The 112,597-nt window shown below is 63.0% G+C and carries 108 protein-coding genes; 53 read left to right on the forward strand and 55 right to left on the reverse strand.

All coding sequences use genetic code 11. The features are described from left to right. Window positions 1-396 precede the first annotated feature (396 nt). Genes AB4037_RS10405 through ppaT form a run of 6 tightly spaced genes read right to left on the reverse strand, consistent with a single transcriptional unit; the run spans window position 397 to window position 6,703 of the window. On the reverse strand, window positions 397-1,170 hold the full coding sequence (locus AB4037_RS10405; protein ID WP_441771467.1) for an ABC transporter ATP-binding protein: 774 nt from the start codon (window positions 1,168-1,170) through the stop codon (window positions 397-399). Continuing rightward, the gene (locus AB4037_RS10410; protein ID WP_441771468.1) at window positions 1,163-2,068 is read right to left on the reverse strand and encodes an ABC transporter ATP-binding protein; all 906 of its coding nucleotides are present in this window, start codon (window positions 2,066-2,068) and stop codon (window positions 1,163-1,165) included. The genes AB4037_RS10405 and AB4037_RS10410 overlap by 8 nt, the downstream gene beginning before the upstream one ends. Next, window positions 2,065-2,895 carry an ABC transporter permease gene (locus AB4037_RS10415; RefSeq protein WP_441771469.1) on the reverse strand — a complete coding sequence of 277 codons (831 nt, stop codon included), beginning with the start codon at window positions 2,893-2,895 and terminating at the stop codon, window positions 2,065-2,067. Before AB4037_RS10415 ends, AB4037_RS10410 begins: the two co-directional genes overlap by 4 nt. Continuing rightward, window positions 2,892-3,872, reverse strand: a complete 981-nt coding sequence (locus tag AB4037_RS10420; RefSeq protein WP_434959770.1) for an ABC transporter permease — start codon at window positions 3,870-3,872, stop codon at window positions 2,892-2,894. The genes AB4037_RS10415 and AB4037_RS10420 overlap by 4 nt, the downstream gene beginning before the upstream one ends. 10 nt (window positions 3,873-3,882) lie before the next feature. Continuing rightward, window positions 3,883-5,496, reverse strand: coding sequence for an ABC transporter substrate-binding protein (locus AB4037_RS10425; protein ID WP_441771470.1), 1,614 nt, complete (start codon window positions 5,494-5,496; stop codon window positions 3,883-3,885). Next, the gene (ppaT, locus tag AB4037_RS10430; RefSeq protein ID WP_441771471.1) at window positions 5,480-6,703 is read right to left on the reverse strand and encodes a pyridoxamine--pyruvate transaminase; all 1,224 of its coding nucleotides are present in this window, start codon (window positions 6,701-6,703) and stop codon (window positions 5,480-5,482) included. The genes AB4037_RS10425 and ppaT overlap by 17 nt, the downstream gene beginning before the upstream one ends. A gap of 297 nt (window positions 6,704-7,000) precedes the next feature. Here ppaT and AB4037_RS10435 point away from each other — a divergent pair, with 297 nt between their 5' ends. Further along, window positions 7,001-8,056 carry a lysylphosphatidylglycerol synthase domain-containing protein gene (locus AB4037_RS10435; RefSeq protein WP_441771472.1) on the forward strand — a complete coding sequence of 352 codons (1,056 nt, stop codon included), beginning with the start codon at window positions 7,001-7,003 and terminating at the stop codon, window positions 8,054-8,056. A 44-nt stretch (window positions 8,057-8,100) separates the two neighbouring features. Here AB4037_RS10435 and AB4037_RS10440 read toward each other — a convergent pair whose 3' ends face one another. Next, window positions 8,101-9,111, reverse strand: a complete 1,011-nt coding sequence (locus tag AB4037_RS10440) for a bestrophin family protein (protein ID WP_441771473.1) — start codon at window positions 9,109-9,111, stop codon at window positions 8,101-8,103. A gap of 109 nt (window positions 9,112-9,220) precedes the next feature. Between AB4037_RS10440 and AB4037_RS10445 the strand changes: the two genes are divergently transcribed. The 3 genes from AB4037_RS10445 to AB4037_RS10455 all read left to right on the forward strand — a co-directional run bounded on the left by AB4037_RS10445 (window position 9,221) and on the right by AB4037_RS10455 (window position 11,524). Next, window positions 9,221-9,619, forward strand: coding sequence for a VOC family protein (locus tag AB4037_RS10445; RefSeq protein ID WP_441771474.1), 399 nt, complete (start codon window positions 9,221-9,223; stop codon window positions 9,617-9,619). Between the two features lie 186 nt (window positions 9,620-9,805). Further along, on the forward strand, window positions 9,806-10,321 hold the full coding sequence (locus tag AB4037_RS10450) for a hypothetical protein (RefSeq protein ID WP_441771475.1): 516 nt from the start codon (window positions 9,806-9,808) through the stop codon (window positions 10,319-10,321). Window positions 10,322-10,378: 57 nt separating this feature from the next. Further along, the gene (locus tag AB4037_RS10455; protein WP_441771476.1) at window positions 10,379-11,524 is read left to right on the forward strand and encodes a PQQ-dependent sugar dehydrogenase; all 1,146 of its coding nucleotides are present in this window, start codon (window positions 10,379-10,381) and stop codon (window positions 11,522-11,524) included. Between the two features lie 7 nt (window positions 11,525-11,531). On the opposite strand, the gene AB4037_RS10460 is transcribed toward AB4037_RS10455, so the two are convergent. After that, window positions 11,532-12,155, reverse strand: a complete 624-nt coding sequence (locus AB4037_RS10460) for a GNAT family N-acetyltransferase (RefSeq protein ID WP_434959778.1) — start codon at window positions 12,153-12,155, stop codon at window positions 11,532-11,534. Between the two features lie 132 nt (window positions 12,156-12,287). Continuing rightward, window positions 12,288-14,006: a caspase family protein gene (locus AB4037_RS10465; protein WP_441771477.1), complete on the reverse strand. Its 1,719-nt coding sequence runs from the start codon at window positions 14,004-14,006 to the stop codon at window positions 12,288-12,290. Window positions 14,007-14,377: 371 nt separating this feature from the next. Here AB4037_RS10465 and AB4037_RS10470 point away from each other — a divergent pair, with 371 nt between their 5' ends. Next, on the forward strand, window positions 14,378-15,265 hold the full coding sequence (locus tag AB4037_RS10470; protein WP_441771478.1) for a cupin-like domain-containing protein: 888 nt from the start codon (window positions 14,378-14,380) through the stop codon (window positions 15,263-15,265). 62 nt (window positions 15,266-15,327) lie between these two features. Here the strand turns inward: AB4037_RS10470 and AB4037_RS10475 are convergent, their stop codons facing one another. Further along, on the reverse strand, window positions 15,328-15,912 hold the full coding sequence (locus AB4037_RS10475; protein ID WP_434959781.1) for a class I SAM-dependent methyltransferase: 585 nt from the start codon (window positions 15,910-15,912) through the stop codon (window positions 15,328-15,330). A 273-nt stretch (window positions 15,913-16,185) separates the two neighbouring features. Next, window positions 16,186-18,231, reverse strand: a complete 2,046-nt coding sequence (locus tag AB4037_RS10480) for a DUF4139 domain-containing protein (RefSeq protein ID WP_441771479.1) — start codon at window positions 18,229-18,231, stop codon at window positions 16,186-16,188. A gap of 423 nt (window positions 18,232-18,654) precedes the next feature. Here AB4037_RS10480 and AB4037_RS10485 point away from each other — a divergent pair, with 423 nt between their 5' ends. From AB4037_RS10485 to AB4037_RS10495, 3 genes are read left to right on the forward strand one after another with little or no spacing between them, the layout of a single operon-like run. Next, window positions 18,655-19,533: a metal ABC transporter solute-binding protein, Zn/Mn family gene (locus AB4037_RS10485; RefSeq protein WP_441771480.1), complete on the forward strand. Its 879-nt coding sequence runs from the start codon at window positions 18,655-18,657 to the stop codon at window positions 19,531-19,533. Continuing rightward, window positions 19,530-20,318 carry a metal ABC transporter ATP-binding protein gene (locus AB4037_RS10490; protein WP_441771481.1) on the forward strand — a complete coding sequence of 263 codons (789 nt, stop codon included), beginning with the start codon at window positions 19,530-19,532 and terminating at the stop codon, window positions 20,316-20,318. The genes AB4037_RS10485 and AB4037_RS10490 overlap by 4 nt, the downstream gene beginning before the upstream one ends. A 9-nt stretch (window positions 20,319-20,327) precedes the next feature. Then, on the forward strand, window positions 20,328-21,119 hold the full coding sequence (locus tag AB4037_RS10495; RefSeq protein WP_434959785.1) for a metal ABC transporter permease: 792 nt from the start codon (window positions 20,328-20,330) through the stop codon (window positions 21,117-21,119). 7 nt (window positions 21,120-21,126) lie between these two features. Here AB4037_RS10495 and AB4037_RS10500 read toward each other — a convergent pair whose 3' ends face one another. Then, window positions 21,127-22,533, reverse strand: a complete 1,407-nt coding sequence (locus tag AB4037_RS10500) for an aminotransferase-like domain-containing protein (RefSeq protein ID WP_441771482.1) — start codon at window positions 22,531-22,533, stop codon at window positions 21,127-21,129. A gap of 173 nt (window positions 22,534-22,706) precedes the next feature. Here AB4037_RS10500 and AB4037_RS10505 point away from each other — a divergent pair, with 173 nt between their 5' ends. Next, on the forward strand, window positions 22,707-23,567 hold the full coding sequence (locus AB4037_RS10505; RefSeq protein ID WP_441771483.1) for a DMT family transporter: 861 nt from the start codon (window positions 22,707-22,709) through the stop codon (window positions 23,565-23,567). A 225-nt stretch (window positions 23,568-23,792) separates the two neighbouring features. Here AB4037_RS10505 and AB4037_RS10510 read toward each other — a convergent pair whose 3' ends face one another. Both AB4037_RS10510 and AB4037_RS10515 read right to left on the reverse strand, forming a co-directional pair. Then, the gene (locus tag AB4037_RS10510) at window positions 23,793-25,418 is read right to left on the reverse strand and encodes a serine hydrolase domain-containing protein (protein WP_441771484.1); all 1,626 of its coding nucleotides are present in this window, start codon (window positions 25,416-25,418) and stop codon (window positions 23,793-23,795) included. Between the two features lie 266 nt (window positions 25,419-25,684). Beyond that, on the reverse strand, window positions 25,685-26,545 hold the full coding sequence (locus AB4037_RS10515) for an alpha/beta fold hydrolase (protein ID WP_441771485.1): 861 nt from the start codon (window positions 26,543-26,545) through the stop codon (window positions 25,685-25,687). A 186-nt stretch (window positions 26,546-26,731) separates the two neighbouring features. Here AB4037_RS10515 and AB4037_RS10520 point away from each other — a divergent pair, with 186 nt between their 5' ends. The 5 genes from AB4037_RS10520 to AB4037_RS10540 all read left to right on the forward strand — a co-directional run bounded on the left by AB4037_RS10520 (window position 26,732) and on the right by AB4037_RS10540 (window position 32,630). Then, entirely contained in the window at window positions 26,732-27,511 is a 780-nt protein-coding gene (locus tag AB4037_RS10520) for a class I SAM-dependent methyltransferase (protein WP_441771486.1), read from the forward strand. A gap of 102 nt (window positions 27,512-27,613) precedes the next feature. Further along, on the forward strand, window positions 27,614-28,900 hold the full coding sequence (locus AB4037_RS10525) for a chloride channel protein (RefSeq protein WP_441771487.1): 1,287 nt from the start codon (window positions 27,614-27,616) through the stop codon (window positions 28,898-28,900). A 129-nt stretch (window positions 28,901-29,029) separates the two neighbouring features. After that, window positions 29,030-29,305: a CtrA inhibitor SciP gene (gene sciP, locus AB4037_RS10530; protein ID WP_068297942.1), complete on the forward strand. Its 276-nt coding sequence runs from the start codon at window positions 29,030-29,032 to the stop codon at window positions 29,303-29,305. A gap of 566 nt (window positions 29,306-29,871) precedes the next feature. Further along, window positions 29,872-31,395 (forward strand): gamma-glutamyltransferase family protein, encoded by a 1,524-nt coding sequence (locus AB4037_RS10535; protein ID WP_441771488.1) that lies wholly within the window; start codon window positions 29,872-29,874, stop codon window positions 31,393-31,395. A gap of 2 nt (window positions 31,396-31,397) precedes the next feature. Continuing rightward, entirely contained in the window at window positions 31,398-32,630 is a 1,233-nt protein-coding gene (locus tag AB4037_RS10540) for an amidohydrolase family protein (RefSeq protein WP_441771489.1), read from the forward strand. A 150-nt stretch (window positions 32,631-32,780) separates the two neighbouring features. Here the strand turns inward: AB4037_RS10540 and AB4037_RS10545 are convergent, their stop codons facing one another. The 7 genes from AB4037_RS10545 to AB4037_RS10575 all read right to left on the reverse strand — a co-directional run bounded on the left by AB4037_RS10545 (window position 32,781) and on the right by AB4037_RS10575 (window position 42,391). Continuing rightward, the gene (locus AB4037_RS10545) at window positions 32,781-34,427 is read right to left on the reverse strand and encodes an AMP-binding protein (RefSeq protein WP_441771490.1); all 1,647 of its coding nucleotides are present in this window, start codon (window positions 34,425-34,427) and stop codon (window positions 32,781-32,783) included. A gap of 134 nt (window positions 34,428-34,561) precedes the next feature. After that, window positions 34,562-36,298, reverse strand: coding sequence for a tetratricopeptide repeat protein (locus AB4037_RS10550; protein ID WP_441771491.1), 1,737 nt, complete (start codon window positions 36,296-36,298; stop codon window positions 34,562-34,564). 191 nt (window positions 36,299-36,489) lie between these two features. Continuing rightward, window positions 36,490-37,920, reverse strand: a complete 1,431-nt coding sequence (locus AB4037_RS10555) for a gamma-aminobutyraldehyde dehydrogenase (RefSeq protein ID WP_441771492.1) — start codon at window positions 37,918-37,920, stop codon at window positions 36,490-36,492. Window positions 37,921-38,059: 139 nt separating this feature from the next. Continuing rightward, window positions 38,060-38,866 carry an ABC transporter permease gene (locus AB4037_RS10560; protein ID WP_434959797.1) on the reverse strand — a complete coding sequence of 269 codons (807 nt, stop codon included), beginning with the start codon at window positions 38,864-38,866 and terminating at the stop codon, window positions 38,060-38,062. Between the two features lie 29 nt (window positions 38,867-38,895). Beyond that, complete coding sequence (locus AB4037_RS10565) at window positions 38,896-39,840, reverse strand: ABC transporter permease (protein WP_434959798.1); 945 nt, start codon at window positions 39,838-39,840, stop codon at window positions 38,896-38,898. Beyond that, window positions 39,837-40,871: an ABC transporter ATP-binding protein gene (locus AB4037_RS10570; RefSeq protein WP_441771493.1), complete on the reverse strand. Its 1,035-nt coding sequence runs from the start codon at window positions 40,869-40,871 to the stop codon at window positions 39,837-39,839. Before AB4037_RS10570 ends, AB4037_RS10565 begins: the two co-directional genes overlap by 4 nt. A 347-nt stretch (window positions 40,872-41,218) precedes the next feature. Next, window positions 41,219-42,391 (reverse strand): ABC transporter substrate-binding protein, encoded by a 1,173-nt coding sequence (locus tag AB4037_RS10575; RefSeq protein ID WP_434959800.1) that lies wholly within the window; start codon window positions 42,389-42,391, stop codon window positions 41,219-41,221. Between AB4037_RS10575 and AB4037_RS10580 the strand changes: the two genes are divergently transcribed. After that, complete coding sequence (locus AB4037_RS10580) at window positions 42,390-42,584, forward strand: hypothetical protein (protein WP_441771494.1); 195 nt, start codon at window positions 42,390-42,392, stop codon at window positions 42,582-42,584. The two genes, AB4037_RS10575 and AB4037_RS10580, sit on opposite strands and share 2 nt — an antisense overlap. A 66-nt stretch (window positions 42,585-42,650) precedes the next feature. On the opposite strand, the gene AB4037_RS10585 is transcribed toward AB4037_RS10580, so the two are convergent. Then, a complete protein-coding gene (locus tag AB4037_RS10585) occupies window positions 42,651-43,559 on the reverse strand; it encodes a LysR substrate-binding domain-containing protein (RefSeq protein WP_434959801.1) in 909 nt (302 codons plus the stop codon). 41 nt (window positions 43,560-43,600) lie between these two features. Between AB4037_RS10585 and AB4037_RS10590 the strand changes: the two genes are divergently transcribed. After that, entirely contained in the window at window positions 43,601-44,872 is a 1,272-nt protein-coding gene (locus AB4037_RS10590) for an NAD(P)/FAD-dependent oxidoreductase (protein ID WP_441771495.1), read from the forward strand. Here AB4037_RS10590 and AB4037_RS10595 read toward each other — a convergent pair. From AB4037_RS10595 to AB4037_RS10605, 3 genes are all read right to left on the reverse strand, one after another. Continuing rightward, window positions 44,848-45,810, reverse strand: a complete 963-nt coding sequence (locus tag AB4037_RS10595; protein ID WP_434959803.1) for a nucleoside hydrolase — start codon at window positions 45,808-45,810, stop codon at window positions 44,848-44,850. The two genes, AB4037_RS10590 and AB4037_RS10595, sit on opposite strands and share 25 nt — an antisense overlap. 102 nt (window positions 45,811-45,912) lie before the next feature. After that, window positions 45,913-46,518, reverse strand: coding sequence for a methyltransferase (locus tag AB4037_RS10600; RefSeq protein ID WP_441771496.1), 606 nt, complete (start codon window positions 46,516-46,518; stop codon window positions 45,913-45,915). 68 nt (window positions 46,519-46,586) lie between these two features. Further along, a complete protein-coding gene (locus tag AB4037_RS10605) occupies window positions 46,587-46,757 on the reverse strand; it encodes a hypothetical protein (protein ID WP_434959805.1) in 171 nt (56 codons plus the stop codon). 104 nt (window positions 46,758-46,861) lie between these two features. Between AB4037_RS10605 and AB4037_RS10610 the strand changes: the two genes are divergently transcribed. Next, complete coding sequence (locus AB4037_RS10610) at window positions 46,862-47,800, forward strand: LysR family transcriptional regulator (protein ID WP_441771497.1); 939 nt, start codon at window positions 46,862-46,864, stop codon at window positions 47,798-47,800. A 171-nt stretch (window positions 47,801-47,971) separates the two neighbouring features. Beyond that, on the forward strand, window positions 47,972-48,481 hold the full coding sequence (locus tag AB4037_RS10615) for a hypothetical protein (RefSeq protein WP_434959807.1): 510 nt from the start codon (window positions 47,972-47,974) through the stop codon (window positions 48,479-48,481). Between the two features lie 58 nt (window positions 48,482-48,539). Here the strand turns inward: AB4037_RS10615 and AB4037_RS10620 are convergent, their stop codons facing one another. Further along, on the reverse strand, window positions 48,540-49,622 hold the full coding sequence (locus AB4037_RS10620) for a helix-turn-helix transcriptional regulator (RefSeq protein WP_441771498.1): 1,083 nt from the start codon (window positions 49,620-49,622) through the stop codon (window positions 48,540-48,542). A 209-nt stretch (window positions 49,623-49,831) separates the two neighbouring features. On the opposite strand from AB4037_RS10620, the gene AB4037_RS10625 reads away from it, so the two are divergent. From AB4037_RS10625 to AB4037_RS10635, 3 genes are read left to right on the forward strand one after another with little or no spacing between them, the layout of a single operon-like run. Continuing rightward, window positions 49,832-52,051, forward strand: a complete 2,220-nt coding sequence (locus tag AB4037_RS10625) for a TonB-dependent receptor (protein ID WP_441771499.1) — start codon at window positions 49,832-49,834, stop codon at window positions 52,049-52,051. A 2-nt stretch (window positions 52,052-52,053) separates the two neighbouring features. Further along, window positions 52,054-52,422, forward strand: coding sequence for a hypothetical protein (locus tag AB4037_RS10630; protein WP_441771500.1), 369 nt, complete (start codon window positions 52,054-52,056; stop codon window positions 52,420-52,422). Beyond that, entirely contained in the window at window positions 52,419-53,657 is a 1,239-nt protein-coding gene (locus tag AB4037_RS10635) for an MFS transporter (protein WP_441771501.1), read from the forward strand. Before AB4037_RS10630 ends, AB4037_RS10635 begins: the two co-directional genes overlap by 4 nt. Here the strand turns inward: AB4037_RS10635 and AB4037_RS10640 are convergent. Next, entirely contained in the window at window positions 53,639-54,865 is a 1,227-nt protein-coding gene (locus AB4037_RS10640) for an MFS transporter (protein ID WP_441771502.1), read from the reverse strand. The genes AB4037_RS10635 and AB4037_RS10640 overlap by 19 nt on opposite strands. 153 nt (window positions 54,866-55,018) lie before the next feature. Between AB4037_RS10640 and AB4037_RS10645 the strand changes: the two genes are divergently transcribed. From AB4037_RS10645 to AB4037_RS10660, 4 genes are read left to right on the forward strand one after another with little or no spacing between them, the layout of a single operon-like run. Beyond that, complete coding sequence (locus AB4037_RS10645) at window positions 55,019-56,809, forward strand: IucA/IucC family protein (RefSeq protein ID WP_441771503.1); 1,791 nt, start codon at window positions 55,019-55,021, stop codon at window positions 56,807-56,809. Beyond that, a complete protein-coding gene (locus tag AB4037_RS10650) occupies window positions 56,806-57,897 on the forward strand; it encodes a GNAT family N-acetyltransferase (RefSeq protein ID WP_441771504.1) in 1,092 nt (363 codons plus the stop codon). Before AB4037_RS10645 ends, AB4037_RS10650 begins: the two co-directional genes overlap by 4 nt. Beyond that, window positions 57,894-59,753, forward strand: a complete 1,860-nt coding sequence (locus AB4037_RS10655) for an IucA/IucC family protein (RefSeq protein WP_441771505.1) — start codon at window positions 57,894-57,896, stop codon at window positions 59,751-59,753. The genes AB4037_RS10650 and AB4037_RS10655 overlap by 4 nt, the downstream gene beginning before the upstream one ends. Continuing rightward, window positions 59,750-61,093 carry a lysine N(6)-hydroxylase/L-ornithine N(5)-oxygenase family protein gene (locus tag AB4037_RS10660; RefSeq protein ID WP_441771506.1) on the forward strand — a complete coding sequence of 448 codons (1,344 nt, stop codon included), beginning with the start codon at window positions 59,750-59,752 and terminating at the stop codon, window positions 61,091-61,093. Before AB4037_RS10655 ends, AB4037_RS10660 begins: the two co-directional genes overlap by 4 nt. A gap of 50 nt (window positions 61,094-61,143) precedes the next feature. Here AB4037_RS10660 and AB4037_RS10665 read toward each other — a convergent pair whose 3' ends face one another. The 5 genes from AB4037_RS10665 to AB4037_RS10685 all read right to left on the reverse strand — a co-directional run bounded on the left by AB4037_RS10665 (window position 61,144) and on the right by AB4037_RS10685 (window position 67,430). After that, window positions 61,144-62,763 (reverse strand): ABC transporter ATP-binding protein, encoded by a 1,620-nt coding sequence (locus AB4037_RS10665; RefSeq protein WP_441771507.1) that lies wholly within the window; start codon window positions 62,761-62,763, stop codon window positions 61,144-61,146. Then, window positions 62,760-63,599, reverse strand: a complete 840-nt coding sequence (locus AB4037_RS10670) for an ABC transporter permease (RefSeq protein ID WP_434959818.1) — start codon at window positions 63,597-63,599, stop codon at window positions 62,760-62,762. The genes AB4037_RS10665 and AB4037_RS10670 overlap by 4 nt, the downstream gene beginning before the upstream one ends. Then, entirely contained in the window at window positions 63,596-64,549 is a 954-nt protein-coding gene (locus AB4037_RS10675; protein ID WP_441771508.1) for an ABC transporter permease, read from the reverse strand. Before AB4037_RS10675 ends, AB4037_RS10670 begins: the two co-directional genes overlap by 4 nt. Before the next feature lie 40 nt (window positions 64,550-64,589). Next, window positions 64,590-66,167 carry an ABC transporter substrate-binding protein gene (locus tag AB4037_RS10680; RefSeq protein WP_441771509.1) on the reverse strand — a complete coding sequence of 526 codons (1,578 nt, stop codon included), beginning with the start codon at window positions 66,165-66,167 and terminating at the stop codon, window positions 64,590-64,592. Between the two features lie 69 nt (window positions 66,168-66,236). Continuing rightward, window positions 66,237-67,430, reverse strand: a complete 1,194-nt coding sequence (locus tag AB4037_RS10685) for a C45 family autoproteolytic acyltransferase/hydolase (protein ID WP_441771510.1) — start codon at window positions 67,428-67,430, stop codon at window positions 66,237-66,239. Between the two features lie 120 nt (window positions 67,431-67,550). Here AB4037_RS10685 and AB4037_RS10690 point away from each other — a divergent pair, with 120 nt between their 5' ends. Then, window positions 67,551-68,450 (forward strand): GntR family transcriptional regulator, encoded by a 900-nt coding sequence (locus AB4037_RS10690; protein ID WP_441771511.1) that lies wholly within the window; start codon window positions 67,551-67,553, stop codon window positions 68,448-68,450. 115 nt (window positions 68,451-68,565) lie between these two features. Then, a complete protein-coding gene (locus AB4037_RS10695) occupies window positions 68,566-70,560 on the forward strand; it encodes a CocE/NonD family hydrolase (RefSeq protein ID WP_441771512.1) in 1,995 nt (664 codons plus the stop codon). Window positions 70,561-70,666: 106 nt separating this feature from the next. Here AB4037_RS10695 and AB4037_RS10700 read toward each other — a convergent pair whose 3' ends face one another. Continuing rightward, on the reverse strand, window positions 70,667-71,362 hold the full coding sequence (locus AB4037_RS10700; protein ID WP_441771513.1) for a glutathione S-transferase family protein: 696 nt from the start codon (window positions 71,360-71,362) through the stop codon (window positions 70,667-70,669). Next, window positions 71,359-71,985 (reverse strand): glutathione transferase GstA, encoded by a 627-nt coding sequence (gstA, locus tag AB4037_RS10705; RefSeq protein WP_434959823.1) that lies wholly within the window; start codon window positions 71,983-71,985, stop codon window positions 71,359-71,361. Before gstA ends, AB4037_RS10700 begins: the two co-directional genes overlap by 4 nt. A gap of 153 nt (window positions 71,986-72,138) precedes the next feature. Here gstA and AB4037_RS10710 point away from each other — a divergent pair, with 153 nt between their 5' ends. The 3 genes from AB4037_RS10710 (at window position 72,139) to AB4037_RS10720 (ending at window position 73,785) form a co-directional block, all read left to right on the forward strand. After that, the gene (locus AB4037_RS10710; protein WP_441771514.1) at window positions 72,139-73,101 is read left to right on the forward strand and encodes a LysR family transcriptional regulator; all 963 of its coding nucleotides are present in this window, start codon (window positions 72,139-72,141) and stop codon (window positions 73,099-73,101) included. Window positions 73,102-73,243: 142 nt separating this feature from the next. Further along, on the forward strand, window positions 73,244-73,495 hold the full coding sequence (locus AB4037_RS10715) for a type II toxin-antitoxin system ParD family antitoxin (RefSeq protein ID WP_441771697.1): 252 nt from the start codon (window positions 73,244-73,246) through the stop codon (window positions 73,493-73,495). 113 nt (window positions 73,496-73,608) lie between these two features. Further along, on the forward strand, window positions 73,609-73,785 hold the full coding sequence (locus tag AB4037_RS10720; RefSeq protein WP_441771515.1) for a type II toxin-antitoxin system RelE/ParE family toxin: 177 nt from the start codon (window positions 73,609-73,611) through the stop codon (window positions 73,783-73,785). Window positions 73,786-73,824: 39 nt separating this feature from the next. Here AB4037_RS10720 and AB4037_RS10725 read toward each other — a convergent pair whose 3' ends face one another. The 4 genes from AB4037_RS10725 to bla all read right to left on the reverse strand — a co-directional run bounded on the left by AB4037_RS10725 (window position 73,825) and on the right by bla (window position 78,851). After that, entirely contained in the window at window positions 73,825-75,474 is a 1,650-nt protein-coding gene (locus AB4037_RS10725; RefSeq protein ID WP_441771516.1) for a sensor histidine kinase, read from the reverse strand. Then, entirely contained in the window at window positions 75,471-76,175 is a 705-nt protein-coding gene (locus tag AB4037_RS10730; protein WP_434959827.1) for a response regulator transcription factor, read from the reverse strand. The genes AB4037_RS10725 and AB4037_RS10730 overlap by 4 nt, the downstream gene beginning before the upstream one ends. A gap of 17 nt (window positions 76,176-76,192) precedes the next feature. After that, entirely contained in the window at window positions 76,193-77,752 is a 1,560-nt protein-coding gene (locus AB4037_RS10735; protein ID WP_434959828.1) for a DUF4153 domain-containing protein, read from the reverse strand. Window positions 77,753-77,966: 214 nt separating this feature from the next. Continuing rightward, window positions 77,967-78,851, reverse strand: coding sequence for a class A beta-lactamase (bla, locus tag AB4037_RS10740; protein ID WP_434959829.1), 885 nt, complete (start codon window positions 78,849-78,851; stop codon window positions 77,967-77,969). A 98-nt stretch (window positions 78,852-78,949) separates the two neighbouring features. On the opposite strand from bla, the gene AB4037_RS10745 reads away from it, so the two are divergent. Then, entirely contained in the window at window positions 78,950-79,837 is an 888-nt protein-coding gene (locus AB4037_RS10745) for a LysR family transcriptional regulator (RefSeq protein WP_434959830.1), read from the forward strand. A 75-nt stretch (window positions 79,838-79,912) separates the two neighbouring features. On the opposite strand, the gene AB4037_RS10750 is transcribed toward AB4037_RS10745, so the two are convergent. The 5 genes from AB4037_RS10750 to trxA form a co-directional block, all read right to left on the reverse strand. Beyond that, window positions 79,913-80,401, reverse strand: a complete 489-nt coding sequence (locus AB4037_RS10750; RefSeq protein WP_441771517.1) for a GNAT family N-acetyltransferase — start codon at window positions 80,399-80,401, stop codon at window positions 79,913-79,915. A gap of 5 nt (window positions 80,402-80,406) precedes the next feature. Continuing rightward, window positions 80,407-81,612: a serine hydrolase domain-containing protein gene (locus AB4037_RS10755; protein WP_434959832.1), complete on the reverse strand. Its 1,206-nt coding sequence runs from the start codon at window positions 81,610-81,612 to the stop codon at window positions 80,407-80,409. 174 nt (window positions 81,613-81,786) lie between these two features. Further along, complete coding sequence (locus tag AB4037_RS10760; RefSeq protein WP_434959833.1) at window positions 81,787-81,987, reverse strand: Trm112 family protein; 201 nt, start codon at window positions 81,985-81,987, stop codon at window positions 81,787-81,789. 12 nt (window positions 81,988-81,999) lie between these two features. Next, window positions 82,000-82,659, reverse strand: coding sequence for an LON peptidase substrate-binding domain-containing protein (locus AB4037_RS10765; protein ID WP_434959834.1), 660 nt, complete (start codon window positions 82,657-82,659; stop codon window positions 82,000-82,002). 188 nt (window positions 82,660-82,847) lie between these two features. Next, window positions 82,848-83,744 carry a thioredoxin gene (gene trxA / locus AB4037_RS10770; protein WP_434959835.1) on the reverse strand — a complete coding sequence of 299 codons (897 nt, stop codon included), beginning with the start codon at window positions 83,742-83,744 and terminating at the stop codon, window positions 82,848-82,850. Window positions 83,745-84,494: 750 nt separating this feature from the next. Here trxA and AB4037_RS10775 point away from each other — a divergent pair. From AB4037_RS10775 to AB4037_RS10800, 6 genes are all read left to right on the forward strand, one after another. After that, window positions 84,495-85,319, forward strand: coding sequence for a helix-turn-helix transcriptional regulator (locus tag AB4037_RS10775; protein ID WP_441771518.1), 825 nt, complete (start codon window positions 84,495-84,497; stop codon window positions 85,317-85,319). 341 nt (window positions 85,320-85,660) lie between these two features. Beyond that, on the forward strand, window positions 85,661-86,116 hold the full coding sequence (locus AB4037_RS10780; RefSeq protein WP_434959837.1) for a hypothetical protein: 456 nt from the start codon (window positions 85,661-85,663) through the stop codon (window positions 86,114-86,116). Between the two features lie 361 nt (window positions 86,117-86,477). Next, complete coding sequence (locus AB4037_RS10785) at window positions 86,478-87,068, forward strand: hypothetical protein (RefSeq protein WP_441771519.1); 591 nt, start codon at window positions 86,478-86,480, stop codon at window positions 87,066-87,068. 224 nt (window positions 87,069-87,292) lie between these two features. Then, complete coding sequence (locus AB4037_RS10790; protein WP_434959839.1) at window positions 87,293-87,832, forward strand: hypothetical protein; 540 nt, start codon at window positions 87,293-87,295, stop codon at window positions 87,830-87,832. Window positions 87,833-87,933: 101 nt separating this feature from the next. Continuing rightward, window positions 87,934-88,305 carry a hypothetical protein gene (locus AB4037_RS10795; protein ID WP_441771520.1) on the forward strand — a complete coding sequence of 124 codons (372 nt, stop codon included), beginning with the start codon at window positions 87,934-87,936 and terminating at the stop codon, window positions 88,303-88,305. Window positions 88,306-88,414: 109 nt separating this feature from the next. After that, window positions 88,415-89,008, forward strand: coding sequence for a hypothetical protein (locus AB4037_RS10800; protein ID WP_441771521.1), 594 nt, complete (start codon window positions 88,415-88,417; stop codon window positions 89,006-89,008). A gap of 243 nt (window positions 89,009-89,251) precedes the next feature. On the opposite strand, the gene AB4037_RS10805 is transcribed toward AB4037_RS10800, so the two are convergent. Both AB4037_RS10805 and AB4037_RS10810 read right to left on the reverse strand, forming a co-directional pair. Then, entirely contained in the window at window positions 89,252-89,767 is a 516-nt protein-coding gene (locus tag AB4037_RS10805) for a prolyl-tRNA synthetase associated domain-containing protein (protein WP_441771522.1), read from the reverse strand. A 126-nt stretch (window positions 89,768-89,893) separates the two neighbouring features. Next, entirely contained in the window at window positions 89,894-90,661 is a 768-nt protein-coding gene (locus tag AB4037_RS10810) for an outer membrane protein (protein ID WP_441771523.1), read from the reverse strand. A 305-nt stretch (window positions 90,662-90,966) separates the two neighbouring features. On the opposite strand from AB4037_RS10810, the gene mnmA reads away from it, so the two are divergent. The 5 genes from mnmA to glmM all read left to right on the forward strand — a co-directional run bounded on the left by mnmA (window position 90,967) and on the right by glmM (window position 96,201). Further along, the gene (gene mnmA / locus AB4037_RS10815; RefSeq protein WP_434959845.1) at window positions 90,967-92,136 is read left to right on the forward strand and encodes a tRNA 2-thiouridine(34) synthase MnmA; all 1,170 of its coding nucleotides are present in this window, start codon (window positions 90,967-90,969) and stop codon (window positions 92,134-92,136) included. 119 nt (window positions 92,137-92,255) lie between these two features. Then, window positions 92,256-93,245 carry a flagellar motor protein MotA gene (locus tag AB4037_RS10820; protein WP_105863874.1) on the forward strand — a complete coding sequence of 330 codons (990 nt, stop codon included), beginning with the start codon at window positions 92,256-92,258 and terminating at the stop codon, window positions 93,243-93,245. 16 nt (window positions 93,246-93,261) lie between these two features. Beyond that, on the forward strand, window positions 93,262-94,299 hold the full coding sequence (locus tag AB4037_RS10825) for a peptidoglycan -binding protein (RefSeq protein WP_441771524.1): 1,038 nt from the start codon (window positions 93,262-93,264) through the stop codon (window positions 94,297-94,299). After that, window positions 94,296-94,766, forward strand: coding sequence for a GNAT family N-acetyltransferase (locus AB4037_RS10830; protein WP_434959847.1), 471 nt, complete (start codon window positions 94,296-94,298; stop codon window positions 94,764-94,766). The genes AB4037_RS10825 and AB4037_RS10830 overlap by 4 nt, the downstream gene beginning before the upstream one ends. 94 nt (window positions 94,767-94,860) lie before the next feature. After that, window positions 94,861-96,201, forward strand: coding sequence for a phosphoglucosamine mutase (glmM, locus tag AB4037_RS10835; RefSeq protein ID WP_434959848.1), 1,341 nt, complete (start codon window positions 94,861-94,863; stop codon window positions 96,199-96,201). Between the two features lie 40 nt (window positions 96,202-96,241). Here glmM and AB4037_RS10840 read toward each other — a convergent pair whose 3' ends face one another. After that, window positions 96,242-97,549 carry an MFS transporter gene (locus tag AB4037_RS10840; RefSeq protein WP_441771525.1) on the reverse strand — a complete coding sequence of 436 codons (1,308 nt, stop codon included), beginning with the start codon at window positions 97,547-97,549 and terminating at the stop codon, window positions 96,242-96,244. A 25-nt stretch (window positions 97,550-97,574) separates the two neighbouring features. After that, window positions 97,575-98,633, reverse strand: a complete 1,059-nt coding sequence (locus AB4037_RS10845; RefSeq protein WP_441771526.1) for a histone deacetylase family protein — start codon at window positions 98,631-98,633, stop codon at window positions 97,575-97,577. A gap of 483 nt (window positions 98,634-99,116) precedes the next feature. On the opposite strand from AB4037_RS10845, the gene AB4037_RS10850 reads away from it, so the two are divergent. Next, on the forward strand, window positions 99,117-99,698 hold the full coding sequence (locus tag AB4037_RS10850) for a dienelactone hydrolase family protein (protein WP_441771527.1): 582 nt from the start codon (window positions 99,117-99,119) through the stop codon (window positions 99,696-99,698). A 162-nt stretch (window positions 99,699-99,860) separates the two neighbouring features. Here AB4037_RS10850 and AB4037_RS10855 read toward each other — a convergent pair whose 3' ends face one another. Beyond that, window positions 99,861-100,340: an SRPBCC family protein gene (locus AB4037_RS10855; protein WP_434959851.1), complete on the reverse strand. Its 480-nt coding sequence runs from the start codon at window positions 100,338-100,340 to the stop codon at window positions 99,861-99,863. A gap of 695 nt (window positions 100,341-101,035) precedes the next feature. On the opposite strand from AB4037_RS10855, the gene rpsU (AB4037_RS10860) reads away from it, so the two are divergent. From rpsU (AB4037_RS10860) to AB4037_RS10890, 7 genes are all read left to right on the forward strand, one after another. Then, a complete protein-coding gene (rpsU, locus tag AB4037_RS10860; protein WP_434959852.1) occupies window positions 101,036-101,320 on the forward strand; it encodes a 30S ribosomal protein S21 in 285 nt (94 codons plus the stop codon). A 704-nt stretch (window positions 101,321-102,024) separates the two neighbouring features. Continuing rightward, window positions 102,025-102,261, forward strand: coding sequence for a hypothetical protein (locus tag AB4037_RS10865; RefSeq protein ID WP_441771528.1), 237 nt, complete (start codon window positions 102,025-102,027; stop codon window positions 102,259-102,261). A gap of 36 nt (window positions 102,262-102,297) precedes the next feature. Beyond that, entirely contained in the window at window positions 102,298-103,368 is a 1,071-nt protein-coding gene (locus AB4037_RS10870) for a lysophospholipid acyltransferase family protein (protein ID WP_441771529.1), read from the forward strand. A gap of 147 nt (window positions 103,369-103,515) precedes the next feature. After that, on the forward strand, window positions 103,516-104,001 hold the full coding sequence (locus AB4037_RS10875; RefSeq protein ID WP_441771530.1) for a hypothetical protein: 486 nt from the start codon (window positions 103,516-103,518) through the stop codon (window positions 103,999-104,001). 119 nt (window positions 104,002-104,120) lie between these two features. Further along, window positions 104,121-104,411, forward strand: coding sequence for a 30S ribosomal protein S21 (rpsU, locus tag AB4037_RS10880; protein ID WP_434959856.1), 291 nt, complete (start codon window positions 104,121-104,123; stop codon window positions 104,409-104,411). Between the two features lie 91 nt (window positions 104,412-104,502). After that, window positions 104,503-104,856, forward strand: coding sequence for a hypothetical protein (locus AB4037_RS10885; RefSeq protein ID WP_441771531.1), 354 nt, complete (start codon window positions 104,503-104,505; stop codon window positions 104,854-104,856). Continuing rightward, window positions 104,837-105,094 (forward strand): hypothetical protein, encoded by a 258-nt coding sequence (locus tag AB4037_RS10890; RefSeq protein ID WP_441771532.1) that lies wholly within the window; start codon window positions 104,837-104,839, stop codon window positions 105,092-105,094. The genes AB4037_RS10885 and AB4037_RS10890 overlap by 20 nt, the downstream gene beginning before the upstream one ends. Before the next feature lie 236 nt (window positions 105,095-105,330). On the opposite strand, the gene AB4037_RS10895 is transcribed toward AB4037_RS10890, so the two are convergent. From AB4037_RS10895 to AB4037_RS10905, 3 genes are all read right to left on the reverse strand, one after another. Beyond that, window positions 105,331-105,540, reverse strand: a complete 210-nt coding sequence (locus AB4037_RS10895) for a cold-shock protein (protein ID WP_434959859.1) — start codon at window positions 105,538-105,540, stop codon at window positions 105,331-105,333. A 406-nt stretch (window positions 105,541-105,946) separates the two neighbouring features. Then, complete coding sequence (locus AB4037_RS10900) at window positions 105,947-106,147, reverse strand: hypothetical protein (protein ID WP_434959860.1); 201 nt, start codon at window positions 106,145-106,147, stop codon at window positions 105,947-105,949. Window positions 106,148-106,235: 88 nt separating this feature from the next. Then, window positions 106,236-106,442 (reverse strand): hypothetical protein, encoded by a 207-nt coding sequence (locus AB4037_RS10905; RefSeq protein WP_434959861.1) that lies wholly within the window; start codon window positions 106,440-106,442, stop codon window positions 106,236-106,238. A gap of 563 nt (window positions 106,443-107,005) precedes the next feature. On the opposite strand from AB4037_RS10905, the gene AB4037_RS10910 reads away from it, so the two are divergent. Beyond that, on the forward strand, window positions 107,006-107,254 hold the full coding sequence (locus AB4037_RS10910) for a hypothetical protein (RefSeq protein ID WP_434959862.1): 249 nt from the start codon (window positions 107,006-107,008) through the stop codon (window positions 107,252-107,254). Between the two features lie 1,152 nt (window positions 107,255-108,406). After that, on the forward strand, window positions 108,407-108,808 hold the full coding sequence (locus AB4037_RS10915) for a hypothetical protein (protein WP_441771533.1): 402 nt from the start codon (window positions 108,407-108,409) through the stop codon (window positions 108,806-108,808). Between the two features lie 309 nt (window positions 108,809-109,117). Here AB4037_RS10915 and AB4037_RS10920 read toward each other — a convergent pair whose 3' ends face one another. Then, on the reverse strand, window positions 109,118-109,327 hold the full coding sequence (locus AB4037_RS10920) for a cold-shock protein (protein ID WP_149250444.1): 210 nt from the start codon (window positions 109,325-109,327) through the stop codon (window positions 109,118-109,120). Between the two features lie 286 nt (window positions 109,328-109,613). After that, entirely contained in the window at window positions 109,614-110,426 is an 813-nt protein-coding gene (locus AB4037_RS10925) for an aminoglycoside adenylyltransferase domain-containing protein (RefSeq protein WP_441771534.1), read from the reverse strand. 444 nt (window positions 110,427-110,870) lie between these two features. On the opposite strand from AB4037_RS10925, the gene AB4037_RS10930 reads away from it, so the two are divergent. Next, window positions 110,871-111,332 (forward strand): cupin domain-containing protein, encoded by a 462-nt coding sequence (locus AB4037_RS10930; RefSeq protein WP_434959865.1) that lies wholly within the window; start codon window positions 110,871-110,873, stop codon window positions 111,330-111,332. 125 nt (window positions 111,333-111,457) lie between these two features. Here AB4037_RS10930 and AB4037_RS10935 read toward each other — a convergent pair whose 3' ends face one another. Further along, window positions 111,458-111,937 (reverse strand): GFA family protein, encoded by a 480-nt coding sequence (locus AB4037_RS10935; protein WP_441771535.1) that lies wholly within the window; start codon window positions 111,935-111,937, stop codon window positions 111,458-111,460. Window positions 111,938-112,078: 141 nt separating this feature from the next. Further along, window positions 112,079-112,507 (reverse strand): GNAT family N-acetyltransferase, encoded by a 429-nt coding sequence (locus AB4037_RS10940; protein ID WP_441771536.1) that lies wholly within the window; start codon window positions 112,505-112,507, stop codon window positions 112,079-112,081. Between the last annotated feature and the right edge of the window lie 90 nt (window positions 112,508-112,597).

Genomic DNA, 112,597 nt, shown 5'->3' on the forward strand with positions numbered 1-112,597 from the left:
TTCAGCGAACACTCCGCTACCCCCGCCAATCGGCCGGTTAAGCCAGAGCTCCTTGTCCGTGAAGCGACACGTCAGCGCCGCCGCTCAATCCGCGGCAACGCCGTCCGTCGATGGCCGCTGTATAGAGGCCACAAGACGCCTATGTCAACGCCCCCTTTTGCGGATTTTTGCAAAATCGTCATGTGACCAAATCGGGACAGGACAGGAGCTGACCCGCATCCCTATCGAAACCTCATTGAAACACCTGATTTTCTGCATCTGGAGGCCCAATCAGGAATAATTTACCATATTGCGGCGCATCAAAGATTTCCTGCGCTCTGTGGATAAATTCCAGTCGAAGCCAGCCCGGCGCGCCAAATTCAGATCAGAATCGGCTCAGCTTCGGCAGAAAAATTTTCAGAATCTCATTTTGGGCGCCGCAGCGACCAGCAAACGGGTCATTTCGCTTTGCGGCGCCGCAACAAGCCGGCCGGGCGGGCCGGCCTCGACGATCCGCCCGGCATCCATCACGCAGAGCCGGTCGCACAAGGCCGCCATCACCGCCAGATCATGAGCGATGAACAAAAGCGCCGTGCCGGCACCCTCCCGTATGTCGAGCAACAAATTGAGGATCTGCGCCCTTACAGCCACGTCGAGCGCCGAGACCGGTTCATCCAGAATGATCAGGGCCGGATCCGTCGCCAGGGCCCGGGCGATGGCAACACGTTGGCGCTGGCCGCCGGACAGCTCATGAGGGAAACGGCCAAGCAGCCGTTCCGACAAACCGACCCGGTCCATCAACGCCAGGATACGTCGCCTCTCCTGTTCGCGTGACAGCGCGCGCCAGATCCGCAGGGGATCGCCGATGACGCGCCCGACCCGGGCGCGCGGATTGAAGGCGGCCAGCGGATCCTGGAACACCATCTGCAGCCGCGGCCTGATACGGCGCAGCGCCGTGCCGGCAAGATGCGTGATCTCGTGTCCTTCGAAACGGATGGAACCGGAATCGACCGGATTCAGCCTCAGAATCGCCCGGGCCAGGCTGGTCTTGCCAGCCCCGGAGCCTCCCGCCAGGCCGACGATCTCGCCCGGCGCGATGGCCAGGTCCACGCCATTCAAGATGACGTGCCGGCCGCCCGGTCCGCGGACGCTGCTATGCAGCGCCTCGACTTCAAGCAGGGTATCAGCCATGGCCGGCATCTCCGGTCGCCTGCGGGATCCTCACGGCAAAATTCGAGGGATCGATTTCGGCAAAACGGCGCGAGCGGGAAACTCCGGCTTCCCGATGCCCAAGTTCCTGATACCCAAGTTCCTGATACCCAAGTTCCTGGTACCCAAGTTCCCGGCGGGTCTGCAACAAGGCCTTGAGATAAGGGTGGGCTGGCGCCCGGAACAGCCGTTCCGCCGGACCGGCCTCGACCAGGCGGCCCTGATAGAGCACAGCGACATCATCGGCCAATTGGGAGGCCAAAGCGATGTCATGGGTGACGAAGACCAGGGTGAGCCCGCTTGCCGCCATCAGTGTGCGAAGCAGCTCGACGATGGCGTGCTGGGTGATCGAATCGAGTGCGCTGGTCGGTTCGTCCGCGATCAGCACGATGGGCTCGCTGACCAGCGCTGCGGCGAGGGCGATGCGCTGCTTCTGACCACCGGAAAACTGGTGGGGGTATTTACGGGATGCGGTGTCAGGCTCGGGCAAAGCCACCCGCTCGAGCCAGTCCCTCGCCAACGCCAGCGCGTCCGCGCGGCTTCCTCCCCGGCAGGCTCGGCGCGCCTCGGCAATCTGGTTGCCCACCCGGATCAGCGGATCGAGGCTCCCACCGGGATCCTGGAAGACCATGCCGATATCGCGTCCGGGACGCGGTTCAGACGCAAAGCCCGGCCGGGTCAACCTGCCGGTGCTCACCGCATTGGCCGGCAGAAGTCCCGCGAGGGCGGATGCCAAGGTCGACTTGCCAGATCCGCTTTCCCCCAGCAGGGCCAGATGCCGTCCGGCCTCGATGTCGAGGTCGATGCCCTGCAAGGCCGGCTGCATGCCGGCGCGATCGCGATAGGAGACGCCGAAGCCGCGGAGGGAGAAAAGCTTCATGCCGCCGGCTCCCTCACGCGCAGCGCCTTGGCATAACCCCGCCCCGTAAGATGGATCGCCAGCACCATCACAACGAGAGCGAGGCCCGGCACCAGCGACAGCGATGGTGCGCTGCGCAGCAGGGAACGCCCCTCGGCCACCATGCTGCCCCAGCTCGGCCTGTTGGGGTCGCCGAAACCGAGGAACGCCAGGGCAGCCTCGATCAGCACCGCCGCTGCCGCGATGATCGCCGCGAGCGAGATCACCGGCGGCAGGGCATTGGGCAGGATCTCCCGAAAGCCGATGGCGAGCGGATGCATGCCGGCAACCCGGGCCGAAGCAACGAAATCGCGTTCCCGCAGGGAACGAATTTCCGCCCTTGCGATGCGGGCTGGCTGAGGCCAGGCACCGGCGGCGATGGCCAGCACGATGGCCGGCAGGCTCGGCCCAGTCACGCTGATCAGCGCCATGGCCAGCAGGAAGGCCGGTACCGTCTGGAAGGCATCGCTCAGGCGCATCAATATGTCGTCGGTCCAGCCGCCGAGAAAACCGGCCAGCGTGCCGACGAGACAGCCGAGCAGAAGGGAGGCCAGCGCCGAAGCAAGTGCCACGAGAAGCGTGGTGCGGCTGCCCCAGGCAAGCTCGGCGGCAATATCGCGCCCCAGGCGATCGGCTCCCAGGGGATGGGCTGCATCGGCGAAGGGCGGGAGCAGCGGCGGCGCGGTGATGGCAAGCGGATCGCCCGGAAAGATCACCGGCGCCGTCAGGGCAAGCACACCAAACACGGCGAGTAACAACAGGCCGACACGCCCCTCCCCGCTGCGCAGCATGGCCATCAGCATGGTCATGCGACCTGCTCGCTGGCGCCGATGCGCGGATCGAGCCAGGCCTGCACGAGATCGGCCAGCAGATTCATGACGATGACGACGACGGCGCTGAACAGCACCACGCCGAGCAGCAGCGGGGTATCGCGGCGGGAGACCGCCTCGGCCGCCAGGCGGCCGAAACCGGGGATGGCGAAGACGCTTTCCACCACCACGCTGCCGCCCAGCAGGGAGGCGGACTGCAGGCCGAGCATGGTAACCACCGGCGCCAGAGCATTGCGGGCGACATGGTTCAGCGCCAGCCGCCAGCCGGAAACGCCGCGAGCCCTTGCGGCCCGGATGAAATCGGCATGCCAGACCTCCTCCATGCCATCCCGCAACAGGCGCAGGAACAGGGTCATGTAGAGCAGGCCGAGCGCACTGACGGGTAGCACCAGATGCCAGGCGATGTCCCTGGCCCGTTCCAGGCCCGCCTTGCCGGAAGCCATCGTCTCGAAGCCGCTGGCCGGGAGCCAGCGCAGCATCACGGAAAATACCAGGATCAGCACCAGGCTGAGCCAGAAGCCGGGCATGGCGTAGAGGGCGAGCGAGCTCAGCGACAGAATGCGATCCAGCCAGCCATTCGGGCGTTTACCCGCCAGGAAGCCGAGCACGATGCCGAGCAGGAAAGCCAGCGCCAGCGCCGAGCCCATGGTGATCAGGGTCACCGGCAAGCGTTCGAGCAAAATGCCGAGCACAGGCCTTTGAAAGGCGGTCGACCAGCCGAAATCGCCCTGCGCCAGGGCCGACAGATAGGCCTTGAGCCGAAAGGCCGGCCCCTGGTCCAGCCCCCACTCGCTCCGCAGTTCGGCGATCCTCGCCGCATCGGCACCGCCGATACCGGCGACATAGGCATCGACGGCGTCGCCCGACGCCGATTCGAGCATGAAGAAAGCGCCGATGACAACCAAGAGCAGAACCACGACGGCCCCACCCAGGCGTCGAAGTAAGCGCGAGATCACGGGCGGCTATTCACGGCGCCATCTCCGGCAAGGCGGTATCCGCCCAGGACGACACCGCCCAGCGCGGATTGTTGGAGACGTTCTGCAAATTCTCGCTGGCCACGGTGATGAAGGAGAATTCGGCGACGTTGATGAGCGCGAGATCATCCACCACCAATTTCTGGAACTGCTTATAGAGCTCCGCTCGCTTTTCGGGATCGATCTCGATCGCTGCCGCGGCGATCAGCGCATCGGTCTTGGGATTGGCGTAGCCATACTGGTTCGAGAAGGGCACTCCAGCCGGGATGCCGCTCTGGAACAGGATGGTGGTCGAGATCGCCGGGTCCTGGCGGTAGACCGGCGTTCCGACAGCCAGATCGAAGGCGTGGTCGGTATAGACGGCCTTCAAATGGGCCGGCGAATCGTTGGAGACAATCTCGGCATCGATACCGATCTTAGCCAAGGCCTGTCGCAGATAGGCACCGAACTGCACGGTCTCGTTGAAGAAGGGCGCCGGCAGCAGCTTGAGATGGAAACGGACACCGTCCGCGCCCTTCTTGTAGCCGGCTTCGTCGAGCAGGGTGTCGGCCTTGGCCGGGTCGAATTCATAGCGCTCGACATCGGGGTTGTAGAAGGTCTTGTCGGTCTGCGGCGCGGGACCCGTGGCTGCGGTGGCATAGCCGCGGAAGATCGCCTGCACCACGAAGCCCTTGTCGATCGCATGAGCGATGGCCTGGCGTACGCGCAGATCCGCCAGTTCCTTGCGGGTATGGTTGATCTCGACGATCATCTGATAGGTCAGGGCCTCGTAGCCATTGGCATAGACCTTGAGGCCCGGCACCTTGGAGATGCGGTCGAGATCGGCCAGCGGCACGGCCGAGAAAGCAGCAAGCTGGATCTCGCCGGCTTCGAGCGCCGCGCCGGCCGACTGCCGATCAGACAGCACCTTGAACAGGATCTCGTTGAAGTGCGGCTCGCCCTGGGCCCAGTAGGCCTCGTTGCGCTTGAGCAGATAATATTCGCCCGGCTTGTGCTCGGCGAATTTGAACGGCCCGGTGCCGATGAGCTTCTCATTGGCCGGGTTCTTCATGATGTCGCTACCGGCAAAGACATGCTTGGGCAGTACCGAGGTCAGGGCCGGCAGGCAGTTGCGAATAAGCTGGAAGGGCGTCGGCGCCGAAAAACGCAGGATCGCCGTCAGGGGATCGGGCGTATCGACGCTGTCGAGATCCTTGAACACAACGCGGCCGAGATTCTGCAGCTTCTTCCATACCTCCAGGGCGGAGAAGGCGACATCGGCGGAAGTGAAGGGCTTGCCGTCATGCCATTTGACATCGGGACGCAGCTTGAAGGTGACGGCCTTGCCGTCCGCCGCCCCCTCCCAAGACAAGGCGAGCTTCGGCGCCAGACCGTCCGGACCGTTGAAATCGGCCTCGGCCAAGGGCTCGATCACCTTGCTGGCGACGAAAAATACGCCGTTCGAAGCAACGATGGCAGGATTGAGATTGGTCGGCTCGGAATCGGCGGCAACGGTCAGGCGACCGGCCGGCACCTCGCCGGCTCTCAGGCGATGCGGCAATCCGAGCGCCAGGGCCATCCCGGCACTGGCAAGCAGGAAGGAGCGGCGATTAAGCAGGACCGGCATGTGCAACCTCCCGGGAGGAGCCCTTCGAATCAGCGTGATTGGATGACGCCCGCTCGAGAATGGCAAGCGCGGCATTGACCCCGGTGCCCGCATCGGCCGGCCAGCAGAGATGATTAAGGGCACCACCGAGCGCGGCTATGGCTGTCACGGCCAGCATCGGCTCGGCTGCCGGCCCCATGTGACCAATGCGCAGCACCTTGCCCGCCGTCTCGCCACGGCCGAGCGACAGCATTACGCCGAAGCGCTCCAGCAGCGTATCGCGCAAGCGGATGTCTGCCATGCCCTCCGGCACGTGGAAGACCGTGGCAGAGGGCGCAGCGATCGCTTCGCGCGCCGGCCATAGCTTCAGGCCCAGGGCCTCCAGTCCAGCCCGCGCTGCTGCCGCCGTGCGGGCATGGCGGGCCCAGACCCGTTCGGGTCTTTCCTGGAGATAGAGATCGAGCGCCGCGTCGAGGCCATGAATCTCGGCCAGCGACGGCGTGACCGGGAACGCCCTCCCCACTTCGGCCGCCAGTTCCCAATCGAGCAAGGACAGGAAAGAAGCGCGCGGGGCATCCGGATTGGCCTTGATTTTCTCCCAGGCTCGGTCACTGACGGCGAGCAGACTCAGGCCCGGTGTGGCCCCCAGGCATTTGGCGGCGGAGGTAACGAAAATGTCGATCGCCGCCTCTGCCGGGTGCACGTCCAGGCTGCCGAAAGAGGAAACGGCATCGGCGATGACATAGGCACCGTGCTCGCGGCCAAGGCGCCCGATTTCCGCCAGGGGATTGAGCGTGCCCGAGGGCGTGTCGTGATGGCAGACGGTGATGATCGAAATATCGGGGCGCGCCGCCAGCGCCTCACGCACCCGATCCGGGTCGATCGCCTCGTCGAACGGCACCGCGAGCTCGATCACCTCGCCGGCATAACGACGGGCCCACCCTGCATAGCCCTTGCCATAGACGCCCGAAACGAGGTTGAGCACGACGTCCTTGCGGCCGATCAGCGAGGCGGCGGCAGCCTCGAGCCCCAGCAGTGCGTCCCCCTGCAGGATCAAAGGCAGATTCGAAAGGCGCAAGGCAGCCTGCAGCTTGCCGACCACCGAGCGGTAGAATTGCTGGAAAGCGTGGTGCCCGTCATAGACGGCGGGCCGCGCCATGGCGCTGAGCACAGCCGGATAGGCCGTAACCGGCCCGGTCGTCAGCATGAAAGGCGGTGGTGCAAGCATGGAACAGTCCGAGTGAAAAACGATTTGATCGAATGCTAGCTTCGTGGCGCTTTGCCGACAACGCATGAATTACAGCGAGTTAACGCGCCTCAAAAGGAAATACATGTTAGTTGCGTTAAAAGTAGGACTGTCTCCGGCGTGACTGTTCTGCGTCAGTTATCATCCGGTTGTCTTGTCTTCGACACGATCCCGTTGTTTATGGCACCAGCAGAGTTATGCGAAGAGGCCCAACCCAGGGCCGCTTCGCGCAACGACACGCTTCGGCAACCGGTTCGAAACCTTACCCAGACGGATGTGATGAAGAACAAGCTCGAATATGTTTGGCCGGTCATCGGGCTCGCCGCCGTCATTTTCTCGGTCTACCTCCTGTCCAAGGAACTCAAGGGCGTCGAAGTCGGCCAGGTCTGGCAGGCCGTGGTCGATCGTGGGCCGTGGATGATCCTGCTGGCTTTCGTCTCGACCACTTTGGCCTACGCCGCCCTGGCTTGGTACGACCGCATCGCCCTGATGCATGTCGGCAAGAAACTGTCCTGGCCGGTGGTCTCGATCGTCTCCTTCGTCGCCTATGCACTGGGGCACAATATCGGTGTGTCCGTTCTCTCTTCCGGCCTGGTGCGCTACCGAGCCTATTCCAAGATGGGGTTGAACGCGGCCGAGGTCGCCGTCGTCACGGCGTTCTGCGCCTTCACCTTCGCGTATGGCGCCGTGTTCCTCGGCGGCATCGTGCTGGTGGGCGAGCCCGAGCTGCTCTCGCGCCTGTTCCACTTCCCCACCAGCGCCGCCTTCATGCTGGGTCTGGCCATGCTCGGCTTCGTGCTGCTCTATCAGGCCGGCTCGATCCTGCATCTCAAGCCCCTGCGCATCCGCTCGCTGCAGATCGCCTATCCCAAGCCCACCATCGCCTTCCGGCAGCTCTTCGCCGCGCCGATCGAAATCATCGGCGCCGCCGGCATCATCTATTTCGCCCTGCCCGACTCGCTCAATCCCGGCTTCTTCATGGTGCTGGGCATGTTCCTGGCCTCGTTCTGCGCCGGGCTGATCTCGAACGCCCCGGGCGGTGTCGGCGTGTTCGAGGCCGTCTTCCTGCTGATCATGCTGCCGGCTGGCGCCAATCCGAGCGATCCGGCAGTGATCCAGTCCAAGGCCGAGATCATTGCGGCTCTGCTGATGTTCCGCCTGCTCTATCTGCTCATCCCGCTGGCAATCTCCTGCGTCATCGTGCTTTACACCGAGCGCCAGTCCCTTGGGGGTCTTCTCGGCTCGGTCGTCGGCGGCAAGGCGGTAGAGAGCAAGGAAGCTCCGCCGGCAATCAAGCTCGAAACCGTACACCAGGATCCGCCCCAGCATTCGTGAGCCTTGCGCGGCAAGCTGCGGATCGCAGCTTGCCGGACAGCCTTTCAGCTCAACACGAAATCGACGGGCTTGGGTGCCTCGGGCAGATCGGTCTCGCCGAGATCTTCCAGAATGTTGATTTCGATGGTCCGGCAGATCGCCATCACCGGCAGGCTGTTCGGCGTGGAGCCGAAAGGTGCCACTAGTTCGTCACCGAGCACGTCGAGACCGAAGAAGGTGTAGGACACGATGGCCGCGATCACCGGCGTCCACAACCCCATGCTGTCAGCCAGCCCGAAGGGCAGCAGGAAACAGAACAGATAGGCAGTGCGGTGCAGCAGCAGGGAATAGGCAAAGGGCAGCGGCGTCTGCTTGATGCGCTCGGCTGCGGTGAGATCGGCCGAGAGCGCCGAGATTCGTTCCTCGAGGATTTGCCCCATCTGCGCCGAGATCCGTGCCTTGTCGAGGACTTCACCAACCAGGCGGCTCATCTGTAGCAATAGGCGATTCGGCCCATGCCGGCTCGCGGTGATGGCTGCGCGATCGGCCGGAGCGAGATGGCGCAGCGCCGCCTCGTCCGGCGCCTCGTCCCGCAAATGGCAGCGCACCAGATCGCAAAAGGCGATGGCGAGAAGCGCCAGCCGCCGCGCCGCCGCCGGCTCGGCGGCAAGATAGGCAAGGGCCTGGCGCGAAAGGCCCCTGGCATCGATCACCAGCGCCCCCAGGATCTTGCGCGCCTCCCACCAGCGGTCGTAGCTCGCAGTGTTGCGAAATGCCGAGAAGATCGAGAGCGCCACGCCGATCAGGGAGAAGGGCAAGGCGGCGATCGGCGGCACATGGATGAAGCCGCGGGTTTCCAGCAGCGTCACCGCGACCGAAATCAGCACCACCACCAGCATTTGCGGCCAAATCTGCGGCACAATGGAGCCGCGCATGATGAAAAAGAGTTCCCATGCCTGCGGGTTTTTGCGAACGATCATAAAGGGGCGATCCGATGAGGGCCTGCGGCCGCATGTGGCACGCAGGACGGGTTGTGCCACAGCGCGAGAGCGACGTGAATTTTCTCGCCGCCGCATCGGGATGCCGTATTGTCGCGCCCGTCCGGCCCAGCAAGATTCCAAACATGTGCAGAATTGCAGTACCGGCTGCCTGATCTTGGCCGGCGTTTCAAAACAGGGAGAGACGATGCCGCAGCATCTGGGTGCAATCACACTGGTCGTCCGCGACTATGACGAGGCCAGGGATTGGTATGTCGGCAAGCTTGGCTTCGACGTGGTCGAGGACAGCGATCTCGGCGACGGCAAGCGCTGGCTGCTTGTTGCCCCGCCGGGCGCCGGCCAAACCCGCCTGCTGCTCGCCAAGGCCGCCTCTCCCATGCAGACGGAGGCTATCGGCAATCAGACGGGCGGCCGCGTCTTCCTGTTTCTCAACACCGACGATTTCTGGCGCGATCATCGCCTCTATCTTGCGCGTGGCGTGCGATTTCACGAGGAGCCACGGGTGGAGGCCTATGGCACCGTTGCTGTTTTCGAGGACCTGTACGGCAATCTCTGGGACCTGCTGCAACTGGCGGCCCCGGCGTGAGATGCCGCGGCTGACATCCGCGACGGCGATCTTTTCATCCTTTAGGCGTCTTGGTGTCTGATCGCACACCGCCCTCTCTCCGCCTCGCGCGGAGAGCAAATGCGGTTGACGATGACCGCGAGATCATTTAAGTTAGCGTTCGTTCACTAACTTAAATGATCTCGAGCAAGCCAGCGGGACAGGACCATGACCTCTCCTACGCCGTCACAGACCAAGGCTTTCTCCACCGGATTGCTGGCCTATGGGCTCGCGAGCATCGTGCTCGCCTTGTTCTACTGGGGCGTCTATCTCTACATCGACAGCCTGCCCTGCCGCGAACTCCTGTGCAATTTCGAATGGATTCTGCTCTTCTTCGGCCCGATCGTGGCGGTGTTTCTGGTGGCACCGCTCACCAATTTCGGGCTCCTCCTGTGGGAGCGTCGGCGCTCGTCGAGCGTCTGGCCGTTGCTGCGCCTCGCCTTCAGCGCGATCGGCGCCGGCTTCTCGGCCCTGGTCGCGGCGACCTTCACCATTCAATTGGCGCGGCGCGGCATGGCCATGATCGATCTGTCGCCCCAGAGCCTGATCTTTGCCGTGATCTTCCTGACCGCGACCTGGCTCAACCTGCGCTGCGCCGAGGCCATCCTGCGCAAGGGTGGCATCTGTCCGTGGCGCCGTCGAGGGACGACCTCGTCCGGTCATTGGAACGACGCAATCGGCTGAGATTGATGAATCCGGGTTCGCGCCGGCAGGATGCGTGAGCCTGAGGGGGAATCATCGATGCGCAATGCCGTCCGAATCACTCTGGCCGCCACAATCATCGGAAGCGCAGCCGCCCTTCCGAGCCTGGCCCGCGCCGAAGTGAACGCAGCGACCAGCCCCGCCTCGGCAAGCCGCCCTTTCAAGGCCACGACCATCGCACGTTTCGATACGCCCTGGGCTATCGCTTTCCTGCCCGACGGGCGCATGCTGGTCACGGAAAAGGGCGGGCGGCTATTCCTGGTGACGCCGGCGGGCGCCAAGACCGAGGTCGCCGGCGTTCCACGTGCGCAGGTCGGAGGCCAGAACGGCCTGCTCGACATTGCCGCTTCGCCCGGCTTTGCGCGAGATGGCCTGGTCTATCTCAGTTATGTCGAGCCGAGCTCGGGCGGCGGCACTCTCGCTTTGGCGCGGGCCAAGCTGACCGAAGCAGACGGAAAGGCGCGCCTGAGCGATCTTGACGTGATCTGGCGTGCTTCGCCGAAGGGCGGCGGCGGCCAGCCCGGCGGCATCATCGCCTTCGACCCCGACGGGCGCCACCTCTTCCTCAGTTCCGGCGACCGCATGGAGCCGGAAACGGCTCAGAACGCCGACAGCAATCTCGGCAAGATCCTCCGGCTCAATCTCGACGGTTCCGCGCCCGCCGACAATCCGATGGCGGCCCAGGGCGGCGTCAGGGCGCAGATCTGGAGCCTCGGCCATCGCAATCCCTATGGCCTGGCCTTCGCCCCCGATGGCAGCCTGTGGGAAAACGAGATGGGGCCGCGCGGCGGCGACGAGCTCAATCTGATCCGCCGGGGGTTGAATTATGGCTGGCCCGTCGTCTCCAACGGCGACAATTACAGCGGCGTTCCCATCCCCCGCCACCGGACCAGGCCGGAATTCGAAGCCCCTGTCGTCTACTGGACCCCGATCATCGCCCCCGCGGGCCTGGCCTTCTATTCGGGCAAGCTGTTTCCGCAATGGCGGGGTTCGGCCTTCATCGGCGCGCTCGGGGGCGAAGCGCTGGTGCGCATCGCCTTCGATGGCAAGAACGGCGCGCGCCAAGCCGATCGCTGGGACATGGGCGCCCGCATCCGCGACGTCGCCGTCGATCGCGATGGCGCGCTCTGGCTGATCGAGGACGATTCGGACGGACGTCTGCTGCGCCTGACGCCGGCAAAATAACGAATGATCAGCCGGTGAAGTCTGCCAGCGGCACATGCGCCGCCGCCTCGCGCGGCAGGCATCCGCTCAGGCGCGGATCGGCGCAGACCTCCACCTCGAAGGCGAAGGGCACGAAGCCCGAACGGCGGTAGAAGCCAAGCGCTCCAGGATGATCGAAAGTGCAGGTATGGACCCACAGCCGCTCGATCGGCCTCGCCCAGGCCTTGGCCAGGGCCTGGTCCATCAGGAAACGGCCGGCCCCCTGCCCGATGGCTTGCTGCACTAGGCCGAAAAAGGCCAGTTCGCACTGTCCCTGTTGACGGAAATCCAATTCGAGCAAGCCAAGTTGCTGCTTGCGCCCGCCGAGCACGTAGACTTCGACATCGGGGTGCTCCAGAATCGCCCTGAGTTCGGCGTCCGGCATGGCCAGGCGCGAAAACCACAGCCAATCCTCGCCGACGGCCCGATAGAGGGCACGGTAGTCGGCCAGTTCAGGCTTCTCGATCCGCTCCAGGGTCAGCGGCCGTTCGAGCGGCTTGGCCGGCTTCGGCCTGGGCCTTTGCCGCATCTCGAGACAGGTGACCACATTGGCAAGCATGCCGGGCGGCACGCTGGAATAGCCGGCGGGAAGAACGGGAGTGGAGGAGGTCATGGAACCGAACAATGCTGACGTGTTTTGTGATCTCAATGAATCACTTCAAATCACAAAGATACGTCGAAGCAAAGAGCTGGAATAAGGAGGCCATTCCACCAAGTTGCGTTTTGCTCTCCGAATCTTCCGGCTTCAATCCTTCTCCACCGTGTTGACCTCGGACTGCGAGCCGTCACGCCAGGTGACCTGCACGCTGATCGACTTGGTATTGCCGGGCACCTTCAGATAGGTCTTGGCATTGTTGGGGATCGAATAGGGATCCTTCATATTGCAAACTGGCAGGTCGAAGCGGGTCAGGGGCGGCGCGCCATTGAGGCCATAGCGCACCTCGGTGACGGCGCAGCGATAGCTTACCATCGTGGTGAAATAGACCAGCACGCCGTTGAAGTCGCGAAACTCCACCCAGCTGCCCTGGATCGAGGTGAGATTGCGGCGCTGGTCTTCGTAGAGCGCGATATCCGGGTCGAATCGAATCGAGAAGGGACCGACATCGGCTCCGTCGATGCTGCGATAGCGCACCTGGACGATACCAGCCTGGGCGCGTGGCGACATCGAGAAGGATGGATTGGGCATGCGGCCACCCGTGCGCTGGTCGAGAACGTCGAGCAGGCCGGTCTCCTTGAATTCGCCGGCCTCGCCGATGCGGTACGACAGGGCTGTCGCCGGCTCGGGCAGGGACAATGTCACAGTCCAGCCGGCATTGGAGCGCGAGAAGCTGGCGATGGGTGCGCGGCCGATGGGCTGCATCAGTTGGCTTGGCTTGATATCCGGACTGACCAAGGCCAGTTGCTGGCCTGTCGCTGCGCCGCCTTGCTGGACGTTCAGGGCCTTGGCCGGATCGGTCGTGGGCGGATTGGCCGGGTGCTGCAGGGCGATCTTGGCGTCCTTGCCGCCGATGGTGACGCCCGGGCCGAGCTTCACACCGGGCCCGATGGAGACTCCCTTGCCGGCCTCGGTCCGTCCGACCGTGTTGATCTCGGTGGGAATATTCGGGCCCGCCCGTCCTGCCTGGCTGGCCATCGCGACCTGCTGGCCGGGCTCTGTTGCGGTACCGGCCGCATCCGATAGCACGACGTCGCCGATGACCTGGTCGTAATAGGCAGGCGTCTGGTCATGGCCGACACTGGCCGCCAGAGCGCGCACATCGACCTGTGTTTTCTTGGCAATCTCGACCAGGGTCTGGCCGGGCTTCGACAATTCGCCGAGGAAACTGCGAGTGAACACGGAATTGGGGTTGCCATCCTGGTCCGACAGCCGATCGAGCGCCTCCTGCTTGGCTCCCGCCGACATCAAGACAAAGACGCCCTCCGGCGCGTCGACACGGGCAAGGCCACGGGTCGCCGATGCCGAACGCGAGCGGTCATTGGCGAAGGGATTGTTGCGGCAGGCATCCAGCACCAGCACGGCAACGCCGGCTCCCCTGTCCCGGATCCCGTCGACCACGCGCTCCACCGAAAAGGAAGCGTCGCGGATGAGGTCCTGCTGGTTGGCCTGGACGGAAGGCACGTCGGTGGGCAGCAGATAATTGGTACCGCCGATCTCGAAGCCATGGCCGGCATAGTAGAACAGCGCCCGGTCGCCGGGCTGGATATCGGCGTTGAAGGCGACGAGAGCCCGGCTCATGCCGCGCTGATCGGCATTTTCGACCCGCCTCACCACATAGCCGAGCTTTTCGAGCTGGTCCGCGATGGCGCGGGCGTCCGAGACCGCCTTCTGGAGAGACGTGACATTGGCGTAGGAATTATTGCCGATGACCAGCGCGAGATTACGCGCCATGGCAGCCTCGGCTGCGCACAAGCCGAGCGCGAGCGATAGAACCAGACCAGTGAAGAAGCGTGCCGAGCGCCGCATGATACCCTCGAAACCGGCAGGATCAGTCAGGCGTCGCCGGCCGCGCCTTTATAATTCGCTTGGCGGTAGAAGGCACGATGTTTGCAAGCCGAACCGTGCCTTTGCGCACTTCAACCGCCGTCCGCACTGCGACTGCAGGGGATGCAGGCGCTCGTCCTAGGCGCTCATCTTGCCATTCGCACCGCGTCGACTTCCCTTAAGTCATACGGCTTCTGATCGAGCGAGAGAACAACTCCCCCTACTAAAGATTGATTTGAACGCCTCCGAAAGACTCCTTCGCCCTCCTCGCCCGCAAAGTAAAATTCTGCGATAAATCAATAAATCATAACCCAACTACTGAAACACTCCGCCCAATTCAGAGGAAGCAAGGCATGCTGACGAAGCCATCTATTGTTCAGCATTCAGGTCAGTGGTCGACCGTGGAGCCGTTCGAGGAATGCCGGCGCCTGCTTCACAAAGCCGCCTTCTCGATGCAGCATCCTCTGGCCAGCCATCCACTGTTTTCGATCGACGCCTTGGCGAGTGTGGCGGAGGAAGCCGCCGAGCGCCCGGGCGACCTCTACTGGGATGCGGGCGACCTTTCGATCACCGACAAATGGGGCTCGGTCCCCAAGCCGGACATGACGGTGCACCAGGTCATCGACCGGATCGAGACGGCCGGCGCCTGGATGGTGCTGAAGCATATCGAAATCGATCCCCGCTATAAGAAGCTGCTGGACGAGTTCGACGACTTCATCCGCCAGATTGCCGGCCCCGAAGGTTCCAAGCTGCTCAGCAACACCGAAATGCTGATATTCATCACCTCACCGCGGCGCAAGACCCCTTATCACTTCGATGCCGAGGTCAACGTCCTCACCCAGATTCATGGCACCAAGGACATCTGGGTCTGCGATCCGATGGATCGGAGCATCACCACCGAGGATGAACTCGAGCGTTATTACGCGGTGACGACCACGGCGGGCACCTTCAAGTCGGAAGCCGAGCGGAAGGCCCGCAAGATCACCCTTCAGCCCGGCGACGCTGTGCATATTCCCACGCATGGCGCGCATTGGCTGCAGAACCATGACAATATTTCGGTCAGCCTGTCGCTCAATCTCGAATTTCCGAATTGGAAGTACAAGGACGTCTACCGGGCCAATTATTATTTGCGCCGCATGGGCCTGAAGCCCCGTTCGCCCGGCCACTCGGCGATCGTCGACCGCTCGAAGGCCGCCACTATCGGCTGCGTCCGCCAGGTCAAGAAGCTGGTTGGTCGCTGAGGCAAGGCTCTCGTCCCACCTTGTCCCGCAGGGCCTCGCCCTGACGACGCCCGGCCGCGAGATCAGCGGAGCAAAGAGGCCCCCCGCCGGCCGATCCGATATACCGTTGCCGGCGGTATGTTGGCGAAGGCCCGGCCGATCCGAATCGCGCGCAAGCCGAGGCTTTCGAGCATCGGCCCCGACACGGGGCACCGGGCGCCATAGGTGAATTGATAGAACACTCCACCGGGACGCAGCGTCTCGAAGGCGCCAGCCAGTATGGCCTGAACCTTGTCCTTGGGCAGATTGAGGAGTGGCAGCCCGCTAACCACTGCGCCGACCATCGGCCCGCTGAAGAGGCCGAGCGTACCGAGGCTGGCGGCATCCTCTCGCAGCACGCGCGCCAGGGGAAAGCGCGAACGCAGCAGTTCGACGAAATCGGTGCCAAGCTCCAGCAGCGTGAGATCGTCCTCCTTGACGCCCCGGGCCAGCAGCGCCCGGGTGAAGACGCCTGTCCCCGGTCCCAGTTCGACGACGGGTCCCGAGGAGGGCGTGATCTCGCGGGTGATCAGTTCGGCAAGGGCGGGCCCCGAAGGCGCGACGGCACCCACACTGAGGGGATCTGAACTCAAGGCCCGCAAGAAGGGCAACACGTCGCGTAGGGTCATGCCATCGTCCGCACATGATCGAGACCACATGGAAGACCGCGGCTGAAGCACGCTCCACGCATCCACCGGAACGGATACAGCCTCGATCGCGCATGCACCGCCGGGCCTGTCGCAAAGTCGGGACGCGAAACGCGACTCAACCTTCGCCGGCAGGCACGACCATTTTGCCCGGCTGCATTGAGCCAGCATTGCAACCGTTCGACGGCTGCCAAAAAAAGGGAGTTTATCCGCAGATCGAGGCCGAGCCTGTCGGGCCGGCCTTGGCCCCCGCCGCTACAGGGCCCTCACGCGATCGCCCAGGACCTTGCGGGCCACTTCATATTTGGCCCGCGCCTCCTTGATCGCCACATCGAGCTTGTCGAGGGCCTTTTCCTGTTCCAGCATCTTCTGCGAATAGAGCCGGGCGAGGTCGGACCCCTGCGGCGCCGATTTCAGGTTTTCGCGGATGCGTTCCTGATCCTGGGTAATGCCGTCGCGCTGTTCTTCGAGGCGGGCGGTGGCGGCCTGCGCCTCGTCGCTCACCTTGGCAGCCTCGGCAACCGTGGCAAGCCGGGCCTTGGTCTCGGCGTCGAGATCGGGCGCGGCCATCAGGGCCTGGACGCGCTCGCCCGTGACATCGGCAATCGCCATCGCCTCGACCACCGGCCGCTCAAGCGTGACCTTGTATTGCTTGGACTTGCCCGCCTCGACATCGAAGCGGATACGATAGGCCTGCCCGGCGATGGTCGCCTCCTCGGCCTTGGGCTCCACCAGAGTCCAATCGGCGACCCGCGGCTGCTCCACCACCATATGGCGCAGTTCACCGGCGCCATTCTTGACGCGATAGGTCGTGGTCTGGCGCAGGCGGCTCTCGACACTGAGCGTGCCGTCGACCACCTTGATCTTGGTGACCGCCTTGGCCGAACTCGACTCCGAGTCAACAAGCACCTTCTGGTCGGCGCCAAAGCCGATCAGACGGAAATCGCCGGTGGGCAGCAGCGGGAATTGCGCCTCGCCCGAAAACAGCGGCCCCGCATCGGCAGCTTCGTAAATGGTGGCGGACCCCGCCGGCAGCGAGGTGGTGGCGTCATTCTTCAAGGTCAGCGCCTGCCAGGGATTGCGGCTGCCGCCCTGATACCAGGCCACGGCCTGCGAAGGCATTTTGAGATCGACGAAGGGAATGGTGAGGCTTTCGCCCGAGCCAACGCTGACCAGCTTCGACAGGGTGAAGCTGGCACCGGCTGTGTTCTCCTCGGCGGCGCTCCCGGCTTCCTGCGGCTCGGCCATCCTGAATTCCTGCGCGCCGCCTCCCTGGCCGAGAAAAGCCTGGTTCTTGCGGAGCCGCGCGGACGGTGCGATCGGGGCGGGTGCAGCAGCAGGGGCCGGTGCCAAATCATACATGGGCTGGTCGATGCCTGCGCTGCCCGATGCCTTTAGTTCCAGGGCCTGCTGCCCGGCATCGGTGCGCGGCAATGCCGTCCGGCTGACCGGCGGCGCGATGGTCTGGCGCGTGACGTAATAGGGATCGTAGAGCGCCTGGCGGAAGGTAACCGGCGAGGCCGAGGACAAGGTCACCTCGACATCCTTCCAGGGATTGCCCGTCATGTTCTCCAGCACGACCCAGCCTTGCAGGCGCGCCTTGTCCTCGCTGGCCTTGGGCAGCGTCAGGCGATAGGCCGCCTTCCATACCGGGGCTTCCGCGACATAGCCGATGCGCACGGTGCGCTTGCCGCCCTCGGCGAGCTGGATGGAAATGTCGCGGCCGGAACGGTCCTGCGCCGTGCGCAGGGCCTTCAACGCCGTCTCGACCTGTTCGCCCAACCGCGCATCCTTGAACTCCAGCCCTTCGGCCTCTTCCAGGATGAACTGCTCGATCGCCACGCCCGAGAACACGGAGACGCGGGTGCGCGTCATGGTAGCGCCGTCCTTGCCGGTCACCGTCTCCGTCTGCACGCTGGCGATGCGCCCTTCGAGCTTGCGTGGGCCGGAAAGCTTGATCTCGGCTCCCTTCAGCGCCCCGATCAAGGCCGGCATGCTGTCGAGGTCGGATTTGGCGAAAGGCAGGGAGGCGAAGGTCTCGTCTGCACCGGCCTTGCCAGGCAGAGTGGCCGAGCCGGTGCCGGCCGGATCGAGAATCAGCACGCTCTTGAGAATGTCGTCGACCTGGTCGAGCCGGGCGCGCAGGGTCAGCGTCTCTTTGCCGGTGACTTCGGCGGCATATTCGAAATAGCCCATGCCCCCCGTGCCGAGCACGGCACGCTTGAGGACGAGTTCGGCGGCTTCGGCAGTACCGGTGAGCATGGTGGTGGCCATCAGGACAAGAAGAAGGGGGGAACGCATGAAAAGCCCTCTAAAGCGTTTTGCAATAGGACTGAACCATCAGGTATCGCAAAGACGCGCTAGCCAATCCATTGATTGGCTTGGAAACAAGGAGTTGAGAGCAAACAAGCGTCCAGCCCTGAACGCGCTTTGCTCTAAGAGATCGGCGACGGGTCTCGGTGCTGTTGTAGCAGCTTTACGGCTTATCCGAGGTGTATCGGGGGTTACAGACGAGTGCAACCGGGGTGGGTCGATCTCCAGATCGACCATCTTGGAAACGCAGCGTGTGAAAGAGGATGAAGGTGGTCGATCTGGAGATCGACCCACCAAGTCCGTTCGCCGTGGTTGACATCTTCCACCTCGCTTCATATGAACTGTTATATTATAACATTTCACGACCAGGACGGACGGACAGTCCGCCTCTTTGCCCCTACGGAGATCACGATGCGTTCGATGATGTTTGCCGCCGTCCTGCTGGCTGCAGCAGCGATCATGCCCCACCCGGCCGCAGCCGCCGAGAAGATCAAGGTCGTCGCTGCGGAGAATTTTTACGGCGACCTCGCCAGCCAGATCGGGGGCGACCATATCGAGATCACCTCCATTCTTTCCAATCCCGAGGACGACCCGCATCTGTTCGAATCGAGTCCTTCCACCGCACGCGCCCTCTCGACCGCTGCGATCGTCGTCTATAATGGCGCCGACTACGATCCGTGGATGGACAAGCTGCTTTCCGCCTCTGCCAAACCTGATCGCAAGGCGATCGTCGCCGCAGAGCTGACCGGGCATAAGGCAGGTGATAATCCCCATCTCTGGTACGACCTGAAGACGTTCCCTGCCGTGGCCACGGCACTCGCGGCCGAGCTCGAAAAGCGCGACGCCACCCATGCCGCCGACTACAAGGCCAATCTCGCCAAGTTCGAAGCCTCCTTCTCCGAGTTGACGAAACAGGTCGATGCGATCAAGACCAAGTATAAGGACACGCAAGTGACCGCCACCGAGCCGGTTTTCGGCTATATGGCGGATGCCCTTGGCCTCAAGATGCTCAACCAGGATTTCCAGACCGCGATCATGAATGACAGCGAGCCGAGCCCCAGCCAGGTCGCCGCCTTCGAGAACAGTCTCAAGGATGGTTCGGCCAAGATCCTGTTCTATAACAATCAGGTCACCGACGAGACCACGAAGCGGCTCCTGCAGATCGCCCGGGATCACAAGGTTGCGGTGGTCGGCGTCACCGAAACCATGCCGGCAGGAACGGCGATCCAGGCCTGGTTCGACGGACAGCTCGGCCAGGTGGATCTGGCCCTTTCCGGTTTGACGCAGTGAGTGCTGTCGGATTCGAAAAAGTCAGCCTGACCCTCGGGAGGCGCCGGATCCTGTCCAGCGTCTCCTTTTCCATTGCCGAAGGCCGGTTCGTCGGCCTGCTCGGTCCCAATGGCGCCGGCAAGACCACGCTGATGCGCGCCGTGCTCGGCCTGGTCAGCCCGCAGGCCGGACGGATCAGTGTGCTCGGCGAAGCACCGCGGCGCGGCAATCCCAAAATCGGCTATATGCCGCAGATGCGCCGCAGCGCAGCCCAGCTCGGCCTTAGCGGCTACGAACTCGTGCTCGGCGCCATCGAAGGCACCCGTTGGGGGTGGCCGTTTGCCTCCGCGGCCGACAAGGAAGCGGCCTGGGCCGCAATCGAGCGTGTCGGCGCCGCCGATCTCGCCCGCCGGCCGATCTCCCAGCTTTCCGGCGGCGAGCGCCAGCGCCTGCTGATCGCCCAGGCCCTGATCGGCGAGCCCAGGCTCCTGCTGATGGACGAGCCGCTGGCCAGCCTCGACCCCGCCCACCAGCGCGGCATCGTCGAACTGATCAAGGAGGTCGCTTCAGAGCGCGGCATCGCGGTGCTGTTCTGCGCCCATGAGATCAACCCGCTGCTCAACGCCGTCGACCAGGTGCTCTATCTGGGCCATGGCCGCGCCGCGATCGGCACCGTCGACGAGGTCGTCAACCGCCATGTCCTGTCCGATCTCTACCGTACCCCCATCCATGTCGCCCGCGTGAATGGCCGCATCTTCGTGATGGCCGAGGAAGGCGAGCTGGAAAGCCATGTGCATGATGAGTGAAGCCCGGTAATGTTCGAGTATGAGTTCATGCGCAACGCCTTCATGGCCTGCACGATCGTAGGGATCGTCGCCGGGGCCGTGGGCTATTTCCTGGTGCTGCGCGGCGAAACCTTCGCCGGCCATGCCCTGGCGCATGTCGGCTTTCCCGGTGCCACCGGGGCGGCTCTGATCGGCCTGTCGCCCTTTGTGGGCTTCACCGTCTTTACCGTTCTGGCGGGCATCGGCATCGGCCTTCTGGGCGAGCGCGCCCATCGCGACGTCGCCATCGGCATCGTGCTAACCCTCTCGCTCGGCATCGGCCTGCTCTTCTTGTATTTCTACAAGGCCTATGCTGGCGCCGTGACCAATCTCCTTTTCGGCAATGTGCTTGGGGTCAGCCTGGGCACGGTCTGGGTGCTGGCCGGGCTCGGCCTCGCCTGCCTGATCGGCCTTGCCGTCATCGGACGGCCCCTCCTGTTCGCCAGCCTGCAGCCCGAGCTCGCCGAGGCAAAGGGCGTATCGACCGCGCGCATCTCGGCGCTATTCATGGTGATCGTCGCCCTGGCCACGGCAGAAGCGATGCAGATCGTCGGCGTTCTCCTGGTCTTTGCGTTGATGGTCGCTCCTGCCGCTGCCGCCATGCAGATCAGCAACCGTGTCCATCAGGGGTTGATCATCTCGATCGCTCTGGCGGTCGCCATCGCCTGGATGGGCCTGATCCTGGCCTTCTATACCGATTGGCCCACCAGCTTCTGGATCACGGCATTGGGGGCGCTCGCCTATCTTGCCGCTGGGCTGCTGACCCGCAAGCGCTGGCGCTGACCAGACGTCATCGTCCCCCGGAGGGTATCGCTGCCTTCTCCATGACGTCGGCGAGGACCTCGAAAATACGCTTGTCGGCCGATTGCGCCACGTTGAAGCGCATGAAGCTGGTAGCGTTGTGCGAGACGCTGAAGACGTTGCCTGGCGCCATCACCACGTCCCGTTCCAGGGCCTTGCGGGCGATCATCGCCGAATCCAGGCCCTCGGGCAGTTCGGCCCACAGGAACATGCCGGCCTGTGGCTCGAGCCACAGGCGCAGGCCGCAGGCCTGCAGCCTTTCCGCGGTCACGGCCATCGCCTTGGCGAGGCGCGGTCGCAGCCCTTCGAGATGGCGACGATAACTGCCATCGGTGAGCAGGCGCAGCGTGGTCTGGGCCGCGACATCGCTGCAGCCGATACCGGTGGCAAGCGCCAGATCCGTCAGCCCTTCGATCCAATCGGCACGTGCCACGATATAACCGCAGCGCAAGGCGGCCGTCAGCGTCTTGGAAAAGCTGCCGAGATGAATCACCCGCTCGAAACCATCGAGCGCCGCCAGCCCCGGCGAAGGCCGGGCTTCGAAATCGGCGAAGATATTGTCCTCGACCAGAATGAAATCGTGCTGCTCGGCCAGTTTCAGCAGGCGATGCGCCGTACCCACGCTCACCGTTGCGCCGGTGGGATTATGCAGCACCGCATTGGTCAGATAGAGCTTTGGGCGATGCTCGGCGCACAGGCTGGCGAAGCGCTCGAGGTCCGGCCCCTGGCGCGTATAGGGCACGCCGATGATGCGCGCCCGCTGAGCCTGGAGCAGGGACTGGAAGTTGAAATAGCAGGGATCGTCGACCAGTACGGCATCGCCCGGCTCGATCAGGAAACGGCAGACGAGATCGATGGCGCGGGACCCTGAATCGGTCAAGAGGATCGCAGCAGGTTCCACTTCCAAGCCCCGCTCCGTGAAGCGGCGGGCCAGATGCTCGCGTAGCGGCCATAGGCCCTGGGGCACGCTATAGGTCGAGATATTGGCGGTCTCGTCGCGTGCCACCGCGCGAAGCCCGCGTCGGACCATATCCTCGGGCAACCAGGAATCGGGCAACCAGCCGCAGCCGGGATGCAGCGCGCTTATCTGCTGGGTCAGGGACTGACGGTAGATCCAAAGGGGATCGATGGCGCGATCGAGGCTCGGCCCGCTCTCCGCCAGGGCGAAGGGACGAATACGGCCTGCCGCAAAGAATCCCGAGCCGGGCCGCGCTTCAACGGCGCCTTGCGCCACAAGCCGGTCATAGGCCTCGACGACGGTCGATTTCGACACGCTCTGCCGTTCGGCCAGCCGACGGATGGACGGCAGGCGCGCGCCGGGCGCCGTGGCAATCAGACGGCGGATCTCCGCCATCGTCGCATCGATCAGGGTTGAACCGCCGACTTGGTTCAGCATCCGTACCCCTCCATGACCCAGTACAGTTTAGATCAATTGTACTGGCCCGTCCCTGTCTTCGCCAGCCCCTTTCTGAGACAAGAAGCAGGACACTCGAGGACTTCCTCCCGAAGGAGGCAATCGACCCAGGGCCGTTCGCCGGCAGAACGAACAAAATACGGAAAGATGCGGAAATGGACGACAAGTCGGCAGGCTGGCTCAACGGGTTCCTGGGCGTGGCGATCTTTTCGGGATCGCTGCCAGCGACACGCATCGCGGTGCACGATCTCACCCCCCTCTTCCTGACCACCGCCCGTGCCGCCATCGCCGGCCTGCTCGGCATCGTCCTGCTGCTCGTCCTCAGGCAGAAATGGCCACGCACTTCACAGATCGGCTCGTTGAGCCTGGTCTCCATAGGTTGCGTGGTCGGCTTTCCCCTGCTGACGGCACTTGCCCTGCAGAGCATCACTTCCTCGCGTGCCACCGTCTTCATCGGGTTGCTGCCGCTTGCGACCGCCGTCTTCGGCGTATTGCGCGGGGGCGAGCGCCCTCGGCTCGGCTTCTGGCTCTTCTCGATTGCCGGTGCCGCCATGGTTGCGGCCTACGCCCTCAGTCAAAGCACGGCCGGCAATGCGCTCGGCGATGGCTTGATGGTGGCCTCCGTCCTGGTCTGCGGCCTCGGCTATGCCGAAGGCGCCCGGCTGTCGCGCGATCTCGGCGGCTGGCAGGTGATTTCCTATGCTCTCGTCCTGTCCCTGCCGGTGATGTTGCCGCTCGCCCTGTGGTGGCAACCAGCCGATCCCAGGACCATCGGCTGGCCGGCGCTTTCGGCTCTCGTCTATGTCTCGCTGTTCTCGATGCTGATCGGCTTCGTGTTCTGGTATCGCGGCCTCGCCCAGGGGGGCATCGCCGCCGTCGGCCAGTTGCAGCTGCTGCAGCCCTTCATGTCGCTGGCCCTGGCCGCGTTGCTGTTGCACGAGCAGGTCGGGCTGGCGGTGTGGGCCGTCGCAGGAGGCGTGGTGGTCTGCGTCGCCGGCGCCAAGCGCTATGCCTGATCTGACCCTGACGCCAACGCCCGCCTCCATGCGTGACGTCGATCCAGAAGAATCCCGCCGCTTCCCCTGCGGCGGAGCGCCCCCGGGAAGCGTGATTTCCGGAACTAGGCCCGCTCTTTCAAGCGGGCTTTTTTTGCCCTCATCGACAAGAGCGTGAGGCACGTGCTGCAACGACCAGTCTCCACGGCAGCGGAGAGCAATACGGCACGGCCATGAATAGCCGGTCTATCGGCTCAAGGTTCCCAGGCCGTCGGCGTTCAAATAGTCGACCGTCATCACCTTCGGATTGGCCTCCTGCCCCGAGAATTTGACGGAAGACAAGGAGCCTTCCGGGGCGTTCTCGCCGCCAGGGCTCATCGCAAACATGTCTCCGTCCCAATGGCGGAGCGGGAATCTCATCAGGCGCGGCCCGAGCACCAACACCAGATGATCGCCCTCCACCTCGACCGCGGCGGCTTCGAGATATAAATTGGTGTATTGGCCGGCATAGTTCGCGAGATTTCGTGCGGGCTTGGGACGCGCCGGCGGCGCGGCACCCGCAAGATCCCCGATCGGTTTGAAGAAGCCCATCATGCGCTGATGCGCAAGGCCATACCAGTCCCGCGTTTCCTCGCCATATTGCACGATGTCCATGAAGCGCGCCGCAATGGCCTCGGCGGCGCCGACCGGTGCACCATTGGTCAGGACCACGATGCCCACATCGGCCGAGGGCAGAATCTGGAAGGTGGTGCCCGCCCCCAGGAGGAAGGCGCCCGAATGGCTCATGGAGGTTCGGCCGTTGGCATTGACGTTCACGTTGAAGCCGTAGCCGTAGAAGCCGGTGCGTGCGTCGAGCGCATCGCCACGCCCATTCACCGCCTGGGGCGTGAGTGCTGGCAGGATGGCCTCGGGGGTCATCAGCGTTTCGCCGCCGTGCTTGCCGCCGGCAAGCAGCAATTGCAACCACTTTGCCAGTTCCGTGACATTGGAGGAAACCCCGCCCGCCGGGGCCTGCTCGTCGGGATTGCGGTCATAAAGGGGCTTGAACTCGCCGCCCACGAAAGCATGCAGGACGGCGCGGTTCGGCTGCGCCAGGAAGGCCTTATGGAGGTAGCTGCTCGACCGCATGCCCAGGGGCTGGAAGAGCAGGCGATCGGCCAGGACTTCCCAACGCTCGCCCATGGCGGCGGCAACCGCTTCGGCCCCGATCGTCGTGCCGAAATTGGCGTAGTGATAGGAGGTTCGGAAGGCATCGAGCGGCATCAGCCTGAGCCGAGGGATGATGTCCCGGCGTTCGAAGCCGAGATCCTCCAGATCATCCCCGGCCGCTTCCGGCAGGCCCGAGCGATGGGCGAAGAAATCCCCGATGGTGACCTGGTTCGAGACATAGTCGTTCCCCAGCCTGAAATCGGGCAGATAGGCGCGGACGCGATCGTCCCAGTTGATGGGCTTGCCAGCTTGCGTGCTCTTGGTCATCGCGATCGCGGCCACGGTGGCGGAAATGGATTTGGAAACCGAGGCGACCTGGAACACCGTAAATTCATCGACCGGCCGGGTGGCATCGCCCTTGACACGTTCGCCATACCCTCTTGCGAACACCGTCTTCCCGCCATGCACGACGGCCACGGCAATGCCGGGGACATGCGATTTTGCCCTGATATCGCGAACGATGTCCGGCAGCCGGCCAACCGCCTTGTCGATGCCGCTCTTGTAGAGCGGCATGGCATCCTGCGGCGGCGAAGGGCCGAGATCGGGCTTGAGCGATTGCGCGACCGCCATAGCCGACAGCGTCATCGAGCTGGCGACGATGGTTGCCGCCAGCGAGCGCCGAAATCGAGAGGCCGCTTTACTACCCTGGTGACACATCAGCATAGCCGAATTCTTTCGATTGCCTTGGAAAGACTCCGACTACCCTGCCCCTTCCAGTTTATTTTTGCCAGCGCGAAATAGCCTGCCAGCCTGTATTCAATCAGCATCGCGCGCTGTACGAAAAATACTACGAATTCAGCATGAAAGATGCGCCTGATTGCCGGCACGACGACTTTCAAAAACCATGAGGCTGCTGCCTCAATCAGAGCCTTGTACGGAGCCGGTCAAACGATGGCCGGGATCCGCATGCCTAGCTTTCCGGGCATGCATTACACCGCATGATGGGCGATGGCCTGGACCATCTCGTCAATGTCATGATCGTGGATTTCATGCCCTCCCCCTTCAATCCGGTGCAATCGCGCATGTGGCACGACCTTTGTGAAGGCCTCCCCGTGCGCGATGGGAAACAGCGGATCGGCCGTGCCGTGGATCGCAAGAACCGGCATATCGAGATCGGAAGCCTGCAGCCCTGCAGGCCCCTCTTCACGCACCAGCGCGAAATGGTTGGTGGCGCTGGCAAAGGACGGCGCCCGGGCCATGTCGCGGGCGATCAGCGCGCTTGCGGCCCCGGCATCATGCGGATGCCGGGTGCCAGCAAGCATGGCCGCATCGCGGCTCAAGAAATCGGCGATGGCCTCGAGGTCGGACCAGTCAACCCCCTCGGCTGCTGCGGAATGCTCCTGATAGGCTGTGGTCGAGGACGGCAATCCCTCGACCGCGAACGGCGATGTGCTGATCAGGGTGAGCGTCCGCACACGCCGGCGATGGCGCAATGCGGCCTCCTGCGCGACGAAGCCGCCCATCGACATGCCGACCAGATGCGCCGTTTCCAAGCCGTAACTGTCGAAAATGGCTATCGTATCGTCTGCCAGATCGCTGGGCGAGTAGCCGGGCTCGCCCTGTGGATAGTGAGTGGAAAGCCCGGTGTCACGCTGGTCGTAGCGGATCACATAGCGCTCACGACCCGCAAGTTCTTCACACAACCGGTCTGGCCACCACAGCATCGAAGACATCATCCCCATGATCAGCACGATGGGTGGGCTGGAGGCGACACCGAAAGCCTGGGTCTGGAGATCAGCCCCTTTGACTTCGACGACCTTCTCGGTAACCAGGCATGTGGCCCGTTCCATGAACGCGATCCTTCTGATTGCAAATTGCAACTGGATTTCAGATTGCACATCTGATCCTATTGTGCAATCAGTTTGTAACGGAGGCTTTGGGTACGCGCCCAGGCATGGGGTGCTGCCCCCGCCAGCGACCGAGGAACTCAGCAGAGAGACGAACTTTCGTAGCCAAGACAAAAGCGGGTGGGTCTGATGGCGTTGCAATGTGCTGATTTTTATGACGCGGAATTATCGCGGCACAACCGGCACTTGCGGGCTGCCGCCAGGGTCGGCAAACGCGACCGAGTGCTCGATATCGGTTGTGGTGCAGGCCAGACCACGCGCGAGGCCGCCAGCATCGCGGTGGAGGCGAACGTGGTCGGCGTCGATACGTCTGCCGAGATGCTGGAAATCGCGCGGCGGCGTTGCCTGGAAGCTGGGCTGGGAAACGTCGTGTTTGAACGGGGCGACGCGCAGCACCACGCCTTCCCGGCCTCCGGCTTCGATTTGTGCATCAGCCGATTCGGCGTGATGTTCTTTGCCGATCCAGCGGTGGCCTTTGCCAATATTGCCCGCGCGCTACGTCCGGGCGCGCGCCTTGTGTGGATGGTGTGGCAGAGCCAGGAGGCCAACAGATGGTCTGGTGCCATCAGGCAGGCACTGGCCCCGGGAGGCGTGCTGTCCATCGACGCCGGCAAGCCGTTTTCGCTCGGGGATCCCGCCGTGGCGACAGCGCTTCTGAGCACTGCGGGCTTCATCTCGATCGACTTTACCGAGGTGAACGAGCCGGTCTTCTACGGGCCGAATGTCGACGCCGCGTTCGATGCCCTCACCGGCCTCTATCTGGTGAAGGACACGCTTGCGCGCACGGATGAAACACCGGATCAGCCGCTGCAGCGGCTGCGTGACTTGCTGGACGCCCATATGACGACCGACGGTGTGCTTTTCGATTCGCGTGCATGGATCATCAGCGCCGAGCGGGCGAGTGATTAGGCGGGGCTGACTGGGTGCTCGCAGATCGCGATCAGGCATTCCTCCTTGCCGTCGCAAGGCTTTGGCGGTTTAGAAGGGGAAGCAAAGGACTTTATCCCCCCGATGACCCCTCGCGAATTGCCGATATTACTGCGCCGCCGCACCGCAACGACCATCGGTGCCGTCATTCTCGGCCTAGTCGCCCTCGCCTTCACTTGGACGGCGGACCAGGCCGCGAAACTATTCGAATTGATGGTGGACAAGGCCCCATACGCACCGCTGCTGGTGACGCCCTTGGGGCTCGCTCTCCTGGCCTGGCTTACACGGCGTTTTGCGCCCGCGGCCCGCGGCTCCGGCATCCCCCAGGTGAGCGCCGGCGCCCGCGATCCCCAGCATGCCGTCGTGGCGGGCCTGATTTCCATGAAGGTCGCCGCCTTCAAATTCGTGGCGACGATCGGCGCCATCCTGGTCGGCGCCTCGGTCGGCCGCGAGGGACCGACGGTGCAGATCAGTGCCGCCCTCATGGCTTTCATGCATCGCCTCCTGAAGATCGATCTTTCGCCCGCCGTGATCATCGCCGGTGGGGCGGCGGGGGTCTCAGCCGCCTTCAACACGCCGCTCGCCGGTATCGCCTTCGCCATCGAGGAACTCGCCGCTTCCTATCACCAGCGCCTCGCCTTGCTGGCCATGGCGGCCGTGATGATCTCGGGCCTCGTCAGTCTCGGCATCGCCGGTGACTACATCTATTTCGGCTCCGTGCACGAGGCGCTGCCGCTCGGCGCCGCCCTGCTCATCGCGCCGCTGGCCGGCGTGATCGGCGGTATCACCGGTGGCCTGTTCTCGCGGCTGATTCTGGCCTTCGGCGCCACCGCCCTCTCCCCCATTGCGGCCCTGCGCCGCCGGCCCATCTGGCTTGCCCTGATTTGTGGCCTCCTTGTCGCGATCCTTGGTGTTCTCAGCCAGGGCGCAACCTGGGGCACCGGCTATGAGGTCGCCCGCCGCTTGGTGGAATCCCATGCCGAACCCTTGTGGTTCGGACCGGCCAAATTCTTCTCGAGCCTGATCACCGTGCTGTCGGGCGTGCCGGGCGGCATTTTCGCGCCCTCGCTCGCCACCGGTGCCGGCGTCGGCAATCTGATCGCCCTTGCCTTTCCCGGCCAGCCGCTCGGTGCCATCGTGCTGCTCGGCATGATCGGCTATTTCGTCGGCGTGGTGCGGGCACCGCTCACAGCCGTCATCATCATTTCGGAAATGTCGGACAGCCGCGCCATGGTACTACCGCTGCTGGCCACCGCCATCATCGCCGACGGCATCTCGGCTCTCATCTGCCGGGAAAAGCTCTACCACGCTCTGGCCAAACCCTTTCTGCCGCCAGGCAAACGAATAGATGGCGACGAAGTTAAGGCCTGATTCAGCTTGTTGCCGAATTGTAATGATCGAAGCGAGATCAATGGCTTTTCTCAATTTCCTTCAACAATTTTTAAGCGAGCCCCCCTAGCCTGCAGCTTACATGGTCATTCGAATTGTGTGAGCGTACCCATGACCGAAACTCTTCGCCCTCGGGTGAAATATGTCATTGGCCCCGACGGCAGCCCCCTGACCGTCGCGGACCTGCCGCCGCCTGGTACCCAGCGATGGGTGATCCGGCGCAAGGCAGAAGTGGTTGCCGCCGTACGTGGCGGACTTCTCAGCCTCGAGGAGGCCTGCAACCGCTATGTGCTGACTACCGAGGAATTCCTGTCCTGGCAGGCCTCGATCGACCGCCATGGCCTGGCGGGCCTGCGCACCACGCGCATTCAGCATTACCGGCAATAGATCTGGGATCAGGCCGTCCGGCCTGCTCTTTCCGCTTGCAGCGGATACGACAGTCCAAGAGCAGATTGCGATGACCAAAAGTCGCAACCTGCTCTTTTTTTATCGGACGGCGAGCCACGCATCCACCGCCTATAATAGCCAGTTGGTCTGCGAGATCGGGTTCATGCACCCCGCACAAGGGGTCTTGGCGTCATACCACGTCTCGAAGATGCTGACCGGTCGAAGCATGACCTTCCTGGAAACGCAGGCGTCCTCGCCCGCTCTTTAAAGCGCTCCGACTGGCGAATCGGAGGAGCAGACGAGGACGCCAGCGACGCCACGAATAGACAACGTCCGGACGCCTTGGGGTTGGCCTGTCCAGCACTGTGAACGCTTCGCTGTCGTCTGCCCATCGCAGGGATTTCCGCTGGGTGCACCGACGTCGGGACCCGGAAGAATTCGAACGCGCTTACGCCGGAAATGGCCCGGAACTTGCTTGACTGGGGGCCTGTTCACCCAATCGCAGCGATTGCATGAAGACCGTCCCACGGCAAAGGCCCAGCGAGAACGCGACGTCGTGCGGAGGCATGGTCGTCGCGCCGCACTGGCTCGCCACAGAGGCCGGAGCAAAGGTCCTCAAGCGGGGGGGCAATGCCATCGAGGCGCTGGTTGCCGCAAGCGCGTCACTCTCGGTCCTCTATCCACATTTTTGTGGTCTCGGCGGAGACGCGGTTTGGCTGGTTGCCGATCGCACGGGCACTGCCACCGTCTTCCTGGGCATTGGCCAGGCGGCGAGGTTCATCCCCGATCTGTCTGTCATCCCGCTTCGCGGGCCGCTTTCGGCCATAACGACGGCATGCCTGGTCGACAGTTGGGGACAAGTCCTCGATTACTCCCACAGCCACTGGCAGGGCCGATTGTGCATCGCCAGCCTGCTCGACGACGCCGTCGCGCTGGCACAAAACGGCTTCGACGTCAGTCCTTCTCAAGAATTCTGGCATCGTTTCCGCGGAAGCGAGGTCACGCAATGGCATGGCTTCCAAGGGGTCTTCTTCCGGAACGGCATACAGCGCCAGCCGACTTTGGCGAGTTCGCTGCGCGCCATAGCCGATCACGGCGTGCGCGAGTTCTACGAAGGCGAGCTCGGTGCGCGCATCGCGTCGGGCCTCCGAACCGCCGGTTCACCCCTGACTGCTGCGGATCTCGCCAGCACCCGCACACTCCGTGAGCAGCCACTGGCGCAAAGCTATCGCGACGTGACCCTTCTTGCGCCGCCGCCGCCGACGCAAGGCGCGACGACGCTCGCCATCATGGCTGTCTTGTCTTCCTTCGATTTGGGCCGGCTCGACCCTGCCTCGGCCGAATTCTACCACCTCCTCGTGGAAGCCGTGAAACAGGCCTTCCTCGATCGCCCGTCGATCGTCGACCCCGCCTTCACAGACGTGAATGTCGCGCAGTTGCTCGATGGGCGCCGACTGGCTGCGAAGGCACGCTCTATCGATCTGGACAGGGCGTTGCCTTGGCCGCACCCCTTCCAGACCGCCGACACGGCCTTCCTGGCGGCGACGGACAGCGCGGGCAGGAGCGTTGCCATGCTGCAGAGCCTCTATTTCGACTGGGGCAGCGGCGTCGTCGCCGGCGACACGGGCATCCTATGGCAGAACCGCGGCGCGGCCTTCAGCCTCGATCCAGCGAGCCCGAACTGCATCAGGGCCGGCAAGCGTCCCTTCTACACGTTGAACCCCGGCATCGGCTTGAAGGACGGGCGCCCCTGCCTGCTTTACGGCACTCAAGGCGCCGACGGACAGCCGCAGACCCTCGCTCTGCTGCTGTCGCTGCTGATCGACCACGGGCTCGATCCGCTTGCGGCCCTATCCCGGCCGCGTTTCCTTCTGGGGCGCACCTTCTCGGACAGTCGCGACAGCCTGAAGATAGAGGCCCATGCCGGAGGTTCGCTCATTGCCGAGCTTGCAGACAAGGGACATCAGGTGGGCCGGATCGAACCCTTCAGCCAACTCGGCGGACATGCCGGCATCATTCGCCTGCGACCTGACGGGACGATCATAGCCGCGCATGATCCGCGCAGCGATGGCGGGGCGATTGGTCTTTGACGATGGACATTCCCCCAGCTGACCTGTTTATCCGCAATGCCCGCCTGCCGACCAGTGAGGAGCCGGTAGACTTGGCGATACGCGACAAGTCGATCGCCGCGATCGGTCGAGAGCTTCGTTGTGAAGCGATTGAAATCGTAGACGCCGAAGGTGCGCTGGCTTGCAGCGGCTTCGTCGACAGCCACATCCATCTGGACAAAGCTTGTATCCTCGATCGCTGCCGCATCTGCGAGGGTACCTTGGCGGAGGCGGTGCGCGAGACGGCAAGAGCCAAGGCGTCCTTCACCGAGGCGGATGTCTATGCACGGGCCGCTCGCGTCGTCGAGCAGGCCATCATACAAGGCACCATGGCGATGCGCAGCTTCGTCGAAGTCGATCCGCGGGCCGGGTTGCGCTCCTTTGAAGCCGTCAAACGCGTTCGCCGGGATTACGCGTTCGCCATCGATATCGAGATCTGCGCTTTCGTGCAGGAAGGGCTCACCAACGAGCCGGAAACGCTAGGTTTGTTGAATGAGGCCCTGGCGGACGGAGCGGATCTGGTGGGTGGTGCTCCCTACACCGATCCCGATCCGGCTGGACAAATCAGCTTGATCTTCGACCTCGCGCAAGCGCACGGCGTCGCTGTCGACTTCCATCTCGATTTCGATCTCGCACCCGAAAAGAGCAATCTGCCCGTCGTCCTGAAGGAAACGATACGACGCGGTTGGCAGGGGCGCGTCTCGCTCGGACACATGACGAGCCTTTCGGCGCGGCCGTCGCATGAAGTTGAAGCGATCGCGACAGGGCTCCGGGAGGCCGGTATTGCAGTGGTGGCCCTGCCAGCCACCGACTTGTTCCTAAATGGCCGCGAGTATGAGCGACTGGTGCCGCGTGGGGTCGCTCCGACCCATATTCTGGCTTTGAGGGGTGTGAATGCCTCGATCGCCACCAACAATATTCTCAACCCCTTCACGCCATTTGGTGATGCCTCACTCCTTCGCATGGCGAACCTCTATGCCAATGTCGTTCAACTTTCGCGCACCGAGCATCTACGGCTCATCTTCGACATGATCGGTCCCCTTGCAGCGCGCGGAATGCGGCGCGCATCCGGCCTATCGGTCGGAGCGGCAGCCGACATCGTACTGATCGACTGCGTGACGCCCGAACAGGCGATACGCGAGAACAGCCGCGTGATACGTGGCTGGAAGCGCGGTCGCCCGACATTCCGTACGACGAAGCCGGAGATCATTCGTTGAGGATAATGATGTCGCCGGGCTGCTAAGCAGGAAGCAGTCGAGTTTCCCCAGCTAGAGCAAAGCGCGTTTGGACGGAAACGATTGTTTGCTCTAACTCTCTGGTTCGACACGTCTTTGCGATTCCTGGCGATTCCGCCAAATCGCAACGCTCTAGCTCCGCAGATCCTTGCGCAAGATCTTGCCGACATTGGACTTCGGCAAATCATCCCTGAATTCCACGAATTTCGGCACCTTGTAGCCGGTGAGATGCTGCTTGGCATAAGCACGTACGGCCTCGACCGTCAAAGTGGGGTCGCTCCTGACCACGAAGGCCTTGGGCGCCTCGCCGGCCGCGCCATCGGGGACACCGATCACCGCCGCTTCCTTGATTCCCGGCATCTTGGCCAGCACGTCCTCGACCTCGTTGGGGAAGACGTTAAAGCCCGAAACCAGGATCATGTCCTTGCGCCGGTCGACGATACGGAAATAGCCGGAAGCATCCATCACGGCGATGTCGCCGGTGAGGATCCACTCACCGCGCATCACCTTGGCCGTCTCGTCCGGCCGGCGCCAATAGCCGGCCATCACCTGCGGCCCGCGCACGGCCAGTTCGCCTGGCATGCCCAGCGCCACCTCGTTGAAATCATCGTCGACGCATTTGACATCGGTGTCCGGCAAGGGAACGCCGACCGCGCCGTTGTGCCCCGAGCCGAAAGGGTTGAAGCAGACGACCGGTGACGTCTCGGTCAGGCCGTAGCCCTCCCCTACCGGCACGCCGACGCTCTTGTGCCAGCGCTCGGCCACCGCAGCCTGCAGCGCCGTGCCGCCGGCAATGCAGACCCTGAGATGGGGCTTGGGCATGGACGTGAACCAGGCCTCGTTGAGCAGGCCGTTATAGAGTGTGTTGACGCCGGTGATGTAGCTGACCGGATAGTTTTCGAAAGCCTTGCGCAGATTGCTCAGGGGACGCGGATTGGGCACCAGCAGCACATGAGCGCCCCGCGCCGTGAAGGTGAGGAAATTCACCGTGAAGGCGAAGATGTGATAGAGCGGCAGCGCCGTCATGATCACGTCGTCCCGCGTGAAGGCACCGCCCCCGAAGGCCAGCACCTGCATGACGTTCATGACCAGGTTGCGATGGGTGAGCATGGCGCCCTTGCTCACGCCGGTGGTGCCGCCCGTATATTGCAGGCAGGCAGTCGCCGAAGAGTCCATGCCGGCGGTGATGTCGGCAACCTTCAGGCCGCGTGCGAGCTTGGCCTGGCCAAGCGCCAGGGCCTGCTTGAGGAGGACATGCGGGAAGGTCGCGGCCGGGATCTCCTTGCGCACGTGTTTTTGCACCAGGCCGATCACGGTGCGCGGCAAGACCGGGAAAAATTCGGCTGCGCTGATCATGACCACATGCGGCACCTTCACCGTCGCGAGGGTCTTGGCCGTGCGGTCGGCGAACATGTCGATCACCACCAGCACGGAAATGCCACCATCGGCGAAGACCGCACCGGCCTCCTCGGCCAGGTAGAGCGGGTTTACATTGACCAGCACGCAGCCTGCCTTGAACACGCCGAAAGCGACCACAGGATAGGCGAGCCCGTTGGGGGCCTGGATGGCCACGCGCGAGCCGGGCGGCAGTTTCAGCTCGCCATGCAGATAGGCGGCGAACTGATCCGACAATCGATCGGCCTCGCTATAGCTGAGCGAACCGTGCATACCGTTGGGCATGACGCAGGTGTAGGCCGTCTTGCGCGGGGTCTCGCGTGCGCTCTGGACGATCATGTCCCCCAGCAATCTGTAGGGCACTTCCCCGACATGCGGTTTCATGTCTCCGTCATAAGCTGCCAACCATGGCCTTTGCGCAGACGAAACCGCCGTCATGATTCCTCCCAACCCGTTTATGGTTGGCGATATCATGACGGAATTGTCGCGGTGGGCAAGTTGTACGACGGCAACGCACATTAATTTGGCGGGACGAAGTAGAATTCCGTTGTCAGGCCCGACAGACGTTCGGGACGCTGCTTGTCTCCCGTCGCTGCCTTCACATCGGCCGTCACTCTTTTCATCAGCGTCTCGACCTCGACGCCCGGCGCACCGACATTGGCAAGGAAGGCCTGCGTAAAGGGACTGTTTCGCCCAGTGCCGTCGGCGGCCACGTCATTGGGCTGGGTGGCGAACACCACGAGCGTATCGGGCGAATCGACGGTGAGGCGGGCCAGGCCGCGCGTCTCGGCATAGGCACGATTCTGCGCCTTTAGCTGGGCCTTGAGTGCGTCGGCGAACGGATTGTTGCGGCAGCCATCCAGGAAGACCAGCGTGGTCTTCGCCTGCGAATCCACGGTGTGCAGCAGACGCTGCAACGACACGTTGAACTGCTGGACGTCGAACAGGCTGCGCACCCTGGTATCGACGGGCAGCAGCCAATTCTCGCCATCCACCTGCATGGCATGGCCAGAATAATAGAAGACGGCGACATCGGCGCCCTGCGCCTTGGCGACGAACCGGTTCACCGTGTCGGAAAAGCCCGACAGAGTGAGATCATAGCCCGTCACCACGTCGAAGCCGAGCTGCTGCAAGCGGGCACCGACATCGGCGGCATCATTGTGGGGATTGGCAAGAGCCGCCTGCGGATAGGCGCCGTTGCCGATCACCAAAGCGACGCGGCGCTGTGCCTTGATGGCGGCGAGCGCGCCGGCCGCAGGTGCCGCATTGGTGCCCGGTGAGGGAACGGACGCCGCAGCACCGGCCTTTTCGACGTCGGCCAACAGGTCGCGCGTATTCAGGAAATCAGATTTCTGGGCAAGAATGTTGCGGAAATCCGCCGCGGCCAGATCGAGCTTGCCCAACTCCTTATAGGCCTGCCCCCTGCCATAGCGCGCGTTCAGATAGGACGGATCGAGCTCCAGCGCCTTGGTGAAATCGGCGACCGAGCGCTCATAATCCTTCTTCAAGCCATAGGCGCCGGCCCGCCCGCTCAAGGCAAGGATGGTCTCCGGCTTGAGGGCCAGGGCCCTGTCGTAGTCGGCAATCGCTTCGTCGAAACGCTTGCCGATCATATAGTTGTTGCCGCGATTGACGAGCGCATTGACATAGCTCGGATTGAGCTTGAGCGCCTGGGAGAGATCCGAGATCGCCCTATCGGTCTGCTTGAGTTCGGCATAGACGTTCGCGCGGCCGCTATAGGCGTTGAAGAATTTCGGATTGATGCGGATCGCCTCGCTGTAGCTCTTGATCGCCTCCTCGTAGCGGCCCTGGTTGAAATAGACATTGCCGCGGCCGTGTTGGGGATTGGCATCGCGCGGATCGAGCTTGATGGCCAGCGCGAAATCCTTGAGGGCGAGATCGTTTTCGCCGCGCCAGAAATGGACGTTGCCGCGACCGACATAGGCGGTCTCGTTCCCGGCATCGAGGCGCAGCGCCTCGTTCAGATCGGCCAGCGCCTCATCATAACGCTGCAGGCTGACATAGGCGTTGCCACGATTGGAAAAGGCATAGGTGCGAAACTGCTTGAGCTTTCCCTCGGGCAAATCGAGGAATTGGGTGCAGGCCTTGACGCTAGCGGCTGGATCCTTCCCGATAGCCCGGCAGACCTGCCAGATCGGCTCGACAGCGGCCGCGTTGGCCTTGGTCATTGCCGGCGCCGCCAGCAGAGCGCAGACCAACAGCGCGGCCGAGGCAAGCTTCTTCGCAAGCTTCATGGCAATCACCTCGTTCATGAAATGACATGATGAAATCAATGGCTTGTGCGGGCTGTTCCACGCACAACACCAGACCATGCCCGAACTCGGCATTGCTGTCCAAAACGAAAGGATGGGCCTTGGCGGAATGCAAGACCCATCCTTGCTTTGCTTGCGAAACGGTCTCGCGCCCGACGGTCTCGCGTCCGGAATCAGCCCATCTTGACCATGACGTGGCGTGCCACAGTGTAGTCCTCCAGGGCATACATCGACAGGTCCTTGCCATAGCCGGAGGACTTGACGCCGCCATGCGGCATCTCGCTCACCAGCATGAAGTGGCAGTTCACCCAGGTGCAGCCATATTGCAGGCGCGAGGCCATCTGCATGCCCCTGGAAAGGTCGCGCGTCCAGACCGAAGACGCCAGGCCGTAGTCGGAATCATTGGCCCAGCCCAGGGCTTCCTCGACATCGTCGAAGCGTGTCACCGAGACCACCGGCCCGAACACCTCGCGACGCACGATCTCGTCGCTCTGCAGGGCCCCGGCGACCACGGTGGGTTCGTAGAAGAAGCCCTTGCCGGCCGCTTGATGGCCGCCGGTGGCGATCTCGATATGCTTGTGCTCGGTAGCCCGCTCGACGAAGGAGGCGACGCGCGAACGCTGGCGCGCGGAAATCAGCGGGCCGATGTCGTTCTCATCGTCATTGGCCTGGTTGTATTTGAGGCTCTTCACCGCGCCGGCAAGATCAGCGACCAGATTGTCGTAGATCTTGCTGCCGGCATAGATGCGGCAGGCGGCGGTGCAGTCCTGGCCGGCGTTGTAGTAGCCGAACAGCTTGACGCCCTCGACCACGGCCTCGAGATCGGCATCGTCGAACACGATCACCGGCGCCTTGCCGCCGAGTTCGAGATGGGTACGCTTGACCGTCTTGGCGGCGGCCTGCAGCACCTTCTTGCCTGTGGCGATGTCGCCGGTCAGCGAAACCATCGAGACCTTGGGATGATGGATCAGGGTATTGCCGACACTCTCGCCGCGTCCCACCACCACATTCACCACGCCTTCCGGGAAGATCTCGGCAATGCTGGCCGCGAGCTTGAGCAGCGTCAACGGCGTCTGCTCGGAGGGCTTGATCACGATGGTATTACCGCCCGCCAGCGCCGGCGCCAGCTTCCAGGCCGCCATCATCAGGGGATAGTTCCAGGGCGCGATCGAGCCGACCACGCCGACGGCATCGCGCCGGATCATCGAGGTGTGTCCAGCCAGATATTCGCCGGCCACCAGCCCATGCATGTTGCGCACGGCGCCGGCGAAGAAGCGGAAGCAATCGACGACGCCGGGTATCTCGTCCTGCAGCACGCGGATGCGCGGCTTGCCGCAATTGAGCGCCTCGAGCGTGGCATAGGCCTCCGCATCCTTCTCGATCGCATCGGCAAGCTTGAGCAGGAGAGCCGACCGCTCGGCCGGCGTGGTGCGCGACCAGCCGGCGAAAGCCGTGGCCGCCGCCTCCACCGCCTCGTCGACCTGCTCGACGGAGGCCTCGGGAAGATCGATCAGCGTCTCCTCCGTCTTGGGATTGAGTACTTTCTCCGGTGCCTCGGTGCCGGGCACGAATTTCGACCCGATCAGCATTTTGGTGTCGAGCATGGCAATCTCCTTGGGTCAGGGCGGATGTGAAGGCAGGGCTGAGGGCGGCATGCACCATGCCTCGCCCTCCTACGGGAAGTGATCCTGATGGGGCGCATGGCTGCCGCGGCGCCCCATCGCTTGCAATCGGGGCCTGTACCTATTTCCCCGAACCGGCGACGTTCTCGCCCTCGCGGGTCAGGTAATAGGCCGCGAGAATGGGTATGGCGGTGACCAGGATGACGATGACGGCGACGACATTGGTGACCGGTCGCTGGCGCGGCCGGATCAATTGCTCGAACATCCAGATCGGCAGGGTCTGCTGCTGGCCGGAGGTGAAGGTGGTGACGATCACTTCGTCAAAGGACAGAGCGAAGGCAAGCATGCCGCCCGCCAGCAAGGCGGTGCCGATCGAGGGCAGCACCACATGGCGGAAGGTCTGGAAACCGTCGGCTCCCAGATCCATGGACGCCTCCATCAGCGAGGGCGACAGCCGGCGGAAACGGGCGACCGCATTGTTGTAGACAACCACGATACAGAAGGTGGCGTGGCCGAGCACGATGGTCCAATAGGAAAAAGGAATGCCACCTTCGTGAAAGGCCGTGCGCAGGGCCATGCCGGTGATGATGCCCGGCAAGGCGATCGGCAGGATCAGCAGCAAGGAGATCGACTCCCGGCCGAAGAAGCGGGTGCGCGAGAGCGCCGCCGCCGCCAGCGTGCCGAGAATGATCGCCAGCAGGGTGGAAAGCAGCCCCACCCGGACGGAGAGCGATAGCGCCGCCCAGACATCCGGGCGCTCCCAGGCCACACCGAACCATTTCAGCGTCAGACCCGGCGGGGGAAACTGATAGCTGTTTTCTTCCGTGGTGAAGGCATAAAGGATGATGAAGACCAGCGGGACGATGAGGAAGGCGAGCGAAGCGCCGGCGGCAACGCGCAGGCCGAAGGAAGCACGATTCTCAGTCATGGCAGCCTGCCTCGCGGACTTGTCGGAGATCACAGCGCATCGAAGGCTCCCAATCGCTTGGCGACGGTCAGGAACACCGCCATGATCACCACCGGGACTACGGAAAAAGCTGCGGCGAGCGGAATGTTGCCGGCCGTGCCCTGCTGGACATAGACGACCTGCCCAAGGATGAGCGATGAGGGCCCGACGATCTGCGGCACGATGTAATCGCCCAGCGTCAGGGAGAAGGTGAAGATCGCGCCCGCCACCAAGCCCGGAAAGGCCAGCGGCCAGATCACCTTGCGGAATGTCTGCCCCGGGCTGGCACCGAGATCACCGGAGGCCTCGATCAGCGTGGCTGGCACCCGCTCCAGCGCCGCCTGCAGCGGCAGGATCATGAAAGGCGTCCACAGATAGAGGAACACCAGGATCATGCCTGTATAGCTTACCGACAGGGAGGGGCCGCCGACCACGGGCAGTGCCAGCCAGGCTTCGAGCAAACGGCCGAGGCCGATCCCGTTCATGGCCCAGCCGACGATGCCTTCCTTGGCGAGCAGCAATTTCCAGGCATAGACCTTGACGAGATAGCTCGACCACAGCGGCATCATCACCGCCAGATAGAAGGCGGCCTTCATCCGCCCCCTGGCGTAGCGGGCAGCATAATAGGCGATCGGAAAGGCAATTATCGCCGACAGCACCGTCACCACCGCCGAGACGGAAAGCGTGCGCATGATGATGCTGAAATTGGCTGGCGAGAACAGCTGGCCATAGGTGCTCAGGGTCGGCTCGCGCACCACCACGCCGGAGAAATCGTCGATCGAATAGAAGCTCTCCATCAAGAGCATGAAGAGCGAGCCGAGATAGACGACGCCGAGCCACAGCAGGGGTGGCACCAGCAACAGCATGAGATAGAGCCCGCGCCGCCTGACCAGCAGGTCGGAAAAACGTCGCAACAGTCCGTCGGCAGGGGCCGCGATGGTGACTGGCGTACTCATGCGCCCTCCATCACATGCAGGGCTTGAGCGGAGAAATTCAGCCGCACGGTCGCTCCTTGGGCCGGCATCCCGGCCGTCGCTGAAGCCGGAATGGCTGCGATCAGCCGGCCACCGGTCTCGGCCGCCAGTTCCACGCGGTTGACGGCACCATGATAGAGGATCTGGGTGATCGTGCCGGTGATGGTGACGGTGTCGGCCGCTGGACTTGTCCCGTCAACAAGCAGACCGATCTTCTCCGGCCTCAGGCTGGAGGGCTTGTCGATACCGAGCCAGGCCTTGGTTTGCGCCGGTTCGATCACATTGGAGCTGCCGACGAAATCGGCGACGAAGCGGTTGCTCGGCCGCTCATAGATTTCCTGCGGGCTGCCGACCTGGACGATACGGCCATCGTTGAAGACGGCAACCCGGTCGGCCATGGACAGCGCCTCGCTTTGGTCATGGGTGACGAACACGAAGCTGAGGCCGAGCGAACGCTGCAGCGATTTGAGCTCGCTTTGCATCTCCTCGCGCAGCTTGAGGTCGAGCGCACCGAGCGGCTCGTCGAGCAACAGCACCTTCGGACGAACCACCAGCGCGCGAGCCAGCGCGACGCGCTGACGCTGGCCGCCCGATAGCTGTCCGGGCTTGCGATCCTCCTTGCCGGCGAGCTTGACCATGGCGAGGGCCTCGCGCCCCTGTCGATAGCGCTCCTGCCTGCCGATGCCGCGGATCATCAGGCCGTAACAGACATTGTCGAGAATGTTGAGATGAGGAAACAGGGCATAGTCCTGGAAGACGGTGTTCACCGGCCGGCGATAGGCCGGCATGCCTTCAACATGCTCGCCGAAGATCTCGATATGGCCAGCCGTGGGCTGTTCGAAACCGGCGATCAGTCTCAGACACGTCGTCTTGCCGGACCCCGAAGGGCCGAGCATGGCGAAGAACTCACCCGGCGCAATGTCGAGATTGACACCGTCGACGGCCTTGACGGCGCCGAAATGACGCTCGACGCCTCGGAAGGATACGGCGGGTATGGTGCTTGGCTCAGCCATGGGGCGTCCCGATGCTTGCAAAGTGGGTTCTTGCAAAGTGGATCCTGGATGCGTCGCAGAATGTGACGAGCACCCCAGCCGTACCGAAAAGGGCACGACTATCCTTCCCCGGTTTCGGGGAAGATGGCGCCGCGCAGCGGCGGCGGAAGGGGTAGGGTAGGGTAGAGTCGCGTCGGACGGACGACAGAGCGGCGAAGTCGCGCCACCCGCCTCCATCCGGCCCGGCCCCAGCGTACACAAGTTGTGCGTGCGACTTCCCCGAAACCGGGGAAGGATTTCCGCGCCCTGTCTTGAAAGCGCCGGACGCGCGCGCCCTAGCCGATGGAGCGGATAAAACCCGCCACCCCTTATTGTCCACCAATGATAGCGATGTAGTCGCTGGCCCAGCGATGATAAGGCACGCAGGTCCCCTGACTTTCGCATTTGGAGACTGGCGTCTTCCAGAAGCTGATCTTTTCGAAATTCTCGAAGCCATTGGCCTTGCAGCCATTCTCACCAAGCAGCGTGCTGGCCTTGCAACCCGCGGGCACCGCCGGAAGCGAACCGAACCAGGCGGCGACGTCACCCTGCACCTTGGGCTCGAGCGAATGCTCCAGCCACATATAGGCGCAGTTGGGGTGGGCGGCGTTGGCCGCCAGCATGGTGGTATCGGCCCAGCCCGTCGCTCCTTCCTCGGGGAAAACGGAGGCGATCGGCTTCTTGTCCGCCTGCAGCAGGTTGACCATGAAGGGCCAGGACGAGGAGGCGACCACGCCTTCGTTCTTGAAGTCGTCGGACTGCACATTGGCATCGTGCCAGTAGCGCTGCACCAGGGGGTGCTGCTGGCGCAGCAAATCGAGGACCGCCTTGTATTGCTCCTCGTTCAGCTCATAGGGATCCTTGATGCCGAGTTCGGGCTTCTTGGCCTTGAGATAGAGCGCGGCATCGGCGATGTAGATCGGCCCGTCATAAGCCTGGATACGGCCCTTGTTGGGCTTGCCGTCCGGGAAATTCTGCGGCTCGAACACCACGCTCCAGCTCTTGGGCGCTTCCTTGAACACCTCGGTGTTGTACATCAGCACATTGGGGCCCCACTGATAGGGAACGCCATAATGCTGGCCCTCGACGGTGAACCAGGGCGCATTCTGAAGGCGTTCGTCGACCGTCTTCCAGCTGGGAACGAGTGAGGTGTCGACGGGCTGTACCTTCTTGCCGGCAACCAGGCGCAGAGAAGCATCACCGGAGGCCGTGACGAGGTCGTAGCCGCCCTGGTTCATCAGCGTGACCATCTCGTCCGAGGTGCCGGCAACCTTCACCTTGACCTTGCAGCTGGTCTTCTTTTCGAACTCGGTGACCCAGTCATAACTCTTGTCGGTTTCGCCGCGCTCGATATAGCCGGCCCAGGCGACGATATTGACCTCGCCCTCCCCCTTGCCGACTTCGGCAGCGAAGGCTGGCAGCGCCAGAGCCGCCACGCCAGCCAGCGCCAGAAACGATCGAGACTTGAGCCATCGAGACTTTTTCACGCCAGATTTGGACATGCTGATCGTTCCTCCGGTTGCCGTTTGGATGCAGGACGCGTTGTTGATTGCGGCGAGCATGCCTTGGAAAAGCCACACACGCCACACCATTCGGGAGATCGGTGATATCGGAAAAATCGATACCAGCACCAAGGGATCGTTTCGCTATATCCCATGGAGGTCGGACGCTTTGCGTCGCTGTGGAGGCGGCTGAAATTCACGCGTGGGTGATGGCGGACCATTGCTTTAAGCCATTGCTGCCGCGTCTTTTTCTAAGAAATCAGCGCCCGCGTCCGGCCCGATAGGTACGCGCCACGGCGACGAATTGCGTGGCGATGGCATCCAGCGGCGAACCGCGCCGCCAGCCGATCACCACTTCTACCGGCAAAAGCGCCTCGGCGAGGTCGCGCGCCTCGATCTTGTCGCCTTCGAGCGACCAGGGCCGATAGGTAAGATCGGGCAGGATGGCGACCCCCGCCCCCGTCGCCACCAGGCTGCGGGCGGCCTCCACCGAACGGGTGCGGATCGCCACCGGCGGCCGCACGCCGGCCCGCCGCCAGGCATATTCGGCCGCCTCCGCGATCTCGTCCAACATCAGCAGCACGAAGGGCTCCTCGGCGAGATCGGCGATGCCGATGCTCTCGGCCTCGGCCAGGCGATGGCCGATCGGCAGCCAGAGGCGATAGGGCGAAGCCTCCATCGTCTCGACATGCAGAGCCGCCGAACTGCGTTCGGTGCCCGCTACCATCACCGCGACGTCGAGTTCCCCACCGACCAGCAGATGATCGAGATAATCACGCCCATCCTCGATGATCTCGACGGCGACATGCGGGAATGCCCGGCGGAAACGGGCGAGCAGGTCAGGCAGCACATAAGCGGCGACCAGAGGCGTCACCCCGACGGCGAGGCGCCCCTCGATCGGCGCCGTGTCCGAGCGCAGGGCGCGGCGAGCATCGGCGATCTCGGAGAGGATCTTGCGGGCATGGCGCAGGAACTGGTGCCCCTTCAGCGTGAGCTCGACGCCATGGGCACGCCTGTCGAACAGGGAAAAGCCGAGATCGCCCTCCAGTTCGCGGATGGCCTCCGTCACCGTCGATTGCGAAATGGAGAGCTCATGCGAGGCGCGGGACACCGCCCCGTTCTCGGCCACCGCCACGAAATATTGGATTTGCCGGAAGGAGAATGCCATGAGGGCAGTGAGCACAACGCGAACGGGAAATAAAGACGGACGTGGCCGACTTGAGCGACATCGTCATCATCGGCGCCGGACCGGCGGGCCTGATCGCCGCCGAAAAGCTGGCCGAGGCCGGGCATGGCGTGGCCATCTATGAGCGTATGCCCTCGCCTGCCCGCAAATTCCTGATGGCTGGCCGAGGTGGGCTGAACCTTACCCATGGCGAGGATCTCGATCGTTTCCTCGCCCGCTACGGTCCCGCACGAAGCGTCCTCGAGTCCACCCTGCGCGCCTTTGCGCCCAGCGATCTCGTCGCCTGGGCGGAGGGGCTGGGCGAAAAGACCTTTGTCGGCTCGAGCGGGCGGATCTTTCCGGAAAGCTTCAAGGCCTCGCCGCTGCTGCGGTCCTGGCTCGCCCGGCTCGCTCACCTCGGCGTGACCTTGCACACCCGTCATTGCTGGACGGGGTGGGACGATGACGGCTCTCTGGTCTTCCTGGATCCGGACGGCACGCCTCTTCACCGCAAGGCCGATTCGACCCTGCTCGCACTCGGGGGCGCCTCCTGGCCGCGGCTTGGCTCGGATGGCGGCTGGGCCCCTCTGCTGCGCGAACGCGACATCGCCGTCACCGAATTCGCCGCGGCAAACAGCGGCGTCGAGATCGCCTGGAGCCGCGCCTTTACGGAAAAATCGGCTGGCGAACCGCTCAAGCGCATCGCCGTCTCCATTGCCGACACTACGCGCCGCGGCGAGGCCGTCATTACGGAACAGGGGCTGGAAGGCGGCGTGATCTACGCGCTCTCCCCTTTCGTCCGCACGGCGATCGCCAAGCATGGACATGCCGAGATCGGCATCGACCTGCGTCCCGATCTCGACGAAGCGGCGCTGGCTCGCTTGCTCGACCGGCCACAGGGCAGCCAGTCTCTCTCGACCTATCTGCGCAAGGCCGCCAAGCTGGCGCCGCCAGCCATCGGCCTCCTGCGCGAAGCCACGAACAATGCCTTGCCTCGTGATCCTGCTACCCTGGCCCGCCTGATCAAGCATGTTCCCCTGCAGGTGACGGCCCAGCGCGGCCTCGAACGCGCCATCTCCACTGCCGGCGGTATCGCTCTTGGCGAGGTCGATACCCATTTCATGCTGCGCAAGGCTCCCGGCGTCTTCGTCGCCGGCGAGATGCTGGATTGGGAAGCGCCGACCGGCGGCTATTTGCTGCAGGCCTGCTTCGCCACCGGAGTGGCCGCAGCGAAGGGTATCGAGGCCTGGCTGAGCAAGGATTTGAGCGGACAGGATGTCCGCGGTCCTTCCTACACAGCGCGCAAGATGGTCTGACGGTAGAGATCAAGCAAGGGTTGCGCCTGGACCTCAACGCAAACCGCGTGGCTGGGGCGGCCATCCCAGTCGTTGGGCGGAAAGCCGATCTCGGCAGGCCGCTGGATGGTCTGCCCGAAGGCAAGACCCTCGCATACCACTCGGACCGGCCCCGAGCGGGTCTCGAACAATTCCGGCGCCACCAGATAGATCGCCGCCGAGGCATCATGTACGGAAATGCCGGCGAGCCCCTTCTCGAGATAGAAATTCTCGTAGAAGCGCGTGATGTCCCAGATGAAGCGGCCGACTTCGCCGGCCTCCTCGCTGAGCCGGCGCAGATAATCCTGCGGCATCAGCACCTCGTGGGTGACGTCGAGGCCGATAACGGCTACAGGCCAGGGCGCGGCGAACATTTCATCAGCGGCATGCGGATCGCCATGGATATTCGCTTCCGCGGCCGGCGTGACATTGCCCAGGTGCCCGCGATAGCCGAAGGCGCCGCCCATCACCACCACCTGGCGAACCAGGCCGGCGATCTCCGGATCCTCGCGCAGGGCCAGCGCCAGATTGGTCATGCGTCCGACCGCCAGCAGCGTGATCTCGCCGGGGTGCCTGCGCACGGTCTCGATGATGAAGCGGTGGGCGGGCGTATCGATCGCCTCGGCCTTGATATCCGCAGGAATTTCGACTTCGCCCAGGCCGTTATGACCGTGGACGACGGCGGCATGGTGGGCGTCATCGCCGGTCACCGGCCCCGCCGCCCCGCGCGCCACCGGCGCCGCGATGCCGAAGCGCTCCTTGAGATAGAGGGCGTTGCGGGTGGTCGTCTCGACCGGTGCATTGCCATGGCAGGTGGTGATGCCAACGAGCTCGATGTCCGGATGGTAATGCAGGAAGAACAGCGCCATGGCGTCGTCGACGCCAGGATCGGTATCGTAGATGACTTTATGGCTGGGCATCACAGGCAAACCGAGAAAAAACGCGGGAACCTCCGCGTCTGCGCCCGGGCGTGGGGAAAGTCAACGCCGCGAAGCCCCTGCGACACCCCGGCAGCGCCCGATTCATGACTTGACGACCAGGAAGGTGTTCCAGGGATCGCCATCCGGGTCGATGGAAAACTCGTCCCACAGCAAGGTCAGTCCGGCTTGTTCGAGCCGCAAGGCAAACGCATCACGTCGCCAATAGACCGTATGAAAGTTCCCGACGGTCTCCCCGTCGCCGTCGCGCATCGAGACGAGAAAAGGCGCACGGGGACGCAGCGATGCGGCGACCTTGGCCAGCACGTGATCGATCCGATCGCGGGGAACGTGAATCAGCACACATAGGCCGACGACGGCATCATAGGGACCGCCGAGATCGTCCGTGACGATGTTGAGCAATTCGCCATGCTTGCCGCGAGCGGCCTGCAACTCGAGGAACCGGCGGGTCGCATCGGTTCGGCGCACCGTGACTCCGAGCGTCTCCAGGAAATCCGCCTCGCGGCCGGGCCCCGATCCGACCTCCAGGATCAACCCGCCTCGTCCTGCCATTTCAGCGGTGCGCCGCAATGCCGCCTGGTCGCGCAGATTCGGCATTTCGGGAATGCGGGCATAGTAGCGATCCGCGCAGCCCTCATAGGATTGGATGGTCTGGCGGCACTGTTCGAGCGCCTCGGTCGTCCTGTTCATGACAATGGCCTCCCTCTTCTTCCGGATGGGCCTTCCCCCATCCTGTCACATCGCGTCGGCAGCGCGGGTCAGCGCCAGCGGACACCCCCGACAACCCGGTTTCCGTCGATCAGGCCCAGGTCGCGCTTCAGGTCATCGCAGAGGTCGCGGGGATAGAGCAGGCGGTGGGCGCGCGACCGGAACGGTGCGGCGAAAAAGTCGAGGATCGAAAGCCTGTAGCGCTTGATGTGTTTCGTCATGTTCGTGGTCCTTTCGGGTTGGAGCGATGGAAACATCCTGCCGCCGCCGAGCCTTGGATTCCAATCGAACGTCACGTAGTATGCATCAACTGGATTGATGCATCATGCGTTGGGATCTGCCGCCTCTGGGCGCCATTCGAGTCTTTGAAGCCGCCGCGCGGCTTGGCAGCTTCACCAAGGCCGCCGAGGAGCTCGGCATGACGCAATCAGCCGCTAGCTATCAGATCAAGGTTCTCGAAGAACGCGCTGGAACACCGCTTTTTATCAGAAAAACAAGGCAAATCGCGTTGACCGAGGCCGGTGAACAACTTGCCCCTCTCGTCTCCAACGCGTTCTCGGCGCTGTCGGACGCCTGGTTCGCAACCAAGGGCGGCGCATCCGGAGTGCTCTCCGTCACGACGATCGATACCTTCGCGTCGAACTGGCTTGCCGTCCGGCTTGGAACATTCCAGTTGATGTATCCCGATCTGGCCGTGAAGATGGACATTGCATCGCGCTCCCTCGATATCGCTCGCGAAAACGTGGATGTCGGCATCCGTGTCGGCGCCGGAAAATGGCCCGGATTGTCGGCGCACTACCTGTTCAAGGCCGACTATTCGCCGATGCTCAGCCCCGCACTGGCGGAGAAGGTCGGCGGCATCCGCGCACCCGAGGACCTCTACAAGGTTCCCCTGTGCTGCCCGCAGGATCCCTGGTGGGAGGTCTGGTTCAAGGCAGCAGGAGCCAGATTCGAGCCGGATCGCGTGATCCCCGGCCCGACCTTCGGCACACAGGCCTATGAGGCGACTGCGGCGATCACCGACCAGGGCGCGGCGATGCTCACATGCAACCTCTACACGGCCTTCCTCGACAAGGGCCAGCTCATCCAGCCCTTCGACGTCACCGGGTCGGATGGCGATGGCTACTGGCTGGTGCATGCCGAAGCGCGGCGCACGACGCCCAAGATCAGAGCCTTCCGGGACTGGATCCTCGCGCAGACGGCCGAGGTCCGCAACCGTGAGAAACGCGAGTTGTGGTCCGCCGGAGCAATTCTGAATGGCTAACCTCTGCCGCTCAGGACAGCACAAGGTGGGGCGAGTCTCCGCCCACCCTGGAATTCCTATAAACTATTGAAATAACAAGAGATTTTCTTGAACAAATCAGTTCGGCATGCTCCTATGCGCGCCGTTGCCAATGCCGGGACCTTGAACCCCGCGGATTGAAGGACTGATATCATGACCCTGCCCAGCCCCGCTGCCGCACGCCCCGTCGGCTATCACATCGATGCCCCGGCCGAGAACCTGCTCTTTTCCGTCTATCGCTGCTGGATGGCCGGCTACGCCACCGGCGATGCCGCCTGTTGGGACATCGCCTGGGAAGGGCTGGCACGCGAAATGCCTGAGGAAAACGCCAAGCCGCTATTCGGCGAGTTCCATCATTTCGTGCGCACGCTCAGGGCGACCGCCGATACCGAGATCGGTTGGCGGCCGGCGGCTTGCCGCGCCCTGTGCCGCGACGAATGCCTGGTACTCGCCATGGTCGATGCGGCGCAACGCGACGACAGGGTGCAGCTCCTTCACGCTGCCTCATACCTGCTGAAGAGCGAAGGTTTGCACCGGGCGCTCGACGCCACCACCGCCCTTGCCAAGGCCCTCGCGCGGGTCGGGCTATTCATCGCTCCCGTCAGCCCCTGCGCCCTCGATACCATGACCCGGATGAAGCCACCCTCGGCCATCGCCCACTGAAGCAAAGTGCCGAGACTCAGGGCCGCCGATATCGATGCGGCCCCGATACGGTTCGCGATCAGGGGCTGCCCGCCTCCGGCAATTCCGGCCTCAAAGGCTCGGCAAGCACCGACCGGTGCTTGGCGCGCACCAGGCGCGGTGAGGTATCGAAACGCCTGCGGAAGGTGCGGTTGAAATAGGACAGGTCGCCGAAGCCGACATCGAAGGCGATCTCACTGATCGAACGCTTGCCCTGGTCGGGCGATTGCAACCGACGCATTGCCCTGTCCAGCCGGCGCTGCAGCACGAATTCCGAGAAAGTCTCGCCTTCTCCTTCGAACAGCTTCTGGAGATAGCGCGTGCTGATGCCGTGCCGCAGGGCGACCTGGCTTGCGTTGAGCGCCTGGTCGTCGAGATGGGCCTCGATATCCGACTTGATGGCATTCAGCCGTGAGGCTGCACGATCCTGCACGGTATGGAGCACCTGAGCTTCGGCCTCGCCGCACAGAATGTCGACGAGATCGCCCATATAGGCACAGGCATGTTGGAGTAGCACCGGCCCGCTCATCGGCAGCAGGCCCCGCATCAGCGCCGCGCCATAATTGCCGATCAGAACCAGCGTGTCATTGTTTTGCGGGAAGACTCGCAGACTGGCCGAGCATTCGAGCATGCTCGCGGTGATGCGCTCGCGCGCCAGGACCAGACAATCGACACGGTCGACATGCCGTAGCCACAGACTGGCTGGCCCGCCGCCCGCCAGGAATATGGCCTCCCTGGCAGAGACGACCGTGCGCTGCCCGCCCCGCTCCACCTCCATGCGGCCGTTGGAGGGGCGCAACAGCACCCCGCCCGCCCCGAGTTCGGTAGCATCCAGGACGAGCTCTCGGTCTTGGAAAGGGGAAAAGCAGGAGACGGGACCGATGTCTGGCTCGAGGCGCAGCAATGCCCGGGCGCCGAGCAAGACCGGGTCCGACGGGCCGAGCCTGCGTTGCGAGGCCATGCGGCCGCTGGTCCGCAATGCAACCAGAGCCAGTTCCTCGCCCGTCAGCCCATGGCCAAGCAGCCAGACAGGCCTGAGCCTTCCCGCATAGGCCTGCTGGGGCGGCAAAACGGCGTGGTCTGCGCCGGCAGTTCGCTTCAGTCCATCAATCAATGCGCCCAAGTCCAAGAAATCATGTAACGCGACAAGTAAGACCGCTCGTCAATATAGAATGCGGAAGGCCGGATATCCAGAAGTATATGATTTCTCTTCCCAGATTATAATCGTTATAAACTGGGAATATACTACGAATATACAACAGGAATTCGCCTGATACCGCCAAATATAACTTAGATTTGGATCGAGAGTGGCTGGAGGTCAAAAAATTCATCATGCGCAAGATATCCGTATCGGCGGCCATGTTTCTATCGGTTGTTTCGCCTGCACTGGCACAGCAGTCGCAGCAGGAGCCGATTGAGCTCGATCCGGTCACCGTTACCGCCGCCCGCGCCGAAAGATCGGTCTCGGATATTCCGCAATCGGTGCAGGTGGTCGACAGGCAGGAGATCGACAAGCAGCTCCAGCAAAGCTCCAGCGCCTCGGCGGCTCTGGCCAAGCTGGTGCCGGGATTCTCGGTTTCCAACCAGACGGTGTCGGGAGCCTCCGAGAGCTATCGCGGCCGTGACCTGCTCGTGCTGGTCGACGGCGTTCCCCTCGGCACGCCGCTGCGGGACGTTTCGCGCATCCTGTCCCTGATCGACCTCAACTCGATCGAACGCATCGAAATGGTGGCCGGCGCCTCCAGCCTCTATGGTGCCGGCGCCACGGGCGGCACCGTCAACTTCATCACCAGGAAGGCCGGGCCCGGCAAGCCCCGCATCACCGTGAACACGGCGCTGCGTGCCTTCACGGCGAATGCGGTGGATTCGGTCGCTCCGGAGCTGTCAGCCAGCATCTCCGGCAAGGCCGAGAATGGGCTCGACTATGTCCTGAGCGGCAGTGGCTATCTCGGTCGGCGCACCTATGACGGTTCGGGACGGGAATTGCCGTCCGATGCCATGCTGGGCCAGGGTGGCGGCGACCGCTTCGGCCGGGTCAACCTTCTCGCCAAGCTCGGCTATGACTTCGACGCCGCCAAGCGGCTCGAATTCTCGGCAGGCTGGTACTATTTCAACCAGACGCCACGCTACATGACCGACTATTCCGGTCCCTATGCCCGGCCGAGCTATCTCCAGCCTTATACGGGGCAAAGCGTTCTCGAAGACACCAAGTCCCTGTCGCTTCGCTACACCGACAAGGACTTCGCCCTCGGCAGCCTCAACATCGTCGGCTTCTACAACAACATCAAGAAGCGCTTCAATTATTCGACCTTTTCGTTCCCCTACAATTCGCAGGTCTATTACTCCTTCGACCCCGCTAATCCAACCAGCCCTGACAACCAGACCACACTCTATTCGGATCGCGGCGGCATCAACCTGACCATCGACACCCCGCTCGATGCCATCTGGGAAGGTGCCAAGCTCACCTGGGGCAGCGATCTCATCCTCGAGAAGACCCATCAGACGCTGACCAACGGCCAGGATGTCTTCACGCCCCTGCAGCAGGTGACCTCCGCGGCCTTCGGCCAGTTGCAGGTGCCGCTGACCGATCGCCTCACCGTACGCGGCGGCGTGCGTTTTGAGCATTTCGCCCTCGACGTCGACGACTTCACCCGTCCGGCCGCCTATGCCGCCGTCGCCTCCAGCCGCGATCCGCGTGGCTATCAGGACTTCGTGCTGCCGGCCCTGCGCGTCACCGGTGGAAAGTTCAGCTATTCGAAGCCGACCTTTAACATCGGCGGCACCTTCAAGCTGACCGACACCAGCGAAATCTTCGGCGGCTTCTCGCAAGGCTTCGCTCTGCCCGATGTCGGCGCCTATACCCGCCGTGCCGGCCTGTCGCTCGCCTATGCCTGCCCTCTCACCCGGCCAAACTGCCTACCGGCAGGCACGAGCATTTCCTACGCCTCCATCAGTCCCGAGGCCCAGGTCGTCAACAATTACGAACTCGGCATCCGCGGCAGCCATGACCGCTTCAAGGGCAGCCTGACGGGCTTCATCTCCACCTCCAGCAAGGGCGTGACCTTTGACCCCATTTCCAACAGCATCTCGCAGCAGAAGGAATTCATCTATGGCGGCGAGTTCACCGGCGAATATGCCTGGACCGACCAGCTGACCATCGGCACCGTGCTCGGCTATCGCGAGGGGCGCTACGATTCCAACAAGGACGGCAAGCTCGACAGCTGGCTGCCGAACAATCGCATCGCCACACCCTTCCGCGGCACGCTCTATGCCAGCTACGTCTTCGACAATGGCGTGTCGGTGCGCGTGGAGGGCGAGGGCTTCTCCGGCCGCGACAAGGCGATCGACCTCAAGGGCACCCGCTACAAAATCAAGCCGGGCGCCACCATGAACGTCGCCCTGTCGGCACCGGTGAAGGGCGGCGAAGCCTATGTGTCCGTCGACAATTTGTTCGATACCCGCTTCCAGAACCCCACGGCCACCTCCGTGCGCAACCTCCCGGTTTATTCCTGGGGCCGCACGGTGACGCTCGGCTATCGCAAGACATTCTGATCATGGTGAAGCTCGACAAACACGGCCCGCTCATGATCCTGCGCTATCTGCCTCCTTACGAGGAGCGGGACGAGCGGGCCTATCTCGACGCCCTGATCGAGATCGGCCGCAACGAGAGTGCCTTTGCCCTGCTGGCTGTCTTCGCCGGCGGTGGCGGCCTCTCCCAGGCCGGCGAACGCGAGCAGGCCCTCTGGTTCAAGGCGACGCGCGAACGCTTCGAACGGCAATGCCGCGCCCTCGCCATCGTCCGGCCGGACGCGAACCCGCGCATGATCGAGACCTTCCAGCGCCTGTGGTCGATGCCGCTGACGGCGACTTCCGACGAACAGGCGGCCAGGCGCTTCATCACGCAGCATATGGAGACGGCATGAGCGCGCTCGTCCAGGATATCCCAGCCTCCAGGCCCGGCCGGCTGCGTCTGTTCGCGGTGCTGGGCGGCCTCTATTTGGCCCAGGCCATCCCCTCCTACCTGATCGCCGCCGCCCTGCCCCCCATCATGCGCGAGGCAGGCGTCTCGCGCACGGCGATCGGCTATCTCAGCCTGCTCTTCCTGCCGCTGGTGCTGAAATTCCTGTGGGCGCCCCTGGTCGATCGCATCAGGCCCTTCGCCCGGGCGCATCGGGCGGGATGGGTTGTGATCACCCAGTTCGGGGTGATCGCCTCCATCCTGGCGCTGCTGCCGCTCGGCCCCACCCATGTCGGTGGCATTCTGGGGATCGGCCTCGTCACCGCGCTGCTGGTGTCAACCCAGGACATCGCCACCGACGGCTATGCCGCCAAATATCTGGCACCGGAGGACCGTCCCATCGGCAATGCCATCCAGGGCGGCTCGGTGGCCTTCGGCGTGGTGATCGGCGGGACGCTCGGCCTGGTGCTCTACCACCATGTCGGCTGGACCGGCATGCTCCTGGTCATCGCCGCCTTCTCGGCCCTGCCGCTGATCGCCGCCTTCGCCATGTGGGAGGCACCCGCCACGCCGTCCGACCGGCTGACGCGGCCCTCCATCATGGCCTTCCTGCGGCGCCTGGAAATCCGCACCGTGCTGTGGATCGCGCTGATCTATCGGATGAGCGAGGGCCTGGTGAAGGCGATGGAAGGCCCCTACCTCGTCGATGCCGGCGTGCCGCTCGACCGCATCGGCTATCTTTCCGGCATATCGGCGGCGACGGCGGGCCTCGCCGGATCGGCGATCGCCGCACTCCTGGTCAAGCGCTGCGGCACCGCCGCTACGCTCGGCCTGCTCGGCGGCTTGCGCACCTTGTGCTTCGCCCTCTTCGCCGCCCACGCCCTCGGCCTGGTCACCGGCTCCTGGCCCCTGTTCGGCGCCGCCGGCTTCCAGACATTCATCCGCTACATGGAGATCGTCGCGCTCTACAGCCTGTTCATGACGGTGACCTCGTCGGACCAGCCCGGCACCGACTTCACCATCCTGGCCTGCGCCCAGATGGTGGTCTATCTCGTGGGGTCGCTGATCTCGGGCAAGCTCGCTGATCTCATGGGCTATGGCGCGCTCTTCGCCCTGGCCACCGCCCTCTCGGCCATCGCCGTTCTCGCCACCATCCGGCTGCTGGCGAACGTGGCCCGCCCTCAGGGAGCCACGCCATGATCCCGGGAAGCATCATCCCGGAACACCTCATCCTGGGCGCGGTCATCCAGGCGCAGCAAGGCGAGGCAGGTTATCACCGCGATGCCGACGGCCACGGCGAAGGGCAGTTCCGGCGACACGGCGAAGGCCGCGCCGCCGCAGAGTGCGCCCAACCCCTGTCCGGCAGCGTGGGTGCTGGCGAGCCAGCCGGCGGCTCCCGCCTGACGATGGACCGTAACACGCTGGCTAAGGCAGGCGGTGTAGGCGGGCGTCGCCACCGCCAGCCCGATGCCGGCCCACACCGCGCCGACCGGCACCAGCCAGGGGAGCGGCGCCAGGATGATGGCCAGGCACCCCAGTGCGAAGCCCGCAACGCCCCAGCGCATGTTGCGCCCCAGTTGGAAGGCAAGGCGCGGCACGAGCAGGATCTGCGTCGCGATCATGGCGACCGCAACCGCGGCATAGGTGGCGCCTCCCAGGCCCGCAGCGGCAACGGCATCGAGGCCGAAGCGATGCTGCAGGAAAAGGCCGAGGACGAGCTGGATCTGGCCGAAGCCGAAGGTCAGCGCAAAGCCGACGGCGAGCAGCGGCAGGACGCGCCGGATATTGGCGCGCCTGCTCGAGGTTTCATTCTTCTTCCCGGTCGTGGGAGAGACCGGCAGGTTCGGCGCCCACAGCAGCAGCAGCGGGCTGGCGACCATCATGACGACAGGCACTATGACGCCGGCTCCTGCGCCCAGCGTCACCAGGGAACCGGCGATGCGGCCGACATTCAGGCCCGCGCTGAGATTGGCAAGCGCGGCCGGCCGGCGCTCGGCAGCGCTACGCTGCACGATGGCGGCCTGGGCGTGTGGCATCACCCCGGCAGCACCGACACTGTAGAGCAGGCGCGAGACCAGGAGCAGCCCGAGCGCGGCTGCGGGCACACCGACATAGAGCGCGCCCGCGAACAGACCCTGGCCTGCAACCATCAGGCAGGCGAGCCCGGCGAAGAACGGCCTGATCCGCCACGCCGCGCCATGATGCCCCCAGAGCGGGGCCGCCACCAGGAAAACCGCCGCGCCCAGGAAGGCAACGGCGCCGATCTGTGGCGACGCCAGGCCCGTCCTTTCCGTGACGATCGGTACCAGCGCCAGCAGGGCCGACTGGCCGAAGCCCGACGAGGCGGCGATCAACGACAGGCGAAGGCTGTCCGCACGCGAAACAGAGGGGGCGGCATCGGCGGTCATGCTTTTCTCCAAACAATTTCCTTGATCCAACTAGAAACAAACTCTAGGTAATTCAATAGTAATTTTAGAAAAATCGTAGAAATATTATAAATTGTACAAGTAGTGATTTATATAACTGCTTTACAATTTGGAGTTCTGCTGAAGAGGAACACCATGAACGCCATCGACCTGATCAGACGTTCGATCGATACCGCCCATGACGTCTCCACGCGCGCCTTCCTGAACAGCCTGATGCGCGAATGGCAGGGCTGGACTGTGGAAGATGAAGAGAGCAGCGCCGGGGGCGGTCGCCTTCTTGCCCGCTTTCCCCTGCCGCGCCGGGGCGGCCACGTCGCCATCGAGATGACGCATCGATCGCGGGCGGCCTATCACGGCTTCCGTCCGCCCTTCCTGGAATTCTCAGGGACGGCGCCGCCGCGCCCGATCAGCTTCCAGGAGTTCGTCTTCCTCCTCGCCAGTGAACCGGACATCGTCGGCAGCGGCGACAAGGACAGGAGCCTGACCTTCCTGTCGCGAGTGCTCGACAGCATCCGAAACATCGAAGATGTGGCAGCGAGCGTCCCGTCCCCCAATGCCTATTTCGCGCAGCGCGACCCCAGCTTCGCCGAGGCGGAGGGCTCGCTGCGCTTCGGCCATGCCGTGCATCCGACCCCGCGCAGCCGGGACCAGTTCACCTTGGAGGATTCCAGGCGCTTCGCCCCCGAATACCGGCGCGGCTTCACCTTGCGCTGGTGGGCCGCCGACCCCGCTCTGGTGCTCCAGGACAGTTCGCGCTCCCAGACCGCAGCCGAGCTTTGCCAGAGCCTGGCCGCCGGCGACCCCGCGATGGATCCCGAAATCGTGCAGGCCGCCAAGGGCTGCGTTCTTCTGCCGATGCATCCCTGGCAGGCGGCCCAGTTGGCGCTCGACCCGGCCATTGACGGGTTGTTCCGCCGGGGCCTGTTGAAGGATCTCGGCCACGCCGGCTCGCTTTGGCAGGCGACCTCCTCGCTCCGCGCCATCCATGCCTCCCATGCCGACTGGATGCTGAAATTCTCGCTGAGCCTGCGCCTCACCAATTCGCGCCGGGTGATCGAAACCCGCGAATGCGAGCGAGGCATCGAGATCGATCGCCTTCTGGCTGGCGAAGTCGGCCAAGCCATCGCCCGGCGTTTCCCGAGCTTCAAGGTGATGGGCGAGCCCGCCTATCTGCTGCTGCGGGATGCCGGTGGCCAGGCCCTGCCACAGACCACGGTGATCTTGCGCGAAAACCCCTTCAAGGGGGCAGGCCAGCCACCGGCCGCCGTGCTGGCTGCTCTTTGCGAGATCTATCCCGACGGGCATGACAGCGCCCTTGCCGCCATCATCCGGCGCATTGCCGGGCAGGAACCGGCCGATCCCGCCGCGGTGGCGCGCCGCTGGTTCCGCCAGTTCCTCGACAAGGTCGTCGCGCCCTTCCTGCTGATCCAGGCCGATATCGGCCTGCTCTTCGGCGCGCACCAACAGAACATCGTGGTGGAACTTGCCGAAGGTTGGCCGGTGGGCGTGCATTTCCGTGACTGCCAGGGCACCGGATATATCCGCGAATTCCTGCCCGAGCTCGCCAGGAAGGCTCCCGGCAGTCCGATGAAGGCAGGCCATGTCTTCAACTCGGACGAAGCGGCCCAGCTCGTGGGCTATTACCTCCTCGTCAATTCGGTCTTCGCGGTGATCGGGGCGCTCGGCACCTCGCGTCTCATCGCCGAGGACGTCCTGATCGGCGATCTGCGCGCCTTCCTCCAGGAACTCGCCGCCCTCCCGCTCGCCGACAAGACCTGCCTCACCTACCTCCTCACCGCGCCGACGCTCGGCAGCAAAGGAAACTTCATGATCTGCTTCCGCAACATCAATGAAAACACCGAGGTGACCGATCCTCTCGCCGGCTATGTGCCCTTACGCAACCCCATTGCGGAGGTCGCAGCATGACCCTGCAGATGAAGATCGATCCCACCGACATTGCCGCTTCCCCGGCACCGAGCCGGCACTGGCCCATCGGCCTCGACGGCGAGGCTGTTATCGAGAGCCGCTTGCAGCCAGACGGTACCCTGGCGCTGGTTGCCCAGGCCGGCCCGGCGACGATCGGGCGGGCCGGGTTGCGCGCGCCCGAAGGGGGCGGGCCAGGCATCCTTGCCATCCACCAACCCGATGCCACTTATCCCGGCGATGTCCATGTCATCGCCATCCTGGTAGAGGCGGCCTTTCAGGCCTTCCCCGCCATGGCCGCCCTGCATCTGCCCGACCTCGCCTTCAAGCCGGGGCTGCTTGCCCTTGCCGCGCAGACGGTGACGGACGAGGCCGCCGGCGTAAGTGCCGTGCGCATCGCCCGCGAGCATTTCTACCAATTGCCCCTGCTCTGGCATCGTCCGGAGGGGCTGCGCGCCTTTCCCGAGATCCGCTCTGCCATCGGCCCGCAGGACCGCCTGCCGCCCTTGCGGCCGCCGCAGCCGACCGGCACCTTCTACCGGCGCTGGATTCCGGAGCTGGGAACCACGCTGTCGATACGGGCCATCGACCGACGCCGCGATCTCAAGCTTTTTCATGGCTGGATGAACCAGCCGCGCGTCGCCTTCTTCTGGGAGCTGGCCCAGAGCGAGGCCGAGCTCGATCGCTATCTCGCCGAGCAGGAAGCCGATCCGCATATCTTCGGCACGGTCGGCAGCCTGGGCGACGAACCCTCCGGCTATTTTGAATTCTACTGGGCCAAGGAAGACCGGCTCGGCCCCTTCTACGACGCGGAGGATTACGATCGCGGCTGGCACGGCCTGATCGGCAATTCCCGCCACCTCGGCCGCGCCAAGACCGGCACCTGGTTCCGCTCGGTGACCCATAGCCTGTTCCTCGACGAGCCGCGCACGCGCCGGGTGGTCGGCGAGCCGCGCGCCTCGCACCAGAAGATGCTGAGCTATTGCGCCCAGACCGCCTATGACAAGGTGAAGGAATTCGACTTCCCGCATAAGCGCGCAGCGCTGGTGTGCTGCCAGCGCGAGCGCTTCTTCCGGGAGGTGGTGTTATGATCCAGGGCACGCCAACCCTTGGACCCCTGCCCGACGGCAGCCCGATCGATGCCGGGCTCTGGCTGGCGCTGAACCGGACCGTCATCGCCAAGGCGATCAGCGAACTCGCTTTCGAGGAGGGCCTCGCGCCCGAGCCAACCAATGCCGAGGCCACCCAGTGGATCCTGCGGTTGGGCGGTGGGGTCGCCTACCGCTTCAAGGCTGTGCGCCGCATCTGGGGCAACCTGTCGATCGATACAGCCAGCCTGATGCGGCAGGAGGGCGCCGCCCTGTGCCCCGCCGACGATGCCGCCGGCTTCATGCTCGATGCCCGCGAAACCCTGGACATCGAGCCGGACACGCTGTGCATCTACACCAAGGAGCTGTTCAGCACCTTGCTGGCGGATGCCCGGATCGCGACCATGGCCGGCTCCGGCGAGAGCGAACACCTGCTCACCCTGCCGGATGACCAGATCCAGGCCTATCTCGACGGCCATCCCAAGGCGCCGGCCAGCAAGGGCCGGATCGGTTGGGGCCTGGAGGACTTCGCCCGTTACGCGCCCGAGTTCCAGCCCACCTTCCAGCTGTTCTGGCTGGCCGCGGATCGCAGCCGCTGCCGCCTCAGCCTGGCCGGGGACATCGACGAAGAGGCGCTGCTCGCTGCCTCCCTTGGCGAGGAGGAGCGCGAGAGGCTGCTGGCCGCCTGCAAGGCAGCGGGCCTCGATCCGACCCGTTTCATGCTCCTGCCCGTGCATCCCTGGCAGTGGGACAACATGATCTTGGCGCAATTCGCCGGCGAAATGGCGGCCGGACGTATCGTGCCGCTCGGGCTCTTCGGCGATGCCTATCGTCCCCTGCAGTCCCTGCGCACCCTCGCCAATGCGGCCTCGCCAGCCAAGCTCCACCTCAAGCTCTCCCTTACCATCCTCAACACCTCGGCCTGGCGCGGCGTGCCCGGCAAATACATGACGATCGGGCCGGCCTTCTCGAACTGGCTCGCCGACAAGACCAGGCAGGATCCCGAGCTTGCCAACGCGCTGGTGCTGCGCGAATGCGCGGGCGCCTTCTATCCTCACCCCCTCTACGAACGCATCGCCGACGCTCCCTACCAGTTCCGCGAAATGCTGGGTGTGATCTGGCGCGAGAGCCCGGAAGCAGGCCTCGCCGCCGGCCGGCGCCCGCTGATGCTCGGCGCCCTCATCAAGAGCGACTTTGCCGGCGTGCCGCTCGCGGCTGCCCTGATCGCGGCATCGGGCCTGTCGCATGCGGAATGGCTGGCGCGCCTGTTCGATGCCGTGGTCCTGCCGCTCTACCACTTCCTCTGCCGCTATGGCGTGGGCTTCATCGCCCATGGCCAGAACATCACCTTGCTGCTCGAAGGTAGCGTGCCCTGCGGTGTCGCATTGAAGGACCTGCAAGGCGACGTCGACCTCGTCGACCAGGCCTTCGCGGAGGCCGCCGACCTCGAGCCCGCCATCCGCGACACCCTGCTGAAGCGGCCGGCGGCGCATCTCCTGCAGCACCTGCAGACCGGTCATTTCGCCAGCGTGCTGCGTTTCCTTTCCGATACGCTCGCAAGCCACGATCGTTTCCCGGAAATCGAGTTCTACGGCGTGCTGGCGCGGCGCCTGCGCCTCTATCAGGCGCGCCATCCCGATCTGGCGGACCGCTTCGAGCTGTTCGATCTCTTCACGCCGAAGGTGCCGCGCATCTGCATCAACCGCGTCCGGCTCGCCATCGGTTATGGCGACGCCAACCGCCGCCCGGTACCCAGCCTGGGCAGCGAACTCGACAACCCCCTTCACCTCGCCGAACGCGAATCCCGCCCCCTCCGGGACCGCAGTTTCGCCGACAAATCCGCAGGAGTTCAGGCATGACACAGCGCAATCCGCTCGACCTCGCCGGCATCGGAATCGGCCCATTCAACCTCAGCCTGGCCGCGCAGCTCGATGCCATCGACGGCGTCGAAGCCGCCTTCTTCGAGAAGCGCGAGCGCTTCAACTGGCATCCGGGCATGATGCTGCCCGACGTGACGCTGCAGACCTCGTTCCTGAAGGATCTGGTCACGGCCACCAATCCGACCAGTCCGTGGAGCTTCATCGCCTATCTCGTCGCACATCGGCGCTTCTACGACTTCATCAATGCCGAATTCGCCGACGTTCCGCGCCAGGAATTCGCCAATTACCTGGCCTGGGTCGCCAAGGGTCTGGACAGCCTGCGCTTTGGCGAAGACGTCCAGGGCCTCGATTTCGATGGCCGCCACTTCATCCTGCAGACGGGCAACGGCACGGTCGAAGCCCGCAATGTCGCACTCGGCATCGGCCTGCAGCCCTACCAGCCCGACTTCGTACGCAAGCTGACCGGCCAGAACCATTTCCACTCCTCGCGCGCCGCCTTCGAACTCGCCCGTGCCGCGGGCAAGCGCGTGGCGGTGATCGGCGGTGGCCAGAGCGGCGCGGAGATCCTGCTTCATCTGCTCGGAGCGGGCGAAGCCGCAGCGGCCTCGGTCGACTGGATCAGCCTGCGCCCAAACTTCCAGCCGCTCGATGCCACGCCCTTCACCAACGAATTGTTCACGCCGCATTACGTGCGCAACTTCCACAACCTCGCCGAGGGGCGGCGCCTGTCCACCGTGGAGCGCGAGAAACTGGCGGGCGACGGCGTTTCGGCCTCCACGCTGTCGCAAATCTACCAACGCCTCTACACGTTGCGCCATATCGAGCGCGGCGGCCCCCAGGCCCGCCTGATGCCGCATCGCGAAGTGCTGGATGTCGAGCAGAACGCCGGCGGCTTCCGGCTGGTGATGCGCAATGGCTTCGACGGCGGCATCGAATTCAGCCAGGCCGACGTGATCGTGCTGGCCACGGGCTATAGCTATCGCCTGCCCGACTGCATCGCGCCGATCCAGGACCGCATCGCGATCGACGGAACGGGCCGGCTGCGGCTGGATGCCGACTTCTCAGTGAAATGGGACGGCCCGGCCGACAACCGCATCTTCGCGTTGAATGCCGGGCTGATCAGCCATGGCATCGCCGAACCCCAGCTCAGCTTGATGGCGTGGCGCAGCGCGGTAATCGCCAATGCTCTGCTTGGCCAACCCTTTTTCGACGTCGAGCCGCCAGCCTCGCCGCTGGCCTGGTCAACGGGCGGCGACCAGGCGGAGGTCGCCGACGCCGAGGTCAAATATTTGCGCCATCCGTCCCATCGCAGTTGCTGACGATGAGAAGTATGGCGGCGGCAGCCTGGCAGACCCGGGGCGACGGCGCCTCAGGCCGACATCGCCTGCGGGACGGCCAGGGACGGCGTCGCTTCAAGCAAGGCGCGCGTATAGGCGTGCTGCGGCCGGTCGAAGATCTCGGCGACGCTGCCCTGCTCGACGATCCGGCCGTCCTTCATCACCACGATGCGGTCGGCGACTTGCGAGACGGCCGCCATGTCGTGCGAGATGAAAAGGCAGGCAAAGCCGTGCTTGTCCTGCAGGCGCCGAAACAGCTCGAGCACCTGTTTCTGGATGGTCATGTCAAGCGCCGACACCGGCTCATCGGCGACCACGAAGGCAGGGTTGCGCACCACCGCCCGGGCAATGGCGACGCGCTGGCGCTGGCCGCCCGACAGGGCATGGGGAAGGCGCTGGGCGAAACCGGCGAGTCCCACCTCGGCGAGGATGGCGTCCACCCGCTCGCGCCGCTCTGCCCGGCTGAGCCTGGGTACATGGGCCAGGGGTTCGGCGACGATATCGCCGATGCGCTGGCGCGGATCGAGCGAGGAATAGGGATCCTGGAAGACGAGCTGGCAATTGAGGCGGAAATCGCGCTGGCGCGCCCGCTCGGCCCCGGCCATCGGCTCGTTACGAAAGGCGACCTCGCCGCCGGCCAAAGGCAGTAGGCCGATCATCGCCCGCCCCAGCGTGGTCTTGCCGGAACCGGAGCCGCCGACCACCGCTACCGCTTCGCCGGGGCGCACGGCCAGAGACACGCCGTCGACGGCCAGTTTGGGAGGGGTCGACGAGAACATCCCGCCAGAGCCCGGAAAACGCACGCTGACCTCGCGCGCCTCGATCAGGGCGGGCGCGTCGGGAACCGGCGCGCGGTTGTCCTCGCGCCTGGGCAAGGCATCGAGCAGGGCTCGCGTATAGGCCTGACGCGGACGGGTCAGCACCTCGGCCACGCCGCCCCGTTCGACCAGCCGTCCGCGCTGCAGCACCACGACCTTATCGGCATATTGCGCCACCAGGCCGAGATTGTGGGTGATCAGCAGCACCGCCGTACCCTCGGTCTGGGTGAGTTCCACCATCAGCCGGAGCACTTCGCGCTGCGACAGCGTGTCGAGCGCCGTGGTCGGTTCGTCGGCAATCAGCAATTTCGGCTTCAACAGCATCACCGAGGCCAGCATGATACGCTGGCGCATGCCGCCGGAAAACTGGTGCGGATAGGCGGTCAGGCAGCCTTTTGGATCCTTGATCTGCACCCGCGCCAGCATCTCGCAGGCCAGACGATCGGCCTCGGCCGCCGTGACCTTGCGATGCAGCATCAGGCCTTCGGCAAGCTGGGCTCCGATGGTCATGGCCGGATTGAGCGAGACCATCGGCTCCTGGAAGATCATGCCGATCGAGCCGCCGCGCAACCGGCGCATCGCCTCCGCGCTCAAGCCATCGACATCCCGTCCCTCGAACAGGACCTCGCCAGCGATGCGACGCACCTGCGGGGGTATCAGCCGCAAGGCGGAGCGCGCCGCCATGGTCTTGCCGCTGCCGGATTCGCCGACCAGCGCCACGATTTCTCCAGCCCCGACATCGAAGCCGACGTCGTTGAGGATGCGCAGGCCGCCGGGCCCCTCCATGGTGAGGCCGCGCACACTGAGCAGCGGGTTTGCGATCGTCTCGTTCATCGCTGTCCCTCCATGCGCGGATCGAAGCGGTCGCGGATGGCATCGCCCATCAGATTGATGCCGAGCAGCGTGAAAGCGAGGCACAGGCCGGGCGCGATGCCGAGCCAGGCCGCCCGCTCGATATAGGGCCGGGCCGCCGCCAGCATGTTGCCCCAGCTCGCCATCTCCGGCGGCGCTCCGAGGCCGAGGAAGCTGAGGGAGCTTTCGGACAGGATCACCCAGCCCAGCATCGAGGTCGCCAGCACGATGATCGGCGCCAGGCAGTTGGGCAGCACATGCTTGACCATTGTCTTCCATTCGGAATTGCCGATCACGCGCGAGGCCTCGATGTATTCGCGCTCGCGCACCGACATCACCGTGCCGCGCACTACCCTCAGCACGGAGGGTGTATAGGCGAGGCCGAGAGCCAGCACGATCGCCCCGACGCTGTGGTCGCGCCCGACGATGACGATGACGCCGAGCGCCAGCAGCAGGCCGGGAAAGGCCAGCAGGGCGTCGCTGACGACCATCAGGATACGGTCGGCCGTTCCCTTGAGATAGCCGGCGAGGAGACCGAGCGTGGTACCGACCACCACGGCAAAGCCGACGGACAGGCAGGCGATGCCCAGGCTGATCGCCGCCCCGGCCATCACGCCGGAGAGGACGTCGTGGCCATATTTGTCGGTACCGAGCCAATGCGCGGCCGAGGGTGGCTTGAGCAGCGCGGCGAAATGCACCTTCATCGGCGGATAGGGCGTCCAGACCAGCGACAGCAATGCCATCGCCACCACGACGCCGACGAAGACGCTGCCCAGCGCAGCATTGAAGCGAAAACGGGGGATGCGAAGGAAGCTCATGTCGTCGAGACCCTCGGATCGAACAGCGGGTAGCACAGGTCCACCACCAGGTTGACCAGCACATAGATCAGCGCCGTCATCAGCAGGCAGCCCTGGATGACGGGGTAGTCGCGCGAGAAGATTGAATCCACCATGAGCCGGCCGAGTCCCGGCAGGGTGAACACCGTCTCGAGCACGGCAATGCCGCCGAGCAGATTGCCGAGTGTGAGGCCGATCACGGTCCAGGTCGGCGCGAAGGCATTGGGCAGGACATGCCGCAGCAGCACCCGGCTTTCCTTCAGTCCCTTCGCCCGGGCATGCATGACATATTCGAGCCTGAGCACCTCGATGGCGCTGGCGCGCGACATCCGGGTCAGCACGCCCGTCTCGATCAGCGCCAGCGTGGCGATCGGCAGGATCACATAGAGCAGGGCCTGGCCGGCATCCTGCGAGAAGGGCACATAGCCTACCACCGGCAGCCAGTGCAGCTTGGCGCCGAAGACGAGCAGGAAGATCATGCCCAGCCAGAAGCTCGGGATCGACAAGAGCAGCGTGGCGCTGGAGACGATGACGAGATCGGCCACCCGATTCTGCTTCCAGGCCGCCAGCAATCCACCCGGCACCGCCAGCAGGGCGGCCAGGAAGACGGCGGCCAGCACGATGATGGCCGAGACCTTGAAGCGATCGACGATCAAGGGCAGCACGGCCTGGCCATTGGTGATGGACTGCCCGAGATCGCCCTGCAGCATGTGCTGGAGCCAGTACCAGAACTGCACGACGATCGGCTTGTCGAGCCCCATGGCGATACGCAGCGCCTCAAGCTGGGCCTCGCTGGCATTGTCGCCGAGCGCGACCTGGGCCGGATCGCCCGGGATCAACCGGACCAGCACGAAAACCATGATGGCAACGAGCAGGAGCGTCGGTATCGCCCACAGGATCCGGCGTGCGACATAGAGAGCCAGTGCTTTCATTGCTGAGCTACCTCGCCAGGCGGGGGTGTCGGAGGAGATGCTATTTCAGCGTCACGCCCCATCCCCTGGGCTGGCTGAGAGACCAGACCTCGAAGCCCTCGACATTGGCGCGTGTCGCGCCCTTGGCCGCGGGGTTGTAGACCGCGATCATCGGCACGTCGGTGCGGAACATGTTCTCCATCTGGTCGATCAGCGCCTGCCTCGGGGCCTTGTCGGCGATCTGCGTGCTCTGCTTGAGCAAAGCGAGCGCGGCAGGATTGTCCCAGACCTTGCGCGGCGCCTTGGCCTTGTCGCCGCTGACCATATCGAAGGACAGGGACGGATCGAGCCGGGCCGAATAGGAGAAGGCCGCGGCCTGGTAGTCCCCCTTGGTGTAGTGGTCGAGCAGGGTCGCCCAATCGAGCACTTCGAGCTCGATCTTGATGCCGGCTTCCTCGGCCATCGCCTGCACCAGCACGGCCATGTCATAGAGATATTGATAGTGCTTGGAGGTCAGCATCCGGATCGGCTGGCCCTTGTAGCCTGCCTCGGCCAGCAATTTCCGGGCGGCGTCGAGGTCGCGCTCCGGCATCTTCGCCTCGGGCTCGCCGTAATAGGCCGAGCTGACCGGGATTAGCGACCGGTTCGGCTTGCCCTCGCCTTCGGTGACCGCCTGGACGAGCTGCGGCACGTCGAGCGACAAAGCGAGCGCCTGCCGGATGCGCGGATCCGACAGCAGCGGGTCCTTGGTCTGGAACAGGATGGCGTTGAGCTCCATGGTGGGCTTGCTTTGCACCTTCACATCCGCGTTCGCGCGCAGCTCGGCCATGTCGGAGACGGCGATGTCGGGAATGACGTCGATGCCGCCCGAGAGCAGGGCCGCCTTGGCTGCGGAGGGATCGGGAATGATCATGAAGCGCACGCCGGCGACCTTGGGCGTCTTGTTGCCGGCATAGCCGTCGGGTTTGCCGGGCAAGGGTGCATAGGCATCGTTGCGGGAAAGGTCGATATATTGGCCGGGCACCCAGGCCCCGAACTTGAACGGGCCGGTGCCGACAGGCTTGATCCATTTGCCGTCCGCACCGACGGAGCTACGCGCATAGATGCCGGTGCCGCCGCAATCGACCCGCGCCAGCGTGGTCAGGAACAGGGCCGAGGGTTCGGCCAAAGTGAAGCGCACGGTGAACGGATCGGGCGCTTCGACGCCAGTGACCTTCATGCGCCCGCTGCCGTCGAATTCCGGCAGGCAGCGCCAATTGTTCTGCGGCGCCATGTAGCGCTGCCAGTCGAACAGCACATCCGCAGCGGTCAGCGGCGTACCGTCATGAAAGGTGATGCCCTTGCGCAGCTTGAAGGTGTAACTGCGCCCATCCGCCGACGTCTCCACGCTCTCCGCCAGCATCGGCCCCACCGTGGCATCCTCGCGGAAGGCGACCAGGCCCTCCAGCACATTCATCACCACCGCGTCGGAATTGGCGTCGCGATTGATGCCGGGATCGGTCGAACGGATATCGGCATTGAGCTGGATGCGCAGCACATCCCGCGGCTGGGCCACAGCCGGCGCTACGGCCAGAGGCCCGAGGGCTGCCAATCCGCAAGTAAAGATCTGACCCCAGGCGAGGGTCCGAAAGTTCGTCATGTCAGTTCCCTATGCGATTTGTCGTCGGGATGGTGGAATGAACCGGACGGTCTGCGCCGCCTCGGCGTATCAGGCGGCATGCCGGGGCAGGACGCCGCTGCCCGGCACGTGGATGTTCATGTCGAGGCGATAGGTTTCGAAGCTGCGGTTGAGCGCCGGCAGCATCGCCACTTCCATCACGCCGAGCGCAGGCTCCATGGCGATCATGGCGACGGTCGCCGAAAGATTGGTGGAGCCCTCCCGGTGCGGCGGGCGGCAGACGGCCCAAGGCGTTTCAAAATCGTCGAACAGGGCCGCCTTGACGTGATCCATGGTGACGGCGCCGAGATGGGGCTCGATCAGCGCCCGCACCCGCAGGTCCCGATAGAGCGAGTCCGGCGTATCGGCAATGCCGCGATCGACCAGTTTGGACAAGGCGACCGGGCTCTGAAAATGGTTGGCATGCACGATCAACCCGGCTTGCGGCAGCACCTGGAAGGTCTCGTCGGGGGCGCATTCGAAATCGATGGCAATGCCGTTGGCCTGGGCCACGATCATGTTGTTGGCCGCCGATTTCGGCGTGGCGTAGACGGCGTGCATGGCCAGGGCTAGGCGCTTCTGCTCCAGGACCTTGCGCCGGATCAGGGCCAGCGGCACGCCGAGCCGGCGATAATCGCGATCCGTTTCCAGATAATTGGCGGTGATGGAGATGCCGGCCGAATTGAAGCCGCTGCGCGCAAGCCCACCTGCCTCGGTGAAGGTAAGGATGTCCGGGCCGTCCTCGCTGCGGATCTTCAGGACGATGGCGGTTTCGGCGCATTCGGCCTTCCAGTCCCAGTTCTGGGCGTGGAGAAGGCGGCCCGAGGCGGTCGCCTGCGGCAGCACGACGGCGCCGGTGCAGCCATCGGCTTCGAGCGGCGCGACGATGCCGTTCTCCCGCATTTCGGCGAGCTTGAGAATTTCGGTGCGGGCATTCAGCAGCACGATGGCCGCATAGGTCAGCTCCGCGCCTTCGGCGATGCCGTGCATTTCATCGATATAGGCCGGGGCGAATTCGCGGATGGTCGGCTCGAAGCGCGAGACCAGCCCCTCCACCTCGTTCCAGGGCAGTTTGGCCGCCTCCAGCTGCGCCGAGTAATGCTCGATGCCGTGCCGGATGCGCGCGGCAGCCTGCTCGCCATATTGCCGGCCCCTTTCCCGCGGAGTACCGGCAACCTCGATCAGGGGAAGCGGCAGGACTCGCGGCTGATAGGAGACCGGGCCATCACCGTTTCGCGAACTCATTTCCACCATCTCCCACTTTGTATGTCTGTGCGATGAAGGCCGAGCCTTCATTGTCGACGCGGGACCTGATACATCAGAATTGAACAGGTTCACGCACCATGAATTGTATTTTGTGATTACATGAAACAATCTGAGTTGGATGTCAAGGAGCCGTCGACCCGCTTGCGGCAGGATCTGCTCGACCGCATCGTCCGCCTGATCCACGACGAGGCGATGCAGCCGGGCGCGCGGCTGAACGAGAACCGCCTCGCCCAGGAGCTCGGTGTCTCCCGCACACCGATCCGGGCCGCCCTCGACCAGCTCGCGGCGGGAGGCTTCGTCGGGCGCCGGCCCAACCGGGGCGTCGAGCTCATCGCCCTGCCGCCAGCGCCCGCGCCGCCCCCCTCGCGCAGCACCGACCTCGACGACGAATTGCTGGTGCGCATCGCCCACGACCATGAGCGTCAGAGCCTGCCTCTCGACATTTCGGAAGCCGAGCTGATGAAGCGCTACGGCGTCAGCCGCCAGCGCGTGCGGGACGCCCTCGCCCGGCTCGAAGAGCTCGACATCGTCGAGCGCAAGGCCGGCTATGGCTGGCATTTCGCCGATCTTCTACAGGACGACGGCGCCAATCAGGAAAGCTATCGTTTCCGTATGCTGGTGGAGCCGGCCGCCATTCTCGAGCCCGGCTTCAAGCTGAGGCCGGGATGGGCTGGAGACATGCGCGAACGCCATGCCACGGCCCTGGCCACGGCCCGGGCAGGCCAGTGGAGCGCCTCGGCCAGCATCGCCTTTTTCGAAACCAACGCCGCCTTCCACGAAGGCATCGGCGCCGCATCCGGCAACCGCTATCTCGCTCATGCGGTTCGGCGCCAGTCACGGCTGCGGCGCCTGTCGAACTATGACTGGACCTATGGCAGGGACCGCGTCGAAATCTCCTGCCGCGAGCATATGGAGATCCTGGAGAGGCTGGTGGCAGGCGATTTCGAGGTCGCCGCCGCACTGATGCGCCGCCATCTCCAGAATGCAAGTCTGGTCTAGAAACATCTCGGGAGCATTGTGGCTTTGGTAATCACGAAAGACATAAAATACCCCTGATCGCCCTGCATTCCCCGACCGTGCTATGAGAAACGGTCCAGCCAATTCAGAGTGAACCATGCCCAATCCCGTCCGCACCATCGAACATCTGACGATCGCGATGCCCGACGGCGTCAAGCTGGCAGCGCGCCTGTGGCTGCCGGAAGGGGCCGAAGCCAGGCCCGTCCCCGCCATCCTGGAATATATCCCCTATCGCAAGCGGGACGGGACGCGTTCGCGCGACGAGGCCATGCATGGCTGGTTCGCGGCACGAGGCTACGCCGCCATCCGGGTCGACATGCGCGGGTCGGGTGACAGCGAGGGACTGCTCGACGACGAATACCTGCCGCTGGAGCAGGAGGATGCCTGCGCCGTGATCGCCTGGATCGCGCAGCAATCCTGGTGCGACGGCAAGGTCGGCATGATCGGCAAGAGCTGGGGCGGTTTCAACGCCCTTCAGGTCGCCGCGCGCAGGCCGCCGGCCCTGCAGGCGGTGATCAGCGTGTGCTCCACCGACGACCGCTATGCCGACGACGTGCATTTCATGGGCGGCGCCCTGCTGGCGGACAATCTGTGGTGGGGCTCGGCGATGATGGCCTGGCAGGCCTTGCCGCCCACGCCCTCGCTCCATGGCGAGGGCTGGCGCGAGGCCTGGGAGCAGCGCCTCGACCACCTGCCCTTCTTCCCCGCCATCTGGGCTAGCGAACAGCATCGCGGGAGCTATTGGCGGCAGGGCTCGGTCTGCGAGGATTGGTCCGCCATCGCGGTGCCGGTCTTCGCGGTCGGCGGCTGGGCGGACGCCTATTCCAACGCAATCCCGCGCCTGCTCGAGCGCCTGCCCGGTCCACGCCTCGGCCTGATCGGGCCGTGGGCCCATCATTACCCGCATCAAGGCACGCCCGGCCCCGCCATCGGCTTTCTGGAGGAAGCCCTGCGTTGGTGGGATCATTGGCTCAAGGGGCAGGACAACGGCATCATGAGCGAGCCGATGCTGCGGGCCTATATGCAGGAACGCGGCAGCTCGGATGAGGGCCGCAACGGCCGCTGGATCGGCGAGGCCTCCTGGCCCTCACGTCTGATCACCCGGCGGCCGATGTTCCTCTCGCCCGGCCAATTGTGGTGGCGGCCGGCGCCGGCCGCGGAGCTTGCCATCCGCTCGCCGCTCTGGTGCGGCGCAGGCGGCGGCGAATGGATGAGTTCCGGCCTGCCGGGCGAAGCGCCCGCCGACCAGCGCCTCGATGACGGCCTGTCCCTCGTCTTCGATTCCAAAGAGCTCGCCGACCGTACCGAGATTCTAGGCGCTCCCGAACTCGTGCTGGAAATCGCCTCCGACCGGCCGGCCGCGCAGATCTGCGTGCGGCTATGCGACGTCGCGCCCGATGGTTCTTCCGAGCGTGTCTCCTACGCCATCCTCAACCTCACCCATCGGGATGGTCACGCTGAGCCCAGGCCCCTCACGCCCGGCACTTTCGAGACGGTCCGCATCAGGCTCAACGACTGCGCCCATGCCTTCGTGGCCGGCAATCGTGTTCGCCTGTCGATTGCGACCTCGGCCTGGCCCACGGTCTGGCCCGCACGCGACCAGGCGACACTGACGGTCCGGACCGGCGAAGCCGCCCTGATCCTGCCGGTGCGTCGGCCGCGGCGCGAGGACGCCGCCCTCGCCTTCCCGCCGGTCAGCATGGCCGAGACCGGCCCGGTCCATGCGAGCCGCCCGCCTCAGGCCGAGCGAAGATTCAGCCTCGACCTCATCGAAGGCACGGCCCATCTCGTGGTCGACGGCGACGCCTTCGGCTCGGCGCCGATGCGGTTCGAGGAAATCGCCACCGATTTCGCCCATAAGCTGCGCCGGGAATTCTCCATCCGCGACGGCGAACCGCACAGCGCCTGCCAGACGGTGATGCATCATTGCACGCTAACCTGCGATGGCATCGAATTCCGCATCGAGGCGGAAGCCCGCATGATCGCCAATGACGAGAATTTCGAGATCAGCGCCCGGGTCCGCGCCCTGCAGGACTGGGTCGAGATCGCCGACCGCAGCTTCCACGAGGTGATCCCCCGCCTGCTGGTGTGAGAGGCCGGAGCGCAGCGGTGCTTTCCAATTTCGTCAGGCTGACGGGTCTGTCATTCCCGGCGAGGCCGGGGGCCGGGGATGACAGACCCGCCTCTTATCGCCCGCTTCACGCCGCCTGTTTCAGCAGGAAGGCATCGTGCCGAACGAGAAAGGCGCGCAGGCGATCGGGATAGTCGGGCTCGACCGCCGCCTGCACGCTGGGGCGTGCCGACAGGGCCTGGCGCCAGGCTTGTACACGGGGCAGCCCTGCGAAGACGGCGGTATCGGCAAGCGTGTCGAACAGGTCGAAATAGCGGAAGATCGGTGCAAAGACGGCATCGACCAGGCAGAAGGCTTCGCCGGCAAAATAAGGGCCTTTACCGAGCACATCCTCCACGCGAGCGAATTTGCCCGCGATCTTGGCACGTGCGCGCTCGTAACCAGCCTCATCGGTAGCCGTCTCCAGGCCCCAGAGATCGGCGAGAAGGGAGGAGCCGAATTCCATCCATCCCCGATGCCGGGCCCGCTCGAGCGGATCGGCAGGATGTAGCCTCGGCCCCTCCACGGTCTCCTCGACGAATTCGCAGATGACGTTGCTCTCGAACAGCACGGCCTGTGACTGTCCTGCCCGCTCGACCAGCAGCAACGGCACCTTGCCGAGCGGCGATAGGGCCGTGAACCAATCGGGCTTGGCCGAGAGATCGATGAAGCGCCGTTCGAACGGCGCTCCCTTCTCCATCAGCGCGATGGCCGCGCGCTGCACATAGGGGCAGAGATGGTGGCTGACGAGCGTCAGCCTGGCGGACCGGAACTGCGTGCTCATGCCGCCACCTTCATGCCTTCCGCCTGCATTGCGGCCTGCACGGCAGGACGCGCGCCGACGCGTGCCATGAAGGCGCGGATCACCGGGAAAGGCGCAAGGTCGACCTTGGTGTAGGGCGACCAGCCAACGATGGTGAAGAGATAGGCATCGGCAGCGGTGAAGGTCTCGCCCAAGAGGAAGGGGCCGCCCTCGGCCAGATGACGCTCGACGGTGGCGAGGCGCTCGGCGATCTTGATACGGGCGACATCCTGGGCCTGCGTGCCATATTCGGGATGGAACAGCCAGGGGCTGTACATCTTGTGCAGTTCCGAGGCGATGAAGTTGAGCCAGGATTGCAGGCGAGCCCTCTCGACCGTGCCGGCGGCCGGCGCCAGGCCGCTTTCGGGCTTGAGATCGGCGAGATATTGGCTGATCGCAGCGCCTTCGGTCAGCACCGAGCCGTCGTCGAGACGCAGCGCCGGCACGTAATGGTTGGGATTGACAGTGGTGTAGTCGACACCCTGTTCGGTGATGTGCGGGGTCTTGCGCAGGTCGACGCGTTCGAGCTCAAGCCCGATGCCGGCCTCCTTCGCCACGATATGGGGCGAGAGCGAGCAGGTGCCGGTGGCATAATAGAGTTTCATGTCCCATTCCTTTCAGCTTGAAGCGGCCGCCCCGCCGGCATCGGGCGGGACCTGCGGCCTGTTCGACGCAAAGGTTAGGGTAATGCACACACGCATGGCCAATTGGGATTGCACCAGCAGTACTTGCGTGACTGCAAGCCGCTGCAGTGCTATGTGGAAGCCCAATTCTATGTGGAAACCATGGACGACTGGAACGAATTGCGCCTGGTGCTGGCAATCCAGCGCGCCGGCAGCCTCACCGCAGCGGCCAAGGCCCTGGCGATCGATCACTCCACGGCCTTCCGGCGCCTCAACGCCCTGGAAGCCCGCCTGGACCTGCGCCTGTTCGAGCGCCTTCCCGGTGGCGTCTACCAGACGACGGCGGCCGGCGAGCGCATGGCCGTCGCCGCCGAGCGCATGGAGGACGAGGCGCTGGCCTTAGACCGTGACATCACCGGCCGCGACCATCGCCTCTCGGGCCGGCTGCGCGTCACCTCCTCGGAGACCTTGGCCTATAGCCGGCTGACGCAGCACCTCGCTGCCTTCCGTCGCATCCATCCAGGCATCGTGGTCGAGCTTGCCATCGACAATCGCGTGCTCAGCCTGTCGCGGCGCGAGGCGGATATCGCCTTCCGCCCGGTGCGGCCACGGGAAGGAGATCTGTGGGGCAGGAAGCTCGCCGGCATGGCCTGGACCTTCTACGGCTCACCAACCCTCGTGGAGGCGAATGGTGGGCCGGCCGCATCCGCCAAGGACCTCGCCAGCCAGACCTTTGTCGGCTGGCAGGAAGGGACGGCAGGCATTCGGGCTGCCGATTGGCTGGTGCAGCACCTGCCAGCCGACGCCACCGCCTATCGCTCGAACAGCCTGGTCAACCAGGCGGTGGCGGCCAAGGCCGGCCTCGGCTTTGCCCTGCTGCCCTGCTATCTCGGCGACAGCGATTCCGGCCTCGCTCGCGCCCTCGCCGAACCGATGCCGGAACTGATGGGCGAATTGTGGATCGTCACCCATGGCGATCTCAAGAACACTGCCCGCATCCGCGCCTTCTTCGATCTGGTCGGCACCGGCCTGGCTGCGGAGAAGCGGCTGTTCGAGGGCAATGGCCTCCCGAGGACGATAGATGCAGACAAGATTTGAAGGTGAAAGCGTGCGCGCAATCCTGTGCTGAACGAACCCGGGTCGCAACTGGTTTCACCTTGGGTCTCAACGTCTCGCGGGGAAACGCGATCGGTAGGATCTAGTACCAAAAAATAATATATACTGGTATCGATTTGGAGATATAGACAGGGCCCGCAATATCTCGGTCTCCTTGGGAGATCACTTCGCGACCTTTATCGACGAACAGGTCGACACTGGACGTTACGGATCAGCGAGTGATGTCGTACGTGCAGGCCTTCGCCTGCTTGAGGAGCAGGAAGTGCGATTTAAAGCACTGCGCGATGCCCTGATCGCCGGTGAGGAGTCCGGGCCTCCCAAACCATTCGACGGTGAAGTCTTCCTCAAACGGTTGCAAGATAAGCGTGGCGAATAGAATCAGCCACTATCGTCTCACGCAACAGGCCGAAAGCGAGCTCGCGGAAATCTGGCTCTATACGCTCCGAACATGGTCGCGCGAGCAAGCCGAATAGCTATTTTCGTACACTTTTGGCAGCCTTCGAAGGGCTCGCCGCTGGGGCAAAAACCGGCCGCCCGGTCGAGATCCGGGAAGGCTATCTCAAATATAATGTCGGCTCACATATCGTATTCTATCGCCGCATGGAGCAAATCATCGACATTATCCGCATATTGCATCAGCGCATGGATATCGGCCCGCATTTCTAGAGCAAAACGCTCTAGAAAAATCTCGACACTCAACCCAGATCACTCCACCCCATTCCGCTGCAAACGCAGGCGGAAGCAGGCACCGGGACCCTCATCGACATAGTCGATGCTGGCACCGCTGTTGGCGAGCAGGGAGCGGGCGATCGGCAGCCCGAGACCGGTGCCGCCATTGGCGCGCTTGGTGGTGAAGAAGGGTTCGAACAATCGGGTTCGATCGTGGGGGGAAATGCCCGGGCCGTCGTCGGCGACCCGAAGATCGAGATGACCGTCCCCGACCGTCGCCGCCGAGATCGTCACCCTCGATGCCCCGGCCTGGCGGCTGTTCTCGACAAGCGTCGTCAATACCGCTTCCAGAACGTCGGCCGGGACACGCACGGTGGGCAAGCCGGCATCGAGATCGACTTCGACCTTGAAGTCGTCGTCGGAGCCGGCATCGGCGATGCGGCGCACGGGATCGGCCAGAGGCGTGGATACGGCCTCGCTTTCGTCCGCCATGTCGGCGCGGGCGAGTTCGAGCAGGCGGGCCACCAGGCGCGACAGGCGCTCGGCGTCGCCCTCGGCATTGGCGATGAAACGCCGGCGCTCCTCGACGCGCATGGTATCGCCGTGCTCGTCGAGAAGCTCGAGCACCCCGCGAATGCCGGTGAGCGGCGTCTTGAATTCGTGGCTCATCGCAGCAGCGAAATCGCGCAGATAGCGCGAGCGCAGATCGATGGCCACGGCCATGCGCCGGAAATTGTCGAAAAGCGCCCGGATCTCGATGGTGGCAGTTGCCGGGGTCGGCGGCACCTCGGCGCCACCACGGCCGAGATGACGGCCGACTTCGGCGCTCGCCTGCGTCAACTGTTCGATCGGCTTGGCGATGGCCCTGGACAACAGGCCGGCCAAACCGATGATCACCGCGAGGATGATGCCGAAGCCGAGCGCAATCTTGCCAAGATCGTCGTAGATGCCGCGGAACAGGGCGCGGGGTGAGCGCGACAGCAAGAGGACGCCGACGGTGCGATCGCCCAGCTTGATCGGCCGGGCATAGTGCACGCGAATGGCCGAAGCGCGGCTGAAGACTTCGAAAGCGTAGCGCGGCGCATAATCCCCGCGCCGGCGCAGAACCGATTGCGAGCGCCCATTGATGGCCGACTGGACTTCCGGCAGGAAGGCGTAGCTCTGGCCCTGAAGCGGCCCGTCCGACAGCACCGTGCCCCTGGCGTCGAGGATCAGCGCGCTCGCCAGCGTGGTACGCCGGCTCTGCTCGATCAGCCGCGCGATCGCCCCGGCCGCCACCAGCGCCTCCGCATCCGGCGGCTGCGACGAGGCGATGGGCAAGGGACGCTGGGACAGGATCGGCATGGTGTTGAGATCGATCGTCAGCGCCTCCGGCGTGAAATAGGGCTCCGCCGTCGCATCGTCCCGCCGATAGGATTCGTTCGGATCATTGTCCGTCGGAGGCGGCACCGGCGGCGGCTTCGGGCCGGGCCAGGCGAGATCGAAGGCAGCGTCGTAGACGGCAGCCTGGGCGATCAACTCCGCCTCGGTCTGGCGCACCAGGACATTTTCGTAGACCCGCAGGAAGATGGCGCCGAGGCCCGGCATCAAGGCGGTGAACAACAGCACGCCGATCAGGATCGAGCGCAGGCGCAGCGCCGGCCAGCGCGCCTTGACGGCGTCCTTCAACCGGGTGAGCAGGATCATGCCGCCTTGCCCGCGCAGGAGCCTATGCGATAGCCGATGCCTGCCCGGGTCTCGATCACGTCCTCGGCACCCACGACCGAAAACTTCTGGCGGATATGGCGGATATGGCTGTCGATCGTGCGGTCAGTGATGGCAAAGCCCGGCCCGTGCAGGCGGTCGATGATCTCGTCGCGGGAAAAGACCTTTGACGGCGTCGCCGCCAGGATCTGCAGGAGCTGGAACTCCTTGGCAGTGAGGCCCACCGATGCTCCGTCCCATTGGGTCTGCCAGCCTTCGGGATCGAGGTTGAGCAGGCCGCGCGCCAGCACCGACGCCGGCGCCGCCTGGACCGGCTTGGCGCCGACCCGCTTGAGGATGGCCCCGACACGCGCCACCACTTCGCGGGGCGAGAAGGGCTTCACCACATAGTCGTCGGCGCCCATTTCGAGGCCGAGCACCCGGTCGATCTCATCGTCCCGGGAGGATAGGAACAGCACCGGCAGCTCGCTTTGCGCCCGGAGCCGGCGGCAGACTTCGAGCCCATCCATGCGCGGCATGTTGATGTCGAGGATGGCAAGGTCCGGCTTGAGGGACAGGGCCTTCGCCAGGCCTTCCTCGCCGTCACCGGCCTGGTGCGTGGTCATGCCGGCCTTGGCAAGGGCGAAAGCCAGCAATTCGCGAATATGCGGATCGTCATCGACGATGAGAATGGTGCGGGACATGAGCGATGAATGTCATTTCAAGGGGAAGGTGTCAAAGTGGGGTTCGGCAGTGTTTGACCGGGCAGCGGTCCCGCCTGCTGCAACCGCCAGGCGCCGGCCAGGGTCCATCGGCGCCAATCGACCTGCTGCGCCTCCAGCCTGGTCTGCACCGCCTGCCTCAACCCGCGCAACTCGGCAAGATCACGGCTCTGCGCTGCGTCGGCGGCCACGCTGGCATCCTTGAGCGCCAGCAGTGTGCCCGTACCGCCGAGGCTCGCCACATAGGACGTATCTTGCCGCCATTCGAAGGTTTGCGGCGATCCCCGTCGCTCGAGATTCCAGCGGGCAATGACACCCTCGAAATTGATGAAGCAGCAGACGCCGAGCACGATGGCAAGGCAAAGAGCATTGGCGTTTACAAGCCACACGCCATCGCGCTGGCGGGCGATACGCCATGAGATCAGCGCCAATCCGGTCATCACCAGGAACAGGAAGATCAGGGCCGCAATACGCAGATAGGTCAGCGAATAGGCCTCGATATAGGCGATGACGCGCAGCATGGTGGAGGCCACCAGCAGCATGGTCTGGCCAATCCACAGATAGACCAGGAGGCGCACGCCCGCCCTGCTCGCCAATGGCGAGCCCGTACGCAGACAGATGAGCACGAAACCTGCCGCCAGCAGGGCTGCCAAAACCAGGGCTTGCGTACCGCGATGGGCATATTGGGAAAAGGTCACGCCTTCAGGAAGCCTGGCACCGCTCCACAGAAAGGCAATGTCCGAGACATTCTGAAGGGCGAACACCAGATTGAAGGCGGCGAGCGCCATCACCACCGGCGTCACCCCGGGCCAGGCGGGCAGGATTGGCAACGGTGCGTAGGCGGAGGCACTGGCGAAGAGGCGCAGGCGCAGCGGCCTGAAGCTCGCCCACAGCGCCACCACGCTCGCCAGGACGAACAGGCCATGCCAGATCAGGCCGGTGCCCTCGCTCTGCAGGGCGAGCCCATTCCACAAGGCAGAGAATCCCAGGCCGATCAAGGGATTGGCGTCGGAGAACAACAGCAGGAAGAGGATCGAGCCGAAACCCGCCACGAGCAGGCCTCCGGCGATCCCGCGAAGAGCGAGGGCTCCGCGCCGCCGCATGATCCGCGCGAGTCGACCTGTGTCGATCAGGGCCGCCATCGGGCTGAGAACGCCGTAGAGCGGGAGGCGGAGGACCCAGAGCAGCGCATTGCCGAATTCCCCATAGCGCGGCAGCAACAGCGCCAGTGCCAATCCCGTCAGGAAGAGCAGGCCGGCAGGCAGGCTCGGCTCGACGATCAGGGCAAAGCCCGCAAGGCTGGCGCCGACCACAGCGATGCGGCTGGCCCGGCTTCGACGCATCAACGTATCGCAGGTCAGCAGCGCTCCGAGCCAGGCGAAAGCCAGGAAGCCGATGATGCTGCCGACCTGCGGCAGCGCCTGCCCGGCCGACAGCGCAAAATCGGCAAGGGCAGCCAACACCATGACGGCCAGGCCCTTCAGAACGAAACTCAATCGAAGAGGTTGACGGTTGCGGGTCGGCAGGGACTGGTCCGGCGAAGCGGATGCGATCGGCATGGGTTCCTCCATGGCCTCCATCTTGCTTCACCGATGTTCAGCCGCGATACAGCACTCGTGGCGGCGTGATGGGCGGTTCGTGCAGAAATCGTGCAGAAACCCGGCCCGGAGCGCGGACATCCTGTCCCCTCATGGGAACGCTGCGCTCGCAAGGTGGCACCAGCGGACATCGCGACATGAAGGCATGTCGCGATGTCCGCACTCCAAACCGCCCTCAGCCCGGCAGGCTCGCCACCACCGCCTTGGCCACGGCCGCCAAGGCGGCCTCGCGGCGCTCGACCGGAGCAGTACTATCGGTCAGATAGGCGGCAATGAGAAGGGGCGGACGGGCGGGCGGCCAGGCGATGGCGACATCATTGGTTGAACCGCGCTCACCGGTTCCCGTCTTGTCGCCGACGTCCCATCCCGCAGGCAGTCCGGCATGCAGCCGGCTACCGCCGGTTCTGTTGGCCTTCAGCCAGGCATTGAGCTGGCTGCGCGAGAATGGCGACAGCGCATCTGCGACCAGCAGGGCTTTGAGGTCCGCCAGCATGGCGGCGGGGCTGGTGGTATCGCGCGGATCTCCCGGCAGCGATTCGTTGAGCTCCAGCTCCCAACGGTCGAGACGACTGACCGAATCACCGATCGAGCGCAGATAGCGGGTCAACCCGGCCGGGCCGTCGACGGCCTCCAGCAAGAGATTGCCGGCCAGATTATCGCTCCGTGTGATCGCTGCTTCGCAAAGCTCCGCCAAGGTCAGCTGTCCGCCGGCATGCCTGGCTGTTGTCGGCGAATTGGGCAGCAGCCTCGCGGCCTCGATCGAAACCATACGGGCGAGTTGCTCGCGTCCCTGATCGACCCGGGCGAGCACCGCGGCGGCGACCAGCAGTTTGAAAGTGCTGCAGAGCGGAAAAAGCTCATCGGGCCGATAGGCCAGCCTCGTGTTCGATTTGAGATCGAGAGCGGCCACGCCCAGACGTCCTCCCACCCCGCCTTCGATCCGCCCGATTGCCGCTGCGAAATCCGACGAGGCTGGGGAACTGGCCGATGAAAGCGTGCCGCCCAACGGCAGCAAGAACAAGGTCGCACCCGCCCCAACCATGAAATTCCGTCTGGTCATGCCAACTCCCTACAATGTTCAATGCCAGGATGGCGGTAGCTTGAGCGGGCGACAAACGATGATAAATCGCCTCAGACCTGAGAAAAATTTGGGGATACATGATCCGCTCGCATCTGCCTCTCAATGCCCTGCGCGCCTTCGAGGCCGCGGCGCGCCATCTCAGCTTCACCGGTGCCGGGCTGGAATTGCGCGTGACCCAGACCGCCGTGAGCCACCAGGTGAAGAATCTGGAGGAGATCCTGGGCGTGCGCCTGTTTCGTCGCCTGCCGCGCGGCCTTGCCCTCACCGAGGAGGGCCAGGCCCTCGTCCCGGTTCTCAACGAGGCCTTCGGGCGCATCGGCGCCACGCTCGACCGCTTCGAGAAGGGTCATTTTCGCGAGGTGGTGACGGTCGGCGTGGTTGGAACCTTCGCTGCCGGCTGGCTGTTGCCGCGCCTGCATTCCTTTCGCGAGGCTCACCCTTTCATCGATTTGCGCGTCCTGACCAACAACAACCGGATCAATCTGGCCGGCGACGGGCTCGACTATGCCATCCGCTTCGGCGACGGCTTGTGGCACGGCACCGAGGCGATACTGCTCATGCCTGCTCCACTTTCGCCCGCTTGCGCGCCGGCGGTCGCCAAACGCCTGCGTCAGCCGACGGATCTCGTCGGCGAAGTGCTGCTGCGCTCCTATCGCGAGGATGAATGGCAGCTCTGGTTCGCTGCGGCGCACGCGAGCGGTCCGACCACTTCTGCGGTGGTCTTCGATTCCTCGGTCACCATGGCCGAAGCGATCGCGCAGGGCATCGGCGTCGGCCTGCTGCCGATTGCCATGTTCTCCGATGCACTCGCGACGGGCCGGCTGGTACGCCCTTTCGAAATCGAGGTTCACGCCGGTTCATACTGGCTGACCCACCTCAAATCCCGCCAGCCTTCACCTGCGATGCTGGCTTTTCGAATCTGGCTCCTGGCAAGCTGCCAGACGGAGACAACGCTGCCTGCCTGACGACAACGATTCGCCGATCTCAGACACGATGATGGGGCGGCCTGTGCCGGTCGCGGCAATCAGCTCCGAAATGGCTCATGCCGGCTTGGCAGCCAGCTCCATCAGGACGATCTCGATCGGATCACCACCGACACCGTGGGAAAAATGCCCGGTCCGCACCGTCGCAAAGCCATGGTGCCGATAGAAGCTCTCGGCGTTGCGGGTCGCTTCCACCTTGATCGGCCCGCTATGTCCTGCCCTCGCCGTTTCAATGCCGACCTGGAGCAGGCGCTTGCCCAGCCCGGCTCCCGCCGTCTCCGGCAACAGGAACAAACGCGTCACCTCACCGGCTTCGGCGTCGACGAAGCCGACGATCGAGCCCGCTTTTTCCACCACCACCGCACCGCCCTGCGCGATAACGCCCTCATAGAAAGTCGCGTCGCGATCCCCCATCCACCCGGCAAGCTGCGCCGCCGAATAATGGCTCCCCGCCAATCCCAGCACCGATCGACGGGTTACCTCGAACAGTGCGGCCCCGTCACCTGCGTGGGCCGGGCGCAACGTGATTCCAGCCGCATGGTCCATGCCGCTTACGCCAAGGCCTCGCGAATCGCCCGGACGGCGGCCAGGCTGGCGCGCGTCCGCGGTGCGTGCAGGAATTCCGGCCAGCTCGACAGCACCACGGCCGCGAATTCGCCGACGGGATCAATATAGATCAGCTGCCCGAACACGCCGCGCGCCATATAGGCGCCACGCTCGACATCCTCGATCCAGAACTGGTTGTGATAAGCACCGCTCGGAAGGATGTCGCGGTAGACGCCCTGGAACAGATCGGGCCGGGCGCCGAAGCGGGTGTCCTCAAGCCAGGCGGAAGGCAGAAGACGCCGGCCGGCGATCTCCCCGCCCCCGAGATGGAGCAGTGCAAAGCGCGCATAATCCCGCAAGGTGGCGTTGAAGCCGCCGTCAGCCAGACCGTAGCCGGCGGAATCCACGGTGAAATAGGCGTCCTCCTCGGCACCCATCGGCGCCCATAGCTCTCGGCTCACCAGTTCGGGCAGCTTGAGGCCGGAAGCGCTCTGCAGGATGAAGGCCAGCACATCCGTCTCGACTGAGCGGTAGTTGAATATGGCACCATGGACGTTTTGACTGGCCTGGAGCTGCAGGATCAGCTCGAAGACATGAGCAGGCCAGCTCGGGTCCTTGCGTGCTTTCCAACCACTGGCCACGTCCATCTTGGCGATGTGAGAATCAAGCGCCGTATAGGTTTCGTCGAATACGACGCCGGTCGTCATGTCGAGCACTTGCTGCACGGTGGCGCCACGATAGGCCGTGGCCTCCAGCTCCGGCAGATAATAGGTGACCGGCGCGGCCGGATCGAGCAGGCCCCGCCCGATCAGAATGCCGGCGACCGTGGCAACCACGGATTTGGCGACCGATTGCGACAGATGCTGGCTATGGCCGGTCATACCGTTGAAATAGCGTTCGGCCACGACCTTGCCGCGATGCAGCACCAGGAGACCGTCGGCGTAATTCGCTTCGAAGAAGCTTCCGACCGTCGCCGGCTGACCGTCGCTCTCGAAGGCGATCCCGTCTATGTCCTGCAAGGCGGGCGGCAGCGGAGTCGCCGGGCCAGTCCCGCGCCAGACCTGCGCCGTCGGCACCAGCTCCCGCACATGCTGGAACGACCAGCGGTTCCATGGTGCACGATCCCAATCCTCACGTGGGATGGAGGCGGCACCGAGAAGGGTCGGTTCCTGTGTCGATTCTTGGAGCTCCGGCAGGCGGCTGTCATACATTCTCTGCGTCTTCCTTTCGGCTAAAGCGTTTTGTGATTTGACCGAGTCACCTAGAATCGCAAAGACGCGTCGGAACAAAGGGTTAGAGAAAAAGTGCGATTCGGAGAAATCGCGCTTTGCTCTAGCGGGCAAGATGGCTCGAGAGACCGGCCCGATCCTTTCGGTAACCCGTCCTTACTCGATAATTCTTGCCTCCTCGGGCAACATGATAGGGAAACCCTCACGGATGGGATAGGCGAGCTTGGCCGCGCGCGATATCAGCTCCTGCTTTTCCGCATCATATTCCAGCGTCGTTTTGGTCAGAGGACAGACCAAAAGCTCCAAAAGCTTCGGGTCGGTCAGCGGCGGCGGGCGATGCGGCGTCGGCGTGGCCATCGGCACTCACTCTCACTGCAGCGGCGTATCGGAGCCGTCGCCGCTCTTGGCCAGTTCGATCTGGGTGATGGCGATCAGGATCTCGGCGCGCTCGCGCAGGCACGAGGCTTCGAGCAGCGCCTGTTTCTCACGCCGCCCGAACGGGCTCATCATCGACAGGGCATTGACCAGCGCCTCGTTGGAGGCCTCGTGGATGTCGTTCCAATCGACCTGGAAGCGGTTGACGGCCAGATAGGCGCGCAGCGTATCGATCAGGCTCTTGCGATCGACCTCTTCCTCGCCCGCACGCGGCGTGAAATCGACGGCGAAAGGTTCGGCCGTGACGCGGCATTGCCGATAGGCCGTCGGGACCGTCTCTTCCGACAAGACCTTGAAGCGCGAGATGCCGGTGAGCTGGATGAGGTAGCGCCCATCGCCTGTTTCGGCAAATTGAGTGAGGCGTCCGATGCAGCCGACCTGGAACAGGCGCGGCATGGTCTCGTTATCCTCGTCCTCGGGCTGAATCATGCCGATCAGGCGTGGCCCCTTCAGCACATCATCGATCATGGCGAGATAGCGCGGCTCGAAGATGTTCAGCGGCAGTTGCCCCCGAGGCAGCAACAGCGCACCTGCCAGGGGAAAGACCGGAATGACGGGAGGCAGATCCGCCTCCGTCTTGAACAAGGGATGCATCGGCTGCCATTCCTCAAACGACCAAAAGCGTTTTGCGATTTGACGGAACCACCCAGAATCGCAAAAACGCGTCGAGACAAAAAGTTAGAGCAAACGAGCGTTCACGCTTGAACGCTTTTTTGCTCAAGAGGCCGCGACTGCGATCCCCCAACAATATCTTACGGCCTGCTGGCGGCGCGCGTCACTATTTATGAGAACAGGATCGACGACAGCCGGCGACGGCCATAGATGGTGTTCTCATCCATCGGGCCCCAGGCCTCGAAGAACTGCACAAGCTGTTTGCGCGCGCCGTCATCGTTCCACTTGCGGTCGCGCCGGGCAATGTCGAGCAGTTGGTCGACGGCGTCCTCACGCCGATTGGCGGCAACCAAAGCCAGGGCATAGTCGAATCTGGCCTGAAAATTCTTCGGATCGGCTTCCACCTGGCGGGCCAGCCCTTGCAGATCGCCGACATCGCTGGCCTGTTCGGCGAGCTCCAACGCAGCCCGGGCGCTGGCGATGAGGGGATCATTCTCCTTGCCCTTGGGGGTAAGCGAAAGTGTGGCTTTGGCCTGTTCCAATTCCCCGGCGGCAAGCGCGCAGCGCGCCAGGCCAGCGATTGCCTTTAGATTCTCGGCATCCTGTTCGAAAATCTGCGCAAAAAGTTGGGCAGCCGCCGCACCCTCGCCCTCGTTCAGCAAGGCCTCGGCCTCGGCCAGCATGGCCTCCGTGTCCGGATCGCCGCCCGGGCCCGCAATCTTCGTGATGAATTCCTTGATCTGGCTTTCTGGAATAGCGCCCATGAAGCCGTCGACGGGCTGGCCCTTGGAGAAGGCGAAGACGGCGGGAATCGACTGCACCCCCAATTGCCCGGCGATTTGCGGATATTTGTCGATATCCATCTTCACCAGTTTGACCTTGCCCTTGGCCGCTAGCACCGTCTTCTCGAGAATGGGGCCCAATTGCTTGCACGGACCGCACCATTCAGCCCAGAAATCGACCAGCACCGGCTGCTTCATCGATTCCTGAATCACGTCGGCCATGAAGGTCTGAGTGGTGGTATCCTTGATCAGGCCGTTGGTCCCGGCAGCATCGTTGCTCATCATTCCTACCCGCTTGGAAAGCTTCGTCTGCGGTTAGATGGGGGCAAATCGCCGCGAAGGCAACCGTCACGCATGTCATTGCCGTACGAAACAATAGATTTCGTCTTGCTTGTTGCGAGAATGGAACGAATGGAACTCCATACCTATTTTTCGCCAACAAGGCTCGAAAGGGGTAACAGTGGTAGTCAACCACCAGCAAAACGACCGCGTGACATATCGAAGAGCGTCGCCTGGTGCCTCGTATAGAAAGAAAACATATTCGCCTATACATACAGAACTGAGAGGATATTTTCGAAGATTAAAGTTTCTTCATCGTATTCGGAAACTTCACTCAAATCACGGCGAATTCACGCCACCCTCAATATAACCTGCCTACACGAACCGGGAAGGTGGAAATCGCCTTATGCCTCAATATGATACCTTTTTGGGCTGACGATAGGGAAGGTCCCTTTCGGATTAATCCCAAAAGACTTTCGCGAATAGTCGTTTCTGTGAGATAAATGACACATCGCGATGATCAATATTCTGGCATCCTATTATTCGTGAATCGTTTTACTTTTCGGACTCCGCGGCAAAGAAGTTCGTGGCGGACGACGAAGCTGGATGTGTGAGACAACAGGCCGTTCAGGCCTGTCACGCAGAACAGCCATACAAGTGTAATGGCTCGCATCCTAACGACGTATTAGGATGAAAGCCTAACTCACAAGAAGACTTGCAGAGGAAGTAACGCCAGAATTTTCAAGAGGCCAAATCATGAGTCATCACGTCACCTGCAATGACATGCTGGACTGCCATGATCACAGACAAACGGAACCAAGCGTTCTGACTGTTGCAGACCGCAAAGTCGTCCTGCTGATCGAGAGTCGCCCCCTGCTGGGCGAGATCTTTTCACATGCCCTCAAAGAAGCTGCCGACGATATCGACGTCCGCATCATGGGCTCTCCCGGAGAAGGTGGCCCGCAAGCCTCGCTCGCCATACTGAGCCTGGTACAGCGCAGCACCGATCCGCTCTTCATCGCCTTTGTCATCCAGCAATTGCAAGCCCGCATCGGCAAGCTGCCTTTGCTGGTGGTCACCGACAACAGCGATCCTTCGATTGGCAGATTGATGGACGAGGCCGGCGTCCACAGCTGGATCACCGCCTCGATGGGCTTCAATGCCATGGTAAGCGCGATCCGGCAGGTCCTGTCGCTGCCACCGCGCCAGGAAACGCCTGCTCGGCCTACCGCCTATTCGAACGCAACCGCCCTGTTGGCGGAGCAGCCATTGAATACGCCCAAACCGCAGCCCGAGCGTCGTCTGCGTTCCGATATCCACCTCAACCTGACAGACCGCGAGATGGATGTCCTGAGCCTGCTTCAGAAGGGCAAGCAGAACAAGATCATTGCGCATGCCCTCAACATTTCCGAGAGCACCGCAAAGGTTCATATTCGCAACATCATGCGCAAATTCCACCTGCGCAACCGGACCGAAGTGGCCCTGATGTGCGGCAGCCAGATGCGAGCGCCCGGCACCACCATGATGATCGGGCCCGATTGCGAGGACAGCCAAATGGCCGTTCCAGCCATCGCCTATTGACCACCACGACGTAAGACGTCCGATGGACCGGACTGGGTGTGTTGGGGAACTCTGATCCAGCCGTTCCACACTTTGAATATCTTCCCTCTTGAACAATCCGGGGCCTTTGAGCTGCATGGCACGCATCAGCGTCGTCACGCGGCAATATTTGTCGTTCCCAAATCAATTTTTAGTATATCGCCATTGAATTAATACCCCTTTGTACTAATTCCAATAGACAAGTTTCCCTACACTGAAAAAACAATAAGATTAAAACTGTAATCACCGCGGGCTTAAAGCACACGCTTCTGCTGATTACAGCCTTAAGCACCTCACAAGACAGACCGAGTGGAGAGACAATTATGAAATCGCTTCTCATCGCATCCGCCCTGATCCTGAGCGTCTCCAGCGCCGCGATGGCCTTCAGCGTCGGCAGTGGCAACGGCAACGGCAACGGCAATGTCGGCTTCGGCAACGGCAACGGCAACGGCAACGCCAATACCGGCGCCTTCAACGGCAACGGCAACGGAAACGGCAATTGGGGCGCCCTCAACGGCAACCTGAACGGCAACGGGAATAGCGGCGCTGTCAACGGAAACGGCAACGGCAACGGCAACGCCGGCATCGGCAACGGCAACGTGAATGGCAACGGCAACACCGGCCTCGGCAACGGCAATGCCAACGGCAACCACAACTTCGGCTTCGGCAACGGCAACGTGAACGGCAATGCCAACTATGGCATCGGCAACGGCAACCTGAACGGCAACCACAACTGGGGTGCCCTCAGCGGCAACGGCAACGGCAACGGCAACCAGTAAGTCTTGCCTGCTCTCAGGGAGCTGGCCTGGCCTTCCTCCCGGCCACCAGTCGGCTCCCACTTCCCCTGGCGTTCAGCATTCGCTCCTGGAATTCTGAAATCTGGATGCGGCATTTCGCTTCCCTCCCTGCTCCGGCGTAGCGTTCCACGGACGGCCGACGGAAGAGGATCCTGCATCCAGGCCTTTTGGCCGAGCTCCAGGTAGCTCGACCTGACGGAACGAACAGCCCCGAGCGTGCAGGCCTAGTCACATTGCATCATGGACGGGCCGCGGCAGCGACTGACCGCACCGCCCGATCATCGAACACGCCTCTCCGCCTTCGGGTCAGGCTGTTTTTCGAGTCGCAAGAAAGGACAGTATTATGCGCACCCTCCTCACGCGGCTGCTGCTGAGTGCGGCACTGGTTTGCACCCCGGTCCTCAGCGCCTATGCGGGAACCGGCAATGGCAACGGCAATGGCAACGGCAACACCGGAACCGGAAACGGAAACGGAAACGGAAACGGCAATTCCGGTACCAACAACGGCAACGGAAACGGCAATAACAACTCCGGAACCGGCAACGGCAATATGAACGGCAACGGCAATACCGGCACCGGCAATGGCAACATGAACGGCAACGGAAACACCGGAACCGGCAATGGCAATATGAACGGCAATGGCAATACCGGCACCGACAATGGCAACTATAACGGCAACGGCAATACCGGGACCGCCAACGGCAATCTGAACGGCAACGGCAATACCGGCATGTTGAACGGCAACTACAATGGCAATTTCAACACCGGGACCGGTAACGGCAACATGAACGGCAATGGCAATTACGGCATTGGCGGGCCCGGCGGCCCGACACCCGGTGGCGTATCGGTCACGGCGACGACGTCCCCCCCTGCAAGGGCCTTGGCCGAGCGATATGGTTGCTACATGTTCAACAATGGCTGCACCTCGCGCTGAGATGAAAGCCACTAGGCGCGCCTCCTCCTGATTGGGAGGCACACCGAGCACCCGTGAGGGCGCACGATCATCCGGCAAATCACCAAGCATCGATTTCGCGGCGCGGAGGGTCTCCAGAGCGAAGCATGCCGCATGTGCATCTGCCCTCGCCCCCGTCAAGGGATCGGAACACGATAATGGGAAAGCTCTGCCTTTCCCGAACCCAGTCCAGGAAAGGTAGAACCATGAGAATGACCCTGCTCCATGCGGCGCTGTGCGCCGCACTGGCCTGCACCTCGATCTCCGCCGCTCATGCCTTCAGCTCCGGCAATGGCAATGGCAACGGAAACGGCAATGTCGGCATCGGTAACGGCAACGCCAATGGTAACGCCAATACCGGCATCGCCAACGGGAACGGCAACGGAAATGGCAATTGGGGCGGCTTCAACGGCAACGCCAATGGCAACGCCAATAGCGGCCTGGCCAACGGCAATGGCAACGGCAATGGCAATTACGGCCTTGGCAGCGGCAATTTGAACGGCAATGCCAATTCCGGCACACTGAACGGCAACGCCAACGGCAACGGCCCGCCGGACGCCCATGGCAACATCGGTTACGGCAATGGCGGGACCGGCAATATCGGCGCCTTCAACGGCCGTGGAAACACCAGCTCCACCAGCGGCAACAACAACATCGGCGCCGCGAACGGCAACTACAATGGTGGCATGTTCAACGGCAACGGCAATATCGGCTCGTTCAACGGCAACGGGAACGGGCGGCCATAGGAAGCTGTCGAGGCAGCTTCGGCCGGATCGATCACCAAGGGTCGATCCGGCCTTTATGCTTTATACTGAACCACGCTGTTCCTGATCAAAGGAATGCAATCATGATCGCAGACCTCGATATCGGCTGCTGGCAATCCTCGCCTTCCCTGCAGGTTCCGGCGCTTTCCCGCTGCCACATTTCGGCGCTGCATCAAGGGACGCCGCAAATCGAGATACTACGGAAAGATGATGTTATCTTGGTTCAATACAATGTTGGCCAAGGAAACAACAACGGTAATGGCAATACCGGCAACTTTAATGGAAACTTCAACCAGGGAAACAACAACGGCAATTTTAATTCTGGCAATGGCAACGGAAACTGCTTCACCAGCGATAACAACGAAAACCATAACGACACAATGTATAGATGGGACTACAAGCGCATGATGGAAGAACTTCAGCGCTGCGGCATTACTCCCCGTCAGGTTCCTTAGCGAAAAAATATTGTATTCATTGCGAGAATCCCATTTGTAGCGTAGCCTCCAACACACCTCATAGACTTGCCGAAAGTTTGTGAAAGTGTTTGTGCTTGGGGGAACGCATATGAAATCGCTTACAAAGAGTATTGTCTATTTCTTCGCCGTCGCCATCTTCCTTGCCGCCGCTTCGCTGGCGCAGGCACAGAACGGGACAGGCAACGGCAATAATTCAGGCGACGGATCGGGTAACGGCAACGGCAACGGCAACATCACCGGCAATGTCGGCGGCGCCACTTTGAATAATCGCGATCGGCGCCAGGCTCCCGCGGCGTTTGCCCCCGGCCTTGCGGCAGCAGGCATCGAGGCCTGCCTCGGCAGTGTCAGCCTTGGCGGTTCGGGCGCCGGCTTCGGCTTCAGCTTCGGTACCACGAAGCTCGACCAGGGCTGCAACATCCGCCTTTTTGCCCGCACGCTGCAATCCATGGGCTATCGCAGGGCCGCCACCCAGATGCTGTGCTATGACGCCGATGTTGCCGGCGCCTTGGCGACGGAAGGCATTCGCTGCCAGGTCGGCCCCAGGGCCGCACCATCGACCGGCGTAGCCGGTGTGCAGCAGCCGGCGCAGCGTTATGCTGGCGGCGCCACGGCTGCCCCAACCGCCTATGCGCCTCGCCGCAAATGCATGAAATATGATATTTTCCGCGGCTGCCTCGACTGAGCGAGATCGGGCCCGTCAGCGATCCGACAGGCTTCCTGACCGGTGCCCCCCGCATAAAGCCAGATACCAGGAGGCATTGAAAATGGCTTCTGGTTCTCCTTCTCGATTTTCACCTAATCTTTGATTTGGTGTCTGATATCGACAGATGTTCGGGTCTCGGATGCGTCTGCATCTCCGAGACTTGCTCCTAATATCGGGAACTTTAGAGCCAGGGCGCGCGCTTTGCCGGAACCGCGCCTGGTCTCAGGCGTCAGCCTGCTGAGGCTGCGATACCGCAAGGATTTTGGGCTCGTGGCCCGTCGCCCGTAGAAAGGCAATGAGGTCTTCGCGGGTGATCGTGGTGGTCTGCGTATTGACCAGCGGATGATGGTTGAGCTTGTCGTTCTCGAGCAGCCCCTGGTCGAGCACGACAACAACCTGCCCTTCGGTATCGTTGATGGCGCCGAAGGGCGTGACCGCGCCAGGCAAGACACCCCAGATCTGCGTCAGCAAATCGGCCGAACCGAAGGACACCTTGCCTTGGGCGCCGATGATTTCGTGGATGCGCTTGAGATCGACGCTGGCATCTTCTTCCAGAACCACCAGGAACAGCCTGCCCTTGCGGTCCTTCAGGAACAGGTTCTTGGTGTGCCCACCGGCAATCTGGCCCCGCAGCGCCTTCGAATCCTCCACCGTGAACAGAGGCGGATGCTCGATCGTCGTCACGGCGATTCCGAGCTTGTCGAGGAAAGCGAAAAGATCGTCAGGCGTAGCCGGCATGGTTCGAGGTCTCCAGGAAAGGAACCCTGACTAGAACGACAGGCGGGTAGACGCAAGACTGGCCGACCAAAGCAAAGGGCTCCGCCATGCGGAGCCCTGGGAATTGGAACGGCAGCGAAATTGCGATCAGAACTTGTAGTTCACGCCGGCGCGCACCGTATGTACGGAGACATCAGCCTTGGCGGTGACCTGGGCAATGTCGCTGACGGCCTGCTTGATCGTCTCGGCTTTGCCGAGATCGACATAGAGATATTCGGCTCGCACCGTCCAATTCTGCGTCAAGGCATATTCGGCACCGGCGCCCAGGGCCCAGCCGAATTTGGTCTCCGATCCGGACAGAACCGAGGTACCCGCGCTCACCGTCGACTTCACGCGGCCATAGGCCAGACCGCCAGTGCCATAGATCAGCACGTTGTCGAAGGCGTAGCCGGCGCGCAGGCGGGCAGTGCCAAACCAGTCCAGTTGCGTCTTCACGCTGACGGGAATGTTCTGGTCGCCGATGAAGGTCTTCTTGGAATCGAGACCTGCATATTGCAGGTCGGCTTCGGCGCCAACAACCCAATGCGGATCGAACTGGTAGTTGTAGCCGATCTGGCCACCGCCGACGAAGCCATTGGCGGTATCCTTGACGCGGGCGAGGCCGCCGTTCAAGCCGAAACCGAGCGCAGCGGGCAGGTTATTGGCGCCCGTGGTCGGCACCGCCTTCAGATCCGTGTCGAGATTGCCGCGGCCATAGCCAGCGTTCAGACCGGCATAGAATCCGGTCCAGGTGAAGGACGGCACGATTTCCGGCGCGACGGGCTCGACGGGCGGCGGCGCTAGGTCGGCGGCGAATGCCGCTGCCGGCGCAAGAACGACGACGCCCGCAAGCAGAGCACTCCTAAGAATTTGCATTTTAATACCCCAGCACTTGGAACTTGTTACGCTCGAACGCCTGATAGCACCGCCTTTACATGAAATCCTATGACATAAATGCAACACTGGGTTTTTTATTGAGCAATCCATAATGGATATACTTAACAAACATGGTTAATGACGCCAACATCGCAGCTGTATTACGCAAGGTAATATAGGAGTTAACGTTGACGATGCCCCGTGCTGCGACTTCCGTTCGAACATCGGCGTTCCCCTCGCGGCCGAAATCGCGTAAAGGAGCGCCGTCGCAGAGACCTTGACCCTCTGATGGACGGAAGGATGCCATGTTGAACTCACTCGACCTGCCGCGCCGGCCGCAGGATACCCGTGTCGTTGTTGCCATGTCGGGCGGCGTCGACTCGTCCGTTTGTGCCGCTCTTCTCAAGGAGCAGGGCTATGACGTGATCGGAGTGACGCTTCAGCTCTACGACCATGGTGCCGCCGTTCACCGCAAGGGCGCCTGCTGCGCCGGCCAGGACATTCACGACGCGCGCGAAGTCGCCGACCGTATCGGCATTCCTCATTACGTGCTCGACTATGAAAGCCGCTTCAAGGAAGCGGTGATCGACCGTTTCGCCGATTCCTATGTGGCTGGTGAAACACCGATCCCCTGTGTCGAATGCAACCAGCGCGTCAAGTTCCGTGACCTGCTCGGCACCGCGCGTGACCTCGGCGCTGACGTGCTCGCCACCGGTCATTACGTCGCGAGTCGCGCCGTGCCCGGCGGGCGCGGCCTGTTCCGCCCGCGCGATGCCGAGCGCGACCAAAGCTATTTCATGTTCGCCACCACCAAGGAGCAGCTCGACATCCTGCGCTTCCCACTTGGCGACATGACCAAGCCGGAAACCCGCCAGGCCGCCGAGCGTTTCGGCCTGTCGGTCGCCGCCAAGCCCGACAGTCAGGACATCTGCTTCGTACCATCAGGCCGTTACGCCCAGGTGATCGAGAAGCTCAAGCCAGGCGCCGCCGTCCCCGGCGAGATCGTGCATCTCGACGGCCGGGTGCTCGGCCAGCACCAGGGTGTCATTCACTACACCATCGGCCAGCGCAAGGGGCTAGGCATTGCCACCGGCGAGCCGTTGCATGTCATCCGCCTCGATGCCGAGGCGGCGCGTGTGATCGTCGGCCCGCGCGAAGCGCTGGCGACCCGGCAGGTCGCCCTGCGCGACGTCAATTGGATCGGCGACGGCGCTCTCGATGCCCTGCCTGCCGAGGGTCTGGAGATCGCAGTGCGCGTGCGCTCGACCCGCGCACCCAAGCCGGCTTTGCTGCATTTCGGCCCGGAAGGTCCAACAATCGAACTCACCGAGGCTGAAGATGGCGTTTCGCCGGGGCAGGCGGCCGTGTTCTATGACCATGCCGATGGCCAGGCCCGAGTCCTCGGTGGCGGCTTCATCCGTGGTGCGCGGCCGCAGACCGTGTTCGCCTATGGCAGCCAGACGGTAGCGGCCTGAACCGCCTCGCCGACCATTGAGGGCGTGCGTTCCGGCCTTGCTTTGAGCTAAGCTCTGGTCGAAAAGGAGAGCCCTCCCTTCGAGGGTTCGCGTATAGATTGCTGCAACGGCGTGGTGCGATGGCCAGAGACCTAGATCCCTACAAGCTGTCTTCCCCCCGGATTTTCTTCATCCGCATGTTGATCTTCCTGGTGCTGGCAGCCTGCGTCACCGCCGTGCTCTATCGCCAGCTCTATATCGCCTTCATGGCCAATCCCGGCCTCAACGGCCTGATCATCTTCACGCTGCTGCTCGGCATCGTCTTCGGCTTCCGCCAGGTGATCCGCCTGCTGCCGGAAGTGCGCTGGGTCAATGCCTATCGCCTGCGCGATCCCGGCCTCGAGCTTCGCGACCAGCCGGTGATGCTGGCGCCCATGGCCACATTGCTCGGCGACAAGGTCGGCCGGCGCTCGATCTCGCTCTCGACCCTGCGCTCCATTCTCGAATCGATCGGCATGCGCCTCGACGAGCAGCGCGAGGTTTCACGCTATCTCACCGGCCTCCTGGTCTTCCTCGGCCTGCTCGGCACGTTCTGGGGCCTGATCGAGACGGTGGGCTCGGTCGGCAATGTCATCAATTCCATGTCGGTCGGCGGCGGCGACGCCAGCACCGTGTTCGAGAGCCTGAAAAGCGGCCTTGCCGCCCCGCTCAAGGGCATGGGTGTTTCGTTCTCGTCCTCGCTGTTCGGTCTTGCCGGTTCGCTCATCCTCGGTTTCCTCGACCTGCAGGCCGGCCAGGCCCAGAACCGCTTCTACACCGAGCTCGAAGACTGGCTCGCCGCCACCGTGACCGACATCGAGGCCGAGGGCCTGGCCCGCGGCGGCTCCGACGGCGAGATGGCGGCGATCAAGTCGGCGATCGAGCGCATGGCGGACGGCTCGCGCGAAGCCGGCTCTGGCCGCAACGCCACCGCCGCCATGGCCCAGCTCGCCGAGGGCATCCAGGGCCTGGTGCAGCACATGCGCTCCGAGCAGCAGATGATCCGCGACTGGGTCGAAAGCCAGGCCGAGCAGCAGCGCGACATCAAGAGCGTGCTCGAGCGCCTGATGCAAGAGCGCGAGAAGAACTGATGCCGGAGGCAGAATAATGCCCCTTGGACGCAGCCGCCGCCGCAGCGAGGGCATTAATTACTGGCCGGGTTTCGTCGACGCCCTGTCGACCCTGCTCCTGTCCATCATCATGATCCTGTCGATCTTCGTGCTCGGCCAGTTCTTCCTGTCCCAGGAAGTCACCGGCAAGGACGAAGCACTCAACCGGCTCAATGCCCAGATCGCGGAATTGTCGCAACTGCTCGCCCTGGAGCGCACCAACGGGCGGAGCGCCCAGGAACAGCTTTCGGTGCTCACCAGCGGTCTCGACAAGGCCAATACCGATAAGGCGCGGTTGCAGGGCCTGCTCGACGACGCTCAGAAAGACGCCGCAGCCGCCAGCGCCCAGGGTGGCCAAGTCGCGCAGATCCAGGGTGAACTCGACAGCCAGAAGCGCATTTCCGACCAGGCGATGGCACAGGTCGAACTGCTCAACCAGCAGATATCCGCCCTGCGCCGCCAGATCGCCGCGCTGGAACAGGCCCTCGATGCCTCCGAATCCAAGGACCGAGAGAGCCAGACCAAGATTGCCGATCTCGGCTCGCGCCTGAATGCGGCCCTGGCCCAGCGGGTGCAGGAACTTTCGCGCTTCCGTTCCGACTTCTTCGGCCGCCTGCGCGAAGTGCTCGGCAATCGTCCTGACGTGCGCATCGTCGGTGACCGCTTCGTCTTCCAGTCGGAAGTGTTTTTCCAGGCCGGCCAGGCCACCCTCCAGCCCGAGGGCAAAGCCGAGATGGACAAGCTGGCCGCCGCCCTCCTCGACCTGCAGGACAAGATCCCCAACGATATTCCCTGGGTGCTGCGCGTCGACGGCCATACCGACGACCGGCCGATCAACTCGCCGCAATTTCCGAGCAATTGGGAGTTGTCATCCAGCCGCGCTATCTCCGTGGTGCAGTATCTGATGTCCAAGGGTATCCCGGCACAGCGCCTGGTCGCGGCAGGTTTTGCCGAATTCCAGCCGATCGACACGGCTGGCACCGACGAGGCGCGCAAGAAGAACCGCCGCATCGAGCTGAAGCTGACCGAGCGATGAGCATCGCCGCGGTCACCCTCCGGCCGGCGGAGGCTGCCGACGAGCCGGCGCTGAGGTCCCTGTGGTGCGGGGCCTGGCAGGCGACCTATCCGGCCTTCGACTACGAGGCGCGCTGGCCGGGGCAGTGGCGCCATTGGCGAGCACTGGAAGCGGAAATTTTCGTGGCCATGCGCGACGAGGACGCCGACGACGACACGATCGTCGGCATGCTGGTTCTGGCGCCGCAGGAGGACGATGCCCTGCTGCTGGAACAGATCGCGCTGCCGCCGGCCGAGCATGGCAGCGGCATAGCCCATCTGCTGATGCTGTTTGCCAAGCAGAAGGCCCGCTCCGTCCTGCGCCTCACCGTCAACGCCTTCAACGAAAGGGCGATCCGCTTCTATGAGCGCGAGGCATTCGAACGCTGCGGCAGCGGCGTCAATCCTGGCTCCGGCCTGCCGACCTTCGACTATGAATGGCGGCGCTGAAAAGGCAGCCGGCTGTTACGGTTGAACACATTTTTTGAAGCAAATTGCCCGAAGATTCAGGCATAATCACCCCAGAAAGTTTTGGGGTTGTCGCATGAGTCGCAAATATTTTGGCACCGATGGCATTCGCGGCCGGGCCAACAGTGTCATTACGCCGGAACTGGCGATGAAGGTCGGCATGGCGGCCGGCCTTGCCTTCCAGCGCGGCGAACATCGCCACCGTGTGGTGATCGGCAAGGATACCCGACTGTCGGGCTATATGATCGAGAACGCCCTGGTGGCCGGTTTCACGGCTGTCGGCATCGACGTGATGCTGCTGGGCCCGATGCCGACGCCCGCCGTGGCGATGCTCACCAATTCACTGCGTTGCGACATCGGCGTGATGATCTCGGCCTCGCACAATCCCTATGACGACAACGGCATCAAGCTGTTCGGCCCCGACGGCTTCAAGCTGTCGGACGAGACCGAGCGCGCCATCGAGGCCTTGATCGACACTGACCTGTCGTCGCGGCTGGCCGGTTCGCGCGATCTCGGCCGCGCCCGGCGCATCGACGACGTGCGCGCCCGCTACATCGAATTCGCCAAGCGCACCTTGCCGCGCCAGCTCCGGCTCGATGGCCTCAGGGTGGTGGTCGACTGCGCCAATGGCGCCGCCTACAAGGTCGCGCCCGAGGCACTTTGGGAACTCGGGGCCGACGTCATTCCGATCGGCGTGGAGCCGGATGGCTACAACATCAACAAGGATGTCGGCTCCACCGCCCCCGAAGCGCTCTCGCACAAGGTCCGCGAGTTGCGGGCCGATATCGGCATTGCCCTCGACGGCGACGCCGATCGGGTTGCGATCGTCGACGAGAAGGGTCATGTCATCGACGGTGACCAATTGATGGCGGTGGTCGCCGCGGATTGGAAGGAAGAGGGCAGGCTCACCCAGCCCGGCATCGTCGCCACGGTGATGTCCAATCTCGGCCTGGAACGCTATCTCGGCGGGCTTGGCCTGCAACTCGAACGCACCGCGGTGGGCGATCGCTACGTGCTCGAGCGCATGCGGGCGCGGGGCTACAATGTCGGTGGCGAGCAGTCGGGTCACATCATCCTGTCGGATTTCGCTACCACCGGCGATGGTCTGGTCGCCGCCCTGCAAGTGCTGGCGGTGCTCAAGAAGGCAGATCGCCCTGTCAGCGAGGTCTGCCATCGCTTCGATCCGCTGCCGCAGATCCTCAAGAATGTGCGCACGCGTGGCGGCAAGGTGCTGGATGATCCCACGGTCGCCAAGGCGATCGAGGGCGCGCGCAAGCAGCTCGGGGATGGCGGCCGCCTGGTCATCCGTCCCTCCGGCACCGAGCCGGTCATTCGCGTCATGGCCGAAGGCGACGACCGCGTGAGTGTCGAGACCGCCGTGGACGACGTGATCGACGCCATCACCAAGGCCGCATGAATGGGAGGCGGATCTTGAGATCCGCCTCCCATTCATGGCCTCAGGATCGGACCTGCTCCTCTTCGATGGGCAGGAAGAGGCTCGACAGCAAGGTTAGCCCGGCGATCACCATGAAGAGCAGCGACAGCGGCAGCCATTGCACGCCATAGGTTTTCACCAGCCAGACCCCGACCACGGGCGTGAGGCCGCTGAAGATGGCTCCGCTCAGCGACGAGCTCAAGGAAATGCCGGTGTAGCGCAGATGCACCGGAAAGGCGCGCGTCAGGAAGGGCGCCATCACGGCATAATGGGCGGCGACGAAGAAGGTGCCGCCCAGGATGCCGATACGGATATTGCCGAGATCGCCGGTCACGATCAGCATCATCATGGGGATGGCGAAGACAAACGCGGCCGCCGACATCGCCACCAGCAGGATGCGCTCGTTGAACCGGGTGGCGATCCAGGAACCGAACGGAAAGGCGACCAGTTCGAGCACGCCAACCCAGAAAATCACGTTGAGAATGTCGGATCTGGAGATGCCGAGCGACTCGGTGGCGAAGGTCGTCATCAGCGTGGTCAGAAAGTAGAAGCCGGCAACGCCGAGCAGGCACAGGCCCATGCCGAGCAGGAGTGTGTAACGCCGCGTGCGGAAGATCTCCTTGGCTGGCACGATATCGTCCTGCGGTGCTTCCTGTAGCCGCTTGACCAGTTCCGGGCTTTCCTTGATGCCGGCGCGGATGACGAAGGCCACGATGATCAGCACCGCGCTGGCCAGGAAGGGAATGCGCCAGCCCCAGTTGAGAAAATCTTCCCGCGGCAGATCCGAGACCGTTCGAAAGGCGAGCGCCGCCAGCATCAGGCCGATCGGACTGCCATATTGCGGGGCCGAAGCAAGAAAGGTCTTCCATTTCGGCGGCGCGTGCTCGGCGGCGATCAACACCGCCCCGCCCCATTCGCCGCCGACGGCAACACCCTGGATGAGACGCAAAAGGATGAGCAGGATCGCGGCACTGATGCCTATCGAATCATAACCGGGCAGAAGACCGATCAGCACGGTTGCTCCGCCCATCAGCAACAATGTGATGATCAGCGAGTTCTTGCGCCCGACCTTGTCGCCGAAATGCCCGAACAGCAAGGCCCCGACCGGGCGAGCCACGAAGCCGATGGCGAAGGTGCCGAGCGAGGCGATGATGCCCATGTAGCGGTCTTCTGACTTGAAGAAGACGTCTCCGAACACCAGGGCAGCCGCCGTGCCGTAGACGTAGAAATCATACCACTCGATCATGGTGCCGACGAAGGCGCCGAGCGCGGCACGGATGGGCTGCCGTTCAGGCGTTTGCTGGCTCTCGGCAGTCACGGTCTGTGTCATGGCGTCACTCGCTTATTACGATGGTTCAGCGCGGCGGCCGTGATGCGCGGAAGGCCGAGACGAAGCGCGGCGCGGCTTCGGACACGGCGCTGAGCGAATAGCCGCCCTCCTGCACGATCACGATGGGAAGGGGCAGAGCACCCCAGACAGAGCCGATCGCCTCATAGGCGACCGTGGTCACCGCGAGCTTGGAGAGCGGATCCTCGCGATGCGCGTCCCAGCCGGCTGATATCACCAGCGCCTCAGCCCCGAAAGCTGCCACGGCAGCGGCCAGCGCCCGGTTGGCCTCGATGAACGCTTCATCGCCGCTACCCTCGGCCAAGGGCAAATTGAGGTTGGCGCCCTCGCCAGGCCCCTCGCCCTTCTCGTCGGCATAGCCGGTGTAATGGGGATAATAGCTCGACGGATCCGTATGGGTGGAACCGAAGAAGACATCGCCGCGGCTGTAGAAGATCGCCTGCGTACCATCGCCATGGTGGGTATCGAAGTCGATGACGGCCACACGCTGAAAGCGCGTGCGTAGCCGCTCCGCGACGACGGCAGCATTGTTGAAGAAGCAGAAGCCGGCGGCGCGATCGACATAGGCATGATGCCCCGGGGGACGGCAGAGGGCGAAGCTGTCGAAGGCACCGGCGATGAGATCGTCGGCAGCCGCCACGGCACTCTGGGCAGAGAGATAGGCGGAGGCGAAGCTATGCTCCGTCATCGCGTTGGACAGGCCGTTGATGTACCAGCCCGTCTGCCCGAGAATGCCCTTTGGGCGCGGGGCGGGACGCGGGCGGAAGGCGGCATCCGCGCCCTGATAGGGGCTGACTGCCGGCAGCACCTCGGGGCCGGCATTGGGCAGTTCCTGGAAGCGGCGATAGGCCGTCTCCAGAAAGTCGATGTAATGGCCAGCATGGACGGCCTCGATCGGCGCCCGGCCCGCATCCCTCGGCTCCTCGAGAGTCAATCCGAGCGCCGTGAGAGATCCGACCAGGGTTTGCGCGCGCTCGGGGTTCTCGAGGGCACTCCCGATTCGACCGTTGATCATATATTGGGTCGGGCGATGCGCCATCTGCCTGTCGGAAAAGAACAATTTCATCGAGCAACACTCCAGGCAGCGAATGCGAGGCCCTAAGGCATTTTCCGGAAAAGTCGGCAGGCTTTTCGGCTGAGAAAATGCGTCAGAACAGCAAGTCAGAGAAAAAGTGCGATTCGGATAAATCGCACTTTGCTCCAGTCTTGCAGAAGCTGGCGAGAACGCCACCCATGCGGGCACCAGTCCTGTGAATTGGACTGACGAAAGCAAAGCACCTGGACTTGTTGCCGCTGGCTTGGCACCCCGTTTCGCCGTACTCAATGCCAAGGAGACAGGGTTTTTCCGCCTAACCTTCAATTTGCAACATCGGCGTGGTTATACCAGCCTACATAATGTTTGACCTGCCATTCCCGGCCATATCCCCACAAGCATTGCTTGTGAGTGGCAGCGAGGGGAAGGGAATCCAGGGGCCAGTTTGCATACACAGCTCAAACATTATGCAAGCTGGTATGAGGTGCCGGTATCGCTGACAGCCGGAGATCCATGATGGCTGAGATTTTGCTGTTTCATCATGCTCAGGGGCTCACCTCGGGCGTGCAGGCGTTTGCCGAGGCGTTACGGACCGGTGGTCATCTCGTCCACACGCCGGACCTGTTTGACGGGCGTATCTTCGCCAGCATCGAGGAAGGCCTCGCTCATATCAACGAGACCGGCTTCGACGCCATGCGGGCGCGGGCCGAGCACACAGCAAACACCTTGCCGCCGGACCTCGTCTATGCCGGCTTCTCCTTCGGCGTGGTGCCGGCCCAAAGGCTTGCCCAGACCCGCCCGGGTGCACGCGGCGCCCTGCTCTTCTATTCCTGCCTGCCGATCAGCGGCGAATGGGCCTTCGGACCGTGGCCGCGTGGCGTTCCGGTGCAGATCCACGGCATGGACCGCGATCCCATCTTCGTCGGCGAGGGTGACCTCCAGGCAGCGCGCGAAATCGTGGAGACGGCGGAGGACGCAGAACTGTTCCTATATTCGGGCGACCAGCATTATTTCGCGGACAGCTCGCTGCCATCCTTCGACGCGGATGCAACCAGCCTACTCACCCGGCGCGTGCTCGAATTTCTCGGCCGCATCTAGGACAAAAAGCGTTCACATCTGAATGCTTTTTCACCCTAACATCTTGTTTCGACGCGATTTTGCGATTCCGTGCGGCTCCATCAGAGCCGCAAAACGTGTTGGAGCAAAGCGCATTCCTTTGAGAAAGCGCTTTGCTCCGGACTCGGTCGATCAGATCCCAGCTCAGCGCATCAGCAATTGTTCGCTTTCGGTGATGGCTTCACCGACATTGGGCTGCCCCCTGCCGGTGGCGATCAGATCACGCAAGCTGCCATTGATGTAGGTGTGCCAGCCGTCAGAGCAGGCATCGTAGCATTCATAGTCCGGCACCAGTCCCAGATGGGTGAAGGTGACCTCGGTCTGGTCCCCCTTCCTGGCGATCTCGAAGACGATGTCGGTCCCTTTCCACTCGGATCTGTCCTGCGTGAAGCTGAAATAATTGTCGAGCACACGCCAGACGACCTTGCGGTTCGGTATCATCTCGCGCAGCTGGATCTCGCAGCGATGGAGGTCTTGGAAGTGATATTTGAACTTCTCCCCGACCCGCGCTGTCCGGCCCTCGATCTCTTCCGACCACCAGCCGCGTACATCATTGATGGCGGCGAAAGCCTGGGCCGGCGTCTGGTCGACCGTGAAACTGGTGGTGTAGCTGCTATCCGTCATGGCTGCCTCCCGTTGTCTGGTTCACTGCCGGGATTGTAGGAAGGCCAAGCGCACGGCGTGAGTTACAAGCATGGCGGGATTCGGAGCGTTCGAGATTGCCTCCCTCCTGGCCCCATGCTCAATTCAACGAGGTCGAAACGGCCGGGTCCATCTCCAAAGCACGGATCAATCCAGGAACGCCGGCCGGCAAGTATCCCTGGCCATGCAGCTATCGGGTTCCGAATTCGGCACCCTGCATGCGGCTATCCGATCCTAGCTATCCCGGGGTGAATGGTGTACAACCATCGGAAGATGGAGCGAAATCAGCGTATGAGACGCTGCCCTAGTTGAGACATGCTCCACAATCGGCGGATTGACCAAAGCTCTTACGGCATCGTGCCTGCAAGCTGCGATTTTTCCAGAAAACTGCAGCTCTTCTCCCGGCTTTGTCACGGCGCGCCGTGGGACGGGTTAAGTCCGTGGTGGGCAATTTGAAAGGTGCCTGCCTCCTCCAGAGCAAAGCGCGTTCAAACGTGAATGCTTATTTGCTCTAGCACCTTGTTCCGACGCGTTTTTGCGATTCTTGGTGTTTCCAAGAAACCACAAAACGCTTCAGCTCCGGCCGATCAGAGCATTTGATTGGTGCAAGACGGTTACGATTCATCTTTGGGCCGGCGCCGCGTTCGGCCCTTTTGTTTTTGGTATTTGGAGATTTTATGCTGATACTCGTTCGTGAGAACAACATTGAGCAGGCGCTCAAGGCTCTCAAGCGCAAATTGGCACGCGAAGGCGTCCTTCGTGAACTGAAGCTGCGCAGAGCTTATGAAAAGCCGTCCGAGCGCAAGGTGCGCGAGAAGGCGGAAGCTATTCGTCGCGCCCGTAAGCTCGCTCGCAAGCAAGCTCAGCGCGAGGGCCTGCTGCCCGCGCCCAAGCCCAAGGTTCCGTCGAGAGGACGGGGAGCCCTGCCGAGAAGCGCCCCCCCGATTGCCGCCAAGACGTGATTATCGCCTGGCCAGCGTCCTTCGGTGCGCCCGAGGCTCGCGGAATTTGTGACACGGCGAGCGCCGTCCCGACACCTCCAATGCATCCAAGGAGGAGTGATTGACGAAGCATACGTTTCAGGTCGGCGATATCGTCATCCTTCATTCGTCTATCTCAAGACACGAAGAAGGAACATATCAAGTAACCCGACAAATGCCCTCGGACGGCCCCGAGCCCGCCTATAGGCTCAAGGGTGTGGCGGATTCCCGCGAAAGGGTGGCTCAGGAACACGAACTGCGCGCTTCCAGGCAAGGCATCAGCCCTGTAGCGGACTCACCCGAGAGTACTCTGCGTCCCAGTCGTACCAGACCGACGCGCCGGCAGACTTGAGATAGTCACACGGGGGGACGCAGGCCCCCGGGTGATTGCCCTTGCCGGCTGCAAACCATTGGGCATCTGGCCGCCTTTCGATGAAGAAGGAGAGACAGCTTGCCCAAAGGCGTCACTCCCGTGGAACGGATCCGTCGGGCGAGGTGTCGTTATCACGGGATCCCCGACAATGCCGCCGCCTTTGAGGGCAAGCCCCCTGTGAGAGTCCCATCGAGGCCAGGCTCACCACATGTTGAGGGTCTTTCGCGAGGGCGATCAGATCAGCGACGACCTTGTTGTAACCAGACGGATCGTTCTGCACTGAGGTAGCGGTGCCGGTTCGCGAAAGGTGGCTATGACGAAAACCAAGAGTTCCCACCTGGCGTGGGAGGAAAAATACGCGGCTCTCACAGCAGCCGCGCAGGAGATCATCGATCGCGAAGTCTCGGACCGCGACAAGAAGACCGCGCATCTGAGAGAGCTCAGACTCGCGCAAGAAGCAAAAATAACGGAAGACGGCCAAAGTCACGATAAGCCGGCTGGCTCTGCCGCCAAGCCTCGTCGCGTGCAGCGGGCCAAGACCCAGCGTTAGGTTCGGTGATGTGTGCCCCCAATGGCGGTAGCGGCGATGGATCTCGCCGGATGCTGGCAAAAACATATGTCGGACGCGAATGCCGGTATCGACCGGCGGGCGACTCCCTCCATCTCGCACGCCCAACGCCCTGGTACCCGCTTCTCGTACATCGCCGTGACATTTGGTCGAGCCAGTGGCTTCATTGCGATGATGCCCAACTTGTTGGATATATCTAACGTGATCCCGTCGGAAACAGGGCGCAGCTGGCGAAACAGCAAACACGCCGCCGAATATCTCCTGTTGCGCGGCCTCGTCGGCCTTCTGCACATCCTGCCGCTCGACTTCGGCTCCTGGGCCATGGGTTCCATGTGGCGCCTGGCCGCGCCACGATTACGCCGCCACGAACGCGCATTGCAGCATCTGGCTGCGGCCTATCCTGCAAAGAATGCCACCGAAATCGATGCACTGGCGCGCACGATGTGGATGCATCTGGGGCGGACTTTTGCCGAAAGCCTGATGGTGGATCGCATCGTCAAGGCAGGGCGGATCGAGGACGCGAGCGGTCCGCTGATCGAAGCGGTGAAAGCCACCGGCAAGGGCGTCGTTTTCGTCTCGCTCCATACCGGAAATTGGGAACTCGTCGTTATTCCGACGGTGACAAGCGGCATCAAGGTTGCCGGCGTCTACCAGCGCATGAAGAATCCGAAGGTCGATGACTACGTCGCACTCGTGCGCCGAGACCGCTATCCGCGCGGACTCTTCGTCAAGGGTGCGAATGTCGGCAAGAAACTGCTGCGCATCGTGCGCAGCGGCGGCGCTATCGCATTGCTGGCTGATTTGCGCGACCGCAACGGGCTCTCCGTCCCGTTTTTCGACCGGCCAGCTCCCTCCACCACCTTTCCTGCCCTGCTTGCCCGAGGCAGCGATGCCCTGCTGGTCGCGGCCCGAGTCATCCGGACGCGCGGCGTGCGCTTTCGGATCGAGGCCGAGATCCTCGATGTGCCCCACACCGACGATCGAAATGCCGATGTCGACGCGGCAACACATCAGACTCACCGGCTCTTCGAAAAATGGGTGCGCGAATATCCCGAACAATGGATGTGGGCCCACCGCCGGTGGGGATAGCGGCCATGCATCGAGAACGATTATGACCGGTATTAGGATACGGCCTTACTCAATGTCTCCAAGACGGCATCAAACTTAGCCTCCAGAGATTTCGTCGTAATTTCAAATATATAATGACAAATCTGAAACCTGATGATAGTTTGAGATATGTCAAAACTAGATTTTTTTGTTCCTTCTGAGCTTTTTGTAAAATCAAAATCTGCCGGATGGACTCGAAATTCTCTAAAATATCGACGGTTTGACAGCCTCGCCTCGGCCGTAAAATTTGCTATGGACGAGTATGGAGCCAATCTTAACGGGACCTCCATTCATACGAATACGTGCGAATATACAGGTTCCGCCATTCGCTCTCTGTATGAGAACGAAGACTATCCGCTCGAGGGAAGGTATGCCGTCCTAGGTGGCGCCAAAGGCGGCGCGCCTTCGGCTTCTCGAAACCCGCAAGCGACAAGCCATAAGTTCAACATCGGCGACACCGTCATCTATTTGCGTCCGGGCTTGGTGGGTCAGAGCGGCTATTACGAAGTCGTCAAGGTCCTTCCCGTCGAACATGCGGAACCAGCCTATCGCATCAAGAGCAAAAGCGACCAGCATGTGCGTGCTGTCAAAGAGCGTGAAATAACGCCCGCGTGACGGCTCGATTCCAGTCGGCCGATTGAGATCGGTTCGATTCCAAAAAATATCGGCCTTTTGGAGCAACAGACCACGTTCGGGATGGCTCCCATTTTACCAACCGAAAAGGAGACGACTCATTGCAAGTGCTCGTGCGGGACAACAATGTCGAACAGGCCTTACGCGTATTGAAAAAGAAGCTGCAGCGAGAAGGTCTCTTCCGCGAGATGAAGCGCCGCAGGGCCTATGAGAAGCCTTCAGAAAGAAAAACCCGGGAAAAGGCCGAGGCGGTGCGCCGTGCCCGTAAACTCGCGCGCAAACAAGCCCAGCGCGAGGGACTTCTCCCGCGTCCCAAGCAACAGGAAAATGCCGCCAAGCGCAACGGTCCAGGGCGCGCGCCTCTTCCGGTGAGCCCCGCCAAGGTTTTGTGACATCTTCGAGATCTCCCCTTGCGATGAACCGATTCGTCGTCGCAAGGGGACATTGCGCATTCATCGGATCGTCTGGACGCGCGAAGCAAGGATGGCTATTCCACGTTCCACTCTGGGGCGTCGGGCCGGAAGGCGGACGCCGGTTTTCGGCAAAAACGATGCGATAACAACAAGACGCCGCATCAATGCCGCTTCCGAAGCCGGGTCTGATGCTGTCGAGCAAAACGCTCAAGGGAATGCGATGGCGAAGCCTGTTGACCCTATCGAGCGTGTTTGCCGTGCCCTCTGCCGCCATCACGGCCAGTTGAAAGACTCGTCATTTGACGGCAAGCCAATATGGGAATCCTATCGTGACGAAGCGATGGCGATCTTGTGGGCGCTGAAGGATGGAGACTGGTTGCCGAACGGACTCGTGGTGAGGAAAGATGATCGCCACTCGATCTAATGGCCTTGCCCGCGCAATGACACGGGCGCGCATGGATCCGCCGTGGCTTGCCAAGCGAGTCGGTGTCGATCCGGCCGTTCTTGAAGCCTGGATCAAGGGGCACGAACCGATACCGCGCGAGATGGCGGTAAGGCTCTCGGCTAAGCTCAAGACGACCGTCGCCGACATTCTGTTTGGCGTCGACTATGACCAAACCAGTAACGGCAGCGGATGGCAAATGAGGCGCCGAGGACGTTGACGGATATTTTGCCCGGCGGACGCAAAAAAGGCCGGGCGCGAACCCGACCTCCTTCGAGCGTCTCGGCAGACTATGCCAGTATATCCGTGGTCAAAGACTGCAGGCGCTGCAGCAAAGTGCGTTCATGATCGAACGCCTGTTTGCTCTAACTCTTTGTTTCCAAGCCAATCCATGGGATTGGCTGGAGCATCTTTGCGATTCTTGGCATCACCGCCAAATCGCAAAACGCTTTAATTCTATACGGTCTGCAGATTCTCGGCAGAGGCCTTACCGCTACGGCTATCCGTGACGACGTCAAAGCTGACTTTCTGGCCTTCGCGAAGTTCAGACATGCCGGCTCGCTCGACAGCGCTCACGTGGACGAAGACGTCCCGGTTGCCATCTTCAAGAGCGATGAAGCCATATCCCTTCTGGGAGTTGTACCACTTGACGATACCTGTGTTCACGACGATTTCCTTTCAATCGACATAGATAAACCTGCCCATTGATATCAATGGGCGCTACATTTCTACCGAAATTGTCAGGGGGAATCGTCAAAGGCGATTTAAAGATCGCCCGGTAATTCATCAGCAAGATCGATACTTCTCTATATATCTTAAACATGTTCGAAACAAGGTGGCCGTGAGTTTAATTTCTATTGGAGAAATGATTGAAGGAATTGTCGTCATTCTTGGCTTTAGGTCGCCCCGCTCGGCGCTCATTTGCGCCTGTGGAAGCCCCGGCTGCCCCCTGCCCGGCCTCGCTGCCTTCTTTCCGGAGCACCGTGCGATTTCTCCCAATCGCGCTTTTCCGCCAACTTCCTGTTTTGCCTAATGTCTTAAGTCAAAAATCGATCAGCTTTCCTGGAAACTACTATCGCTTGTCCTCGATACGGTTACGTGGAAAGACAATCAGGTCACTGGTAACGCCATAAGACAAAAAGCGACCTCGGTGGTCATAGACAGGCACTGCCCGGGCTCCTGCGCATTGCCCGCGCTCGGCCCAATAGGCATTGATCGTCGTAGCCTGACGTTCTGCTTCGTCCAGCGACGAGCCCTGGTCGATATTGCTCACGATAAGGTCCCCCTGCGGCGCAGATCCTGGGCCGGGCAGGTTGTACTGAAATATGATGCTCGCATTCGCTTCCACTTGCGAAAAAATTTCACCGCCGTGGCGCTGACCCAGCCTGATGTGCGGCTTTCATCGCATCTCTAATTTGCTCAAACCGTAAATTTGACAGGATTTCTTCAACAACCAGGCGATGATCATCCAACACATCCGCGGCCGGAAGTCCTGTAAAATGGATGATGCTTTCCCCTCGCTCGGAGTCATCCATCCGATCGATGGTTTTATTGCCTTTGATAGTCATGTCGCGCCTCAAACGATTCCGTTGCAGGCGAGAGGATTGAGGCCGCTCCGCCATCGACGCCTGTTGGGTAGGCCTGTGTCGATGATGTCTGACATAATGCGCTTCTTGGCGTCATTCCCCTAGTCAATTTTACATGACATAGGCTGCACGCATCTAGGAGATCTTGCACTTCAGATTGAGAAATCCGTGATCCGATCGGCCCCTCAAGAAGTGACGTCTATAAATATAATGGTAGGCCCATCGCCCAAAAGCTGCTACAGTTCTTGGCGAATGATACCTCTCGACAATTTGATCTCTCAGATCGTGACCTCTGATCGTTACGCCTGTGATCAACATTGAAGTTTGCATATTTTTGTACGCTGCCATTTTCGCCGTTCAATTCATGCAGCGATCACCCTTTATTACGTGATCGACCTCTCGGCGACATTCAAGCGACAGCCCCTATTCTTGCAAGCATGGATTGATGCCCTTCTCCCTTGAGGAGTGGCTGGCTCTCTCCGTTACATCCTGTTCTGTATCTCGCTGGCCGAGACGAGCGGTCGCCAAACTGCTGGAGGATCGAAATGTCGAACGACAATGTGCATTTCAATGCCGAGGAGTTCGAGCGGGAACAGAATCAGGGCTATCTGGACGGATGGCAAGCCGGCGGTAAACAGCCGACGCGTTCACTGAAACATCGAAGCGCCAGCTATCGATATGGCTGGTCTAATGGAAACGATGACCGCCTCGGCAAGGCGAGAGTGTCCGGCGAGTTGAAACTCATGCACGCCAATGCCGTGCTTGCAGTCGACATGGCCTGGAGTGCCACATGACTGCTGGGCCCTTTGGAGATCAAAAGCTGAATGGACCCGGCGCCACGGTCGGCGTTTCCAGGCGGATTCTTCGATGCGAGGCTGAGATTGAGCCGCTCTATCTCTTCTTGGTGAAAGCCGCGACCGAAGTCGGGTGGAGCGTGCCGAGATTGCGATTGCCGTCACCCGCCTCGCGGATCTCTCGCTCATCGGCAGGGAGCCCCAACGTTGCAGGCGACGCAATGATCGAGCATTGAACTCCGGTCACCCGTTTCTCGTTTCACATGTTGCAGGGCTGGGAGCGAGTCTGCCATGCCCTCCAGGACTCTCGGATATATGGATCAGACATGGTCAAGATCGCATTCTCCGAAAGCCTCGCGAGGGGAATTGATGTCCTCACGGAAGGAGGCAAACGCCATGAGTGAAGACAAAGGGCGACCGAATGAATGGGCTGCCAATCATGAGGCAATAGATACGGCAGCCCGATTCAGGATTGATACGGACGCGCTCACCCGCGACGAACAGATAGCCAGACTCAAAGCCCTGCGGCTGGCGCGCGAAGCCTCTCAGCCCAAGGTAGGCGCCGTGGTCAAACCGTTACGATCCAGCAAGAAGCCAAGACGGGCAAGGACCCAACCGCACAGGGGCTGAACATCGCGCCGAAAAGTGGGCGCCGGTTTTCGGAAAAAAACGATGCGGCAACAGTAACCCATGGCATCGGTCAGACTTGAGCGTCCAAACCCGCACAGATTTGAGCGCAGGCGGCCACCTCGGAGGCCGATAGGGCAACCGGGGCTCTTTCGACTACGCTGACCGAGGTCCAAGCCGGCGCGACGACGGATCCCCGTTGCCGGAGCTCCGCAGGATCCCGGCCGATGTTCGTTTGGCATTGTAAACGGAAGGAACGCAACAAAGGCGCCGGTCTCGCACGAAAGGGAGCTCCGACCAGAGGCTCAGTGGTTCGCATCGCCCCTGGCCGGTTCCCACCGGGAGAGAGCGAATCCCTGCAACCAGCGCAGGACATCTATCAGATATGCAACTGCGTGTACGATAAATTGGGCTCCTGATTAAGGGCCGCCGGATCACGTCCCGGCAGGCCCGTTTGTTGCGGCCGGCCCCCTCAGGCCAATGGATATAGGCGGCACTTATGAGGCACCCGGCTTGTAGGCGGGCATGAAAACCGCACGTGCAGGCCCAGTGCCGACAAGACCTTTCCATGCCGTCTCGTCAGTGAGACGGCAACACACTAAGCTGATCGGCCGTCTTCATGGCGTTCAGTTCGCGCTGCCGAGCCGTCCGCTCAAATGGCTCTCCGAGACTCTTGATCCTATAAACCGGCTCCAAGCCGTCGGCAGGCAGAAGCCGGATGATTTCATAGGCCTTGTCCTGCTCGCAGACAGGAGCAAGCCTCAAGGTGACGAAATCGCCAATCCCAAAAACATGTATGCCCATCCTCTGCCCTATGATTCGATCGTGTTCTGGAATGGGTGTGGCACTGCCGCCGCCATTCTCCCGTGGATCGGATTTCAGCGTTCAACGAAGCAGATCTGGAAGACGAAAATGCTTGAGCTTTGATGGAGGCAGGCTTGCGGACGAGCTTGAGGCTCGCCGCATCGTATCTGCCCTTGTTGCAGAATTTTCATCCGATCGGCACTCCCCGTCGCGAATGTCGATGAGCGAAAGCCTCACACGGAAGTCCCGGCATCATGAGCCGTCGTTGAAGACGACCATGCCACCGAACGTCCGCGGCGTCCCCTAGAGCAATGCACATTCATGGCTGAACGCTTGTTGCTCTAGCTCCTTGTTCCCAAGCCAATCCGTTTGATCGGCTTGGGCGTCTTTGCGATTGGAGGCGTTTCCGTCTCATCGCGAAACGCTTCGGGGTCAGCCCACCCTGAGGTCGCCGGCCGATGATTTGCCGGTCTTGCGGTCACGAACCAGTTCGAAGCTGATCTTCTGACCTTCAGCCAGCTCGCGCAGACCAGCGCGCTCCACAGCGCTCACATGCACGAAAACGTCGGGTGTTCCGTCGTCCGGCTGGATAAATCCATATCCCTTGGTGGAGTTGAACCACTTAACAGTACCTGTGCTCATATCGTGCCCTTTTTGAACTCCCTTCGCACCTTCCAGGTGGAGGACTATGCCAAGTCACGTCGGTGGAAGGCTGGCTTGATTCAAGGGCTTATTGGCCACTGAAGATCGAGGTCACCGGCCAAAATCGACGGTTTTAGTGTGCGCCGAGCGCCGGAGTCCGTCAAGCCGCAAGTAACGCGCATAAGTAACTCGCCGCAAGTAACCGCCGGGATCGCTGCCTTGGAATAGGCAGTCTCGATGCAGCCCGTGATCGATCCGCGGTTCCGGCCTATATCCCCTTTGTCGCTCAGGCCACATGGGTGGACTGCATATAGTCGCGAAAAGCGATGAGTGGCTCGCGGTGCCAGGGGCCGCCCGACAATTGCCTTTCGCGCTGTGTCCGCGGCCAATCGGAGGCCCGGTAGGCGGCAAGAGCCTGGGCGACCACAGCCCCGTGTCCCCCCGGCAAATGCGTCAGGGCCCATTCGCCAGCTTCCTCCTTCCCCGGCACGATGTGATCCGCGGCCTCAGCCATCATCGCCCAGCGGCAGAGATTGAGAATGCCGTAATAGGGCGAGGCGAGGATATTCTCCCCCTCCAGGATCCAGGCGATGTCGCCCCATACCGAGGCCAGATAGTCGGCCCATGAGAGGTCGCCGATCGCCTCCGAGGGAGGTGGGCCATGCAGGCCGACGCCGCGATATTTAGCGACGGTCAGATGCGCGATCAGATCTTCGTCGGTCGGCGGCCTGCCGCCGGACCACGATTGCGGTGCGGTGGTGGTCTCGCTGAAATGCACCAGATAGGGCAAGGGATGTCGCGGTGATCTGGCGTCATCAGCCCGTATCACGCTGACCTCGAGGCCGCCGACATAGGGCCTGCGGCGATGGAGGCGTTCGAAAACGGCATGCAGCAGGCCGGCCTCGTCAACCGTCAGATCTTCCACCAAGACGAGAAGATCCACGTCGCTCTTGGGCATGCGGAAACTGCCCGTGGCCAGCGAACCGTGCAGGATGATGGCCGAGAGCCTGTCTGCCAGCGCGCCCCTCAGCGCAGCGACGACTTCATCGAGATAGGAACGCAGCGTCTCCTCGACATCCTTCGAACTCGAACAGGACATGTCCCGCAATGACCTCCCTGTCTCGCCGCCGATGGTATCGACTGGCTTGAGAAATTGATCAAAAAGCCGCGGAGACCTCGACTTTTGCCACCATCGGGTTTGTCCCACACCGAACAAGTTGTCCGGTGTAAATCCAGAGCTGCCCTCTCGACGCGCAGTGGTGCCTGAATGCTCGGGTCGAAACCCGGGCATGGCAAAATGAGGCTTTTCTTGGCTCCGGTGGCAACTTTTCGATCAGGTTCTGAGGCGAGTCTGTATAGGCGTTTGCACTGATTCTTGGCGATGAGCTGGATTCCCTTAGTCCCCTCCGAACCGCCCGGCCCGGCGCCCTTGGCGGGGCGTCGGGTCGAAACGGGCTCACCCTTGTTTCCCAAGCCGGAAGGGACATGATCATCGCTCTTCCGCCGTCGCCGCCCAGACTGTCATGACAACCGGGAGCCTGCCATGCCCAAGATCGACCTCGTCGCCGTCCCCGAGCACCAAGGCTCGGGCTACCCGCCACCCTTCGATGCTCCTTGCGCCGAACGGGTGCGGCAACGCCTCGGCGATGCCGGCCGCCTCCAGGATTTCGGCATCAATCTCATGCGTCTGCCGCCGGGGAACTGGTCGAGCCAACGTCACTGGCATACGGCCGAGGACGAATTCGTCTATGTGCTGCAAGGCGAGTTGATACTCGTCGAGGATGGCGGCGAAACGATCCTGCGCGCCGGCGATTGCGCCGCCTTTCCCAAGGACTCCGGCAACGGCCATCACATGATCAACAGATCCGGTGCCATGGCGGTCTATCTCGAAATCGGTTCACGCTCGCCTGCCGACGTGATCTATTGCTCCGACATCGACATGATGAGCCCGAGTTCCGACGGTCGCTTCCTGCACAAGGACGGCACGCCCTATTCCAAGGCCTGACCCGTCGGACCATTCCCGGGAGGGCGAACAGGATGGCCGGCGGCCGTCATTCGGACCCGTGCAAAGCCGGGCCCTGAGGTACGATAGGCGGACGCGGGCTCCGCGAGCCGGCTCTGGCGGCCGTTTCAGCCGTCCGAATCAGGCTGTCCTGCCTGCGCGTGTGACGATGCAACCTGCTCGGCAAATTCCGCCATCAGAGGCTGATACATCTCCGGCGGCGGATATTCAGCATAGCTGTGGCGGGCTGACGTCGATGCCCATGCGAGCTTCTCGGCCGTACAGGTTTCGATGAAGGGCTCGGTCCACACCGCCTCGGCCAGCATGGTCGGGCGGATGTTGACGAAGAAGTCCAGGTCCTCAGGCCTGGTGAACAGCCAGCTCTTGCAATGCGGACAGAAATAATGTCGTGACGGGCCGTGGAGTCCGCCGATCACCGGCTCCCCGCGGGTCACGCGAAACCCTTCCGTGGGAATTGCCGCACTCAGCGAAAAGGCGCTGCCGGTCATCTTCTGACAGCCGCGGCAATGACACGCCATCGTCATTAGGGGCGGCGCGGTGACCTCGAACTGGACCTGCTCGCAGCGACAGCTTCCGATCATGTGCATCGTTTGGCTCCGTGTGGGTATTCCCGGAAGGTCTCAAATTTGAGACCACCTTGCCACGTCATGGTTACGACGGTTGGCCATCCTGCTACTGCGCCAATGGGGGAATGTCGAGGACGGGAGCTCACGGCAACCCAGGCTTCGTCACCTAGCAGATTCTACGTCGCTGCTGCCTTTCGCATCGGCCTCTCCCAGCCAAGCCTCGAACAGCGTGACGATGGAATCATGATAGCGGACGTCGGGACCGGCTTCGAGCCCGAGCCTGCGGGCGATCCTGATAGAAGCGGCATTCTCCGGCGCGATGATCGCCGTCACCCTCCGGCCCGGATGCACGTCACGCGCCCAGTCGAAGGCCGCCCGGCTGGCCTCCAAGGCGATGCCCCGGCCATGGGCGTGGGAGGCGAACACCCAGCCCGCTTCCAGCGAGCCCACCAGGCTCGGCTCGATGTCGCGCATGGCGTCCTGGAAGCCGGTCATGCCGAGATAGCGGCCACTCGCCTTCTCGATCACCGAGAAATAACCGAAGCCGAAGAAGTGCCAGGTACCGTGGGCCTGCAGAAAGCGCTGCCACATCTCCTCCCGGCTTGCGCTTCTTGCCCGAGATGTGCCTGTAGACTTCCGGCTCGGCCCACATGGCGGCATGGGGCTCGAAATCGTCGAGAA

Source organism: Labrys sp. KB_33_2 (genome assembly GCF_052114505.1).
Taxonomy (GTDB): domain Bacteria; phylum Pseudomonadota; class Alphaproteobacteria; order Rhizobiales; family Labraceae; genus Labrys.

Excerpts from the sequence above, each read along its gene's own strand:
- AB4037_RS10405 (WP_441771467.1), bottom strand. The coding sequence starts at position 1,170 with ATGGCTGATACCCTGCTTGAAGTCGAGGCGCTGCATAGCAGCGTCCGC.
- AB4037_RS10410 (WP_441771468.1), bottom strand. The coding sequence starts at position 2,068 with ATGAAGCTTTTCTCCCTCCGCGGCTTCGGCGTCTCCTATCGCGATCGC.
- AB4037_RS10415 (WP_441771469.1), bottom strand. The coding sequence starts at position 2,895 with ATGACCATGCTGATGGCCATGCTGCGCAGCGGGGAGGGGCGTGTCGGC.
- AB4037_RS10425 (WP_441771470.1), bottom strand. The coding sequence starts at position 5,496 with ATGCCGGTCCTGCTTAATCGCCGCTCCTTCCTGCTTGCCAGTGCCGGG.
- ppaT (WP_441771471.1), bottom strand. The coding sequence starts at position 6,703 with ATGCTTGCACCACCGCCTTTCATGCTGACGACCGGGCCGGTTACGGCC.
- AB4037_RS10435 (WP_441771472.1), top strand. The coding sequence starts at position 7,001 with ATGAAGAACAAGCTCGAATATGTTTGGCCGGTCATCGGGCTCGCCGCC.
- AB4037_RS10440 (WP_441771473.1), bottom strand. The coding sequence starts at position 9,111 with ATGCGGCGGCGAGAAAATTCACGTCGCTCTCGCGCTGTGGCACAACCC.
- AB4037_RS10445 (WP_441771474.1), top strand. The coding sequence starts at position 9,221 with ATGCCGCAGCATCTGGGTGCAATCACACTGGTCGTCCGCGACTATGAC.
- AB4037_RS10450 (WP_441771475.1), top strand. The coding sequence starts at position 9,806 with ATGACCTCTCCTACGCCGTCACAGACCAAGGCTTTCTCCACCGGATTG.
- AB4037_RS10455 (WP_441771476.1), top strand. The coding sequence starts at position 10,379 with ATGCGCAATGCCGTCCGAATCACTCTGGCCGCCACAATCATCGGAAGC.
- AB4037_RS10460 (WP_434959778.1), bottom strand. The coding sequence starts at position 12,155 with ATGACCTCCTCCACTCCCGTTCTTCCCGCCGGCTATTCCAGCGTGCCG.
- AB4037_RS10465 (WP_441771477.1), bottom strand. The coding sequence starts at position 14,006 with ATGCGGCGCTCGGCACGCTTCTTCACTGGTCTGGTTCTATCGCTCGCG.
- AB4037_RS10470 (WP_441771478.1), top strand. The coding sequence starts at position 14,378 with ATGCTGACGAAGCCATCTATTGTTCAGCATTCAGGTCAGTGGTCGACC.
- AB4037_RS10475 (WP_434959781.1), bottom strand. The coding sequence starts at position 15,912 with ATGACCCTACGCGACGTGTTGCCCTTCTTGCGGGCCTTGAGTTCAGAT.
- AB4037_RS10480 (WP_441771479.1), bottom strand. The coding sequence starts at position 18,231 with ATGCGTTCCCCCCTTCTTCTTGTCCTGATGGCCACCACCATGCTCACC.
- AB4037_RS10485 (WP_441771480.1), top strand. The coding sequence starts at position 18,655 with ATGCGTTCGATGATGTTTGCCGCCGTCCTGCTGGCTGCAGCAGCGATC.
- AB4037_RS10495 (WP_434959785.1), top strand. The coding sequence starts at position 20,328 with ATGTTCGAGTATGAGTTCATGCGCAACGCCTTCATGGCCTGCACGATC.
- AB4037_RS10500 (WP_441771482.1), bottom strand. The coding sequence starts at position 22,533 with ATGCTGAACCAAGTCGGCGGTTCAACCCTGATCGATGCGACGATGGCG.
- AB4037_RS10505 (WP_441771483.1), top strand. The coding sequence starts at position 22,707 with ATGGACGACAAGTCGGCAGGCTGGCTCAACGGGTTCCTGGGCGTGGCG.
- AB4037_RS10510 (WP_441771484.1), bottom strand. The coding sequence starts at position 25,418 with ATGCTGATGTGTCACCAGGGTAGTAAAGCGGCCTCTCGATTTCGGCGC.
- AB4037_RS10515 (WP_441771485.1), bottom strand. The coding sequence starts at position 26,545 with ATGGAACGGGCCACATGCCTGGTTACCGAGAAGGTCGTCGAAGTCAAA.
- AB4037_RS10520 (WP_441771486.1), top strand. The coding sequence starts at position 26,732 with ATGGCGTTGCAATGTGCTGATTTTTATGACGCGGAATTATCGCGGCAC.
- AB4037_RS10525 (WP_441771487.1), top strand. The coding sequence starts at position 27,614 with ATGACCCCTCGCGAATTGCCGATATTACTGCGCCGCCGCACCGCAACG.
- sciP (WP_068297942.1), top strand. The coding sequence starts at position 29,030 with ATGACCGAAACTCTTCGCCCTCGGGTGAAATATGTCATTGGCCCCGAC.
- AB4037_RS10535 (WP_441771488.1), top strand. The coding sequence starts at position 29,872 with ATGGTCGTCGCGCCGCACTGGCTCGCCACAGAGGCCGGAGCAAAGGTC.
- AB4037_RS10540 (WP_441771489.1), top strand. The coding sequence starts at position 31,398 with ATGGACATTCCCCCAGCTGACCTGTTTATCCGCAATGCCCGCCTGCCG.
- AB4037_RS10545 (WP_441771490.1), bottom strand. The coding sequence starts at position 34,427 with ATGAAACCGCATGTCGGGGAAGTGCCCTACAGATTGCTGGGGGACATG.
- AB4037_RS10550 (WP_441771491.1), bottom strand. The coding sequence starts at position 36,298 with ATGAAGCTTGCGAAGAAGCTTGCCTCGGCCGCGCTGTTGGTCTGCGCT.
- AB4037_RS10555 (WP_441771492.1), bottom strand. The coding sequence starts at position 37,920 with ATGCTCGACACCAAAATGCTGATCGGGTCGAAATTCGTGCCCGGCACC.
- AB4037_RS10560 (WP_434959797.1), bottom strand. The coding sequence starts at position 38,866 with ATGACTGAGAATCGTGCTTCCTTCGGCCTGCGCGTTGCCGCCGGCGCT.
- AB4037_RS10565 (WP_434959798.1), bottom strand. The coding sequence starts at position 39,840 with ATGAGTACGCCAGTCACCATCGCGGCCCCTGCCGACGGACTGTTGCGA.
- AB4037_RS10570 (WP_441771493.1), bottom strand. The coding sequence starts at position 40,871 with ATGGCTGAGCCAAGCACCATACCCGCCGTATCCTTCCGAGGCGTCGAG.
- AB4037_RS10580 (WP_441771494.1), top strand. The coding sequence starts at position 42,390 with ATGCTGATCGTTCCTCCGGTTGCCGTTTGGATGCAGGACGCGTTGTTG.
- AB4037_RS10575 (WP_434959800.1), bottom strand. The coding sequence starts at position 42,391 with ATGTCCAAATCTGGCGTGAAAAAGTCTCGATGGCTCAAGTCTCGATCG.
- AB4037_RS10585 (WP_434959801.1), bottom strand. The coding sequence starts at position 43,559 with ATGGCATTCTCCTTCCGGCAAATCCAATATTTCGTGGCGGTGGCCGAG.
- AB4037_RS10595 (WP_434959803.1), bottom strand. The coding sequence starts at position 45,810 with ATGCCCAGCCATAAAGTCATCTACGATACCGATCCTGGCGTCGACGAC.
- AB4037_RS10600 (WP_441771496.1), bottom strand. The coding sequence starts at position 46,518 with ATGAACAGGACGACCGAGGCGCTCGAACAGTGCCGCCAGACCATCCAA.
- AB4037_RS10605 (WP_434959805.1), bottom strand. The coding sequence starts at position 46,757 with ATGACGAAACACATCAAGCGCTACAGGCTTTCGATCCTCGACTTTTTC.
- AB4037_RS10610 (WP_441771497.1), top strand. The coding sequence starts at position 46,862 with ATGCGTTGGGATCTGCCGCCTCTGGGCGCCATTCGAGTCTTTGAAGCC.
- AB4037_RS10615 (WP_434959807.1), top strand. The coding sequence starts at position 47,972 with ATGACCCTGCCCAGCCCCGCTGCCGCACGCCCCGTCGGCTATCACATC.
- AB4037_RS10625 (WP_441771499.1), top strand. The coding sequence starts at position 49,832 with ATGCGCAAGATATCCGTATCGGCGGCCATGTTTCTATCGGTTGTTTCG.
- AB4037_RS10630 (WP_441771500.1), top strand. The coding sequence starts at position 52,054 with ATGGTGAAGCTCGACAAACACGGCCCGCTCATGATCCTGCGCTATCTG.
- AB4037_RS10635 (WP_441771501.1), top strand. The coding sequence starts at position 52,419 with ATGAGCGCGCTCGTCCAGGATATCCCAGCCTCCAGGCCCGGCCGGCTG.
- AB4037_RS10640 (WP_441771502.1), bottom strand. The coding sequence starts at position 54,865 with ATGACCGCCGATGCCGCCCCCTCTGTTTCGCGTGCGGACAGCCTTCGC.
- AB4037_RS10645 (WP_441771503.1), top strand. The coding sequence starts at position 55,019 with ATGAACGCCATCGACCTGATCAGACGTTCGATCGATACCGCCCATGAC.
- AB4037_RS10650 (WP_441771504.1), top strand. The coding sequence starts at position 56,806 with ATGACCCTGCAGATGAAGATCGATCCCACCGACATTGCCGCTTCCCCG.
- AB4037_RS10655 (WP_441771505.1), top strand. The coding sequence starts at position 57,894 with ATGATCCAGGGCACGCCAACCCTTGGACCCCTGCCCGACGGCAGCCCG.
- AB4037_RS10660 (WP_441771506.1), top strand. The coding sequence starts at position 59,750 with ATGACACAGCGCAATCCGCTCGACCTCGCCGGCATCGGAATCGGCCCA.
- AB4037_RS10665 (WP_441771507.1), bottom strand. The coding sequence starts at position 62,763 with ATGAACGAGACGATCGCAAACCCGCTGCTCAGTGTGCGCGGCCTCACC.
- AB4037_RS10670 (WP_434959818.1), bottom strand. The coding sequence starts at position 63,599 with ATGAGCTTCCTTCGCATCCCCCGTTTTCGCTTCAATGCTGCGCTGGGC.
- AB4037_RS10675 (WP_441771508.1), bottom strand. The coding sequence starts at position 64,549 with ATGAAAGCACTGGCTCTCTATGTCGCACGCCGGATCCTGTGGGCGATA.
- AB4037_RS10680 (WP_441771509.1), bottom strand. The coding sequence starts at position 66,167 with ATGACGAACTTTCGGACCCTCGCCTGGGGTCAGATCTTTACTTGCGGA.
- AB4037_RS10685 (WP_441771510.1), bottom strand. The coding sequence starts at position 67,430 with ATGAGTTCGCGAAACGGTGATGGCCCGGTCTCCTATCAGCCGCGAGTC.
- AB4037_RS10690 (WP_441771511.1), top strand. The coding sequence starts at position 67,551 with ATGAAACAATCTGAGTTGGATGTCAAGGAGCCGTCGACCCGCTTGCGG.
- AB4037_RS10695 (WP_441771512.1), top strand. The coding sequence starts at position 68,566 with ATGCCCAATCCCGTCCGCACCATCGAACATCTGACGATCGCGATGCCC.
- AB4037_RS10700 (WP_441771513.1), bottom strand. The coding sequence starts at position 71,362 with ATGAGCACGCAGTTCCGGTCCGCCAGGCTGACGCTCGTCAGCCACCAT.
- gstA (WP_434959823.1), bottom strand. The coding sequence starts at position 71,985 with ATGAAACTCTATTATGCCACCGGCACCTGCTCGCTCTCGCCCCATATC.
- AB4037_RS10725 (WP_441771516.1), bottom strand. The coding sequence starts at position 75,474 with ATGATCCTGCTCACCCGGTTGAAGGACGCCGTCAAGGCGCGCTGGCCG.
- AB4037_RS10730 (WP_434959827.1), bottom strand. The coding sequence starts at position 76,175 with ATGTCCCGCACCATTCTCATCGTCGATGACGATCCGCATATTCGCGAA.
- AB4037_RS10735 (WP_434959828.1), bottom strand. The coding sequence starts at position 77,752 with ATGCCGATCGCATCCGCTTCGCCGGACCAGTCCCTGCCGACCCGCAAC.
- bla (WP_434959829.1), bottom strand. The coding sequence starts at position 78,851 with ATGACCAGACGGAATTTCATGGTTGGGGCGGGTGCGACCTTGTTCTTG.
- AB4037_RS10745 (WP_434959830.1), top strand. The coding sequence starts at position 78,950 with ATGATCCGCTCGCATCTGCCTCTCAATGCCCTGCGCGCCTTCGAGGCC.
- AB4037_RS10750 (WP_441771517.1), bottom strand. The coding sequence starts at position 80,401 with ATGGACCATGCGGCTGGAATCACGTTGCGCCCGGCCCACGCAGGTGAC.
- AB4037_RS10755 (WP_434959832.1), bottom strand. The coding sequence starts at position 81,612 with ATGTATGACAGCCGCCTGCCGGAGCTCCAAGAATCGACACAGGAACCG.
- AB4037_RS10760 (WP_434959833.1), bottom strand. The coding sequence starts at position 81,987 with ATGGCCACGCCGACGCCGCATCGCCCGCCGCCGCTGACCGACCCGAAG.
- AB4037_RS10765 (WP_434959834.1), bottom strand. The coding sequence starts at position 82,659 with ATGCATCCCTTGTTCAAGACGGAGGCGGATCTGCCTCCCGTCATTCCG.
- trxA (WP_434959835.1), bottom strand. The coding sequence starts at position 83,744 with ATGATGAGCAACGATGCTGCCGGGACCAACGGCCTGATCAAGGATACC.
- AB4037_RS10775 (WP_441771518.1), top strand. The coding sequence starts at position 84,495 with ATGAGTCATCACGTCACCTGCAATGACATGCTGGACTGCCATGATCAC.
- AB4037_RS10780 (WP_434959837.1), top strand. The coding sequence starts at position 85,661 with ATGAAATCGCTTCTCATCGCATCCGCCCTGATCCTGAGCGTCTCCAGC.
- AB4037_RS10785 (WP_441771519.1), top strand. The coding sequence starts at position 86,478 with ATGCGCACCCTCCTCACGCGGCTGCTGCTGAGTGCGGCACTGGTTTGC.
- AB4037_RS10790 (WP_434959839.1), top strand. The coding sequence starts at position 87,293 with ATGAGAATGACCCTGCTCCATGCGGCGCTGTGCGCCGCACTGGCCTGC.
- AB4037_RS10795 (WP_441771520.1), top strand. The coding sequence starts at position 87,934 with ATGATCGCAGACCTCGATATCGGCTGCTGGCAATCCTCGCCTTCCCTG.
- AB4037_RS10800 (WP_441771521.1), top strand. The coding sequence starts at position 88,415 with ATGAAATCGCTTACAAAGAGTATTGTCTATTTCTTCGCCGTCGCCATC.
- AB4037_RS10805 (WP_441771522.1), bottom strand. The coding sequence starts at position 89,767 with ATGCCGGCTACGCCTGACGATCTTTTCGCTTTCCTCGACAAGCTCGGA.
- AB4037_RS10810 (WP_441771523.1), bottom strand. The coding sequence starts at position 90,661 with ATGCAAATTCTTAGGAGTGCTCTGCTTGCGGGCGTCGTCGTTCTTGCG.
- mnmA (WP_434959845.1), top strand. The coding sequence starts at position 90,967 with ATGTTGAACTCACTCGACCTGCCGCGCCGGCCGCAGGATACCCGTGTC.
- AB4037_RS10820 (WP_105863874.1), top strand. The coding sequence starts at position 92,256 with ATGGCCAGAGACCTAGATCCCTACAAGCTGTCTTCCCCCCGGATTTTC.
- AB4037_RS10825 (WP_441771524.1), top strand. The coding sequence starts at position 93,262 with ATGCCCCTTGGACGCAGCCGCCGCCGCAGCGAGGGCATTAATTACTGG.
- AB4037_RS10830 (WP_434959847.1), top strand. The coding sequence starts at position 94,296 with ATGAGCATCGCCGCGGTCACCCTCCGGCCGGCGGAGGCTGCCGACGAG.
- glmM (WP_434959848.1), top strand. The coding sequence starts at position 94,861 with ATGAGTCGCAAATATTTTGGCACCGATGGCATTCGCGGCCGGGCCAAC.
- AB4037_RS10840 (WP_441771525.1), bottom strand. The coding sequence starts at position 97,549 with ATGACACAGACCGTGACTGCCGAGAGCCAGCAAACGCCTGAACGGCAG.
- AB4037_RS10845 (WP_441771526.1), bottom strand. The coding sequence starts at position 98,633 with ATGAAATTGTTCTTTTCCGACAGGCAGATGGCGCATCGCCCGACCCAA.
- AB4037_RS10850 (WP_441771527.1), top strand. The coding sequence starts at position 99,117 with ATGGCTGAGATTTTGCTGTTTCATCATGCTCAGGGGCTCACCTCGGGC.
- AB4037_RS10855 (WP_434959851.1), bottom strand. The coding sequence starts at position 100,340 with ATGACGGATAGCAGCTACACCACCAGTTTCACGGTCGACCAGACGCCG.
- rpsU (WP_434959852.1), top strand. The coding sequence starts at position 101,036 with ATGCTGATACTCGTTCGTGAGAACAACATTGAGCAGGCGCTCAAGGCT.
- AB4037_RS10865 (WP_441771528.1), top strand. The coding sequence starts at position 102,025 with ATGACGAAAACCAAGAGTTCCCACCTGGCGTGGGAGGAAAAATACGCG.
- AB4037_RS10870 (WP_441771529.1), top strand. The coding sequence starts at position 102,298 with ATGGATCTCGCCGGATGCTGGCAAAAACATATGTCGGACGCGAATGCC.
- AB4037_RS10875 (WP_441771530.1), top strand. The coding sequence starts at position 103,516 with ATGTCAAAACTAGATTTTTTTGTTCCTTCTGAGCTTTTTGTAAAATCA.
- AB4037_RS10885 (WP_441771531.1), top strand. The coding sequence starts at position 104,503 with ATGGCTATTCCACGTTCCACTCTGGGGCGTCGGGCCGGAAGGCGGACG.
- AB4037_RS10890 (WP_441771532.1), top strand. The coding sequence starts at position 104,837 with ATGATCGCCACTCGATCTAATGGCCTTGCCCGCGCAATGACACGGGCG.
- AB4037_RS10905 (WP_434959861.1), bottom strand. The coding sequence starts at position 106,442 with ATGACTATCAAAGGCAATAAAACCATCGATCGGATGGATGACTCCGAG.
- AB4037_RS10910 (WP_434959862.1), top strand. The coding sequence starts at position 107,006 with ATGTCGAACGACAATGTGCATTTCAATGCCGAGGAGTTCGAGCGGGAA.
- AB4037_RS10915 (WP_441771533.1), top strand. The coding sequence starts at position 108,407 with ATGAAAACCGCACGTGCAGGCCCAGTGCCGACAAGACCTTTCCATGCC.
- AB4037_RS10920 (WP_149250444.1), bottom strand. The coding sequence starts at position 109,327 with ATGAGCACAGGTACTGTTAAGTGGTTCAACTCCACCAAGGGATATGGA.
- AB4037_RS10925 (WP_441771534.1), bottom strand. The coding sequence starts at position 110,426 with ATGTCCTGTTCGAGTTCGAAGGATGTCGAGGAGACGCTGCGTTCCTAT.
- AB4037_RS10930 (WP_434959865.1), top strand. The coding sequence starts at position 110,871 with ATGCCCAAGATCGACCTCGTCGCCGTCCCCGAGCACCAAGGCTCGGGC.
- AB4037_RS10935 (WP_441771535.1), bottom strand. The coding sequence starts at position 111,937 with ATGCACATGATCGGAAGCTGTCGCTGCGAGCAGGTCCAGTTCGAGGTC.
- AB4037_RS10940 (WP_441771536.1), bottom strand. The coding sequence starts at position 112,507 with ATGTGGCAGCGCTTTCTGCAGGCCCACGGTACCTGGCACTTCTTCGGC.